Below are 115,343 nucleotides of genomic sequence, written 5' to 3' on the forward strand. Positions count from 1 at the left end.
TGTTCGCCACCGTTGATCAAGAGTGGTAAAACGAAATGAAAGTACGGGCAGAAGATGGATATCTGAAAGAAAGCGAAGGGGCTTGCTGGAAGGTTTGGTGCCCGGAGCCGGGATCGAACCGGCACGACCTTGCGGTCGAGGGATTTTAAGTCCCTTGCGTCTACCTGTTCCGCCATCCGGGCGAGGAGTCGACGGCTAATCTGCTTGAGGCCATCTGAGGCGGCCGGGAGTCAGGCAGAAGGGAGATGGAGGCTGGAGTCGGAATCGAACCGGCGTACACGGAGTTGCAGTCCGCTGCATAACCACTCTGCCATCCAGCCTCTAAACGATGCGGAAAACGAGATGGCGTTACTCGTTGACCTGTCCGTTGATCCCGTAAGGGATGGAGCGGGAAAGGAGATTCGAACTCCCGACCCTCGCCTTGGCAAGGCGATGCTCTACCACTGAGCTATTCCCGCTCAACGGGTGCGAAATATACCGATGTGACAGGAAGGTGTCAAACAAAACCCGGTAAAAATCGCACCGCAGCCACACGTTACGCTCATATCGAGCGAGTCAGTTCCGGCCATGCCGCGCGCAGATACTTGTACATCGACCACAGGGTCAAAATCGCGGCCAGATACAACAGTAGAAAGCCGATCTGCGCCAGAATCGTTCCCGGGGCAAACCCGAGCAGCAGGATGATCGAGATCATCTGAAAGGCCGTCTTGTACTTGCCGATGCTCGAGACCGAGACGCTGGCACGCTTGCCCAGTTCGGCCATCCATTCACGCAGCGCCGAAATCACGATCTCGCGGCCGATGATCACCAGTGCCGGCAGCGTGAGAATCAAGTCACTGTAGAACTCGATCAGAACGCCCAGGGCGACGGCGACCATCAGCTTGTCGGCCACCGGGTCCAGAAAGGCACCAAAGGGCGTGCTCTGGTTCCAGCGGCGCGCCAGGTAGCCATCAAACCAGTCGGTAATGGAGGCGATGGTGAAGAGCAGGGCGGCCAGCAGATTGCTCGGGCCGGTCGTCAGGTAGAACACGATGACCAGAAGCGGTATGAGTACGATTCTTGTCAGCGTCAAGATATTGGGGATGCTCATGGCACTATCGGGTCCTGACCGGGGGTGAAACATACCTGCAAGAGTGATGGATTCTAACGCCTGATCGCGCCGTCAGCCATGCAGTGCCTGGTGAATCTGTGTAGCAAGTTGTGCATTGATGCCGGGAACGCGGGCGAGATCATCACGGGAGGCGTTGCGAATGCCCTGCAGGCCACCGAAATGGCGCAGCAGCTCCCGGCGTCTTTTGGGACCAATTCCGGGAATCTCCTGAAGGGTAGACGAACGTCGCGCCTTGTCACGTTGCTGACGGTGGCCGGTAATCGCAAAGCGGTGGGCTTCATCGCGAATGTGCTGGATGAGATGCAGCGCCCCGGAGGCACTTTCCAGCGTCAGGCTGCGCTCGACAGTGTCAATGAATAGCGTTTCAAGTCCGGGTTTGCGCGTGGTGCCCTTGGCCACCCCGAGCAGCACGATGTCAAACACGCCCAGTTCCTCGAACACGTCACGGGCCATGTTGAGCTGGCCCTTGCCGCCGTCGACGATCAGGATATCGGGCCTTGGTACCTCACCGCTTTGAATCCGCTTGTAGCGCCGGGTCAGCGCCTGACGCATGGCGGCGTAGTCATCGCCGGCGGCCACGCCCTCGATGTTGAAACGGCGGTAGTCCGACTTGATCGGGCCGCTGTGATCAAACACCACGCAGGAGGCCACCGTGGCTTCCCCACTGCTGTGGCTGATGTCAAAGCACTCCATGCGCTGGGGTGTCTCTTCCAGATCCAGTGCCTTCGCCAGTGCCTTGAAACGGGCGTCAAGCTGCTGACGGCTGGCAAGCTTTGTCGCCAGGTGCTGATCAGCATTGGTTTGCGCCAGCTCCAGCCACTGGGCACGGTGTCCGCGGACCTGGTGGGCAATGCGCACCCGGCGCTGCGCATGTTCAGACAGGGCCTCCTGCAGGATCTCCTGATCCTCCACGGGATGGGAGGTCAGCACTTCAGCCGGCATCTCATTGCTCTGGCCCAGATAGTACTGGCTGACAAAGCTGCTCAGCAGTGCCTCGGGGCTCAGGTCCAGCCCGTTGTCGGGCGTGTGGTGGCGCGAGCCGAGTACACGGCCCTGACGAATGATCAACACGCTGACGCACAATCCGCCCGGGCGCTCGGCGAGGGCAAAGACATCGGCATCACCGCCGGCGGTATCCACCGACTGCTGGGACTGCAGGCGGCGCAGCTGCTGTACCTGGTCACGCAGGAAGGCGGCCTGTTCGAACTGCAGGGCCTTCGCGGCTGCTTCCATGTCGGCGTAGAGCTTCTGGGTAACCTGGTCGCTCTTGCCTTCCATGCACATTAGGGCGAGGTCGAGATTGCGCTGATAGTCTTCCTGGCTGATATAACCCACGCACGGCGCCGTACAGCGATCGATCTGATACTGCAGACACGGGCGGCTTCGATGGGCAAAGACCGAATCCTCGCAGTTGCGGATGCGAAAGATCTTCTGCATCAGCGACAGGCTTTCACGCACGGCGCCGGAGCTGGTGAACGGGCCAAAGTAGCGGCCATCGTTACGTTTTTGGCGCACGCGACGCAGCTCCAGCGCCGGGTAGGGATGGCGGTCACTGGCAAAGATATAGGGGTAGGACTTGTCGTCACGCAGCAGGATGTTATAGGGCGGACGCTGCTGCTTGATCAGGATCTGTTCCAGCAGCAGCGCTTCGGTTTCGCTGCGGGTCACGGTGACCTGAATGTCCCGAATGCGGCTGACCAGTGCCTGGGTCTTGGCATTGAGTCCCGTATTGCGGAAATAGCTCGACAGCCGTGCCTTGAGCCGCTTGGCCTTGCCGACGTAGAGGACATTCTGGTGTTCATCGAGCATGCGATACACACCCGGTGACTCGGTGACCGTTTTCAGGAATTGGCGTGGATCAAACGCCGTGATCACCTCATCATTCATGATGACCTCCGCAAGTAATAGTGGCTTCATTTTAACAGATATCGCTGAAAACACCGCGGCTATCACCCTGCCGGCCGTGCACTCGAGAGGTCGGCAGGATATCAGGCTGCGGAAAAGGGTTGACGGTGAGAAGGCTTCGTCGTATAGTGCGTCCCGGTTTGGGGCCTTAGCTCAGCTGGGAGAGCGCAACACTGGCAGTGTTGAGGTCAGCGGTTCGATCCCGCTAGGCTCCACCAATTATTTGAGGGCCGCTGTCATCAGACAGCGGCCCTTTTCGTGTGTCTGTTTTTTGCCTGCTCGCCCTGAGCCTTTATTGACAAGCAGGTACTAAAAAAGGGCCACCGGCGCTTGCCGGGTGGCCCTTGTGTCCTGCTGCCATCGCAATGGATATTACGCGGTGGTATTGATCCTGGTGCCGACCAGGCCTTCGGTGGCAAGCTTCGGCATCGTGTCAACCGATGACATCAGTGTCGTCATCTGCTCGGCCTGACCATCCAGCGACTTTTTCAAAACGCTGGTCTGTACGTCACTGCTGAGCTGGTGCTGCTGCAGCGCCAGCGAGGCATTGACCATGCCATTAACGCTCATGTCCATGGGCGTTCTCCTGCGTCGAGTGGATCACCGCTGCGCCTGCAGCGGGTGGCGCCTTAGCCGACGATGGCTTCGGCGGCCTCGGGCGACAGCGTCTCGATAATCACGCATTCTGCCGCCTCGGGCACAAGACCGGTGATTCTGACCCGGTAGTAATGATGAACGTCGTTGCCGCTGCCCGTTTTCTGCATCACGACACTCGACATCATGTGGCATTCATCGCCGGGGTGAAGATCCGGCGGCATCAATTCGATGGGAATCCATGCTTTTGTTCCGGTGGCAAGCATAGGGTGCTCCTGAAGGTATCCGGTCGGGCAGCACAGGCTGTCCGTATGGCCTTCTTATCGGCATCAGGCGCACCGGCTTTAACATCCATCAACCGGCAGTAGCGTCATGTCAGATTCGGTGTCAGGTCCCCGGGCGGTCTGCATCAGGTGACTGTACGGCGAGCACTTCACACAGGGCTTCCATCGGCCCTATCTCCCTGACCAGCAGCGCACATGTCAGGACACCCCCTGCCTTGCGTGCAAAACGCAGGTGAAACAGTGTCCCGATGTCGGCGTTGTCCGGCAGATCTTCCCGCGTTACCACCAGTTCATCCCCTGTGGTCATCTCATTGTCCTGTTAGCGATATGCGATGGCGGCATGGCCGGCCGCAGAATAACTGTAAAAATAGTCAGTTTTTGCTTGCCGTCGGCCTGCCCGGTCTGGATAATTATCCATATAGGATAACTATTATCCTCTGGAGTTGTATCACACCAACATGCTCAAGGAGGTGTTCATGTGGCCCATGATTTTGGGATTCTGCGGCAAAATTCCGGTCCGGATTCTGGTGGCACTGGTAGCACTTTGTCTATTGGCGGGCGGCCTGTGGGGCTTTACCCAGCGGCTGGAGCACTGGCGTGAGGCGCTTGCCAGCGCACAGGAAGAGGCGCGCAGTGCGCAGGAGCTTGCCCAGCGTCAGCAGCTGGTGGCCCGTGCCTGGCAGGCGCATGCCGAACACCTGGCAGAAGTGGGGGCCAGTCGCGAGCGAGAGCTTGAAGCCAATCAGCAGGCATTGGCCGGAAAACGACAACAGCTGGAGAGGATCATCAATGATGACCAGACATCAAAGACATGGGCTGATCATACTGTGCCTGACGGGGTGCATCAGTGGCTGCGCCAGCTCACCGCCGCAGACCACGCCGGTGATGGTACCGCCACCGCCCATACCGCGCTATCTGACGCAGCCTCTGCCGGCGCCGGAAGGGATTGAGCATGTACGCACCAATCAGGATCTGGTCATCCTGCTGACGGACTACGAGCAGCTTCGCCGGCGGATGAACACCGATCGGGACGCCGTGCAAAGGCTCTGGGAAGGCATGAAGGTCACCATGACCAGTGAGATTGAGACGGGAAACAGCAGTGAATAATGGTAGATCGACGTCATCGCCCCGGCGATGACGTCGTACGACCGGGTCAGCTCACGCGACCAACCATCAGAAATTCCATCAGTGCCTTCTGGGCGTGGAGCCGGTTGCCGGCCTCCTGCCAGACAAAGGCGCGCGGATCATCCAGCAGGGTTTCGCTGATCTCTTCGCCGCGATGGGCCGGCAGGCAGTGCAGGAACATGACCTCATCATCGGCCGCGTCGAGCATCGCTTCATTGACCTGAAAGCCACTGAACGCCTTCATGCGCGCGGCCTGTTCCTCTTCCTGACCCATGGAGGCCCACACATCGGTCGTCACCAGATGTGCGCCCTCAACCGCGGCACGCGGATCACGAATGATCTCAACGCGTGAGCCGGCTGCTTCGAGAATGTCCTGATCGGGTTCGAACCCTTCGGGGCAGGCGATGCGCAGATTGAAATCAAACTGGCGTGCGGCGTTGATCCACGAATGGCACATGTTGTTGCCATCGCCGACCCAGACGGCGGTCTTGCCCTTGACCGGGCCGCGGCACTCGGTCCAGGTCTGCACGTCGGCCAGCAGCTGACACGGGTGATAGTCATCGGAGAGGGCGTTGATGACCGGGATGGAGCTGGCATCGGCAAAGGATTCGATGCTGTCGTGCGAGAAGGTGCGGATCATGACCGCATCGACCATCTCGGAAAGCACGCGGGCGGTATCACCGACCGGCTCGCCGCGCCCCAGCTGGCTGTCACGCGGTGACAGGAACAGCGCATGGCCACCAAACTGGGTCATGCCCGTCTCAAAGGAAACACGGGTACGGGTCGAGGATTTTTCGAAAATCATGGCCAGCGTTCGATTCTTCAGCGGCGTGTAGACCGGGCCATTCTCGGCCAGCTCACGCTTGATGGTGATCGAACGATCGATGAGATAGGCCAGTTCCTGAGGTGAAAGATCCATCAGGGTAAGAAAGTGGCGAAGGGCCATGTCTCGATGCTCCTGTGTGTGCTTAACGTTACGGTGATTGAAACGTTGCAGAGCGCCACATCGGGCGTGACGCTCAAAAAGGGCGGTGGCCGCTCCCGTATGGCGGGTGACGGGCCTGGCGCCGTTGATCCTGCGTACCTGCCGGAAAAACCAACGAAAAAGCGCCGCACGAGAGCTGGCGGCGCTTTGAAATATTGCCATGGTCGATGGCGGAAGACGGGCCCTGCTGCCCGGCATCAACCCGGGTCATCCTAACCAGAGCCTTGGGGGCGCGCAACTTCATGTGGTGGCCACACCTTGATCCGGGCTGATTTAGTCCCCATGTCGGCGTACACTGAGGCCAGACATTCATGGGTTCTTGAAGCCCTCTCCTGGAGACCGAACATGAGCGAGACACTCGATACCATCAAGCAGCAGATCAGCGAAAACACCATCCTGCTGTACATGAAGGGTTCACCGCAGATGCCGCAGTGCGGATTTTCCGCCCAGGCCGTACAGGCACTGATGGGCTGTGGCGAGCGCTTTGCCTTCGTCAACATTCTGGACAACCCGGATATTCGCGCCGAGCTGCCCAAATACGCCAACTGGCCCACGTTCCCGCAGCTGTGGATCAACGGCGAGCTGGTCGGCGGCTGTGACATCATCGTCGAGATGTATCAAAACGGCGAGCTGGCACCGATGATCAAGGAAGCGGCTGCCAATGCCGCCCCGCAGGAAGGCGATAACGCCTGATCCTGCCGGTTGACGCTTGATGACAGCGTCCTGAACGTAAAAAACCCGCCTCCACGGAGGCGGGTTTTTTAATGTTGGCAGTACAGGCAACAGGATCAGTCACCGTCCATGCTCTGTTCACGCAGCGCCAGATCCCAGCCGCCCAGGTCCTTGAAGCGATTGACGATGGCACAGAACAGCTCGGCCGTGCGCTCGGTGTCATAGCGTGCCGAGTGGGCTTCCTGGCTGTCAAAGGGAATCCCCGCGGCGCGACAGGCGCGCGCCAGCACGGTCTGCCCGTACACCAGCCCTGATAGCGTTGCGGTATCGAAGCTCGAGAAGGGATGGAAGGGGTTGCGCTTGATGCCGGCGCGCTCGATACCGGCATTGAGAAAGCCGTGGTCGAAGGCAGCATTATGGCCGACCAGGATGGCACGGTTGCACTGATGGGACTTGATCGCCTTGCGAATCGGACGAAAGATCTCCTCCAGTGCCTCCTTCTCCTTGAGCGCCGCGTTCTGGCGCAGCGGGCTATCCAGGCGTATGCCGGTAAAGTCGAGCGCGGACTGCTCGACATTGGCACCCTCGAACGGCTCGATATGAAACGAGAAGGTCTCATCGGGCAACAGCTGCCCCTGTTCGTCCATGGTCAGCGTCACCGCTGCAATCTCGAGCAACGCATCGGTGCGTGCATTGAAACCGCCGGTTTCCAGATCAACCACCACGGGCAGAAAGCCGCGAAAGCGACCGGACATGAGTTTTGGGACAATATCGTTCATCGCCGTGTTCTCCTGTCACAGTCAGCAGTGGAAGCCATGGGAATCGAGAGCGCGTATAACCGGGCGGAGCCCGCAGATATGGTGACCGGCACAGGAAGCCTTCTGGTCGAAAGATGAATTCAGTGTGTAGGATCGCAGTGTAGCATTGTGCTCACTGCCAATCCCATCCATCGCACGCAACGCGGTGTTCGCCACGATCCGGTGACGATATACTCAAGCTACATTCAATGCATGACTACACCTCAAGGAGCCGGTATGTCCGATGTAAAAAAGGTTGTCCTGGCCTATTCGGGAGGGCTTGATACCTCCGTAATCGTCAAGTGGCTCAAGGAAACCTACGACTGTGAGGTCGTGACCTTCACAGCTGACCTGGGTCAGGGAGAAGAGGTTGAGCCTGCACGTGCCAAGGCACAGGCGCTGGGTGTGAAGGAAATTTACATCGAAGACCTGCGTGAAACCTTCGTGCGTGATTACGTGTTCCCGATGTTTCGTGCCAATACCATCTATGAAGGCGAGTACCTGCTGGGCACTTCGATCGCGCGTCCGCTGATCGCGCGCCGCCTGATCGAGATCGCCAATGAAACCGGCGCCGATGCCATCTCGCATGGTGCAACCGGCAAGGGCAACGACCAGGTGCGCTTCGAACTGGGTGCCTACGCGCTCAAGCCGGGTGTCAAGGTCATCGCCCCGTGGCGCGAGTGGGATCTGAACTCGCGCGAGAAGCTGATGAACTACTGCGAAGAGCACGATATTCCGGTCGACTTCGCCAAAAACAAGAAAAAATCTCCCTATTCGATGGACGCCAATCTGCTGCACATCTCCTATGAAGGCGGCGTGCTGGAAGATCCCTGGACCGAAGCCGAAGAAGACATGTGGCGCTGGAGCGTCAGCCCCGAAGCCGCTCCCGATCAGGCCACCTACATTGACCTGACGTTCGAGCGTGGCGATATCGTGGCCATCGACGGCCAGACCATGAAGCCGCATGACGTTCTTTCTTATCTGAACAAGGTGGGCGGTGACAACGGTATCGGCCGTCTGGATATCGTTGAGAACCGCTATGTGGGCATGAAGTCCCGCGGCTGTTACGAAACCCCCGGCGGTACCATCATGCTGCGTGCCCGTCGCGCGATCGAATCGATCACGCTGGACCGTGAATCCGCGCACCTGAAAGACGAGCTGATGCCCAAGTACGCCGAGCTGATCTACAACGGCTACTGGTGGAGCCCGGAGCGCAAGATGCTGCAGGCCGCCATCGATCAGACCCAGGGCAGCGTCAACGGCGTGGTCCGCCTCAAGCTCTACAAGGGCAACGTCATCGTGGTGGGCCGTGAGTCGGAAGACTCACTGTTTGATGCCTCGATTGCCACCTTTGAAGACGACGCCGGCGCCTACGATCAAAAGGACGCCGAGGGCTTTATCAAGCTCAACGCGCTGCGTCTGCGCATCGCCGCAAAAAAGGGTCGTCTCGACGACTGAGCGCCACACGTTGTGTCATGGAAGGGGCCGCTTTTCAGCGGCCCCTTTTGTGTCAGACTAAACGCCACTGCGCGCACGCCCCGGGCATTATCACCAACAGAGTCAGGAGCTTTCTCATGCTGAAGAAACTGTTCGATGCACTGCGGGGTTCCGGCAGTGCCACGCCTTCCGGCGAGCCGCCCCGCCAAGTGGCCGATACCGTGGAATACAAGGGCTGTGAAATTGTCATTACCCCGGCACCCGCGGGCGGGCAGTACCGCGTCAGCGGTCTCATTCGCAGAATGCGTGAAGATGGCGAGATGGAGGAGCTGAGCTTTGAACGCTCCGATGTGCTGCCCGATCGTGACAGCTGTATCGACATGACCCGCACCAAGGCCGAGCGCTACATCGATGAGCAGGGCGAGCGGCTTTTCGAGAATACGCACCGCCCGAACTGAGGCGGACCAGACCCCGTATTGCCTGCTGCCAGGGAGTCACCGACCCCATGCCCGATACCGGTAGACCCGCACTGTTGCCGGCCCTCTCACGCTGGCGGCAGCTCCCCGCAGGGGATCGCTTCAGTGATCTGATTGCCGGTCTGATCACGGCCGCGCTGCTGGTGCCGCAGGGCATGGCCTATGCAACGCTTGCCGGGCTGCCGGCGCAGGCCGGGCTTTATACGGCGCTGGCGCCGCTGGTGCTGTATGCGCTGTTTGGGACCAGCCGGGTGATCGCCATGGGCCCCATGGCGTTGACCTCCCTGCTGGTTGGGGAAACGCTGCGGGATGCCAATATACCGTTATCTTTATATGCCGGACATGCCGCATTGCTGGCAGCGCTGGTGGGCGGCTGGCTGCTGCTGATTCATGTCTGTCGACTCGGGCGTCTGATCGATTTTGTCAGCCCCAGCGTGATGCAGGGCTTTACCACGGCCTCGGCGCTGATGATCGTGCTCTCCCAGGCCAGTGATCTGCTGGGTATCAATAGTGCCAACGGCAACGCCATCGAGCGGCTGCTGACGCTGGCTCGATCACTGGGGGACATCGCCCCGGGCGCGGCGCTTTTTGGCGGCAGTGCCATGGTGCTGTTGCTGCTGATGCGTCGTGGGCTTTCACCGCTGCTGCGTGGGATGGGTCTGCCCGAGGCGGCTGCGACGGTGCTGGGCAAGACCGGCCCGCTGATCGTACTGATTCTGGCGCTGGTGCTGGTGCCGCTATGGCCCGGCGCACTGGATCAGGTCGGCCGGATTCCCGCCGGGCTGCCGCTGCCGGCGCTGCCGACGTTGTCCCTGACAGCAATGCAGGCCCTGTGGCTGCCGGCGCTCGGGATTGCGCTGATCAACTACGTCAGCGCCATTTCGGTGGCGCAGACGCTGGCGGCGAAGCATCGCGAGCGGCTCTATCCGCAGCGCGAGCTCTGGGTACTGGGGGCGGCCAATCTGCTGGCGGCCCTGACGCGCGGGTTTCCGGTGACCAGCGGGCTGGGGCGTGCGGTGGTCAACGAACAGGCGGGGTCGAAAACACCGCTGTCATCGCTTTATGCCGCACTGGCATTGATAGCGGTGCTGCTGTTTGCCACCTCGCTTTTCGCACCGCTGCCGCAGGCGGTGCTGGCCGCGATCGTCATCCAGGCGGCCATCCCGCTGGTGGACCCCGGCCCGCTGTGGCGTGCCTGGCGCTATTCGCGTGCCGATGGCCTGGCCTGGCTTGCCGCCTTTACCGGCGTGTTGCTGCTGGGCGTCATGCAGGGCCTGCTGGCAGGCGTTGGCATTGCGCTGGCGCTGCTGCTGGCCCGCGCCAGTCGGCCGCACATTGCCGAAATCGGTCAGCTGCCCGACGGCGGCTTTCGCAACTGCGAGCGCTTTGACGTCGAGCGCCTGCCGCATCTGATGATGGTGCGACCGGATGCCAATCTGCACTTTGCCAACATGGGCGCGCTGGAGCGCTGGATCAACGAGCATCTCTCCGAGCGCGATCAGGTGACTGACATGGTGCTGGTACTCAGCAGCGTCACCCACATCGACGCCGCCGCCCTGCATGCGTTGGAAACGCTCGACGAGCGCCTGGCCGAGCAGGGCATCGCCCTGCATCTGGCCGAGCTGCGTGGGCCGGTGCGTGATCAGCTGCGCCATACGGCCTTCATGAGCGATCATCGCCCGCGGGTCTTTTTTACCTGCGCTGCCGCCTGGCAGGCGCTCTCCGATGACGGCATCGAGTTCAATATCTAGGCTCTGATCATGGCGTGACATCGTCGTGCTCGATCAGTACTTTCTTGAATAATCCGGATCAACTTATAGCCTGAAAGGGCGTCTGCTGTCGCAATCGTGACATCAGACGTCCTTTTTATCCGGCTGCCATGGAGGGCAGGTTGATGCACGATGAGCTTTCAAACGATCCCATTGCCGGCTTCTCCCGACGCCGGTTTCTGCAGGGCACCAGCGGGGCACTGCTGGCGGCCGGCGCCATGTCACCGGTGCTGGCCGGCAGTCGTAATGCGTCAACAACCGGAAGCCGGCAGGGCGGTGCTGCCTCCGGCGCTGCCATGAATGAAGCCTCGGGGGGTGGCCACTTTGGCACCGAGGGGCAGCGCCTGCCAAAGGAGGCGACCTCGGTGCCCGACAGCCTCGGAGGACGACCGATGCCGGAGGTCGAGTATCGCTATCCCGCGCCGCCCGAGAAGCGTCTGGGCTGGGCGATCGTGGGGCTGGGAGATTTTGCCCTCAACGAGATCCTGCCGGCCTTTGGAGCGTGCGAGCACTCGAAGATCACGGCGCTGGTCAGCGGTGACCGCGACAAGGCGCGCGAGGTCGGCAGCCGTTTCGGCATCGGCGAGGAAGGGCTTTATGACTATGAAAGCTTCGATGAGATCGCCGACAACGACGACGTGGATATCGTCTATATCATCGTGCCCAACGCCTTCCATGCCGATCTCACCGTTCGCGCGGCCAGGGCCGGCAAACACGTGTTATGTGAAAAGCCAATGGCGCCGACCGTGGCCGAATGCGAGCGCATGATCAGCGCGTGCCGAGACAACGACCGCAAGCTGATGATCGCCTACCGGGAGCAGTTCGAGCCGCATAACCTGGCCGCCATCCGCATGATTCAGGAGGGTCGCATTGGCGATCTGCGCCAGATCAATGCCCATCACGGCCGCGAGCTTGACCCTTCAAGCCCCGAGGATCAGTGGCGCATGCGTCGCGATCTGGCCGGCGGCGGCTCGCTTTATGACATCGGCATCTACAGCCTCAATGCGGCGCGCTATTTAAGTGGCGAAGAGCCGGTAGAGGTGTGGGGAAACGTCAGCAACAAACCCGATGATCCACGCTTTGCCGAGGTCGAGGACACCATGTGCTTCTGGCTGCGCTTTCCAAGCGGTGTGTTTGCCGAATGCTCCTCAAGCTACAGCGTGTCGAGTTCCAAGCGCGGCACGGTCAATGGCAGCAAGGGCACGCTGTCGCTGGACCCGTTGTCCGAATACCGTCGTCACAAGCTGACCGTGAGCGATGGCAAGGAGATGTGTGAGCAGATCATCGAGGAGGACAATCAGTTTGCCGCCGAGATGGATCACATGTCGCTGTGTGTGCGCGATGACGGCACGCCCAAGACGCCGGGCGAGGAGGGACTGCAGGACATTCGTATCATCACGGCCATCTATGAGGCAGCCTGGACCGGGAAGAGCGTGACAATCGATTCCGACTACAGCCGCTCCCCGGAGGATTTCCTGCGCGGTCGGGAAGACATCACGCCGAAATAGTGGCGCCGGTCTGACCTCTCTACAATGGGCCCCTTTGCATGGAAAGGGGCCCTGTCATGTCTGTTTTTTCACTACCGGTATGCCTGTCATGAAGGCGCTGTTGCTATCGGCCTATGCTGCCGACAGCCATCGCTACTGGGCACGCGGCCTGACAGCGCATCTTGAGATGATCGACTGGACGCTGATCGAGCTGGCGCCACGGCACTTTCAATGGCGCGTGCGTGGCAATCCCCTGAGCTTCATGAGCGAGCATGACGCCACACTGTCACAGGCCTTTGATCTGATCGTGGCCACCTCGCTGGTGGATCTGGCCACGCTGGTCGGGCTTTATCCGCACCTGGGGCGAGCGTATCGCGTCGTCTATTTTCACGAAAACCAGTTCGCCTACCCGCTGGGTCAGGATCAAAAGCCGCGTATCGAACCCTTGATGGTGAACCTCTACAGCGCGCTGGCCGCTGATCGGGTGCTGTTTAACAGCCAGTGGAACCGGGACAGCTTTTTTGATGGCGTGGCCGGATTTTTGAAGAAAATGCCCGAGCGGGTGGCCCCGGTGCGGCTGGAAACGCTCAAGGCGCGCACGGACATCCTGCCGGTGCCGCTGTGGCCACTGGCAGAGGCGCCTTCGGTTGAACGGGAGGCGCCAGCCCGCATTATCTGGAACCATCGCTGGGAGTACGACAAGAACCCGGAGGATTTCTTCGCTGCGCTGGAGGTGCTCTCCGACAAGGGCCTCGAGTTTGAACTGGTCGTAATGGGACAGATGTTTCGCCAGCGCCCCGAGGTGTTCGATCAGGCCGCAGAGCGCCTGAGTCGCCACATTACCTGCTGGGGCCATCAGACGCGCGAACGCTATCTGGAAGAATTGGGGAAGGGCGGCATCGTGGTCTCGAGTGCCTGGCACGAGTTCCAGGGGCTGGCCGTAATGGAAGCCGTGCAGCACGGCTGTGTGCCGCTGGTGCCTGAGCGGCTGTGTTTTCCCGAGTACTACGCCGATCGGTATCGCTACGACGGCAGTCGCGAAGCACTGATTGAACGTCTCGCGCAGTGGCTGACTTCCCCTGCCACGCGCCCGCAGGCCCCCCATATCAGCACCTGGACGTGGCCGCAGATGACGCCACGCTATCAATCACAATTACAGCCATCGGCCTGAGTCAGGCTCAGGCCAGCTCGGTTTTCTCCTTGTACTCGCACAGGTCCTCGATCACGCAGCTGCCACAGCGAGGCTTGCGCGCGATACAGGTGTAGCGCCCATGCAGAATCAGCCAGTGGTGGGCGTCACGCTTGTAGTCGCGTGGCACCACCTTCAAGAGCTTCTGCTCGACCTGATCGACGTTTTTGCCCGGCGCCAGATTCGTGCGGTTGGACACCCGAAAGATGTGGGTGTCCACCGCAATGGTCGGCTCACCAAAGGCGGTGTTGAGAATGACATTGGCGGTCTTGCGGCCGACGCCCGGCAGCGCCTCGAGCCCTTCCCGCGTGCGAGGGATTTCGCCGGCGTGATCGCGCAGCAAAAGCTCACACATCGCCACCAGGTTTTTGGCCTTGTTGTTATAAAGCCCGAGTGTCTTGATGTAATCCTTCACGCCCTCAAGCCCCAGATCCACGATGGCCTGAGGCGTATTGGCCACCGGAAAAAGCCGCGCGGTAGCCTTGTTGACCCCCACATCGGTGGACTGGGCCGACAGCGCCACCGCGACCAGCAGCTCAAAGGGCGAGGACCAGGCAAGCTCGGTGGTGGGCTCGGGATTGGCTTGTTGCAGGCGGCGAAAGATCTCGCGACGTTTTTCGTTGTTCATCAGGGCTGCTTATCAAAACGGTCGACAGGTGAAGTAAAAGGACGGTGACGTCTTCAGGGACGCTCGGCGTTGTCCAGCGCCTGACAGGCGTCCTGCCAGGTTTTTTCGGCGCGATCGATCAAGGCCTGTGCGGCTTCAATATCCTCCGGGCCGCCCTGGCGCCTGGCGTGTGCCAGCTGTCGATTGGCAAGCGCCAGCCGCTGTTTGGCCGCCGAGCGGGCGATGCGCAGGGAGTTGAGACTGCTTGAGGGTGCGCTGACCTGTGACACGGTCGATTCAGCGGGCGCATCATTTTGTGCCTGAATATCGGCCAGCTGCTGACGGGCATGCGTGAGGGCTGCCTGGGTGTCGTTGTCATCCGGAGCGGCGGCCAGGCGTTTTTCGAGGCGGCGTACGGTGGCACTCAGGGCCGCCTTGCGGGCACGCGTATTACCGCTGGGCGCCGGTGTCGAAGGCGCGCTGGTGCTCGCCACGTGTGCTGTCTGCTCTGCGGGCTCGGCGGGGGGCTGCTGACGGGCACGCATGCGCGCGCGGCGGCGGGCCTCCTTTTCTTCGCGCTGGCGCTCGAGCCGGGCATTGCGGTTTTCAAAGCGCCGCCGGCCCAGTTCGGCGCGACGCGCCAGCCAGTCATTTTGTTCGTGCTCGGTATTGGCCGCCAGCCAGCCTGGATGCGGCACGATATCGATGCAGTCTACCGGGCAGGGGGCGACACAAAGTTCACAGCCGGTACATTCGGCTTCAATCACTGTATGCATCTGTTTGGCCGCGCCCAGAATGGCATCCACCGGGCAGGCCTTGATGCATTTGGTGCAGCCGATGCACTCGGCTTCGCGAATCACGGCGGCCTTTGGCTGCTCGGCATCCACTTCCAGTGGCAGGACAGGGCGGTCGAGCAGCGTGGCAAGCGCAACGACCGTGTCATTGCCGCCCGGCGGACAGCGATTGATGGCTTCACCGGCCACAATGGCCTCGGCATAGGGACGACAGCCGGGGTGACCACACTTGCCACACTGGGTTTGCGGCAGCAGGTGATCGATCTCGGTGACGGTAATACTGGCAGATGCGCTCATGCAGGTGGTCGACGGGCCCGGAAGTGATGATCGTTGAAAGTACGGCGATTATACGCGCAATGATCCACCGCTTCGAATCCGAGCCCAGGCATGGGGCGGCATGAATGTTTGCGGGTCAGGAAATGCTGGGCTGGTAGTAGGGGTCCCGGACGCGGGCACCCACCTGGTTACGCCCGGCCTGCTTGGCGCGGTAGAGGCTTTCATCGGCCAGGCGCATCAACTCGGCCGGCTGACAGGGTGCATCCGGCAGACTGATGGCCATGCCTGCGCTGATCGTCACATGTGCAGCCACTGCCGAGTGTTCATGCTGCAGCGACAGCGCTGCGACGGCCAGACGCAGCTGCTCGGCAATGCGCCAGGTACGTTTTCGCGTCACGTTCGCCAGCACAACAATGAACTCTTCACCGCCGGCGCGCGCCACGATCCCCTGATCATCCACGACGCGATCAAGAATGCGGGCGACCCGTGCCAGGCAATGATCACCTTCCGGGTGGCCGTAGTGATCGTTGTAGGCCTTGAAATAGTCGATGTCGATAATGATCAGCCCGACAGCATGATGGTTCTCGTGGGCCTGGGTCAGTGCCTGTACCAGGTAGTCATCCAGATAGCGCCGGTTGAAAAGCCCGGTCAGGTGATCGCGCTGGCTCAACTGCTCCAGCGAGTCGGTACGTGCCTTTTGATGCATCAAAAGATGCTGGAATTCGCGCGCCAGACTGCCGATCTCGTCACGCCGGGCGATAAGGCTGACCGGTAGAACCTCCGAGAAATGGTCTTCCCGGCGCTGTTCACGCGTAAAACGGGCAAGCCTGCGGGTCGGCGCCAGAATGATGATTTCCAGAAGCCCCAGAATGACCACGATCACGGTCAGCAGCACGCCGATGGTCCAGAGCATGGCGAAATTGAACGAGGCTGTATTGGCGACATAATCCCGCCGTGGCAGCGTGGCCTGCAGCGAGAGCTTGTTATCACCGGGCGCCGCATCGAGCCATCGAATCGCCAGCAGCTGGTCATCGCTGATGCGAATAATGGGCGGCGGCTTGATGATCAGATCCGGATGCAAGATGGGTTCGATGGAGATATCGACCCCGGTTTGATCGCGAATGGCGTCAAACCAGTCACGATCCATGGCGCGTACCACGGCCAGCCAGCCCAGCGGGGAAGCATCACCACGTTCGGTCGGCACAATGGGGCTGGTGGCGATCATGGCAGGGGCTGGCACGCTTAGAAGCCATTTATCCAGCTCAGGCCGCTGGTGGCGAACGTGCTCCTGCACCACGCCGAAAATCGGTGCCATCCAGCGACAGCTGTCGGCCGCCGAGCGGCAGGTACTGTATTGATCCGTGCCACGGTCGTAACCGGCGATCCAGACCGGTGTGCCGTCCATGCGCATGAAGATCATCATCAGATGATTCATGTCTTCAAACATTTCCTGGCTGAAGTTCTTCTCGGCAAACGCCGGTGCCTTGCCCTGCATGAAGTCGTAGGCATCATCCCAGCTGGCCCAGTCACGAGCCTCGGCCCCCAGACTGTCCAGATCGTTTTGCCAGGCGCTCTCTACCCGCCCCATTTCCTTGGCCACGTAGTCATCTTCACTTTCCAGCAGATTGGGATAGACCAGAAAGTGCGCAATGCTCCACAGCGCCAGCAGGGCGAGAACCGCCACCAGCACCAGAGAAAGCAAAAAGCGAAACCGTAGTGAATGCATGCCGTTGGGTATCCGTGACGATTTGACATCACCCGGGAAGTTGGTGGGCGCACTGTCAGCGTATGGGTATATCGGCGCGTCTCATGGTTTATGAAGATGTGGTGGCAGCAGGGCGTAAAAAAGACGCCAGCGTCATTAACGCTGGCGTCTGATACGAGGGGCGCGTTTGTGATCAGCTCACGCGTTGACCCGGCTTCGCGCCACTGTCAGGCGAGAGCAGATAGATGCCGTCGTCATCCCCGGCGGCGAGCACCATGCCTTCCGACAGGCCAAAGCGCATCTTGCGCGGCGCCAGGTTGGCAATCATCACGGTCAGCCGGCCCTCGAGCGCCTCGGGGGCGTACTGCGAGCGAATGCCGGAAAAGACGGTGCGCGTCTCGCTGCCGATATCGAGCGTCAGTTTCAAAAGCTTTTTGGCGCCCTCAACGTACTCGGCCTGTGTGATGCGGGCGATGCGCAGATCGACCTTCGCGAAATCATCGATGTTGATTTCCGGTGCGATGGGCTCGATAGCAGCAGCCGGGGCTTCAGCTGTGCCGGCACCCGGTGCGGCGGTGGCGTCACCCTGAGCGGCCTTTGCGTCGTCCTTGAGCTTTTTCTCCACCGCGAGATCCTCCTTTGAGGCCTCGATCATCTGATCGATTTTGTCGCTCTCCACGCGGGTCATCAGCGGTTTGAACTTCTCGATGGGATGATCAAGCAGCACGGTGGTGCGGCTGGCCCAGTTCAGCGTCTCAAGGTTGAGGAAGGTGCGGGCGCCTTCGGCCAGGGTCGGCACGATCGGTGCGAGATAGACCAACAGCTGGCGGAAGAGGTTGATGCCCACCGAGCAGATATCCAGCACCTCCTGCTCGCGGCCTTCTTCCTTCGCCAGCGCCCAGGGCGCCTTCTCGGCGATGTAGGCGTTGGCGTCATCGGCCAGCGCCATGATGCGACGCACCGCGCGGGCGAATTCACGCGCTTCGAAATCGGCCGCGATCGCTTCGCCTTCATCGATAAAGCGCTGCACCAGTTCGGGCTCGGCGCAGGTCGCGGACAGGCGCCCGCCGGATTTTTTCACAAAGCCGGCGCAGCGGCTGGCGATGTTGACCACCTTGCCGACCAGGTCCGAATTGACGCGAGCGGCGAAGTCCTCGAGGTTGAGATCCAGATCATCGACGCCGGCGGTCAGCTTGGCGGCGAAGTAGTAGCGCAGGTACTCGGGATTTAAAAACTGCTCATAGGTTTCGGCCTTGATGAAGGTGCCGCGGGACTTTGACATCTTGGCGCCGTTGACGGTCACGAAGCCGTGACAGTTGACCCCGGTGGGCGTGCGAAGGCCTGCGCCTTCGAGCATCGCCGGCCAGAACAGTGCGTGGAAATAGACGATATCCTTGCCGATGAAGTGATAGAGCTCGGCGGTGCTGTCCTTTTTCCAGTACTGGTCAAAGTCGATGCCTTCGCGCTCGCAGAGCTGCTGAAAGCTCGCCATGTAGCCGATCGGCGCATCGACCCAGACATAGAAATACTTGCCCGGCGCATCGGGAATCTCAAAGCCGAAGTAGGGAGCGTCGCGGGAGATGTCCCAGTCGTTGAGCCCGGCCTCGAACCACTCCTGCAGCTTGTTGGAGATCTGCGGCTGCAGGCGTTCCGAGCGCGTCCACTCTTTCAAAAACGGCTCGAACTTGGGCAGCTCGAAGAAGTAATGGGTCGAGCTTTTGACCACCGGCGTGGCGCCGGAGACCGCCGAGACCGGATTGAGCAGCTCGGCCGGCGTATAGGTCGCGCCGCACGCCTCACAGTTGTCACCGTACTGATCATCGGTGTGGCACTTGGGGCAGGTGCCCTTGACGAAGCGGTCGGCCAGGAACATGCCGCGCTCGGGATCATACATCTGCTCGACGTCACGGGTGGCGATAAAGCCGCCGTCGCGCAGGGCGCGATAGATATTCTCGCTGTGGACGCGGTTCTCTTCCGAGTGGGTCGAATAGTAGTTGTCAAAGGCCACGCCAAAGCGGGCGAAATCGGCCTGATGCTCGGCGTTGACCCGGTCGATCAGCTGCTGGGAGGTAATCCCTTCCTGCTCGGCGCGTAGCATGATGGCGGTGCCGTGGGCGTCATCGGCACAGACGTAGTGACACTCATGGCCGCGGCTTTTCTGAAAGCGCACCCAGATATCGGTCTGGATGTATTCCAGCAGGTGTCCCAGATGGATCGAGCCGTTGGCATAGGGCAGGGCACTGGTGACCAGAATCTGGCGCGAGGCGTTGTCTGACGTGGTAGGGGTCGACATGAAAAAGCACTTCCCGTGACAAGACCCGAGGCCGGACCACGCAGGGCCGGGCGGGGCGAAGAGGGTGAAATCGGTGGCCGATTGTAGCATTGATCATGTCGAATTCGCGCCAGGTGGTGACGCCCGCCGTTGGTACTGTCACGATGCGTGGACATCACAAACAGGTACTGGCACATGTCCAAGACCCGCTGGCAGCGTATTGGCCTGGCCATTGTCTTTGGCTGGTTTTTTCTCGGTGGCATCGCGCATTTTGCCTGGCCGGAGATCTTTGCCTCGATCATCCCGCCGGCGCTGCCGTTGAAAACGCCGGCGGTGCTCATTACCGGCGCGTTTGAACTGCTGGGCGCCATCGGCATCCTGTTGCCACGCTATCGCCGCGCTGCCGGCATCGGGCTGGTGGTGCTGGCGATCTGTGTGACGCCGGCCAATGTCTATATGTGGTGGCACGCCGAGCATTTCGCTCCGATTCCATCGTGGCTTTTACTGCTGCGCCTGCCGCTGCAGGTACTGCTGATCGCGTGCATCATCTGGACCACACAGCCGGTGGGGTCGCGACGTGGCAGGTCATCATGAATGCGTCCGTTTCCCGAGCCCGGGGTGTGTACAATGGCCGACCCACAATGATCGATGGCCCTGTCTCATGTCCGGTGATATCCACCTTGAAAAGATCGAGACGCCACAGGGCGTCAGCTGCTTCAACTGCGAGGCGTGCTGCTGTCGCCTGCTGGTGATGCTTGACGATGACGATCTGGCCCGCGGTGTGCCTCATGGTCTGCTCGATGAAGACGAGTGGGGCGGTGTGGTGATGCGTCAGGATGAAGAGGGCTGGTGTGCGGCGGTGGATCGCAACACCATGCTGTGCAGCATTCATCCCCGCCGCCCGCAGGTCTGCCGCGACTTCGATGAAGGCAGCTTTGAATGTCGTGAAGAGCGCGCGCTTTACGGTCTTGTCGACCAGGCCCCTTGAACTGATGTCAGCGCCCGGTGATGGGCACTGACAGGCAGCGTTTTCCCATTTCTTCCTGACAGGTATTTCATGGCCAAGCTGTGTGAGATTGATACCGCCGATATTCCCGGCGGGGGCGGTCAGCTGCGGCTTTTGCAGCGCAACGACGAATTCTCGATTCGTATCGCCGGCAAGCCCGGCGAGCTGATGAACACGCGACTGCACGGCTCCGAGGACGCGTTGGCCGAGCTGGCCTGTGCGCGGGTGTGCGAGCGTCCCGAAGTGCGCGTGCTGGTGGGCGGGCTGGGGATGGGCTTCACCCTGGCCGCGGCGCTGGCAAGCCTGGGGGCCGAGTCCGAGGTGGTGGTTGCCGAACTGGTGCCAGGCGTTGTGGAATGGAATCGTGGTCCGCTTGGGGCGGCGGCCGGCTATCCGATTCGTGACCCGCGCTGTGAAATCATCGTCGATGATGTGGTGGCCGTGCTGGCACGCAGTGAGGGCGCCTTTGACGCCATCATGCTGGATGTGGACAACGGCCCCGAGGGTCTGACCAAGCGCGATAATGACCGTCTCTACAGTGCTCGCGGGCTGGAAAGCATTCAGCGCGCGCTGCGACCGGATGGCGTGCTGGCAGTCTGGTCGGCGGGCATGGATCCGGGCTTCAGCGAGCGGCTCAAGCGCGCCGGGCTTTGTGTCGAGGAGCACATGGTACGTGCCCATCGCCCGGGCAAGGGGGCGCGTCATACCATCTGGCTGGCGTGGTAACCCATGACCGGGGAATGAAGGCTGTCATCCGGCGGGGATGAGATCGTTGACGCATCGTGGCCTGGCTCACTGCCACGCTCTGAACTAATCTGATGCCAACGCAGGAACGCGTTAACGGTCGGCCTCCATACGGGGCGGCCTGCATTCATAACGAAGCAAGGGGCAAGACATGCGCAATATCATTTATATCATCGGTCTGGTGGTCGTGGTGCTTTTCGTTCTTTCCTTCCTGGGACTGCGTTAAACGTCTATCGACGGACCCTTGCAGGCCGGCGATGCTGCAAAAAAATGCCCCGGGGACAGTCACCCCCGGGGCATTCGTTTTTGTCACATGCACAAGGCTGTATTCCCTTTCATGTCGGGTGACAGGCTGCCACCCGACAGGGCCCTTATGACTGCGCGATCATCAGTGACTTGGTGTTGACGAATTCAAGCATGCCATAGCCGCCGTGCTCGCGGCCGTAGCCACTTTCCTTCACGCCGCCAAAGGGCAGGTTGGGCTGGGCGATATAGTAGCCGTTGACGCAGACCATGCCGGTATCGAAGTGCTCGCGCGCCAGACGTACGGCGCGCTCTTCGTCCTCGGAGAAGATGCCGCCACCCAGGCCATAGACCGAATCGTTGGCAATGCGAAGGGCGTCTTCCTCGTCGCGGGCGCGGATCAGCGAGGCGACCGGGCCGAACAGCTCACCGTCATAGGCCTGCATGCCGGGCGTGACGTTTTCCAGCACCGTGGACGGGTAGAAAAAGCCATCGACGTCCGGGATCTCGCCGCCGGTCAGGCACACAGCGCCCTTCTCAACGGACTCCTTCACCTGCTCATGGAGCTGATCACGCAGGTCCTTACGGGCCAGCGGGCCCAACTGGGTGTTCTCATCGGTGGGGTCACCGAATTCAACCTGCTTCATTTTCTCGACGAAAGCGTCACGGAACTGCTCATAGACGGCATCCACCACCACGAAACGCTTGGCGGCGACACAGGTCTGGCCGTTGTTGGTGATGCGCCCGGTGACGCAGGTCTCGACCGCCTTGTCGATGTCGGCATCCTCGAGTACCAGGTAGGCGTCGTTGCTGCCCAGCTCCAGCACGGTCTTCTTGAGCTGTTCGCTGGCGGCTGCGGCCACCTTGCGACCGGTCGCGGCGCTGCCGGTAAAGGTCACACCGCGCACCAAACGGTGCTCGGTCACCTGTGAGGCCTGCTCATCGCGAATGTAGAGCACGTTGAAGACGTTCTCGGGCATGCCGGCTTCACGGAAGATCTCTTCCAGCGCCTCGGCGCAGCCCCAGACGTTGGGCGCATGCTTGAGCAGCACGGTGTTGCCCGCCATCAGGTTGGCGATGGTGTAGCGCACGACCTGATAGAAGGGAAAGTTCCACGGCTGAATGCCAAAGATGATGCCGATCGGCTGATGCGTGACCAGGGCACGACCGCCCGGCAGATCGCGCTCTTCTTCAGCCAGCACGCTGGCAGCGTTGTCGGCACTGTAGTCACAGATGCTCTTGCAAAGCTCAAGCTCGGGCGGTGCCTGGCTGATCGGCTTGCCCATTTCCTGAGTCATGAGGCTCGACAGGCGATCCTTGTGCTCGACCAGCAGTTCACCGACCCGGCGAACCAATGTGCCGCGCTCTTCAAGGGAGCGCTGCTTCCACTCGAGAAAGGCCTCATGCGTCTGCTCGATCTTTTGCTGCAGCTGTTCATCGGAGATGGTTTCGAACTCACGGATCGTCTGGCCGGTGGCCGGATTCACGGTTTTAATGGTGTTCGACACAATAACCTCCTCTGGTATGACAAAACGTCCCTCAGTGTAGAGCGCCTGCCGCGGTATTGCCGTAGTGAATACTGGCTGTCCCTTGCCTGATCCTCCAGCATCACCTTGAGCCCGGCGAGACAGACGTGCCTATACCTTGCCTATTGGCTGTGGCATAACGATGGGCATCAACCTATTGCAGGAGACAAGCACATGCTGGATACCATCAATACGTTCTTTGAGCGCATGACCGGCCGCGAGCCGAATGATCAGGACCAGGAATTGACGCTGGAGCTGGCCGTGGCCGCGCTGATGTGTGAGGTGATGCGTGCCGATGGCGAGATGAAGGCTATTGAGCATCAGACGCTGCGCGAGATGCTGCAACGTCGGTTCAGGCTTGATGACACTGCCGTGGAAACGCTGGTCGACATGGCGCAACAGGAGGTCGAGGATGCGGTGGATCACTACCAGTTCGTGCGTCTGATCCGGGATGAATATGATTATCCGCAACGGGTGGCATTGATCGGGCGGCTCTGGCGTGTGGCCTATGCCGATAGCGCGCTTGATCCGCTGGAAGAGGCGCGTGTGCGCAAGATTTCCGAACTGTTGTACGTTGAGCATGCCGATTTCATCATGCAAAAGCTTGAGGTACAGCAGGCACTGGGCCTGGCGTAGTATCCTCACACCCCTGCCTTGCTTGTTCCCTGCCACTGATGATCAGGATGTTCCGTGTTTTCAACCTTATCCTTGCGCCTCGGGATGCTTCCCTGCGTGCTCATGATGGCGGCCGGCCTTGCAACACTGGTGTCTGCACAACCGGTGTCTGCACAGGACGATGTGCCCGATACTCGACAACTGCCGCCGCAGGCCTATAACGGTTATCTGGAGCAGCACACGGTGCCGCTGTGGGAGGGGGATGTGCCGAATGCGCAGGGAGAGGGCTTTCGTGATGTGCCCACCCTGACCATCTACCCACCCGGGCAGCAGCCCAATGGCACGGCCGTGATCATTGCGCCCGGCGGCGCCTATCAGGTGCTGTCCGACAATATCGAAGGGCGCCAGATTGCCAACTGGTTCAATACCCGGGGCGTGGTGGCGTTTGTGCTCAAGTATCGGCTGGGGCCGGATTATCCGATGCCGGTGCCGCTGGAAGATGCCCAGCGCGCGATGCGCTGGGTGCGTGCCCATGCCGAGGAGTTCAGCATTGATCCGGACCGGGTCGGCATGGCCGGCTTCTCGGCCGGTGGACACCTGGCAGCGCTGGCCGGGACACGCTTTGATCAGGGGGAAGCAGACGCCGACGATCCGGTCGAGCGCCAGCGCAGTCAGCCCGATTTTCTGGTGCTGGGCTATCCGGCGCTGGTGATGTTCAGCGACCCGAAAAGCCGCATCGATTATTGTCAGCTGATGGGGATCGATGAGTGCGATCAGGCGTGGCGGGATCGCTATCGCCCCGAGCGGCAGGTCAATCAGGACACGCCGCCGACCTTCATCTATCAGACCACCAATGACGAACTGGTACCGCCGCAGGGCAGCGTCGATTTTTATACCGCGCTGGTCAACGCCCACGTGCCGGCCGAGATGCATCTTTTTGGCAACGGCCCGCACGGCTCGGGACTGGGCATGGGCGATGTGGCGCTGGACAGCTGGACCACGCTGCTGGATCAGTGGCTGCGCGGTCGCGGGCTTTATCAGCCCATGACGCCAAAGGATTCCTGAGCCCGATCAGGCATTGGTGTTCTCTGCCTGCGCAGGGGCAAGCAGGGTTTCCGTGATGGCCTCGCCGAGTTGCTCAAAAAGGGCTTCGGCGGGGTTGCCCTCATCCATGTCTTCAATACAAACCGCAAGCACGATCGCGTTGTCCGGCGCGTCAGGGCGGATGACGCCCATGTGACAGGCACGCTGATGCTGGGTGCCGGTTTTCTGGATAAAACTCACGTCCTGTGGCAGGCCGCCTTCCAGCCGATAGCCGTCGTAACGGTCGATCTTGAGATTGTCGAACAGCAGTTCGCGGTGCTCCTCGTTGATCAGCTCGCCGCGCACCAGTGCGGTGAGCAGGTCGGCGTAGCCCTTGAGGGTGGCACTATTGACGCGCGTGTCGTAATAGCGATCAAAGGCGGTGGTCATGTCATCGGTATCGAGCGTGTCGCGATCAACCTCAAGCGCGCGCGCCAGCGCTGCCGCCCGTTCATCGCCGATTGGCGCCGAGGCAATCTCGACGAGCTGCTCGCGGTCAAGCGTGCGGGCATCAGAATGCATTTCGCCATAGACGCTGTAGCGCACCTCGGCCAGCGTGGTCAGGGGTTCGAAGTCGCTGCTGCCGAAAAAGCCCTGGCTTGTCATCTGCTGAAGACGACGATTAAGCGTTTCTACACCGATCGTCTCGATCAGCATGTCGGTGGCGACGTTGTCGCTGTCGATCAGCATGCGCTTTAACAGGTTGTCGAGGCTGTAGGCCTGACCGGGCTCGACCCAGAGCAGGTCGCCGGCGCCATCAATGCGATGGGAGGGTTCAAGCGTCAGCTCGTCGTCCAGAGAGAGTTCACCGTCTTCTACCTGTTGAAGCAGCACGATGGCCACGGGCACCTTGACTGCCGAGGAGAGATACCAGAGGCGATCGCCCTTGTGATCAAGTCTTTTGTCCTCACCCAGATGGTGGACATGAACGCCCAGGGTGCCTTCGGCGTCGTCATCCAGCGTTTTGATTCGCTTGCCCAGGGTTTGTACCCAGCCGCCATCGGTATCCGTGTCATTGGCAGGAATGTCATCGGCGCAAGCGGCGGTGCTAGAAAGCAGCAGCAGGGCCGCTGTCACCAGTACTCCGGTTCGGACAGGCAAAAAATGTGTCATGTTTTTTCTCGTTGTTGATGCGTCATGATTGACCGCCGTACCCGGCGGCGCCATCAGCGAAAGACGCCGGATTGCCGGATGGCCTGGCCCACCTCCTTTAGTGCCTGTTCCGAGCGAGCCAGTGACAGTGACCCCTGCGTGCAGGCAACGATGGCGACACGCTGCGCCCCGGTTTCGCCTTCATGGATGGCAACGCCGCCGTCGCAGAAGCGCCCGCGCTGGGTGCCGGTCTTGTGGGCAAAGCTCACCGTATCGGGCCAGTCTGCACGCAGACGTTTGGCACCCGTGCGGGTGCGCGCCATGACGGCCATCAGCTCATCGGTGCTTTCCTGCGAAAGGAGTTCGCCACGTACCAGCCGTGTGAGCAGCTGGCCATAGGCATCAAGGCGACCGCTGTTGAGACCGGCGGCATAGTAGTTTTCAAACGCCTCGCTCAGATCGCGGGCGCGAAAGTCGCTGACCGGCACGCCGATGAACCGACTGATGGCGGCGAGGCGTGCCTTCTCCTCGCGCGCCTTGCGGATATCGACGAATTCGAGTCCGTCGAGCTGCATGGCGTTGGGGTGAAATTCGCTGTAGGCGTAGCGGCGCACGTCGGCAAGCGTGGTGATGCGCTCGAAGCCTTCCGGTACCAGCGTTTTGAGATGTTCATTGACCCGGTCTGCACCGCCGACCCGGCGTATCAGCATGTCGGTGGCGGTGTTGTCACTGCGGGTGATCATCTGCTCGAGCAGCCAGCGCAGGCTGAGCTGTTCACCCGGGGAGTGCCAGTTGGTTTCACCGGCACCATCCACGTAGTCACTGCGCTCAAGGGTCATGGTGTCATCAAGGCTGAGCCGGCCGGCATCGACGTCGTCCATCAGTGCCAGCGCGACCGGTACCTTCACCATCGACGCCAGATACCAGCGCTGCTCACCGTGAAAGGAAAAGCGGCTGTCGTCTTCAAGATCGCGCACGAAAACGCCGATCTCACCCGGGTAGGCGGCATTGATGCGCTCGATATCGCCGGTCAAGCGCTCGGGCCAGTCGGTATGAGGCGTGGCATCAATCTGTTCCTGCAGCGACTGCGCGCTCACCGGTCCGGATGAAACAAACAGCAGCAGGGTGGCCATGAGTGTCATCAGCCACGGGCAGCCCAGCCTTCGGGGAGTGGGTAGATCGTTACGGCAGGGTGCATCCATACGGTTTTCATCTTCCATGGCAGCGGGTGTGCTGTTATTGGCGCAAGGTGTCATGGGAGTATAGAAAGCAGATTCACGCCTGATGCCGAGCCTCAGACGCACTTAAGACATCCTGCAAATAGTGCCGGTCATCCGGTTGTATACATCAAGGACCACCAGGGTCCGGGAAACACAACGTCATGCAGATATCACGTCACATTGTCATCGACGACAGCGAGTATGAGCTGCGCGCCATTCGCGCTCAGGGCTCGGGGGGACAAAACGTCAACAAGGTGGCCTCGGCCATTCATCTGCGCATGGATATAAAGGCCAGCAGTCTGGCGCAGGAGTACAAGGACCGGCTGCTGGCCCTGAAGGATCACCGCATTACCGCCAGCGGCATGATCATTATCAAGGCGCAGTCCCACCGCACCCAGGAGCTCAACCGCCAGGAGGCGCTCATGCGCCTTCGTCAGCTCATCAAGTCGGTGATCTATACCGCCAGGCCACGCAAGGCGACAAGACCCACGCTGGGTTCCAAAAAGCGTCGGCTTGAAGGCAAGAAACAGCGCGGACAGAAAAAGGCCCTGCGTGGCCGGGTGGATCACTGAGACGAAAGGTGAGCCCCTGAACGGCCGTGGCACGGTCATATCCGAGTGTTTCACCTGGGATTGTCGGCGGGTGAGGGTTTATACTGTCGCTCGATCATGACATCGCAGCGTGACAGGCGGTGTCGGCAGGGAATGGACAGGAGAGAAACAGTGCTCGAAACAGTCAAACATGTGGTGGCCGTGGCCTCCGGCAAGGGCGGTGTGGGCAAGTCCACCGTCACCGTCAATCTGGCGCTGGCGATGGCCGCTCAGGGCCATCGCGTGGGCGTTCTGGACGCCGATATCTACGGTCCCAGTCAGGCGCAGATGCTGGGCATCAAGCCGGGTACCCGACCGACCATGGTCGATGACAAGACCATGAAGCCGATCGAGGCGCACGGCGTAAAAATGATGTCAATGGGTGTGCTGGTCGATACCGAAACCGCCATGGTCTGGCGTGGACCGATGGTCGCCGGTGCCTTTCAGCAGCTGCTGACCCAGACCGGCTGGGGGGAGCTTGATTATCTCTTCATCGACATGCCGCCAGGCACCGGTGACATTCAGCTCACGCTGTCGCAGCAGGTACCGGTATCGGGCTCGGTAATTGTCACCACGCCTCAGGATATTGCCCTGCTGGATGCGCGCAAGGGCATCGAGATGTTTCGCAAGGTCAACGTGCCGGTGCTGGGCGTGGTCGAGAACATGAGCACGCACGTGTGCTCGAACTGCGGACATGAAGAGGCGGTCTTCGGCGAAGGCGGCGGTGCGCGTATCGCTGCGCAGTACGACACCGAAGTGCTGGGTCGTCTGCCTCTGACCATGAGCATTCGCGAGCAGGTCGATGGCGGTCGTCCCACCGTGGTCGCCGACCCCGAGAGCGATGCCGCGCGTGCCTTCATGGCGATCAGTGCCCGTATCGATGAGCAGCTTGGCGCGAAAACGCGCGAAAGCGGCCCGTCGATCAGCTTCGGCGACTGATACGCCTGCCTCGTGGCGCATCGCCCGGACGGATCACGGCCTGCAACAGGCTTTAGTCCGTCCGGGCGTGTCGGTATCATGCACGGCTTTAAGATACGGCCATCGGACACTTTGATTCCACAGCGACGTATCGACTTTCTCTTTTCTATTTCAGGCATTGCGACAGGACACCCCTCGTGAGCATCAAGGCAGATAAATGGATTCGCCGCATGGCGCAGGAACACGGCATGATCGAGCCGTTCGAGTACGATCAGGTCCGCCATGCCGGTGATCAGCGCGTCATCTCCTACGGTACGTCAAGCTATGGCTATGACGTGCGCTGCTCCGATGAATTCAAGGTGTTTACCAACATTCACTCCGCTACCGTCGATCCCAAGCATTTCGACGAGAAAAGCTTTGTGGATGTGAAGGGGGATGCCTGCGTGATTCCGCCCAACTCCTTTGCGCTGGCACGTACGGTGGAGTACTTCCGCATTCCGCGTAATGTGTTGACCATTTGTCTGGGCAAGTCGACCTACGCGCGCTGCGGCATCATCGTCAACGTCACGCCGCTGGAGCCCGAGTGGGAAGGGCACGTGACGCTTGAGTTCTCCAATACCACCAATCTGCCGGCGCGCATCTACGCCAATGAAGGCGTGGCGCAGATGCTCTTTTTCGAGTCCGATGAGGTATGCGATACCTCCTACAAGGACCGCGGCGGCAAGTACATGGGCCAGCGTGGCGTAACGCTCCCCCGCACCTGAACCGCTGACCCCCAGCCCGGCTAGCCCAGATGGGTGCTGCTGCCGGGCTCTTCCTCCCGTGACATCTCCTCCAGGCCATGCACGATGCCGCAGTCCCCGATGGGGCTGGCATGGCCGCACTTCTCCCGCAGGCTCTTCAGCTGTCCATGCAGCTGCGTAAGCTCTCTGAGGCGCACCTCAACGTGCTGAATGTGCTCATCCAGCAGCGCATCGATGGCCTGACAGTCACCGCCTGGGTTATCCATCAACGCCAGCAGCGCGTGAATCTCGGCGTGGCTCATGGCCAGCGCCCGGCAGTTGCGGATAAAGACAAGCCGCCTGAGATGCGATTGGCCGTAATGGCGGTAGTTGCTCTCACTGCGATGCGGCGCCGGTAACAGCCCCTCACGCTCATAAAAGCGGATGGTCTGGCTGCTGCAGCCGGTCTCTTTCGCCAGCTCTCCAATCTTCATGGTTTGCTCCCATGGGTGGCGTGCACTGATTGTCCATGTCTGACGTGGTTACCATAGGGTTTCTGAGGCCTGGCATCCAGGCGCGGCTGTCGTTTCCAGGCCTGAAAAGAGGGCAAATAAAAAGCTGTTAATGACATGGCCATGTTGGCCCCGACCAAGGTCTCGATAGGGTGTTTGGTTTAAGTATGACACTTTGATGACAGCGCGATGACACTCGTCAGCTCCCGGAGAGGAGGCAGGCTATCCCTGTTGCGCGGTTTCAGTCACCTGTCGAGGCATTCATGTTCTCCATCTTCAAGGCCGGGCGCCCCGGCAAGCCGCTTCCCGAAGCGGATATTGATGGTACCTACAAGCGGCTGCGCTGGCAGATCTTTGCCGGTATCTTCATCGGCTATGCCGGTTACTACCTGGTGCGCAAGAACTTTACCCTGGCCATTCCGAGCCTTGTGGAGCAGGGGTACTCGCGTGGGGATCTGGGGCTGGCGCTGGCCGGGGTCTCGATTGCCTACGGCATTTCCAAGTTTTTGATGGGGGCGGTGTCGGATCGCTCCAATCCGCGCTATTTCCTGCCGGCGGGGCTTTTATGCTCGGCGCTGATCATGTTTTTGTTCGGCTTCTCGGAGTGGGCGACTTCCAGTATCGCCATCATGTTCGTGCTGCTGTTTCTCAACGGCTGGGTGCAGGGCATGGGCTGGCCGCCGTGCGGACGCACCATGGTGCACTGGTGGTCAAAAGGCGAGCGCGGCAGCATCGTGTCGGTGTGGAACGTGGCGCATAACGTGGGCGGCGGGCTGATCGGACCGCTGTTTATTCTGGGTATGGCCTGGTTCAACGACTGGCGCTCGGCCTTTTATGTGCCGGCGGCCGTAGCGGTGGGGGTGGCGGTCTTTGCACTTTTGACCATGCGCGATACGCCACAGACCTGTGGCCTGCCGCCGATCGAGAAGTACAAGAATGACTACCCGGAAGGCTATGACGAAAGCCACGAGCGCGAGTTTTCCGCCCGCGAAATCTTTGTCGAGCACGTACTGAAAAACCGCCTGTTGTGGTTTATTGCGCTCGCCAATGTCTTTGTCTATCTGCTGCGCTACGGCGTGCTTGACTGGGCGCCGACCTACCTGCAGGAGGTCAAGCATTTCACGGTGGACAAGTCTTCCTGGGCCTACTTTCTCTATGAATGGGCAGGCATTCCCGGCACGCTGCTATGCGGCTGGCTGTCCGACAAGCTTTTCCGCGGCAATCGTGGCGCCACCGGTATCTGCTTCATGGGCCTTGTCACGGTCTTTACCGCGCTTTACTGGCTCAATCCGCCGGGCAACCCGACCATCGATCTTTTGTGCCTGATCGCCATCGGGTTCCTGATCTACGGCCCCGTCATGCTCATCGGTCTGCACGCGCTGGAACTGGTGCCCAAAAAGGCCGCCGGGACTGCGGCCGGATTCACCGGACTGTTTGGCTATCTGGGCGGCTCGGTCGCTGCCAGCGCGATGGTGGGCTATACGGTGGACCACTACGGCTGGGATGGTGGATTCGTGCTGTTGCTGGGTGCCTGTGTCCTGTCGATAGCCCTGCTCGCCCTGACCCTGCGCAAACCTGCCGGCAGGCACGCTCACTGATCCTGAAGGCCGGCCCCTCGGGGCCGGTTACAGCCTGGCACCGCTGACATTTGAGAGCGTCAGCTTGAGCGAATGCGCCAGTGCAGCACCGTGTCCCATGCCTTCGAGTACTTCAAAGCGGGCGTCAAAGCCGGCCACGCGATCCATTCGTTGTGCCAGCGCGCGCAGCTGGTCGTTGATTTCCCGGTCGCTGCCACCGCTGGAGTAGGGGCCGCGATGGTTGAGCTCGGCGTCGCCGCGCATCAGAAGGGCGCTACCGGGGTGATCCGACGGCCATTGAAATCGATTCGCTTCCTCGATGACCTGATAACCGTTCCAGTGAAGCGTGGGACTGGCGGCGTACCAGTGATCAAACAGCGCTGGCCGGGTGAAAAGCGCATGCAGGACAAACAATCCGCCAAAGGAGTGGCCCCAGAGTGCGCGTGCGGACGTATTGATGGGCAGGTCGCGCTCGGCCTCTGCCATGATGGTGTCATTCAGGAGCTTGATGAAATCATCGGCCCCGCCGCCGCGGCGCTCGGGGTGCCGGTCGTTGACGATGGGTGCCTGATCGGGGCGTTTCGGGGTGTAGTCCCACTGGCGCGCCTCGACATCAAAGCGGGCATCCGTGTCGTAGCCCAGCGCCACCAGCACCGGCGGTGTGGCGTTATCCATCGCCTTCAGGTGCTGCTCGTCCAGCGTCGCCAGCGCAGCATTGCCATCGAGCAGATAGATCGGCGTATAGCCGGCCTCGGGGGGCTCTTTTTTGGGAATGGCAACGGTGATGCGGTAGTGGCGCTGCCCGTCGGCACTGGTCAGGCGATGCTCCCGAAAGTCGTAAACGCTGGAGCCCTTCTCGACGATGCCTGGCGGCAGCGGCTCATTGAAGTCGGGACCCGGACGTGCGCCTGCCGAAAGTGACCAGAAGGCGCCGGGCAGCAGGGCCATAAGGGCCGTTGTGGTGGCGCCCTTGAGCAGTCGGCGTCTGGTGCCATCGCAGGGGTGGTGCTGTGTCATGTGGTCTCGCAGCGAGGTGTGTTATCCCTATGACCGCGCCGCCGGGCATTTGCTCCGACGGCGCGGTCATCCTTTCGCTATTGAAGGGATCAGAACGAGGCGGTCAGCGAGGAATAGATGGCGCGACCCGGTTCGTTATAAGTCGCCGCACCTGAATCGCTGCTGTTGCCCTCGCGATAGAGGCGCTTGTCGAACAGGTTTCTGACGCCAAAGCTGCCGCGCAGATGGTCGGTGAAGGTGTAGCCCACGTTGAAGCCGACAATGCTGTAGGGCGAGAGGCTGTCATCGTTGATGCCGTTGCTCTCCTGAAAGCGTGATGTGGCGCGCGAAGGCGCTTCCTGCTTGCCGTAGGCCGTCCAGTAGAGCTGGGTATTGAGCCGCTCACTGATGGTCCAGTCCAGCGTGGAGTTGAGCGTGAACTCCGGAATGATGGAGAGCGGGTCACCGGTCTCCTTGTCCTCGGATTCGATCATGTACGTCACGTTGTTGCTCCACAGCAGACGGTCCGTCAGCGGAATCTGCAGGTTGCCCTCAAGGCCCTGAACCACGGCGCGGTCGGCATTGCGCCACTGCAGCACATCCGTGCCGCCACCGGTCACGGCAACCGGATTGAGCCCGGAGACGATCTTGTCCTTGTAGTCGTTGCGAAAATACGTCAGCCCCGCGACCAGATCCCTGTCGCGATACTCGATGCCGATCTCCTTGTTGATGCTGGTTTCGGCGTCAAGATCCTCGTTGCCGACCAGATAGCAGGAGTTCTGCGAGCCGATCGGGCAGCCATTGCCCCGCGAGTAGAGCAGGTAGTTCGGGTTGGTCTGATAGAGGTTGGGCGCCTTGAAGGCACGGGCCACGCCGGCCTTGAGGGTGACGTGATCGCTGAGCTCCTGGGAGGCGTTCAGGCTCGGGCTCCAGTTGCTGCCGGCCTCGCTGTGATGATCAAGGCGCAGTCCGGGCGTCACGATGGTGCCCGGGCGCAGTTCGATGTTGTCCTCGACATAGACGCCGCTGAGCTCGGCGCTGGTCCTGTCGCTGCCGCTGGGCGCAAAGCCTGCCAGACTGCCGGTCTCCCCGAAACTCTGGTTGGTGCCGCTGGGGTCCTCCAGTGTATCGCGATTCCACTCGCCGCCGAAGGTGATGACCTGTTCGAATACGCGGCTGGTGTAGTAGTCCGCCTCGGCGCTCAAACGCCAGGAGTTGAGTTCATTGGTGGCGTAATCATTACCGTCCTGGATCAGGCCTTCGGTGCGCCCGGCGGTCCCTTCATTGAGACGGGTATTGCGTGTGCGCTCGTACTGCGCCGTCAATCGGGTGTCCATGTCATCCCACTCGCCGGTATGGGTCAGGGCGACATTCTGGCGATAGAGCCTATTGGTTTCGGCACCATCACGGGCCAGGTCCTGGGTGAATTCTCCGCCGTTATTCAAAAGCGAATCGCCGGCATAGATATTGCCCTGGCGTGAATAGCCCATCTCGAGATCGAGCAGCTGCTGATCGGTGGCCTGCCAGGAGAGCACGGCGTTGATATCGCGGTTGCGAACCCCTTCGTTGCCGGCGGGTATGCTGTCGGCATTGTCGGCGATGGCACCTTCGTTGACGTCGAAATCGTCGGCGCCGGTCTTGTTGGCGCTACCGTAGAGGCGAAGGCTCACGTCTTCTGACAGGGGCCCGGCGAGGTTGAAGTTGCCGCGTTTGGTGGCGCCTTCCTCGCTGTTGGTGGGCGTGCTGGTAAAGGTGGTGACCGAGCCCATCCACTGCTCGGTGGCCCGTTTGGTAATAATGTTGATGACACCGCCGGCGGCACCCGAGCCGTAGCGCGCTGCTGCCGGGCCACGCAGTACCTCGATACGCTCGACCATCTCCGGCGGTACCCAGTTGGTATCGCCTCTCGAGTCACGCTCACCGCGCCAGCCGTAGCGCACCGAGTTGCGCGAGCTGACCGGCTTGCCATCGATCAGAATCAGGGTGTTTTCCGGTCCCATGCCGCGAATGTCGATCTGGCGATTGTTGCCACGCTGGCCCGAGGCGCTGTTGCCGGTGAGATTGACTCCCGGCATGCGACGGATAATGTCGGAAAGATCATTGGTCGGCGGGCGCTTTTCAATGTCTTCACTGGTGATGGTCGACACCCCCGGGGCCTGCTTGAGTGTCTGCTCGGCGGTACCCAGCACCACCATTTCATCCATGTCGTTACCGGTCTCGCCAGCGACGACCGGGGCGGGTGCATCCGCCGTGACTGCCTCGCTTTCAAGCTGTTGACGTGTCTCAACGGTGGTGGATTGAGCCGCGGCAAAGACACTGCCTGCATAAGGCATGGAAGCAGAAAACGCCAGGACGACGGCGAAGGTAGCGGTATGACCGGAAGTTGAGCGTGGCATTCCCTGGATGATTCCCTTGTGTATTGATCGGTGAGTCAGTCGACTGCACCGATTTATTGTGTCAGGCATGACGATTATTGAAGTCTTTTGTCGATGCCATATTTTTGCAGGGGGTAATGTTAATCGTTCTCATTTTTAAGTAAAGTGCCGTCGCGCGAGGTTAAAAAAGACTTAATGCCTGCAGCAGCAGTCAGTACCCCGGGTGCGGGCTGTTTCAACATGTGGCATGAACAGGGGGAAACATGGCGAGAAGTAACCCAGGGGCATCACACTGGAGCAGCAGGCTAACAGCAGCCGTGGCTGCAGTCATTGCCATGAGTGTGATTGTCTCGACCGGCGTCGTGGCAAAGCCGACACCACCCGAGATCAGCAAAAGCGTCAAACTCGATCACGGCCTTTATGAGGCTGTTTATAGTCCGGATCAGCAGCAGTTGCTGGTGGCCGGGGGTGGCTCGCGGGGCGATGAGGATGGCGGACGAATCTTTCGTCTGAATCCGAAAACGCTGGAAACGCTCGACACGATTCATACGCCGCGTCAGGTATTCGGCCTCGCCGTTGATCCACAGCAGCATCGTCTTTATGCCACCGGCAGCCGGGATGGCTCGCTGACCATCCTTGATGATCGCAGTGGTGAGGTGCTGGCAACGCTGGTACTGGCGGATGTGAGCCAGCCGGTGCCGGAAGGGGAGCAAAAGCATGCCGAGCCTCGCCATGTCGTGATCGATCAGAATAATGAGCGTGCCTATATCACGGGCGTGGCCAACGACGGCAGGGTCTGGGTGGTCAACACGACAACGCTTGAGCAGGAACCCACCATCGAGCATATCGGCAAGCGTCCCACCGGTCTGGTGCTTGATGAAGCGCGTCACCGGCTTTATGTGACACTGATGGGCGAGAACGCCATTGCGGTGATCGATCTCGACAAGGGAGCGCTGATGGACAAATGGCCCACGACCCTTGACGCGCCGATCGATATCGACATGGATCACAAGCGCCAGCGGCTGCTGGTGACCAGCCCGAAGGCAGGGGCACTTGAGGTGATGGATGCCGAAAACGGCAGTGTTCTGGATAGTTACCCGGCCGGTGATGGTGCGCTGAGCGTGAAACTTGATCCGGGCAACGATCATGTCTATATCGCCAACCGCAATGCCGGTACGGTCACGATACTTGATGGCGAGGGCTATCGGGAGATCGTGACGCTTTCCACCGGCACGCATCCCAATACGGTCACCATTGATCCGGCAACGCATCACGCCTTCGTGACCAACAAGGCAGCACGTCAGGGCAAGCAGGATGACCCCGACGATGATCAGGGCAATACGGTCACGCTGATCACACCCTGAACGGTGGTGATGGCAATGCAGGGTTTTAACTGATAATCATTTACATTCATGTGGCGGGCTGTCACGCCTTGTGACATCCTGACCCACTGAACATTTATTGCAGGGGATTATTCATGCCGGGTATGCCAAAGACCGCTTCACGTTCGGTTCGCCTGCTACAGGGCGCGCTTGTTGCACTGGGACTTGTGACCCTGTCAGCCCCCTGGGCGGTGGCCGGTGAGCAGCCGACCCAACAGGCAGCAGGAGCTGCGCAGCAGGACGCTTCCGAGCATATTGTGGCGCAAAAGGACGTTGCCAAGGGCCTTTACGAACTGGTGTTCAGCCCGTCGCAGCAGGCGATTTATGTGGCAGCCACCGACGGCTTTGGCAAGGGTGAAAGTGATAATCAGGGCGGTAGCATCTATCGACTGAATTCACAGACGCTGGAAGTCGAAGATGCCATTGCACTGGATCAAAAGCCCTTCGGACTGGCGCTGAACGAGAAAACACAGACCCTGTTTGTGGGCCATACGCTGGATCAGAGCGTAACCGCCATTAACCTGGACGACAACAGCACTCGACATCTGGCGCTGGCCACCGAGGAAGAAAAGGCCCAGGCGAAAAAGGACGATGTCTTCGGTCCCAATCCGCGTCAGCTCAGCGTTGATGAACAGAGCAATACGCTTTACATGACCGGTGTAGGTGACAAGAGCGTGCTGTGGGTCATTGATGGTGACAACCTCACTTTGACCGATACCATCGAAGGCTTTGGCACCTGGGCGACCGGCCTTGCCGTGGACCACGATGGCAAGCGGATCTATGTCTCCACCATGAAGGACAACGCCGTGCGCGTGGTCGACATGGACAGCCACAGGATTGTCGAACAATGGCCTACCGGCGGTGAAGGCCCGCTGAATCTGGCGCTGGACGCTGAAAGGCATCAGCTGTATGTCACCAATGCCGGCAGCGGCAATGTGACGGTGCTGGATACGCAAAGCGGCAAGCTCAAGGATACGCTTGAAAGTGGTGAAGGGGCGCTGGCCCTGATGCTGGAAGGTGATCGCCTGTACGTCACCAACCGCAAGGCACAGACGGTGACCATTTATGACCGCGACAGCCACAAGCTGCTGGATACGGTTCAGACACCGCTGATGCCCAATAGCCTGATGGCCATCTCCGATGCCTCGGGTGTCTATGTGTCGCTCAAGCAGGCACTGGATGACAAGCATCAGACCGACAAGCTCGACCGCGTCATCCATATCAAGCCCTGATGCCATCAACATCAACTGATATGGCACATGTTGAAACGGCCTCCTGAACAGGAGGCCGTTTTTTTTTCAGACCATCTTCAAAACGCTCACGATTTGATCCGGCACAACATGCGCCGTGCCGCCCTGAGACGGCTCAGGAGTCGGTTTCCTTGCCGGTATCGTTGCTCGCACTGCTGTCAACGCTCGAACCGCGCTCGGCGCTCGCACCGCTATCGGCATTATTGTTGCTAACGGCATTGGTGTCGTTATCGCCGTTCGTGTCGTTATCAGCGTTGTCGGCGTTTGTGCCCGTGTCGGTGTCCCTGTCATCACCGATGTCGGTCGCGCCTTCGGCATTGGCGGTTCGGGATGGGCCGAAGTCGTCGGTGTGCTGCTGATTCTCGCCCCCATCGTTGTAGCCGTCCGGCTGTTTGCCCTGACCGGGATTGATGGCGTTGGGCGAGACGTTGCCCTGCGTTTGACTCTGCTGCTGCTGGACATTGCTGCTGGTATCCACCGCCAGGGCTGGCGTGGCTGCCAGTGCCAGAACGAAAGGTGCCATCCATGTTGCTTTCATGCGGTTTCTCCTGTGTCAGGATTGCCTTCCAGCACGTTCATGACGCACTGAACAAGGCCCTGAGATATAGCGACATCGAGTACAGTTTGGCCTGCACCTGAAAGACACAATATAGATTACGGGCAGGGGAATGCCTGAGTAGACAGAGAAATCTTCTGGATAAAACAGGTTGCGGATAAGGAAGGGAGCAGGCAGGGCAGGTGACAAAAACACCAGGGGCGCAACATCTGGTGTTGCGCCCCTGGTCAGTCAGACATCGGCCGATCAGGAATCCGTATCGGTGTCCGTGTCGGTATCCAGATCCATGTCACCGTTATCGGTGTCAGTATCGGTGTCCAGATTGCTGCCTGTGCCACCGGTCTGGCGTGTCATCTGACCGCCATTGTCGGCATCGGCATTGCCCATGCCGGAATCCATGCTGCCAGAGGTAGTGCCCTGCTGCATTTGACCCTGCTGAGCGCCGTCCTGTACCTGACCGTTGTCGGTATCCGTGTCATCAGCCAGCGCGGGTGTTGCGGCCAGTGCCAGTACGAAGGGTGCAATCCATGTCGCTTTCATGATGTTTCTCCTGTCCTTGGGATAAAACTCAACAGGCCCTGTCGCCTGCTGATCAAAAGCCTGGCTGCCGTGATCCGGCAGCGCAAACGATGACCTCCCCGAAATTATTTATCCATATCAATCCTTGAGGACAAATTACTGAAAACAGGGGAAAATTTTTTCTTAATATTTGCTGAAAAAGAGGGCGCTGTCGTGCCGACGTTGATGCCGGCATAAACTGCGACGGCAATGGGTGCGTGTTATAACGGAGACTTTGCGACATAGACGAGGTTTTCCGCCATGGCTGAGGCGACATCCTGCCCGACAACAAAACTGCGACTGGTGTTTGATGGCGGTCTGGTACTGGGGCCGGGCAAGATTGATCTGCTGGAAGCCATCAGGGAAACAGGCTCCATTTCGGCCGCGGCCAGACGTACCAACATCAGCTATCGCAAGACGCGTCATCTGATTGATGCGCTCAATACAGCCTTTGGCCAGCCACTGGTCCTCTCCAGCAAGGGCGGCGCTGCTCATGGCGGTGCCCGGCTGACGCCGCTGGGGCTTGATATCGTCGCGCGCTATCGACGCGTCGAACGACAGACCCGGGACGCGGTGGCGACGCATTTCGGCGATTTGATGAACACGCTGCCGCCATCCGACGACGCCACCTGACGCAGTATTGCCAGGCCAACACGCTCTGATAACAGCCGGTTGAAGCTGTGTTGTTACGAGGGTATTTGAGCCGGGATCTTCGATGTGCAAATATAAGCACATCGATTGGCGCTGTTCGTGGCGCCTCTACATTGATTGCATCCATTCCCTCTTCAAGGAAGACGATTTTCCATGCTCAGGCCTTTCGTTACCCTCACGGCTGCCGGTCTTTTGTTCTGCAATACAGCCAGTGCAACAGAGCGCATTGATGTTCAGGCTGCCGCTTCTCTCACCGATGTCATGAATACCCTGATCGAGCAATACGAACAGCACCACGATGTGGACATCGTGCCGGTATATGCTTCCTCCTCGACACTGGCGCGGCAAATTGCCCAGGGAGCGCCGGCGGATATCTATCTTTCTGCCAACGAGAAGTGGATGAACTGGCTGGAGGACCATGGCGAGCCGGTCCACGATCGACGCGATCTGCTCAATAATCGTCTGGCGCTGATCACGGCAGACGGCAGCGATATCGAAGATTTTACGCCGGACAGCGACCATCCGCTGTCGCAGTATCTCAAGGATGGCGAGCGTATTGCCGTGGGGGATCCGGCGCACGTACCGGCCGGTATCTATACCCGGCAGGCGCTTGAACACCAGGGGCAGTGGCAGGCGCTGGAGCCACGTCTGGCCCGTGCCAGCGACGTTCGTGGCGCGCTGGCGCTGGTCGAGCGCGGCGAGACGCCGCTGGGTGTGGTCTATGCCACCGATGCCATGGCGGGCAATCATGTGCATCAACTGGGGCTTTTCCCATCGGACAGCCATGACCCCATCACCTATCCGGCAGCGCTGCTGGGCAAGGACCCGAGCCCGCAGGCGCAGGCGTTTTTGCAATGGCTGGAAAGCGATGACGCGGCCAGTGCCTTTAAGCAGTACGGTTTCGAGGTTAACGGATCGGATGATGCGAACTGATCAATCCCCGGACCGCGCCAGCGTGAGGATGTCGCTGTGCTGACACCGCTTGAAATCGAGGCGCTGCGGATCAGTCTGCAGGTCTCCGGCACGGCACTTTTGATTATTCTGGTGCCGGGCATTGCCATGGCGTGGCTGCTGGCCCGCCATGAATTTTTCGGCAAGTCGTTGCTTGATGGTCTTGTGCATCTGCCGCTGGTATTGCCCCCGGTGGTAGTGGGCTATCTATTGCTGGTGGTGATGGGGCGTCGCGGCATCGTGGGCGGCTGGCTGTATGAGCACCTGGGCCTGTCGCTGCCCTTTACCTGGCAGGGGGCAGCGCTGGCGGGTGGCGTCATGGCCTTTCCGCTGCTGGTGCGCGCCGTCAGGCTGTCGCTTGAAGCGGTGGACCCGCGGCTCGAGGCCGCCGCGCGGACGCTGGGCGCTTCACGGCTGCGGGTCTTTTTTACCATTACCCTGCCGCTGGCCGTGCCGGGACTGGTGACGGGTGCCGTGCTGGCCTTTGCCCGAGCGCTTTCCGAGTTTGGCGCCACCATTACCTTTGCCTCCAACATTCCCGGCGAGACGCGCACGCTGCCGCTGGCGCTGTATTCATTGATTCAGACACCGGGCATGGAAGATGCCGCGGCGCGACTTTGTGTGGTCTCGATCGTGGTCGCCATGGCCTCGCTGGTCGCTTCCGAATGGCTGGCACGACGGACCCGACGGCGCATGGCCGGTCGGGACCGGGGGGAATCATGATGACCCTGATACCGTCACCGATACTGCGGAGAGGCCAACATGCTTGAACTGTGTATTGGGCACCGCCAGGGCAGTTTTGATGTCGATGTCGATATCATGGCGCCCGGGCAGGGCGTTACGGCACTCTTTGGCCATTCCGGCAGCGGCAAGACCACGCTGCTGCGCATGCTGGCCGGTCTTGATCGCCCCGATCGGGGCCATATTGCGCTCAACAACCGCACGTTCGTGGATACCGAACGACGGATTTTTGTACCGCCTCACCAACGGCGTCTGGGCGTGGTCTTTCAGGAGGCGCGGCTTTTCCCCCATTACCGGGTGCGCAGCAATCTGACCTATGCACGTCGGATCACGGGGGGCGCGGCATTTGATCGGGTGGTGGATCTGCTGGGCATCGAGTCACTGCTGGCGCGCATGCCGGGCGCACTTTCGGGCGGTGAGACGCGCCGGGTGGCGATTGGTCGAGCGTTGCTCGCCGAGCCGGAAATGCTGCTGATGGATGAGCCCCTGACCGGCCTGGATGGCGCGCGCAAGCAGGAACTTCTGGACTATATCGTGCGCCTGACCCGCGAGATCGATCTGCCGATTCTCTTTGTCAGCCATGACCCGGAAGAGCTGATGGCGATCGCTGAGCAGCTTGTAGTGCTGGACCGGGGCCAGGTCATCGCCAGCGACCGGCTGGAGACGCTGCTGTCGCGCAGCGATCTCAATCCCTGGCTGGGAGGATTCGAGGCCAGCACCCTGTTAACGGCCCGGGTGCTGCGCCATGACCCAGCCTGGCACGCCACGCGTCTGACACTTGGCGATGGGCAGCGCCTGACCCTGCCGCTGCTGGACAGCGGTGAGGCGCAGGATGTTCGTGTCCGCGTGCGGCGCCGTGACGTGGCCATCGCGCTGTCGCATCAGGGTGACAGCAGCTTTCGCAATCAGCTGGATGCCGTGATCGAAGCGCTGTCGCCGGGGGCGCCCGGCACACTTGACGTCACGCTCGTGGTTGGTGAACAGCGGCTTTTTTCACGTATTACCCTCGAGGCGGCCGAAGCGCTCGGACTCAGGCCAGGCCTTGCGGTGGTGGCGCTGATTCGAAGCGTGAGTCTGGCTGGTTAGCATCGGGATTTTTTGTCGTTTCTGACTACCCTGAAAAAAACCGATGGCGCGTCCTGCGAAGTCGTTGACCCGGTGAGGGAGCGGCCTCACGATGCGCCTTTTCGCCATCACCTTTTGTGCGTTGTACGCCGAAACAGGGGAATGTCATGTTTGGTCTGCCGTATCAGGGTATTGCCACCTTCTTGAAAGCGCCGCAGGACAGCTCGCGGCCCTTTGGTTTTCTGGGGTTGCCCTATGACTGCTCGGTCACCTTCCGTCCGGGGGCGCGCATGGCACCCAATGCCCTGCGCCGGGCCAGCATGATGCTGACCGATGGCCGCCACCCCGAGTTCGAGACCGACCCCTGCGCGCTGGTCAGTGATCTGGGCGATCTCGATATCATGCAGGTTGGCCAGCATGACGCACTGCGCCGCATCGAAGCCGGCGTCATGGCCGCCTGTGAGCAGGCGCCGAATCAGACGCTTTTGTGTGCCGGCGGCGATCACATGACGACCCTTGGCGTGCTGCGCGCCCAGCGCCGCCTTCAGGGCCAGCCACTGTCACTGATTCACTTTGATGCCCACTGTGATACCTGGGCCAGCCACTTCGGCGATGACATTGGCCACGGCACCTTTTTGCGCAATGCCATCGATGAGGGACTGGTGGCGCCGGAGCGGACCCTGAGTCTGGGGCTTCGTTCGCCGGTCGAGCCCTCCACGCGGGACTGGCTGACCGAGCAGGGTGGGGAGTGGCTGAGCTCGCGCGAGTTGATGAGACTTGAAGGAGAGGCGCTGGCGCAGAAGGTGCGTGAGCGCATGGGGGCGTCACCCATTTACATCACCTTCGACATTGATGTGCTGGACCCGGCCCATGCGCCGGGCACCGGCACACCCGAAATCGGCGGGATCACGACCATGAAGGCGCTCGAGCTTCTGGAAGCCCTGCGCGGATTCAATCTGATCGGTATGGATGTCGTGGAGGTTTCTCCGCCCTACGACCCGCAGGAGATCACCTCACTGGCGGCAGCCACCCTGCTATGGACGTTTATTGCCATGCGTGGCGAGCGGGACTGAGGCGCCACACCCTACGGCGTTGCGGCTGCTTTTCTTGATCTGATAGAGCGCCTCGTCGGCCTGCTTGATCAACGCTTCGCCCGACAGCGGATGTTCGGGCGAGGAGACGGCCACGCCGGCACTGATAGTGACGTATTTGTGGGTCGGCGAGGGTTCATGGGGCAGGCACTGGGCTTCCATGGCGGTGCAGACGCCGCGGGCAATATCCATCGCGCGATCAAGGTCGAAGTCGGGCAGTACGATCACGAATTCCTCACCACCTACCCGTGCCACAAGATCCGACTCGCGCTGAAAGATATCCCTGAGTGTATCGGCAATGGTCTTGAGACACTGATCGCCTTCAGGGTGTCCATAAAAGTCGTTATAGAGCTTGAAGTGATCGACATCGATCATGATCAGCGCTACGGGGCGTTCAAGACGATGTGTCAGTGACAGGATACGTGGCAGCTGACGATCCAGCAGTCGACGATTGCCCAGTCCCGTCAGGGCGTCACGGTTGGTCAGGGCCTTCAGGTGTGCATTGCGCTCGTTGAGATCATGAATGAGCGTCTGAAATTCGCGTGCCATGACGCCCAGTTCATCACCGCGTGCCTGCAGCCAGGGCGGCGGCGAATCCAGATGTTCGCCCGGGGACTGGCGCAGGGCGCTGGCATAGCGTGACAGTTCACCGATGGGGCGCAATACGATGGCGCGAAACACCCACAGCATGATCATCATGAGCAGCAGCAACAGTCCCAGCGCCCCCAGCATGGTCAGGTTAAAGCGCTCGATGCCGGCACGCAGGCTGTGGCGCTCAAGGCGTGTGGTCATCATGACCTGATAGCCCGGCGTGGCGCTGTCGCGCAAAAGCGTCAGGCGCAGGCTGTCATCGCTGTCAGCATCAATGACCACTGCGGATTTATCGGTGCTGGCCGTCACGCTCTGGCGAATGGCGGAAAGCGTCAGGGTCGAGGCCATATGCATCGGGTTGGGCCGCCACTGCCCGGGGAGAAAGCGTACCAGGGTCAGCTTGCCTGAAGGCAGCGTACTGCCATGTCGGGCGATGGGCCAGGTGCTCAGCAGGGCAAATTCCGGGCGGACGCCAATGCGCGTAACGGTGTCGGTCAGGGGCAGCTGGCGTTGAATCTGGCGCACCTGCTCAAGGGTCCACTGACACGAACCCGTGGGCCTGGCACAGGAGGTAAAGTCGCCGGTGACGGGGTTGCGTCCGGCAATCCAGGCGACGCCATCATTGGCGTTGGTGATCAACATCATGTCGGCGCTGCGATCGGCAAATACAGCCGAGGTGATATGCGTCTGTGGAAAGCCCGGCAGACTGCCTTCCATGAAATCCCGGGTGCTCGCCCAGCTTGCCCATTGAAAGGCCATGTCGCTGAGGGCTCGAGCGTTATTGTCGATGCTCTCCTGCAGGACGTTGGCGTAGACGTGAGCGCTCTGTCGCTCCTCACTGATCAGATTGGGAATCATCAACTGATGAAGAATGAATACCAGGATCCCCATGACCAGCATCAGCATGATCGAGAGCGTAATGATGAATCTGTTGCGCAAGGAGTTCAGGTAGGGCATCGACAGTCCCGGCTGAGGCGATCAGATAATGCTGTTAAAGAATAAATTGTGACCAGAAAGCTCCTTTTTTAACGGCACTGCAAACACAAACTTTATGGTAGCTCGGAGCGCCGACATGGGAGAGTAACGATCTGATGGCCCGGGCAGCATGACGCGCCAAACAGGTAGAAGAAAGGAAGGACGCTGTCCATTAATTTTAATTAAATTAGTGCCGATTGTCACTGCGGGGCGGTTGATCCGGCCTTATGGCGTATCTGCCCGGACAGCATATTGCCCGGCGAGTGAATATGAGATGATCAGCGTCATCTCGATGAAACAGCAGGTTACGTCATGATTTATCCTCGTTTGCTGGCTGCCACCCTGTTGACCCTGCCGCTGTCACTCCCGGCGCTGGCCGATGTACAAGACGCCGATCAGGACCGGGCAGCCACCACCGCGACACGGGAGACCGGGTCACAGGCCTCCGACAATGAGCCATCCAGTGACAGCGCGTCCGATGACACTGTCTCACAGGAAGTCTCTCAAAAAGATGGCGACAGTGCAGACACCACTGCTGCCGGTGAGACGCCAGAGGCTGACAAGGGACCGCGCCACGTCAAGGCGATGGTGATTACCACGTTCGGTCCGGAGCGCAGGGTCTGGAGCAAACGACTGTCACCGACGCAGGATATTCAGGTGCCAGGTCTGCACGGCGCCTTCGGCAGCGTCAGTTGCAACGATGACGATGTCTGTCTGATGACGACCGGCAAGGGGTATGCCAACGCCGCGACCTCCATTTCCACGCTGGCCTTCTCGCCGGAATTCGATCTCTCCGAAAGCTGGTTTCTGATCTCGGGTGTAGCCAGCATCGACCCGCAGCAGGGCACGCTGGGTTCCCCCACCTGGCCACGCTATCTGGTGGATGTCGGCATCCAGTGGGAGCTTGATGCCCGCGATATCCCCGAGAACTGGACCACGGGCTATCTAAGCATCAATACCCATACGCCCACACAGGGTTCCCATCAGGAGTACGGCACCGAGTTCTATCATCTGGATGACGCCCTCGTTGATCGCGCCGTGGCACTTTCAAAAAGCGTCGAGCTTGCCGACAGCGACAGCGCGGCGGCCTATCGCAAGCACTATGACAAGGCGCCAGCCAGTGAAGCGCCCAGCGTCGTACAGTGTGACAGCGTCTCGAGTGATACCTGGTGGTATGGCCACCGACTGGCCGATCGCGCTCGCCAGCTGGGCGAGCAGGTCGCCGGCGAGAAGGCCAATATCTGCACCGGCCAGCAGGAAGACAACGCCATTCTGACCGCGCTCAAGCGCGCCGATGAAGCCGGGCGCCTGCAGCGCGAGCGCACCGCCGTGGTCCGGGCCGGCGCCAGTTTCAATCGTCCCTACGAGGGGCTCTCCGATGCCGACGGCCTGACCGGCTATGCCAAGCAGGGTGGTTATACCCCGGCCCTGACCAACATGGTGCGTGCAGGCTATCCACTGATCGAGTCGATCGTGACGGACTGGTCGCACTGGCAGGAGGGCGTGCCGGAGAAGATCGCGGACGACGCTCAAAAGGGGGATGGTGAGGCGCCGTCCTCTGACAGGTCGACCTCTGATGAACAGACAGCCTCATCAGATGAGGGTGACGATGAGACGGCAACCGCTGATGAGAAAGAGAGCTCGTCAGATTAAGGGGCCGTTCGGCATTCAATGCCTTTAAAAGCGCCCGGCCCTTGCCGGGCGCTGTGCTGTCGATACGCTCATGTCAGATGCTCGTGTCAGGCATCCATGCCGGAGCGCTCGGCAGGGCGGGATTTTGCGCGAGTCTGAACGATAGTGGTGGCCCCCGGGGTCTGACGACTAGAATTGATCTCAATCAACTATTGCTGGGAGCAGCGGAGGCATGAAGATCATCCTGATGCGGCATGGAGCGCCGCAGGTACGTTTTGATGAAAGGATGGCCGCTGCGGATTTCAGGGACTGGGTGGCGCGCTATCAGCTGGCGGGCCTTGATGAGGGCACGCGCTGCGATCGTGCTCTGTCAGTGGCTCAGGAGTGCGCCGCCGTGGTTTGCAGTGATTTACCGCGTTCGCTTGAGTCGGCGTTGCGTCTGGAAGCGGGCAATATTGTCTACAGTGATCCTCTGATGCGTGAAATTGACCTGCCTCACGGGAGCGGGCGCTGGCCGACGCCGTCACTACCGACCACCTTCTGGCTGATCGCCTTTCGCGCCCTGTGGCTGCTGGGTTATCACGGTAATGCTGAAGGGCGCCGGGCAGTGTTCAGTCGCGCCGATGCCGCGGCCAGCAAGCTGATCGAGCTTGCCGGGGAGCACTGCTCGGTGCTCTTTGTCGGCCACGGCATGATCAACCATCTGCTGGCGCGAGAGCTGCTCTCGCGCGGCTGGCAGGGCCCCAAAAGGCCCGGCCGTGCGCACTGGCAGTATGGTGTCTATGAATATCAGGGGCAGGCCATCGCCTGACCTGACGCTCTGCCATGGTCTCGGGCAGGGCGTTACAACGACATTAGTCCCGGCGAATCAGGGTGCGCTCGACTTCGATGCGGCCGGGCTTGAGCCTGCCTTCGATGGCGCTCAACACGCTGGAGAGCGCCAGCGTGGCGATGCGCTCATGATCCTGCTGCATGGAATTGACCTTTAGTGGCAGAAAGTCCAGCAGCCGGTCGTTGCCAAAGGTTGCCATCTGTAGATGGCGTGCCTGGAGTGCCGCCATCGAATATCGTGTCAGCAGCACATCCAGTGCCCCCTCCAGCAGCGTATAGGACGCCGTGACCAGCGCCTGGGGCATGTCATGATGCTCAAGATGCTCACGCATGAGCGCCATGCCGGTTTCCCTGTCATAGCGCGCACCCGAGTGGAGGTGCGCGCGTGCCGCCTGCCCGCCGTGTGCTGCCATCGCCGCCCTGAATCCTTCCCGACGCTCCAGGGTGTTGGCAAGTCCGGGCAGGGCATCAAGCCATACAATTTCCTGCACCTGCGGTGACAGCACCGAGGTGGTCAGGGTCATGGCAGTCTGGCGGTTTTCACTGATGATGCAGGGCATCAGCGTGTCATCGAGTGCCCGATCAACGGCCACTACCGGCATCCCGGCGCTGATCAGGCGCTGATAGCGTGCCTCTCCCGGCGGCAGGCTCGAGGCCACGATCAGCCCATCGCAGCGCCTTGCCTGCAATGCGCTGAGCAGCTCGCGCTCGGTGTCCGGATCATCGTTGGAGCTGACCATCAACAGCTGATAGCCCGCTCGGCGTGCGCCGTGTTCGAGCAGCTTGGCCAGCCGCGCGTAGCTGGTGTTTTCAAGGTCCGGCAGCACAAAGCCCAGTGTGCGGCTGACGCCGCGACGCAGGGCGGCAGCATGAGCATCCACCCGATAGCCGTGTTCCTCGATCACCGCCATGACACGCTTGACCGTGGCCTCGCTGATGCGGTGCTGGCGTGACTTGCCATTGATGACATAGCTTGCCGTGGTCCGTGATACGCCTGCCAGGCGCGCAATCTCTGCAAGCGTCATGATGTTGTTTCCCGATATGAAAGGCAGGAGCCTGTCAATACGACGTGGGTCCATGCCATTGGTGCTTGATTCACCGGCTAATCTCTTTCAGCATTACGGCAAGGAAAAGGTGACACGATTCAGCCATGCTGTCATGAACTGTTTCATGCTGTTCTGCGCGCCGGCCAGCGTCATCTGATAGCGCCGCTTGCGCAGATTTGCCACACACAAGGATCAATACGCCATGCTCACGCTGAAAAGTGATGCCGTTTTGCTCGATCAGCACGCCAGCGACTGGCGTGATGCGCTCAATCAGGCTGGTCAGGCGCTCATGGAAGGCGGGCTCGCCCGCGAAGGCTATCGTGATGCGCTGTTTGAGCGCGAACAGCAGGCCTCGACCTGGCTGGGTAACGGCATCGTCATTCCTCATGGTACCCAGAAAAGCCGTGAGCATGTGCTGGCCACCGGCGTGCGCCTTCTACAGTTTCCCAAGGGCATCGAATGGCACGATGGCAACCGGGTCCACCTGGTCATCACCATTGCCGCGCAAAGCGATGAGCATCTCGACATCCTGCGCCAGCTTACTCATGTGCTTGATCGTGAAGGCGTATCGGAAAAACTGGCCCACGCCGCGGATGCCGACGAGGTGGTGCGCCTGCTGTCGAAAGCGCCGGTGACCGCGCGCCTGGATGGCGAGACCATCATTCAGGGTGTACCAGCGCGCTCCACGCTGGAACTTACCGCGGCGGCTGCCGCGCGTCTTGAGCAGCTGGGCTGTGTGGATCGACGTTTTGTGGGCGATATTCTGGCCCAGCAGGCCATCTCGCTGGGCCAGCAGCTGTGGCTGGTACGCAGCGCCACGGGCGTCACCCAGCCGGCGCTGGGTCTGGCCCTGCCGCAGGCCCACATTGATGGTGTCGCCGGTGTCTTCTGTCTGGCTGAAAGCGGCAACGCCCACGATGTGCTGCTCGACCGACTGGTGAGCGTGCTGGAAGAGGGCAAGGGCGAAGAGCTGGCACGGCTGGGCCGTGATGCGCTGCTCTCGCGTCTGTCCGGTGAATCGGCCAGTGCCGAAACCGTCCGGGTCAGGGTGCGCAATGCCCATGGTCTGCATGCCCGCCCGGCCAAGCAGCTGGTCCAGGTCGCCCGGGCCCAGAGCGTGCCGGTGCGCGTGCGGCTGGCCGAAGGCGGCAGCGAAGCGGTATCGGCGGCCAGTCTGACCAAGGTGATCGGGCTGGGCGCGCGCCGCGGGCAGATGCTGATCTTCTCGGCCGAGGGTGAAGGCGCCCGCGAGGCCGTTGATGCCATGGCCGAGGCGCTGCGTGGCGGGCTGGGTGAAGAAGTCACGCCGCTGGGTGACACCAGCGATGCACGCCCATCACGCAACCGCCAGACCCCGCGCGAGCCGGTGGTGGCACCTGCCGCGGATACACCGCTGACGGCCGTGCCGGCCTCACCCGGCATGGCGATTGCGCCGGTGTTCGTGATGCGCCCGCCGGAGTTTCATTACGAGGAGACGGCGTCCGACCGTGAGGCGCAAAAGGCGCGTCTGGGCGAAGCCATCACCGAGGCCGAACAGCAGCTTGAAGAGATGATTCGCGCTGCCGGCGGTGAGGTGGCCGAGATTCTTTCCATGCATGAAGAGATGCTGGGTGACCCGGAACTTCGCGAAGCCGCCTATGAAGCGATCAATGAAGGCAAGAGCGCCGAGGGCGGCTGGTGGCGCGCCATTGATGTGGCGGCCCGCGCGCAGGAAGCGCTGGCTGATCGTCTGCTGGCCGAGCGCGCCGCGGATCTGCGCGACGTGGGCCGGCGCGTGCTGGGCAATCTCTGTGGCGTGAAGATGCCTGACCCGCCGACGCATCCCTACATTCTGGTGACCGATGATGTCGGGCCTTCGGACGTGGCGCGTCTGGATACCTCACGAGTGCGCGGCATTCTGACTGCCCGTGGTGGGGCCACCTCCCACAGCGCCATCCTGGCGCGCGCGCTGGGCATCCCGGCGGTCGTGGGTGCCGGTGAGACCATCATGGCGCTGGAAAACGGCATCGACATGATTCTTGATGGCGAGCGTGGCCGCGTCATTCCCGCGCCCGACCCCGAGCGTCGCGCCCGTACCGAACTCTCCATTCGCGACCGTGAAATCCGTGAGCGTGAAGCCTTTGGCGTTCGCTTTGACCCGGCCATCACGCTGGATGGCCATCGCATGGAGGTCGCCGCGAATCTCGGCAACACCGCTCACGCCGCGGACGCCGTTGAGCGTGGTGCCGAGGCGGTCGGCCTGCTGCGTACCGAGTTTGTGTTTATGGCCCATCCGCAGGCACCGGATCTGGACACCCAGATCACCGAGTACCGCCAGGCCTTTGACGCCCTGGGTCATGATCGGGCCCTGGTCGCCCGTACGCTGGATGTCGGCGGCGACAAGCCGCTGGACTACTGGCCGGTGCCTGCCGAGGACAACCCCTTTTTGGGGCTTCGCGGCATTCGCCTGGCGCTGACCCGCCCGGAGGTGCTCGAGACCCAGATTCGTGCACTGCTGATCGCGGCCGAGGATCGTCCGCTGCGCATCATGTTCCCGATGGTCAAGGACGTGGAAGAGTTCCACGCCGGCAAGGCCATCTTTGATCGCGTGCAGGCCGAGGTAAATGCGCCTGACGTGCAGCTGGGCGTGATGATCGAGATCCCGTCCTGTGCGCTGCTGGCGCCGAGTCTGGCCGAGCATGTCGACTTCTTCTCGATCGGCACCAACGACCTGACCCAGTACACCCTGGCCATCGATCGCGGCCATTCCCGCCTGTCAGCCCAGGCCGATGGCCTGCACCCGGCGGTGCTGCGCCTGATTCAGATGACAGTGGATGCCGCCCATGCGAAAGGGCGCTGGGTCGGCGTGTGCGGTGAGCTGGGCAGCGACCCGCAGGCGATCGGCGTACTGATGGGGCTGGGTGTGGACGAGCTGTCCGTCTCCAGCCGTCAGATTCCGCTGGTCAAGCAGCGCATTCGCAGCCTGACGCTGGAAGAGAGCCGGGCACTGGCCCTGCGCGCGCTGGCCTGCCCGACGGCGGTCGAGGTGCGTGCCATGCTGGAGTCATTGTCATGAGCCGCGTACTGACGCTGACACTCAATCCGGCGCTGGATCTCTCCATTCGTCTGACCCGGCTTTCACCGGGCAGCGTCAACCGTTCACAGGAGAGCTCGCTGACGGTGGCCGGCAAGGGCAACAACGTGGCCTGTGTGCTGGCCCGTCATGAGCATCAGGTCGATGTCAGTGGTTTTCTGGGGCGTGACAATCAGGCGCCGTTTGAGCGGACCTTTCAGCAGTGGGGCGTGGAAGACCGCTTCATTCGAGTGGCCGGGGAAACCCGGGTCAACGCCAAGATTTCCGAGGCCGACGGCAGGGTAACCGATATCAACGGCCCTGGCGCACTGGTGGACGAGGCGGCCATGGCGCAGCTGCTCGGTGATATCGACGCCCGCTGTGATGAACTCGAGGCGGTCGTCATCTCCGGCAGTCTGCCGCCGGGCATTACACCCGAGTGGCTGTCGGCACTGATCGCACGACTCGGGGCGCGGGGCCTGCCGGTGTGGCTGGACAGCAGCGGCGAGGCGCTGGTGCAGGGTGCCCGGGCGTATCCCTCGCTGATCAAGCCCAACGAGCATGAGCTTGCCGAGTGTGTCGGGCGGGCGCTGGCGGATGAGGCGGCGCTGCTGACGGCGGCTCGTGAGCTGCAGCAGGGCGGGATCGATAACGTACTGTTGTCGATGGGTGCCGAGGGCGTCGTATGGCTGTTTGAGGGCGGCGCGCTGCGTGCTCGCCCGCCGCGGGTCGAGATCGTCAGCACCGTGTGTGCCGGCGATACGCTGCTGGCCGGGGCGTTACATGGCGTGCTGAAGGGCTGGTCGCGCGAGCAGACGCTGCGCTTTGCCACGGCCCTGTCGGCTGACGCCGTGCGCCGGATCGGCGTGGGACGCTCGGACATTGAAGACTTTGCCGTGTTGTGTGATGCGGTCCACGTGGAGGCGCTGACGACATGATAATGCCCCCGATTTCTTTTGAGCTGCCTGCTGATGACAGGCGCACTCAGCATGGCGACCAGTGGTTGGCACTGGCACAGGAGTGGTTTGCATGAATATTGTTATCGTCACGGCCTGCCCCAGCGGCACGGCGACGACCTATCTGGCGGCGCGCCGGCTTGAGCAGGCCGCGCACCGGCTGGGCTGGCAGACAGCGGTCGAAATGCAGGGCCAGTTTGACCAGACCACGCTCAGCGATGCGCAGATTGCCGCAGCCGACCTGGTGGTCGTGGCTGCCAGCCGGTCCGTCACGCTGTCACGCTTTACCGGCAAGCCGCTCTATCGTGAACGCCTGGAAGCCGCGCTGCCGGACCCGGATGGCTTTCTGGCGCGGGCCCGCGAACAGGCCAGCCCCTGGCAGGGCAGCGATGACGTCGAGACGCAGGCCAGTGCTGCACCGGCTGCCGAAAGCAACAAGGTCAAGCGCATCGTGGCCGTGACCGCCTGTCCGACCGGGGTGGCCCACACCTTCATGGCCGCCGAGGCACTGGCCGAGGCGGGGCGTACGCTGGGTCATCAGATCAAGGTCGAAACGCAGGGGTCGGTCGGGGCGCAGAATCAGCTGACCGATGACGAGATCAGGGATGCCGATATCGTGCTGCTGGCCTGTGATATCGAGGTCGATGATGAGCGCTTTGCCGGCAAGCCGATCTATCGTACCTCTACCGGCACGGCGCTCAAGAAGTCGCAGCAGACCATCAACGATGCGCTGGCGGGCGCCGCGGTGGAAAGCGAGGGCAGCGCACCGGCCGGTGGCGGCGAGCGCAAGAAGAGCATGAAGGAGCGGGGTGTCTACAAGCACCTGCTGACCGGGGTGTCCTTCATGCTGCCGATGGTGGTCGCCGGTGGCCTGTGTATCGCCCTGTCGTTCGTGTTCGGTATCGAGGCGTTCAAGGAAGAGGGTACGCTGGCCGCAGCGCTGATGCAGATCGGTGGTGGCACGGCCTTTGCCCTGATGGTGCCGGTGCTGGCAGGCTACATCGCCTATTCGATTGCGGATCGTCCGGGCATTGCGCCGGGGATGATCGGCGGCATGCTGGCCAGTACCCTGGGCGCCGGCTTTATTGGCGGCATCATCGCCGGTTTCCTGGCCGGCTATACCGCCAAACTGATTGCCCAGAAGTTGAAACTGCCGGCCAGCGTTGAATCGCTCAAGCCGATTCTGGTGATCCCGCTGCTGGCGAGTCTGGTGACGGGGCTTGTGATGATCTATCTGGTCGGCACGCCAGTGGCCGGCATGCTGTCGGCGCTGACCGATTTCCTCAACAACATGGGCTCGACCAATGCCGTGCTGCTTGGGCTTTTGCTGGGCGCGATGATGTGTGTGGACCTGGGGGGACCGATCAACAAGGCGGCCTATACCTTTGGCGTTGGGCTTTTGTCGACCCAGACCTACGCACCCATGGCGGCGATCATGGCGGCCGGGATGGTGCCGGCAATCGGCATGGGGATTGCGAGCTTTCTGGCGCGCTCGAAGTTTGCCGAGACCGAACGTGATGGCGGCAAGGCGGCCTTTGTACTGGGACTTTGCTTTATCAGTGAAGGGGCGATTCCCTTTGCCGCCAAGGATCCGCTGCGCGTCATCCCGATCTCGATCGTGGGCGGGGCCATTACCGGCGCGCTGTCGATGTATTTCCAGATCAAGCTGATGGCACCGCACGGCGGTCTGTTCGTGCTGCTGATTCCGGGTGCTGTCAATCAGGCGCTGCTCTATCTGCTCTCGATCGCGGTGGGCGCGCTCTTTATCGGCGGTGTCTATGCGCTGCTCAAACCGGCGCAGCAAAAGCTCGAGGTGCCCGAGGGTACCGCTGCTTGAGCCGGTGATGGCATGAAGACACCCTGTGAGTAGTATCAAAGGGCCCCGATGGGGCCCTTTTTTATGCGCATCGATGGAAATTCCTGGTGGTTTCGGGCCAAAAGGGGGGCGAGACCATTACAATGCGCTCCTGATCGACAAGAGGGCCGCGCAAGGCCGATAACCGATAGGGACACGCATGACCACAAACAATGGCACCGGCGGTGTGCTCTGGGCCGGACGCTGGGGGTTCGTACTGGCGGCGACCGGCTCCGCCGTAGGGCTTGGCAATATCTGGAAATTCCCCTACATGACCGGTGAATACGGCGGCGGCGCCTTTGTGCTGGTCTATCTGCTGTGTATTGCCGCCATCGGGGTACCGCTGATGATGGCCGAGATCGCCTTCGGTCGGCGCGGACGTGGCAGCCCGGTCGAGGCCGTCAAGCGCGTGGTGGCTGAATCCGGCGGTGCCTCGGGATGGGCGACGCTGGGCTGGATGTCGATGATCTGCGGCTTCATGATCCTGAGCTTTTATGTGGTGGTGGCCGGCTGGTCACTGTCCTGGCTCTGGAAGGCCATCTCGGGCGGGCTCAATGCCGATAGCGTCGAGGGCATGGCGGCCATCTTTGAAGACAACAATGCAAATCCGCTCAATCTCGGCTTCTGGAGCACGCTGGTCACATTGATCACCATGCTGATCGTGGGCAAGGGGGTGCAGGAAGGCATCGAGCGCAGCGTGCGCTGGATGATGCCGGGCATGGTGGTCATGCTGGCCATTCTGATCGGCTTTGGCATGTTCTCCGGCGGCTTCGGGCAGGCGGTGGATTTCCTGTTTGCCTTCGAGTTCGGCCAGCTCTCCGGGGAAGGGCTGCTGGCAGCCATGGGGCATGCCTTTTTTACCCTGTCACTGGCCGCCGGGGCCATCATGGCGTACGGCGCCTATCTGCCGGCGGGTGCCTCCATTGTCCGCACCACCTTTACGGTGGCGATCTGTGACACCCTGGTGGCGCTGATGGCGGGTCTTGCCATCTTCCCGGTGATTTTCGCCAATGGCATGGACCCGGCCAGTGGTCCCGGGCTGATCTTCATGAGCCTGCCGCTGGCCTTTGCACAGATGCCCATGGGGACGCTGCTGGAAGTCATCTTTTTCGTGATGCTGACCATGGCGGCGCTGACCTCGTCCATCTCGATGATCGAGGCCACGATTGCCTGGCTGGTGGAAAGCCATGGCTTCAAACGCAACCGGGCGGCCTGGGGGACGGGCATCGTGCTGTGGCTGGTCAGCACACTGGCGATGCTGTCGTTCAATCTGGGCGCTGACTGGACGCTGGGTGGGCGCACCTTCTTTGACTGGCTGGACTATCTCACCTCGCGCTTTTTAATGCCGCTGGGCGGACTGGGGCTGGCGCTGCTGGCCGGCTTCGTGCTCAAGGACCGGCTGCTGCGCGATGAGCTGGGCCTGTCAGGAATGGGGCATGCGCTGTGGCTGTTCATGATTCGCTACGTGTGCCCGCTGGCGATTGTGGTGATCTTCATCGATGCGCTGGGCATCATGACGCTGGACGTCTCCACGCAATGGTTCTGGGGGGTAGCAGCACTGGCGCTGTTTGTCGTGATCGGTGAGTGGCTGAGTCCGCGCCTGCGCCGACAGGGCGCACGCTGACGCCGGAATGAACCAGCCGGCAGAAAAAGGGGGCGCCCGTTGAGGGCGCCCCCTTTTGTTGATGTGACCCGGTTCAGGCAACCTGGCCCTCAGCGTACTGGCTCAGGCGGATAATATCTTCCAGATGGACGGCGTCCTCCTGCATGCGCTCATGAATCTGCGCGGTACTGGCCAGCATGCGCGCCAGATCGTTGCTTGAGTGCGAGGCCTGCGATCTGGAAGCCTCAATGGTGTTTTGCAGATTGATGCCCTGTTGCGAGAAGGCCGCCACCATCTGCGTCATCGCTTCAAGGCGGGTATTGACCGCATCCACCGAGCCCTGCACACGGTTGATGACCGCGCTGATCTGATTGAGGCTCTCCTGGGTGCGCCCGGCCAGCGAGCGTACTTCGGTGGCCACCACGGCAAACCCGCGGCCCTGTTCTCCGGCGCGAGCGGCCTCCACGGCGGCATTGAGTGCCAGCAGGTTGGTCTGCTGGGCAATGGCGCCGATGGTGGTCAAAAGGCTTTTGGCCTGAATGGCGCTGTCATTGAGCGCGCCAATCCTGTCACCAATATCACTGGTGGTCTGGCTGCTTTCGCCCATATCGCTTGAGAACTGATTCACCAGTCCGGTGACGTCCTCGATCATGGTCGAGAACGTGCTCATCGACGACTGAAGACGAGGGAAGTCGTTCATGACGTTTTCGGTAAACCGGCGGTAGTCCTCAAGGCTGTGAATCAGCTGCGACTTCATGTTGTTCATCATCTGCAGCCGCTTGATTTCAGCTTCCTTGAAATAGCCCTGGAAGCTGGCATAGCGAATCGGGAAGCGATCGACGTAGTCGTCGCTGAAACCGGCTGCCGGCTGATAGATCAACAGCATCGACAGCGTCTGGTTGACGTTGACGCCCAAAAGCTCGCCAAAGGTGGAAAAGCCGCCGACCGGCAGGCCATCAAAGGCCTTGACCCGGTCCAGTTCGGCGCCGTTGTTAAGCCTTCGCAGGATGCAGTCGTTGAGCAGCCCGGCCACCAGCCGGCCCTTGCCCTGATGGTGGCGGGCAAAGTCCTCGGCCGTGCGGGCGCTGAAGTGCTGGGATTCCACCAGCTCCAGTACATCACCACAGGAGATATCGCAGGCGAAGTGGGCCTGACGCTTGTCGAAATCAAATTTCAGAATCGAGCGTACAAACAGCTCATCATTGATGCGAATGGCAAAGGTATAGCGCTTGAGATGCTCCTCGAGACGGCTTTCGTCACAGTCAAAGTGGCGACACAGCGCACCGATGAAGTCCATCAGCCGGCCGCTTTTGCCATCGATCACGCTATGCAGGGTGCGCAACTCCGGGCGGCACTCGCCAGCCACGAAGTGGGTCCCGGTCGCCTTGAAGTTTTGTGTCTTGAAAATGGAGTAGCGATAGGGCTTGCGAATCCTGACGAAAACAATCAGCGCGTGGCTGTCAAAGGTGCCGTTTTTATCGCCGAGCCGGGTGTGGGAGAAATCCAGCGGACCACCCGAGGAGCCACCGATAAAGACCAGCGGGAAGCGGGCACTTTCATAAATGGCACGCATCAGGAAGTTTTCGCTGTTGGATAGCCCATCGACCAGCGTAATGGCCACTGTATCCCGGTGGTCCAGCGCAAAGGGCACCTGTAGTCGATCCAGTGACTGGCGAATGCGGCGGACACGTTCCTCCATGTCCATCATCGGCTGGCCGGTGCGCAGATCCTCACAATGCAGCGGCACGCGCGCGACGTGTACCGACTCTATCAGCGCCTTGCCCCAGCCCTGCAGCACGATGGTGTCTCCACCGGCCGGCAGATAAAGCGGCTCGCCGGTCAGGCTGCAGAGTTCACCGGCGGTCAGGCTCAGCGCAAGCTCTGCATGTGGCGCCAGTGCCGAGAGCGTACGCTGCACCCGGTCCATATCGACGCTTGCAGAGACAAACCCCATGATGAGAGCGGCGTCCCGAAGGGGGGCAGCGTCCTGTACCAGCCTTTCACTGCTCGTGCGTACCAGCTGTGCTTCCTTGCCACGAGTGAGTCTTTTGAACATGTCCATATACCATAAGAGGCTTATTTAATAAGGGCGCTAACAAGATGCTCCTTTTACGGCCAAAGCAGCCTTTCCTTGATGGTATGGCAGTTATAGAAGCGGCCTATTCCTGGAGGCGATCTCATAAAAACGTCGCTCGGGTGAGCGACGTATCCGGACCTGACAGGAAGTGACTTCAGGGAGCGGGCGGCATGGTCGGATCATCCGGGATGTTGGCCCCGTTACCCGGTGCCTCACGCGTCATGTGCAGAAACTGCAGGTGGCGTTCGTACTGATCCAGGATGTCATTGATGAGCTGATCACGGCTGAAACCGATCAGGTTGTAGCCCTGGCTGCCCTCCAGCAGATAGACCTCAAGGCGATAGTAGCGTGAGCGGGTCTCGTTGGCCCGACGCGCAAAGGAGGGCATCGAGAAGGCGCGCGGCCAGATCTGATAGGTGAAGTTCTGCTCGTTGCCCAGAGTCACGTTCAGCTCCAGATGCAGCTCTTCGCCTTCAGCCTTGATGACATCGGCCTTGAGCCCCTGTTCGGAGAGCTCGTGGGCCACGGCTTCCATGGCCGGGCGGGCGGTGTTGTTGATGAAGGCTCGGGCCTGGCGATGGCTGGGGAAATGCATGGCACGATTCAGGCGCTGGCGCCAGTTGCGCGGTCCACGCTCACTGCTGACCACCGTGCGGCTCGACAGGCGTCCGGCCAGGCTGGCCCGGTGGCTGTCCTCCTTGAAGGCCTCACTCTTGAAGGAGCGATAAAGCCCCGCCATGACAAAAAAGATCACAAACGAAAAGGGCAGCCCCATGATGACCACCATGCCCTGCAGCGCCGATACCCCACCGGCCATCAATAGTGCCAGGGTCAGAAGCCCGATCGTGACCGACCAGAAGACACGCAGCCAGATGGGCGCATCGTGGTGCACACTGGAAAGACGCGAGGTGAAATTGCCCAGTACCAGCGCCCCGGAGTCGGCCGAGGTCACGTAAAACAGCATGCCCAGCAGGGTGGCCAGCGAGGCGGTCCAGAGTACGCCCGGATACTGCTCGAGCAGTCCGTAGATGGATTGCTCTGGATGTGCCATGGCGATCTGGCCGAACTCGGTGGCGCCGCCCAGAATGCTGTCGATCGCGCTGTTGCCGAAAATCGAGATCCACATCAGGGTAAAGACAAAGGGAATGGTCAGGGTGCCCACCACGAATTCACGGATGGTGCGTCCGCGGGAGATGCGTGCCAGAAAAAGTCCGACAAAGGGGGCCCAGGCCACCCACCAGGCCCAGAAAAAAAGCGTCCAGGTATTGAGCCAGTCGGTGGGGCGATCAAAGGCGAAGGTATTGAGGGTCATGCCCATGAAGCGATTGACGTAGTCGCCCACGTTAAGGATCAGCGCATTGAGCAAAAATCCCGTGTTACCGGCGATGAGCACATACGCCAGCAGCACCACTGCCAGCAGTACGTTGAACTCGGAGATGCGACGGATGCCCTTGTCGACCCCGGAGACCACCGAGATGGTGGCCAGAATCACTGACAGCGCAATCAGCCCGCCCTGAATGACAAGGTTTTCGGGAATATCAAACAGATAGCTCAGCCCATAATTGAGCTGTACCACGCCGATCCCCAGACTGGTGGCAATGCCGAACACCGTTCCGATGACCGCGGCGATATCCACCGTATGGCCGATGGCTCCCTCCACGCGTCGGCCGAACAGCGGATAGAGCGCACTGCGAATGGTCAGCGGCAGATTGTAGCGGTAACTGAAATACGCCAGCGCCATGCCCATCAGCGCATACATGCCCCAGCCGGTGACCCCGTAGTGGAACATGCCCCAGACCGTGGCCTGACGGGCAGCTTCCAGCGTGCCGCCTTCCCCGACAGGCGGTGCCAGAAACTGGGTGACAGGCTCTGCCACGCAGAAAAACAGCAGATCGATGCCGATACCGGCAGCAAACAGCATCGCGGCCCACGACCCCAGACTGAACTCCGGGCGCGAGTGCTCCGGCCCCAGACGGATACTGCCAAAACGGGAGGCGGCAACAAAAATCACGAAGCCCAGATAGAGGGTCGCGGCCAGAAAGTAGTACCAGCCAAAGGTATTACTGATCCATTCCAGCGCGGAAAAGATGACGGTGTTGGCAGTATCGGTGAAAAACATTCCCCAGAGGGAAAACATCACGATGCCAAGGGCTGATCCGTAAAAGACGATCGGGTTCAGGCCATCGCGTGGCTGTTCGGCCATATCAATGTGTTTGACGCTCATCGAAGGATTCTCCTTTCGGCGACAGATAATTCATGAACGTCGCCCTCGTGACCCCGGGCATTAACGGGATCACGAGGGCGCTGATCCATGTTTTTATTGATTGATTGTTCAATCAACCTACATGCTTTATAGAAGAGCTTCAACCGACACGCTGGAAGTCTTCACCTCCCTGGACCATGGCAGGGGGTAGAGCGTTGTCCGGATTCGGCGGCCATCGACCATACTGAGAATCTGTTTTCACTGAAGGCTTCAGGAGAGGCGCCATGACCACGGCCATGACCTACATGAGCGGCAGACTGCGGGTAATTCAGGGGGATATCACTGCCCTTGAGGTAGATGCCATCGTCAATGCGGCGAATCATTCATTGATGGGTGGCGGCGGGGTAGATGGGGCCATTCATCGCGCCGCTGGCCCCGAACTCAAAACGGCCTGCCAGACCCTTCGACAGGAGCAGTGGCCGGATGGATTGCCGGACGGAGAGGTAGCCCTGACGCCGGGATTCGGATTGCCGGCACGCTATGTGATTCACACCGTGGGGCCGGTATATGCCAAAACGATCGACAAGTCGGCGTTACTGGCAGGCTGCTATCGCAATTCTCTGACGCTGGCACGTGAGCAGGGGCTGCACACCATTGCCTTTCCGGCAATTTCTACCGGTGTTTATGGTTATCCGTTCGATCAGGCCTGCGAGGTCGTGCTGGGCGTCATGGCCGAGCATCTACCTCACAGCGAGCTGACCGTCACGCTGTGCTTTTTTGGCCGCCAGGACCTGGAAGCCTTTCGCAACGTGGCCAGCCGGCTGGGGTATCAGCGCGACCGTGATCAGGGCATATAAAAACACCCCGCCGGGGCAGGGTGTCGAAAGGCTCAGTGTGGCTCGTCAGCCCTGATCGGCCGCGGAGGCATCGGACGATGACGGTGTATGAGGGGGCTGACCGTGGTGGCCTGGTCCCATCGAGTGCCTGCCAGAGTGGGTGATGCTTTTCAGTGCAGCCATTTGTGCCGGGTTCAGAACGTCTGCAAGGGCCTGATCCAGCGTCTGTGCTGCTTCCTGCCGCTGCTGGCGAGAATCACCGGTACTGTCTGACGCCCCGTGCCGCTTGTCCGATGGCGACATCTGCTGGTGAAAGGTCTGCCGGGCCTTTTTGATGGCATCAAGCTGGCTTTGGTCGAGTTGCCAGCTCTCGATCAGGGCCTGGTGCAGATCAATGGGGGGGCGGCCCATCGGACCGCGCAGTTCGACATGTCGCATCATGGCCAGTACGTGAATCTGCTCCGGGCTCAATACCCTTGAAAGGCGCGCCCGCTGACGCTCGACAATCTCATCCATGGCCTGTCGACGGCCTTCGCGGCTGTCTTTGGCGGTGCTGTCCTGGCGCAGGGCACGAAGGTCCTGACGCATGGCCTGACGCGCGTCATCAATGGCCTGGATCTGCGTCTGATCAAGCTTCCAGCTGGCAAAAAGCGATGTCATCAGCGCCTTTTTGGCATGTCCGGGCGCGGCGCGTTGATCAAGGGCCTTGAGTACTCGAACCTGGCGCTCGTCGAGCGTGGCGTTCAGGGCCTGACGATGCTGCTTTACGGCGTCACGCATGGCCTTGCGTCGTCCCTGGTCGGTATCAAACGTCTGCTGTGACAGAGTGTCCATGCGTTCACGAAAGGCCCTGTCTGCGCTGTCAATCTGCGCCTGCTGCTGCGCATTCAGTGACCAGCTCTGATAGATCGCCTCGCGTGGCGTGCCATGCCCATCAGTGGTCTGTGGTGTGGCGGCGGTGGCCCCGAGCGCTGTCATCAATGCAGCACCGGCGGTCATGCCGAGCATCCATTTTTTCATGGTGATATCTCCCTGGTGGAATGGGAGCAGTATCACCGTACTTTATGCAGCAAACGTGCAGACAATAAGGAAAAACGGCCGTACATCACCCACCCGCTGATCAGACCGGCGGTTCGTACTTGTAGCCCACGCCATACACGGCGTGAATGACATCGCCTTCGGGCCAGACATCGGCCAGCTTTTTTCTGAGCTTTTTGATGTGGGAATCCACGGTCCGCTCGGACACGATACGGTGATCCCGGTACATGTGATCCATCAACTGCTCGCGCGAAAAGATGCGTCCGGGGGCGTTAAACATGACGTCCAGCAGCTGAAATTCGACGGCCGTCAACGCCAAGTCCTGCCCGGCGGCCAGCGCTCGCCAGCCGTCACGATCAAGTATCAGCGGTGCCGGCTCGGCTGCGGACGGTGCTGTCGATGTTGCCTGCGTGCGTCTGAGTACGGCGCGCATGCGGGCAATCACCTCACGCGGCGAGAAGGGCTTGCAGATGTAGTCATCGGCACCCAGCTCCAGCCCCAGCAATCGGTCCACTTCCTCGACGCGGGCGGTCAGCATGATGATGGCCATGTTCGGCCAGCGCTCGCGCAAGCGGCGACATAGCGTCAGACCATCAAGGCCCGGCAGCATGAGATCCAGCAGGACCATGACGGGCAGCTCATGTGGCGCACGCGCCTCGAGCCAGCCAATGACCTCATCGCCACGTTCAAGACAGTGCGGCGTAAATCCGCTGCTGCTCAGGTAGTCGCGCAACAGATCGGCAATCTTGGTTTCATCTTCAACGACCAGCACGTTGTCATTCATGGCGATCCCTTTGCGTGATGATTGCGGGTGGGGGCAGAACAGTGGTCATCATCAGGTGCCTTCATCAAGGGCAAAGCTCATGTGCCAGCGCAGCCCGCCCAGCGGTGAGGGAGCCGGTGTCATTTGGGCGCCGTGAAGGCGTACCAGGGCGCTGGCAATCGCAAGCCCCAGTCCACTGCCGCCGTGGCGCCGGCTTCTTGAATCATCGACTCTGAAAAGCCGCTCGGTCAGGCGGTGCTGCTGTGCCGGGGCGACCCCGGGGGCACTGTCTTCCCAGATCACCACAGCCTTGTGACCCTGACGCTTGAGGGTGACATGCAAAAGCCCCGGGGCGTTGGTGTAGGCCTGCGTATTGCTCAGAAGGTTGTGCCAGAGCTGGCGCAGTCGATGGGGCGCGCCCTGAATGAAGAGATGGGGGGTGATATCAAGCGTCAGTATGATGCCCCGTTCGGCCAGCCATTCCCGGCTCTCCTCAAGCTGCTGGTGCAGCTGCGCGCTCAGATCAATGTGTTCAAGCGGTGCTTCCAGCGTATGGGCGTCGGACTGGGCCAGCAGCCGCAGGTCCTCGATGAGGCGATTGAGGTGCGAGACTTCCTGGGCCAGCGATTGCAGGCTGCGCTGGTCCAGAGCACGCACGCCATCCTGCATGGCCTCGATTTCACCGCGCAGGATGGCCAGCGGCGTGCGCAGCTCATGGGCGATATCGGCCACCCACTGCTGGCGCGACTGCCGATTGTGCTCAAGGCCCCGAGCGAGAGCGTTGATATCGCTGGAAAGACGCGAGAGCTCATCCTTGCCGCGGGCGCGCAGACGCAGGGTGTAATCGCCGTGGGCGATGGCCTGTGTGGCCTGTGCCATGTCGCGAATGCGACGCCCCAGCCACCATGCCAGTCCAGAGGCCAGCAGCAGCGAGGTCAGAAGCATGGCACCGGTAATGATGCCCAGATTACGCAGCTGGCGGTGCAGAAATATTTTGTCGATCGAAGTGATAATGCCATCCGGGGCGCGATAGCCCAGCTGCCCGATGGGCTCGCCATCAAGCTTGAGTTCGCGGTAGCGCATATCATTACGGGCGGCATGAAAGCCACCGATGACGGTCTGTCCGCGTGTGTCCCGCAGCACAAACTGGCGCGGGTCAATCATCGGGGGCGGCAGTCCCCCCGGCGCGGCGCGCGCAGACGATGGGTCCTGCAGGCGGGGCATCAGGGTCAGACGCAGCACATCACGCCAGGCCGTGCGATCCTCGGCCAGCCAGTTCCAGCTGCCGTGACGGGCATAGCCCTCTATCAACGTCTCGCTCAGGGTATCGATACGCGCCTCCTGGGTGCGACGCAGATAACCGAGAAAATCATCATCGATGCCGCGCGCGGCCACAAAAAAGATCAGCGCCCCGAGCACCACATTGACCAGCACGATCGCGCCAAGAAGCTTGAGTCCCAGACGACTGAACATGAATGCCTCACACGAGCAAAAACATCATGTTAACGCGCCAGCGCTCGTCATTAATGGAAAAATGATGGAAGTAAAATGATGTCCTTCCTGGACCAAGGTCTTGTGTGCGAAAGGCGCCACGGGACAACGGTTCGGTTGTAACCCTATGATGCCTTTGCAAGAATGTTGCGATAACGTGCGCAGTGACGCCCTTACCCCGTAATGAGAGAGACCCGGCATGGTAAAACAGTTCGATCAGCGTCATCGGCAATCACGACGCATTCTGATCATGGGGGTCTCCGGATCCGGCAAGTCGACCATCGGTGAGGCGGTGGCGGAAAGAACAGGCTGTGAGTATATCGACGGTGACAAGTACCATCCGCCGGAAAACATCGACAAGATGACCAGGGGCATCTCGCTGACCGATGAAGACCGTCAGGGCTGGCTGGAGGCGCTGGCGGATCTGTATGCGCAGCACCGCAGGGAAGACAAAAGCGTCATGATCGGCTGTTCCGGACTCAAGAAGTCCTATCGTGATGTCCTGCGCCAGGGTGATCCGGATCTGATCATTCTCTTTCTGAATGGCGACTACGACACCATTTTGCAGCGCATGGAAGAGCGCCAGCATTTCTTCTCGCCGCAGATGCTGCGAACCCAGTTTGATACGCTGCAGCCGCCGGGAAGTGATGAGGCGATCAGCATCGATATCTCGAAGTCGTTTGATAACGTCATCGATCAGTGCGTCAATGAGCTTGAGGCGCTCGACTAGTCGCTTTTGCCAGGCGTCGCCTTCCTTGATCGCGACATGAAAAAGGGCCCCGGATGAGTATCCTCATCCGGGGCCCTTGTCATTGCCGGAACCCTTGTCATTGAAAGGCGTTATCGGGTCATCGAAACGCCTTACTCGACAAAGGCTTCGACACTCTGGCGCCGTCCCAGCAGGAAGGCATCTGCCACGTGACGGAAGGGCGCTACGTCCACGTCACTGCGGCCTTCGCGGATCAGCTCGGCAAAGCGTCGGTAGAGCCCCGCATATTCGATGTCCTCACCATCCACCACGCGTTCGCCGTTGATGCTCAACTGGCTGCCGCCGCTGTCCAGCACCAGCGTACCGTCATCGGTATCGACCGTGATCTGCCAGGTCTGCGGGCCGGTCTGGCGCCAGTCAAAATCGGCGTGGATGGGCGTGTCATGGACATCGGTGAATTCAAGTGTGGCGCCGATCGGCGACTGGCAGTTCTCCGGCACTTCAAGCGTGGCTTCACGCAGGAAAAAGGCCTCGGGCAGAATGTGCGTGGCAATCGACAGGGCATTGATGCCGGGATCAAAAACGCCCAGTCCGCCGGGCTCCCACACCCACTGCTGGCCCGGATGCCACTGGCGTACATCCTCGCGCCACTGGATATCGACCCGGGTGACGCGGCGCGTCGACAGCCATTCACGAGCCTTCTCGACCCCGGCGGCCTCACGGGCATGCCAGGTAGCGTAGAGCGTTACGCCCTTTTGCTCGGCGCGCCGCACCAAGTCCTCGACTTCACTGAGACTCACGCCCGGCGGCTTTTCCAGCAGCACATGCTTGCCGGCCTCGATGGCCGCCACGGCCTGGCTGTAACGCACCTGCGGCGGCGTACAAAGCGCCACGGCGTCAAGTTCGGGCAGGGCGGACAAGAGTGAGGCGAGATCCTCGTGGTTTTCAACGCCGTCAAGCGTGGCATTGCGACTGGCAATGGCGATCAGCTCAAGATCCTGGTTATCGCTCAGGGCCGGCAAATGCTGGTCTTTTGCAATCTTGCCGAAGCCGGCGATGGCAATGGTGGTCATGACAGTCTCTCTGTCCAAAGGGTGAAAGCGGGCCGGACCTGCCGACGCCGCACAATGATCAAAATGTCAGCCGGTAGCGGGTGTGCTGGCGATAATGCTCGCCGGGTGCCAGTCGGGTCGAGGGAAAGTGCGCATGGTTGGGCGCATCGGGAAACTGCTGGGCTTCCAGCGCCAGTCCTGTAAAGGCCTCGATCCGGCGGCCCCGGGCATCGTTCAGACTGCCATCCAGACCGATGCCGGTATAGAGCTGAAGTGATGGCTGGTCGGTGAAGACCTCAAGGCGGCGCCCGCTTTGAGGGTCAATCACCGTCGCCTGAGGCCTGTCGGTACCGGGCCGGTCAAGCACCAGCGCCACGTCATGACCGCCGGCGCGCATGAGCTGCTCGCTTTCGATGCGCGCGCGCTCACGGATCAGCGCAGGCGCCTGGAAGTCATAGGGCGTATTGCTCACCGGAGCCACTTCTCCGGTGGGAATGGATTGCTCATCAAGCACCAGGTAGTGGCTGGCGTGGCACTGAAAGCGGTAGTCGCGCACGTCACCGTCACCACGCAGATTGAAGTAGCTGTGATTGGTCAGACTCACTACGGTCGGTTTCGAGCTCTGCGCGTCGTAGTCGATGCTGAGCTGATTGTCCTCATCCAGGCTGTAGTGCACTGCGACCTCCAGTGCGCCCGGAAATCCCATGTCACCTTCCGGTGATTGGTAGTGAAGTGTCACGCCCACCCGGTCGGGTGTTTCAAAAAGCGTCCCTTCAAAGCGTCGAAAGCTCAAGCCGTCAGGACCACCATGCAGGGCATTGGGGCCCTCATTGGGTGGGATGTGAAATGTCTGGCCATCAAGCTCAAGGCGTGCCTGCCCAATGCGGTTGGCATAGCGGCCTACCAGCGCGCCGAAATAGGGATGCGGCTTGAGGTACTGCGCCGGATCATCAAATCCCAGCACCACATCGACCGCCTCGCCGGTGGCGGCATCCGGCACGCGTATCGAGGTAATGGTGGCGCCGTAATCAATGATGTCTACCTGCATGCCGGCGCTGTTGCGCAGCCTGAAGCGCTCAAAGGGGGCGCCGTCATCGTGTTGACCGATTCGGTCGCGTTCACAGTGCAAGGACATGGGCCACTCCATGGTCGATTGAAGTCAGGGGCGATCTACCCGGTATCGTGGCAGCCAGTATAGAACCCGTGCTCGCGTCAGGGCAGATCGAAGGCATGGACTACCCCTGTGTCGGCCGGCCGATATGGCGAAGCCTGCGACCGGCCATCAGCGACCGCTCGATCTTCTCGAGTGAGACACCGCGTGTTTCGGGGACCAGCAACAGCGTCACCGCAATGAAGGCAAGGTTCAACGCCGCGTAGAGCCAGAAGGTCATCGCGTTGCCCAGCACGTTGATCAGTGTCAGGAAGGTGGCACCGATGATCATGTTGGCCACCCAGTTGGTCACCGTGGAGCAGGCCACACCAAAGTCGCGCCCCTTGAGCGGCTGAATCTCGGAGCACAGGATCCAGACCATGGGCGCGGCCGACATGGCGTAGCTGACGACAAACGTTCCCAAAAGCCCCAGCGCCAGATACTGGGTCAGCGCACCCTCAAGGCCGTATTCAAACAGGGTGCCCAGTGCCAGCATGCAAAGGCCCATGATGGTAAAGCCGATATAAAGCAGCGGCTTGCGCCCGGCACGGTCGACCAGACCGACGGCAATCAGGGTGGCCAGTGTCATGACAAGACCAATCACGACCGTGCCCCAGAGCTGTTCGCTGGCACTGTCAAAGCCGGCCATTTCCAGAATGCGCGGGGCGTAATACAGGATGACATTGGCACCGGTGAACTGCTGCATGAATTGCAATGTGATCCCAAGACCGGTCGAGCGCCGGAAATTGGCATTGCGCTTGAAAAGCTTCCAGCCCGACTCTCCTACCTTCAGGCTGTCGCGAATGCGTGACATTTCCTCATCGACGCTCTTGTCGTCATGGCCGCGCAGGCGCATCAGGACCCTGCGGGCTTCATCAAAGCGTCCGCAGCTTGCCAGCCAGCGCGGGCTGCGGGGCAGAAAGAACATTCCAAGCAGTAAAAGCACGCCGGGAATGGCGATGATGCCCAGCATCGCGCGCCAGTTGCCCGAATAGCTGAACAGGGTGTTGGTCAGATAGGCCAGCAAAATGCCGCCCATGATCATCAGCTGGTAAAAGGAGATCAGACGGCCGCGAATGTGCTCGGGTGCAATCTCGGAGAGGTAGAGTGGGGCGACATAGGAGGAAATGCCTACGGCTACGCCCAGCACCAGTCGTGCCACGATCAGCATCTCCGGCGAGACGGCCAGCGCCGAAAGCAGCGCCCCTGCAATAAACACGATGCCGCTGGCCGTAAGGGCCACCTTGCGCCCCAGCCGGCGTGACACGCTGCCACTGGCGCAGGCGCCCAGCGCGGCGCCCAGCATCATGATGCTGACGATGATCTCCTGCTGGCGGTCACTGACGCCAAAGTCCTTCTCGATAAAGGGCAGGGCGCCGGAAATGACCCCGATGTCCATGCCAAAGAGCAGGCCGGCCAGCGCTGCAACGCCGCCAATCATGTAGATGGTCGACGCCGACGGGCGCGCCGGTGTGGCATGGCGCTCATATGACGCTGCTGTCATGGATGTCTTCATTGCCTTCCCCGAAGGAGGTTCTGCGTGCAGGGCACATGGATGCATGAATGTCGGGGATATATGTTGAACATTTAACCTCAATGCTCAACATAGACTTTGGCCGTTTCGACCTTGGTCCAGGGCGCAGGGCATGACCTGATGGCAGATCCCGGTCGGCCTCCAAGCCCTGTTTCAGGCAGCAGGGTCAGACAGGAAATGGCCTGAACGGCACAGGCAGATGGCAGATGTGCCCGGCCGGGTCAGGATCAGTCGACGCTTTGGGCGTTCAGAGGCAGGTGAGGCGGTACCGGCGCCGGCGTGATGTCCATGTTCAGCGCGCGGGCGGTGTCTTCCAGCACGGCGGTGGCCGAGTGACAGGCCTCATCGGGCTGGCGCATGCGAATGGCGTCCATGAGCCGGTGATGGCTTTGAAGGCTGTGGGTCGGGTCCAGCGTGCGCGTATTGCTCTGGGATACCAGCAGGTGAATGGACGGACGCAGCACGTGGGACAGCTGGGACCAGACGATATTATGGGTGGCGTAGTAGATGGCCACGTGAAAGGAGACATCGCAGTGATCATGCTGGGTAGTGTCTTTATCCAGATGGTGGCGACGCATGCCCTCAAACGCTTCTTCGATGGCCACCAGATCCCGGGCCGTGGCGCTGGTGGCCGCCATCATCGCCACCCAGGGCTCGACTGTCAGGCGAAAGCTTAAAATCTCGCGCTGAATCTCCAGATGCGGGCCGGCAAAGCGGGTGATCCAGTCCGTCACGGCAGGATCCAGAATGTGCCACTGGGAAAATTCGCGCACGCGGGAGCCGTAGCCGGAAATGCGCTCGATGATGCCACCGTTGACCAGCGTTGCCAGATGGCGGCGCACCACGTTGCGGCTCAGACCGGACTGTCGACAGATATCGAGTTCCTTGGGAATGAAATCGCCCGGCTGATAGTGCCCGTCAAGGATCTCCTTGATCAGCTGGTCGGCCACATGGTGCGTGTCATGGGCAGTGGTCTCTTTCATGCGATTCTCGGTGGCGGCAGCGTCGATAATAAAAAATACCATATCCGGCGCTGGCGCCCCCGATACGCCACTATCGTATCGAGGGCGGAGCGTGGCGCGGGTCGTATTACGGTTCAGGTTGCCGCGTGGCGCATGTCTCGATAGCGGTGGCCGGGCAGGCCCGGTGTCTCCACGCGCATGGAAAAGAGCGAGCCGGCATCGGGATACTGATCCAGGGTGGATTGCTCCAGTCCCTGACGGGCACAGGTGACATAAAGGGTGCGAAGGTCGCTGTCGCCAAAGGTCACCTTGGTCGGATTGGGGGCCAGCAGCGGCACGGTCTCCACCACGTTGCCACGATCATCAAGGTGCACCACGACACCGCCGCCGTACATCGCCACCCAGTAGTGGCCGGCCTCATCAATGGCAGCGCCATCCGGGGAGCCGGGCAGGGCAAGCGCCCGGGTGTCGGCAAAAAGCTCGGGCGTGCCCAGCGTGCCCTGCTCGATATCCAGCGGATAGCGGTAGATATGGTGGGTGGGTGTGTCGCTGAAATAAAGCCAGCGGTTATCCGGGCTGATCGCGAGGCCGTTGGAGATGGTCACGCCGTCAACATGCTGGCGCGTTTGTCCATCATGGCTGAAAAGGGCTGCCGTGGGATGCTGTTCTTCGGCGTTCTTGGTCCCTATCCACAGCCGGCCGTGGGCATCGCAGTGGCCATCGTTACACCAGCTGACGGCCGGGTCCTGAGGGCCTTCCACAAGATGGTGCTGCTTGTTGCCCTGGTCGTCCAGGTGCCAGAGCCCGGAGCGAAAGGCGGCCAGATAGCCGCCATTTTCATCGGGAACGGCGTAGGCCAGCGGCTCATCAAAGCGCCAGACCTGGTGCTGGTTGTTGTCGGGATCAAGCTGATGCAGCTCACCGCCCAGAATGTCGACCCAGTGAAGACGCTGCTGATGGCCGTCCCAGTGGGGCCCTTCGCCCAGCGCCATGGTCAGTGTCAAATGGGGTTCCAGCATGTTCCCTCCTTGGTTTCAGTGTTGGATGTGATGATCCGATAAGCGCTAAATGCCTATCGGCGACGCCTATGGTGCCTCCAGCCCGGTCAGCTGTAGCCGTGCACTCAGTGTGCCATCGCGGAAATAGTCCGTCTGTACGAGAAGGCCCGGGTAGCGTGACGTGAAATAAAAATGCAGGCGTCGGTCGGGCTTGTCCTCATCCCAGGCTTCCACATGGCGCGTCTGCCAGCGACCCTGCGGGACCGGCATTTCCGGGTCATCAATGACCCGCCAGGCCATGTCATGTTCACGCTCTTTATGATCAATGTAGGTAAACGTGCAGGGAGTGGCATTACGGCCGCGGCATGCAGGGGCGTCAAATGCCTCACGGCTGAGGGCAAACAGCGCCGCCTGTCGGTCAGGCAGGCTTGAAAGCTGTTTTTCATCCAACCGGTAGGTATCGCCAAAGCCGAACAGGCGGTAGCGGCTGTAAAAGCTCCAGGGCGCGACAGCGGTGTCACCGCGAAGGTGAAAGCGGCTGTATTCGTAGCCGGTCGCAATCTTGATCGAGGCGTGCATGGTGGCGCGCCAGCCATCCTCATCACGCTCAAGCTGATGGGTCATGTCGGCGTTTGGCCAGCCATCAATGGTGAGATGGTAACGGGCCTCGAAGGGATGAACCTCCTGCGCCTGAAGCGAGGTGGACAGCATCAGGGCCGTCAGAACAATACCTGCACGAAGCATGACGTCTCCTGTCAGTAGGGGGTGGGTCCTGTCAGCAAGGGACAGCGCGTATTTGACCGGGCTCGGGCATCAGTAACCCGTGGCGGGGTCAACGGTGTCGATATGGTCACCGCGCGTCAGCGCCAGAATATCGGCGGCGAACTGTCGGGCGCCCTCACTGACATCAGTAGGCGCTGCAATGTGCGGCGTTACGATGACGCGCGGGTCCTGCCAGAGGGGGTGGTGCGCCGGCAGTGGCTCGTCGGGAAAAACATCCAGCATGGCGCCGCGCAGATGCCCGCGCTCAAGGAGGGTGAGCAGGGCATTCGGGTCCAGCGTGGTGCCGCGCCCGACATTGATGACCACAGCACCCTCGGGCAGTTGCCCGAGACGCTGCTCGTTGAGCAGTCCACGCGTTCCGGGGGTATCCGGCAGCAGATTGATGATGACCCGGGAAGTGTTCAAAAGGGTGGTCAGCCCGGCATCGCCATGATGGGTGTCGATCCCTTCACAGTGTTTTGCCGAGCGGCTCCAGCCCTGTACGTCAAACCCCTGGGCGCGTATGCGCTGTGCGCAGGCCTGCCCGAGCGTTCCCAGACCCACGATTCCGATGCGCCAGTCACTGCGATCATCCAGCGGCTGCGCCTGCCAGTGGGTATCAAGCTGCTGGTGGCGATAGCGATCCATGTCCCGATAGAAATGCAGAATGCCGTAGAGCGCGTAGTCGGCCATCAGTTGGCCCATGCCGGCATCGCGCAGTCGAGCGATGGGCACATCGGGCAGCTCGGGATGGTTCAGCAGGGCATCCACCCCGGCACCGGCGTTGAGGATCGCCTTGAGCGATGAATCCTGGCACGCCAGCAGCGAGGCCGGCGGCTTCCAGACCACGAGAATGTCGGCCGGGCCTTCGCCGGCCTCCTGCGTGGTCACAATCTCCGCCCCGGGCAGCACCGGGCGCAGTTCACGCCTCAGCGCTCTTTGCCAGCGCTGTGCCTCGGGGGCATGAATCAGAATGCGCATATCGTCTCCCCTTGTGCGTGCCGACCAGCCAGCATCGATGAATCAGAGCCAGCCGCGATGCTTGAAGTAAAGATAGGGCGAGATGCCCGACAGGATCATGATGCCGATGGCAAAAGGGTAGCCCAGTGGCCAGTGCAGCTCCGGCATGACATCAAAGTTCATGCCGTAGATGCTGGCGATCATGGTGGGGGGCAGAAAGACCACTGCAGCGATCGAGAAGATCTTGATGATCTGGTTTTGCTGGATGTTGATAAAGCCCTGGGTCGTGTCCATCAGGAAGTTGACCTTGTCGGACAAAAAGGTGTTGTGCGACATCAGCGCGTCCACGTCCTGGAGCACTTCGCGGGCCTGTTCCTGAAGCTCCGGGTGGCGACGCAGGTGACGCAGCAGAAAATGCAGCGAGCGCTGGGTATCCATCAGGCACAGGCGGATCTTGCCGACGCTGTCCTCGACCTTGGCCAGCCGGTCGATGGCATCCTCGAGATCCGAGTCCTCGACCTCCAGCACCTGATGGCTGACCTGCTCGAGATCGCGGTGCATGTCCTCGACGCTGTCGGCCAGATTCTCCACCTTTTGTTCAAAGATGGTCACCATCAGCTCCTGGGGCGAACCGGCCTCGATCTGGCCGCGACGCGCCCGCAGGCGCAGCAGCCTGAAATCGGCCAGATCCTCCTCACGCAGGCTCAAAAGCCGCTGGGGCTGGAGAATGAAGGCCACCGTGGTGTTCTGGTGCTTGCCTTCGTTGCGAGTCAGAAACAGGGAGTGGACGTGGAGGCCATCGGCGTCGGCAAAATAGCGCGCCGAGGATTCAATCTCCTCGACGTCAGTGCTGCCGGGCAGTTCTTCGGCAAGAAAGGGGGCCAGAGCCTGGCGTTCGCTTTCACTGGGTTCCTGAGCATCGATCCAGGTGGCCTGCCACAAACGCTCGTCAAGCGCGTCGTCGGCCAGTTCGTGAATGGTCTGCTGCGCAAGGCTGTAGGTCCTGATCATGGTGGCATTCCAACGCGGTATAAATGGTCCTCATGATCCCAGAGCGGAGTGCCATTGCCAAAGACTTTAACAAGGCCCGGGCCATGATTCCCCGGGCGAAGGTCCTCTGTCCTCAGGCGGGCAGCGCAGATGCGGCCGAATCGATCATGCTGCAGTGATGGGGCACGTTGATATCAACCAGCAGCGCGGCCAGTGTCTCAAGACACAGCACTGACAGGACTTTCTTGGTGGCTCCGGTGCCTACCACCACCAGGCGCTTGCACTGCTCGATGGGTGGCGTGCCGGTTTCCTGCTCGCCGCGCCAGCGAATGATCAGGCTGTCCGCCGGGGCATCGAGATACTCGATATGGCGCGCGTTATCGATCATGAATCCGACCCGATACTCGCCGCGGTCCACGATCAGAACATCCGTGGCCGGCGTGTCATGGGGTGTATTCAAGAGCTGACGCAGATCGATCAGCGAGACCGCCTGGTCGCGATGCGCCATCGTGCCTGTCCAGCCCTCATCGGCACGAGAACTGGGCGTGAAATCCTCCGGCATGGCGATGACTTCACTGAGCTGTTCCAGCGGGGTGACAAACTGTCCAAAGGCATCAAAATGCACAAACGCAAAGCGACGATAGGGCACTTCCCCCCGGGCGGTGTGGCCTTCCCGGGCGATATACATCGCTGCCAGCGTCAGCGTATCGGCATCGCGTGCAAAGCGGGTGGCGTCCACCAGCAGCGACTCGCCCAGCTGCGGGTGGTTGATCATGCCCGAGATGGTGGCTTCGGGATTGTCATGGGATTCGATCAGTGGCATGACGTCATCAGGGTTGTAGGCCATCATGCGGATCACCTGATCCACGCACAGCGCCAGAGGCTGTTCGCGTACGGCGACCACGACCATCAATCGGCCTTTCGGCGGGGGGCGATCATCAAGCCCTGCCAGTGCCAGAGGATCAAAGACCGCCAGCGTCTGACGGCGCAGCGTTGTGGTGCCCATGAAGCCCGGCACGTCCATGACCGGCGCTGACACTGTCTGCAGGGGCTGGATCTCACGAACCATGGCCGCCGGCAGACTCAGTTGAACGCCACCACAGTCGATCAGCAGGGCGCGTTCGGTATTGATCTTTCGATCCGCAGCCTGCCGGGTGCCCGGCTGATCACCGTTATCGTGATGCGAGGCGCGTGCCAGCATCATGCCTGGCAGCGCAAACAGGGCGGCGATATCCAGCACGTATACCAGTCTGTCGCCATCGGTAAAGGCTGCCGGCGTCAGGGGCGGCGCTTCTGATGTAGCGCTGTCCAGTGGTTGCATGTGTTCTGCCGATACGTGTGCGATACCGTGAACGGCATCTACACGCAGGCCAAAATGGCCCTCCTGCCAGCGCACGATCGCCACCTGGTCGGCACGTTCACGCGCTCCCTGGCTGTCATCCAGTTGCAGCAGGCGTGCCAGATCTATCACCGGGATCAGTTCATCGCGCAGCCTGAATGCTCCCAGGGCGAAGGGCGGTGCCATGGGGGCCGGCGTCAACGCATGGGGCAGTGACACCACTTCGCGCATGACGTCGGTGGGCAGGGCCACGTTGCTCTGGCCAATGCCCAGTACGCCAAAGGCATCCGATGACATGGTTTGCGCCCGGGACATGATCAGCGGCCCTGAGAATCGGTGGAAGAAGGTGTCTTGTCGTGCGCCGTGGCAGCATTGAGCTTTTGAATGGCCTGCGCCACATGATCAGCGTTGTCGAGCTGGGCCCGGGTGGTCCGGGTGATCTCGTCCACGGCGCTGCCGGTCTTTTCGATGCCATCGACAATCTTGTCAAAGGAGGTCTGGGCATCGCGGGACACGATATTGCCCTCTTCGATGCGGCGAGTGGATTCGCCCAGCAGCCGATTGATCTGACGCGTGGCATCAGAGGACTTTTCGGCCAGCTTTCTGACCTCATCGGCGACTACCGAGAAGCCCAGGCCATGTTCGCCGGCACGGGCCGCTTCAATGGCGGCGTTGAAGGCCAGCAGATTGGTCTGGCTGGCGATCTCGCCGATCACCTTGACGATCGCATCAACATCCTCGGAGGACTTGCGAATGGCGTCCATGACCTCAACCGAGCGGGCCAGAGTGTTGCTGCCGTGACGGGCTTCCTCCTGAGTGGTATGCGCCAGCTGCTGTGTCAGCTGCGCATTTTCGGCAATGGCATTAATGGAGGTGTTCAGGTCGCTAATACTACTGCCCATTGAGGCCGCCTGATCCCTGATGCTCTCTTCAAGAGCGACCTGCTCGGTAATGTCGGTGGCAAACTTGATGATCTTGTAGACCTGACCGCTGGCATCAAAGATCGGGTTATAGGTGCCCTGTATCCAGACGCGCCGGCCAAATTTCCCCTGGCGACAGAAACGGCCACTGAAATATTCACCGTTGCCAAGCTTTTGCCAGAAGTCCCGGTACTCGGTACTGGTGACGTAATCATCGTTGCAGAAAATGCGGTGATGCTGGCCCAGCACTTCATCCTGGGTGTAACCCATGGTGTGCAGAAAATTGCGATTGGCCGCCAGGATGTTGCCCTTGAGGTCAAACTCGATCACCGCCTGGGCGCGATCGATGGCCTTGAGGCGGCCTTCGAGTTCGGCGGCCTCACGTTTTTTGGCGGTGATATCGGTGGCAAACTTGACCACCTTGAACGGACGGCCATCCATATCAAGAATCGGGTTATAGGTGGCCTGCAGCCACACTTCCCGGCCACCGCGCCCCAGACGCCGGAATTCGCCGCTCATGGGCTTGCCGCGATTGAGTTCATCCCAGAAGTGGCGGTAGTCATCGCTGCTGACATGGGCCGGATCACAGAACATGCGGTGATGCTGGCCGCGAATGTCGTCAAGACGATAGCCGATGGTGCTCAGGAAATTCGCATTGGCATCAAGCACATGGCCTTCGAGATCGAACTCGATGACGGCCTGGGCGCGGCTGATGGCATTGACCTTGCCCTCAAACTCGGCATTGGTCAGCTTGCGTTTGGTAATGTCGGTGGCGAACTTGATGACCTTGTAGGGCCGGCCCACGGCATCAAGAATCGGATTGTAGGTCGCATAGAGCCAGATTTCGCTGCCATCCTTGCGAAAACGCTTGTATTCACCGTGGGCAAACTCGCCACGCGCCAGACTCTGCCAGAAGTCGCGGTATTCGCTGGTACGGGCATGGGCTTCGTCACAGAACATGCGGTGATGCTCACCGATGATTTCGCTTGCCCGGTAACCGACAGCCTGCAAGAAGTTGTCGTTGGCCGCCAGGATGTTGCCCTGTAAATCGAATTCAATCACGGCCTGCGCCCGGCTGATCGCATCCACCTTGCCTTCAAACTCGGCATCACGCTGCTTTTGCGCGGTAATGTCGGAGGCGAACTTGATCACTCGAACGGGGATACCGCTGTCATCAAGGATGGGGTTATAGGTCGCCTGCAACCAGATCTCGCGCCCATCGTTGCCAATACGGCGGTATTCACCGGCATCAAACTCGCCGCGTCCGAGCTTTTGCCAGAAGGCGCGATATTCGGAGGAGGCGCTCTCTTCGGGGTCACAGAAGATGCGGTGATGCTTGCCCTGGATGTCCTTGAGGCTATAGCCCACCGTGGTCAGAAAGTTTTCGTTGGCATCGAGAATGATGCCTTCCGGCGTGAACTCGATGACGGCCTGGGCGCGATCGATGGCGGCGCGAAGGTAGTCTTCCCGACTGGTCCTGCTGATGGGTGTGTCGCTCATGTACGGCAATCTCTCAAGAAGACGTCCTGATTACCTGTCAATCAGGGCGGCATGGAAACAGGGTAACGATGGGTGCGCTTGTTGAGCGCCATATCGACATATCCATGAGCGCGCTTTAATTTAAATTGATTATTACGATGTCTGTTTGTGTTATGTCGGGGCCGGGCGTACAGCCTTTGACCCAGGCGATCGGGGAGGGGCAGACTGACCTGAAGACCGCCTTGATCGCATGGCGACAGTGGCTCTCCTGCACCATGCTTGTCTCTGGAATGCCGTTAAATACAACAAATACCTGGTCATTGAACCGGGAAAAGCGAGCGCCAATGACTGACATTGCACTTCCCTTTACACGCAAGGAGTACGCGCAGCGTCTGGCCCGGGTGAGAGCGGCAATGGCGCGTGCCGAGCTGGATCTTCTGATCGTCTCCGACCCCTCCAACATGGCGTGGCTGACCGGCTATGACGGCTGGTCGTTTTATGTCCACCAGTGCGTATTGATCAGCTTTGATGAGGACCCGGTCTGGTACGGCCGGCGTCAGGATGGCAATGGCGCGATACGCACCTGTTACATGGATCCCGACACCCATGTGACCTGGTATCCGGACTACTACGTCCAGAATCCCGACATGCATCCGATGGATTACCTGTCCCAGTCAATTCTGCCGCAGTGGCAGTGGCATCGTGGGCGTATCGGGGTCGAGATGGACAACTACTACTTCTCGGCCAGAGCCTATATCAGTCTGACGACGCATCTGCCTCAGGCGTCCATCGTGGATGCCAACGGGCTGGTCAACTGGTGCCGGGCGATCAAGTCGCCCACCGAGATTGAATACATGCGCGTGGCCGGGCGCATCGTGGATGAAATGCATGCGCGCATTCTCGACATGGTCGAGCCAGGCCTGCCCAAGAGCCGCCTGGTGGCCGAGATCTATCGCGCCGGTGTGGAAGGCGTCGAGGGTCATGGCGGTGACTACCCGGCCATCGTGCCGCTGCTGCCAACCGGCAAGGACGCCGCGGCGCCGCATCTGACCTGGGATGACGCGCCGTTTCAAAAGGGCGAGGGAACCTTTTTCGAGATTGCCGGCGTCTACAAGCGCTATCACGCGCCACTGTCGCGCACCGTCTTTCTGGGACGCCCGCCGCGGGAGTTCCTGCGCGGGGAGTCAGCGCTGTTGGAAGGCATCGAGAACGGGCTTGAGGTTGCCAGACCCGGTAACCGCTGCTGCGATCTGGCCATGGCACTGGGTACGGCGATGGACAAGTGGGGCTTTGATCGGGGCGGTGCCCGCTGCGGTTATCCGATCGGGCTGAGCTATCCGCCCGACTGGGGCGAGCGCACCATGAGCCTGCGCCCGAGTGATAACACCGTGCTGGAGCCTGGCATGACCTTTCACTTCATGCCGGGCATGTGGATGGATGACTGGGGCCTTGAGATCACCGAGTCGATCCTGATTACCGAGACCGGGGTGGAAACCTTCAGTCACTTTCCCCGTCAGCTCTTCGTTAAATAGCGCGCCTGCGACCGTTGCCCTGAGTCGCTGTCAGGCGCACCGGGCGCGCTCACTACAGGGAGTAGCACTGCTTATGCGTCCAAGTCCCATTTCCGCCACCGTCGATTTTGACGCCGATGGCGTCCAGCATGGTTTTCTCAAGCTGCCGGTCTCCCATGATGAGTCTGCCTGGGGGGCGGTCATGATCCCGATCACCGTGATCAGGAACGGTGAAGGCCCCACGGCGCTGCTGACCGGCGGCAATCACGGTGATGAGTACGAAGGCATCACTGCCCTTTTGAAACTGGCCAATCGGCTGACGGCCGAGGAGGTTCGCGGGCGCGTCATCATCGTGCCGATGATGAATCAGCCGGCCGCGCAGGCGGGGCGTCGAACGTCACCGATGGACCGCGGCAATCTCAATCGCAGCTTTCCCGGAGACCCCGATGGCGGGCCGACGAAGCAGATTGCCGACTATTTCACCCGCTATCTGGTGCCGATGTGTGACTACGCGCTGGATCTGCACTCGGGCGGCCGCACGCTGGATATTCTGCCGTTTGCCGCCGCCCACCGCCTTGATGATCTCGAGCTTGAACGCAAAAGCCTCGAGGGGGCGATCGCTTTCGGTGCCTCGACCGCCATCATGATGTATGAGCTGGACGCCGCGGCGCTCTACGACACGGTGGTAGAAAACCAGGGCAAGGTGCTGGTGACCACCGAGCTGGGCGGTGGGGGGACCTCCACGCCTGCGAGTATCGAAATCAGCGAGCGGGGCGTGCGCAATTTCCTGATGTTTGCCGGCATCACCGAAGGCGAGATTCAGCGCCCGCCCCGCCAGCAGTATGTCGAGATGCCGGACGCCTCCTGCTATGTCCAGAGCGAGCACGAAGGCATTCTGGAGATGACCTGCGCGCTGGGCGGGCTGGTGCGTCAGGGTGAGGTGGTCGCCCGCATTTATGACATCACCCGAACCGGCGTTGATCCGGTGGAATATCGCGCCAGCCGTGATGGGCTGGTGCTGGCACGGCGCTTCCCGGCGCGTGTGGCCATGGGCGATACCATCGTGGTCATCGGAGAGATGGTCGACACCCTTGAGCGCTGATCATGCTGATGGCCGCTACTGGTATATCGGGGTAGCGGCCGTTGGTCGGCGGCAAACGTATCGTGTCCTGTACTTGTCCGATGTGGGTGGCCGATGAAACTCGATCAGTACGATGTTCGCATTCTTGAAATTCTTGCCAGAGACGGGCGCATCACGAAGTCGCGGCTGGCCGAGGCGATCAATCTCTCGGTCAGCCCCTGCTGGGAGCGGGTCAGACGCCTGGAGCGCGCCGGTATCATTGAGGGGTACAGTGCCCGCATCAGTGATCAGGTGCGAGTATCGCTGACGTCGGTATGGGTGCAGATCGAGCTTGAGCATCACAGCGTGCCGGTGTTTGAACGCTTTGAGCGCACCATGCGTGACACGCCACAGGTCAGCGAATGTGTGGCCGTGGGCGGCGGGGTGGATTATCTGGTGCTGATCGAGGCTGACAGCATCGATCAGTATCAGCGACTCATGGATCGCTGGCTGATGGCGGATCTGGCCATTCGGCGCTATTTCACCTATATCGTGACCAAGTCCATTAAAAAGGCGTCATCCCCGCTGATCCGGCTCAAGGGTGACAATGCAAATTGAGCGCGCCGACGCTTTCGCGTAAACTGATCTCCCATCCTGGTCTGCCTTTCTGGTCGACCTTCGCTCAGCATTAACAGGTTCCCCATGACGACGCGATATATTTTCGTGACCGGTGGCGTTGTGTCTTCTCTTGGAAAAGGCATCGCTGCAGCCTCTCTGGCCGCTATTCTGGAGGCCCGTGGCCTGAAGGTCACGATTCTCAAGCTCGACCCCTATATCAACGTCGATCCGGGCACCATGAGCCCCTTCCAGCATGGTGAGGTATTTGTCACCGAAGATGGTGCCGAGACCGACCTTGACCTGGGCCACTATGAGCGCTTTATCCGCTCGCGCATGACCCAGTCCAACAACTTCACCACCGGGCGTGTCTATGAACACGTGCTCAAAAAGGAGCGCCGGGGTGATTATCTGGGTGGTACCGTTCAGGTCATTCCCCATATTACCGACGAGATCAAGCGTCGCGTAAAGGCGGGTGCCGAAGGGTATGACGTGGCACTGGTGGAAATCGGCGGTACCGTGGGCGATATCGAGTCCCTGCCGTTTCTGGAAGCCATTCGTCAGCTGCGCAGTGAAGTGGGCTCCAGCCATGCGCTGTTCATGCATCTGACGCTGGTGCCCTATATCAAGACGGCCGGCGAGACCAAGACCAAGCCGACCCAGCACAGCGTCAAGGAGCTGCGCTCCATCGGCATTCAGCCCGACATTCTGCTGTGTCGCAGCGAGGTCGAACTCGAGGCCAGCGAGCGACGCAAGATCGCACTGTTCACCAACGTGGACGAGCGCGCCGTCATCCCGATGCAGGATGCCGATACCATCTATCGCATCCCGCTGATGCTGCATGATCACGAGCTTGACGACATTGTCTGCGACAAGCTGCGCCTTGATCCGCCGGCTGCGGATCTGAGCGAATGGGTCAAGGTACTCGATGCCAAGCTCAACCCGCTCAAGACCATCAATATCGCGATGGTCGGCAAGTACATGGAACTGCTGGACGCCTACAAGTCGCTCAATGAGTCGCTGATGCACGCCGGTATCCAGACCCGCGTGAAGGTCAACATCGACTACATCGACTCCGAGGTCATCGAGCGTGAAGGGGTCGAGCGCCTTGAAGGCAAGGACGCGATCCTGGTCCCCGGCGGGTTCGGCTCGCGCGGTGTGGAAGGCAAGATCGCCACGGCCCGCTACGCACGTGAACACGGCATTCCCTATCTGGGCATCTGTCTGGGCATGCAGGTGGCGGTTATCGAGTTTGCCCGCCACGTGGCCGGCTGGCGCGATGCCAACTCTACCGAGTTCACCCATGACACCCGACATCCGGTGGTAGGGCTGATTACCGAGTGGATCACGCCGGAAGGACGCATCGAAACCCGCGATGAGTCGTCGGATCTGGGCGGTACCATGCGTCTGGGCGGTCAGAGCTGTGTGCTGACCGAAGGTTCGAAGGCGCGCGAAATCTACGGCAGTGACACCATTGTCGAGCGCCATCGCCATCGCTATGAGATCAACGATCAGTTCGTGGCCGATCTGGAAGCCGCCGGTATGGTCTTCTCCGGGCGCAGCGTGGATCAGTCGCTGGTGGAAATGGTCGAGCTGCCGGACCATCCCTGGTATGTGGCCTGCCAGTTCCACCCGGAGTTCACCTCGACCCCGCGTGACGGACATCCGCTTTTCACCGGCTTTGTCAACGCCGCGCTGACGCATCGCGCCGCGCGCACGCACAAGGCCGGCACCCGTGAACAGGAGCGTGACGATGACAGGCACTGACACCACCGCGCAGAAAACGATTGCCCTTGGCGACATCATCACCGGTAATCAGCAGCCGCTGACGCTCTTTGGCGGCATGAACGTGCTGGAATCGCGGGACATGGCCATTGAAGTGGCCAATGCCTGGGTCGAGGCCACGAAGGCGCTGGGCATCCCCTATGTGTTCAAGGCCAGTTTTGACAAGGCCAACCGCAGCTCGATCCACTCCTATCGTGGACCGGGCCTTGATGAAGGGCTCAAGATCCTTGATGAGATCAAAAGCCGCTTCAATGTGCCGGTCCTGACCGATGTGCACGAGCCGGACCAGGCGCGCGCCGTGGCCGATGTCTGTGATGTCATCCAGCTGCCGGCCTTTCTGGCCCGCCAGACCGATCTGGTGGTGGCGATGGCGAAAACCGGTGCGGTGGTCAACATCAAGAAGCCGCAGTTCATTGCTCCCCACGAGATGCGCCACATCATCACCAAGTTCGAGGAGGCCGGTAACGACCGGCTGATCCTGTGTGAGCGTGGCGCAAGCTTTGGCTACAACAATCTGGTGGTGGACATGCTCGGCTTTGGCGAGATGAAAAAAACCGGTTACCCGGTCTTTTTTGATGTCACGCACTCGCTGCAGCAGCCCGGTGGTCGCGCGGACAGTGCCGGCGGGCGACGTCAGCAGGTGGTCGAGCTTGCTCGCGCAGGCGTGGCGACCGGCATCGCCGGCCTTTTTGTCGAGGCCCATCCTGATCCGGACAATGCCCGTTGTGACGGTCCCTGTGCACTGCCGCTGGATCGGCTGACGCTCTTTCTGGAGCAGATCAAAATGCTCGATGGGGTGGTCAAGCATTTCGATCCCATCGACATTCGCTAGTCTCAAAACGCCGGTCATGATGACCGGCGTTTTTATTGGTCAACAGCATCAGGGCAGTAGAGGGTTTTGACTTTAGTCTAACAGGAGTGGCGAACACGCCTGCATGGCAGGCAAATGAGTCGCTTTCTATGCTTTCATGATGCGTTCATTCGAGTCCGGCTCGTTGGGATACGGGTCGGAAGTTTAACCAGTGAGGATGCTTTAGATGGCCGAGATTGTTGATATACATGGACTCGAAGTGCTCGATTCGCGCGGCAACCCCACCGTCATGGCCACTGTCACGCTGGCCGGTGGCATCAGCGAGCAGGCCTATGCGCCGTCCGGTGCGTCGACCGGCTCGCGCGAAGCGCTGGAGCTGCGCGATGGTGACAAGTCGCGCTATCTGGGCAAGGGCGTCACAAAGGCCGTGGAAGCCGTCAATACGGTGATTCGTGAGCGTCTCAAGGGTATGGATGCCAACGATCAGCGCGCGCTGGATCAGGCCATGCTGGAGCTCGATGGCACTGACAACAAGGGCAAGCTGGGCGCCAATGCCATTCTGGCCGTATCGCTGGCCGCTGCCCGGGCCGCGGCACGTGAAAAGGGCATGCCGCTTTACGCCCATATTGCCGAGCTTTACGGCACGCCGGGTCAGTACAGCATGCCGCTGCCGATGATGAACATCATGAATGGCGGTGAGCACGCCGATAACAACATTGATATTCAGGAATTCATGGTTCAGCCGGTCGGCGCCAAAAGCTTTGCCGAAGGCCTGCGCATGGGTGCTGAAATCTTCCACGCGCTGAAAAGGGTACTCTCCGGTCGCGGACAGTCCACGGCCGTGGGTGATGAAGGCGGCTTTGCGCCGAACCTGGAATCCAACGCCGACGCGCTGGGTGCCATCAAACAGGCGGTCAGCGACGCCGGCTATCAGCTGGGCACCGATGTCACACTGGCGCTGGACTGTGCCGCCTCCGAGTTTTACAAGGACGGCCAGTACACGCTTGCCGGTGAGAACAAGAGCTTCACCAGCGAGAGCTTTGCCGATTACCTGGCCGAACTGGCCGATCAGTATCCGATCGTTTCCATTGAGGACGGTCTGGACGAGTCCGACTGGGATGGCTGGAAAGCGCTGACCGACAAGCTGGGCGATCGCGTGCAGCTGGTGGGTGATGATCTGTTCGTGACCAACACGCGTATCTTCCGCGAAGGGATCGACAAGGGCATCGCCAACTCGATTCTGATCAAGTTCAACCAGATCGGCTCGCTGACCGAGACGCTGGATGCGATCAAGATGGCCCGGGACGCTGGCTACACCGCCGTTATTTCACATCGCAGCGGTGAGACCGAGGATACCACCATCGCGGATCTGGCCGTGGGCACCTGCGCCGGCCAGATCAAGACCGGTTCGCTGTCGCGCAGTGACCGTGTGGCCAAGTATAACCGCCTGCTGGTGATCGAGGATCAGCTGGGTGGCAAGGCGCCCTACAAGGGGCTGGCCGAGGTAAAGGGTCAGGCCTGATATCCGGGTTTTAGATCACTAAATTTAATCCGACTGCTTTATGCAGTCGGATTTTTTATGCCTGTACTCTATATTCGACGAATCTTGGACGATTGGCTTGACCATGGAGGGGCACAGAACCCACCATAAGTGCATTCGAAGCGATCCGTAAGCGGGTCCGAAATTGTCTTCCCATCTTAAATTTTTGATCTTAATAACTTTTTAAGCAAAAGAGTCATTTTGATCGCCATTTTTTCCAATTAAATTTTTTCCAAAAATCTTCTTGTAGATCAGCAAGGCTGATCATGTTCTTGCCTGACGGCTGCAAATGGATGGCAGCATCGTTCAGGACATTCAACGACGACATGAGTTTATGGCGCGCTGAGTATCGGATGGATTCGATTTCTCCGCATGGATGACGCCAATGGATAGAGAGCCAAAGGACAGGCTCAAGGATGCAGGATGCAAGGGCGGCCCAATGGGGCCGCCTTTTTTATGCGCAAAAACGGCGCAGGCAGGCAGAGAGTCGGTGTTATAGAGAAAAGGTGCGTCAGGGCAGGGCTGTATCAGACGAGGCGATCAGCGCACCAGCTTGTCGATCTTGCCGGGGACGCCATTCCACTCATCGGCATCGGCCGGTGGATCAATACGCTCATTGATATTGGGCCACTGCTCGGATAGATCGGCATTGATCTCGATGAATTTTTCCTGACCTTCCGGCAGCTCGTCTTCCGAGAAGATGGCCTCGGCCGGACATTCCGGTTCACACAGGGCGCAGTCGATGCACTCGTCAGGATGAATGACCAGAAAGTTGGGGCCTTCATAAAAGCAATCGACCGGACAGACTTCTACACAGTCCGTGTATTTACATTGAATGCAGTTCTCGGTGACGACAAAGGTCATGTCACGAACTCCAGGGTAGCAGGCGATCACTGCCGGTTAAGGGGGCAGGCAGTGCTGAAAAGGGGTGTGGGGCGGCCCACAAGAGGGGCCTTATTCTAGAAGGCGCTACCGCCCGGGGACAAGCGGCTTGTGATGAAAGCCTTGTGTCAGCCCGGGCGGCGCCAAAATCAGCGTATTTTATCGCGCCACTGATACAGCCACTCCTGCGCCTGACGCGGCGAGAGGGCATCCAGGTCAAGCTGTGCCAATGCCTCAATCAGTGGGTGCGGAGGGCTTGCAAAAAGATCATTTTGCTGCGGTGCCGTGCCTGTCTGGCCTGGATTTTCCTGCAAGCCAGCAGGGCGCGCGACGTCCTGGGCTTCCAGCATCATGAGCTTTTCACGGGCACGCGCAATGACGGCGCGGGGCACGCCCGCAAGCTGCGCCACCTGAAGCCCATAGCTCTGGCTGGCAGGGCCCGGTTCGACCCGGTGCATGAAGACAATGCCGTCGTTGTGCTCGGTGGCATTGAGATGCACGTTGGCCACGCCCTCGGCCTGCTCGGGCAGGCTGGTCATTTCAAAATAGTGCGTGGCAAACAGCGTAAAGGCCCGTGTGCCGGTCAGGTGTTCGGCTGCGGCCCAGGCCAGCGACAGCCCATCAAACGTGCTGGTGCCGCGCCCGATTTCATCCATCAGCACCAGGCTGTGATCGGTAGCGTTGTGCAGGATGCTGGCCGTCTCGGTCATCTCGACCATGAAGGTCGAGCGTCCACCTGCCAGATCATCGGAAGAGCCGATACGGGTAAAAATGCGATCGATCGGGCCGATTTCCGCGCTGCTGGCCGGCACGAAGCAGCCGGTATGCGCCAACAGGGCAATCAGCGCATTCTGGCGCATGAAGGTTGATTTGCCCCCCATGTTGGGCCCGGTAATCACCAGCATGCGGGTCGCATCATCAAAGCGCAGATCGTTGGGTACAAAGGGGTGGTTCGAGACATGCTCGACCACTGGATGGCGACCGTCACGGATGGTCATCCCGGGCGCCTCGCGCAGTACCGGGCAGACCAGTGACAGGGTCTGCGCGCGTTCGGCAAAGGCGTGCAGCACGTCCAGTGTGGCCAGCGCCCGCGCGGTCTGGGTCAGAGGGCCCAGTTCGGCATTGAGCGCTTCAAGCAGGCCTTCGTATAGAAGCTTTTCACGTGCCAGTGCTCGGGTGCGTGCCGAGAGCGCCTTGTCCTCGAAGGTCTTGAGCTCGGGGATAATAAAGCGCTCGGCATTCTTGAGCGTCTGGCGGCGAATGTAGTCCGCGGGGACTTCCCTTGCCTGGGCACGTGGAATTTCAATGTAATAGCCATGCACCCGGTTGTAGCCCACCTTGAGCCCGGCCAGACCGGTGCGTTCACGCTCGCGGGTTTCCAGCTGCACCAGATAGTCGCCGGCATTTTCCTGCAGGGCCCTGAGCTCATCGAGCTCTTCATCAAAGCCTTCGCGAATCACACCGCCGTCACGAATCACGACCGGTGGACTGTCGATCAGCGCCCGGGTCAGGGTGTCGGCAAGTATCGGATAGGGCACGATATGGCGGGCAAGATCATCCAGCACGCTGCCCTGTGCGATGCCTTCCAGCCGTTCGGCCAGTGCCGGCAGCGCATTGAGGGCGTCACGAAGCCGGGCGAGATCGCGCGGGCGGGCGCTTAGCAGCGCCACGCGTGCCAGAATGCGCTCGATATCGCCGATGCCGCGCAGGATGTCGTTGAAGACTTCAACGTGATCCTCTTCGCCCAGCAGCATTACGCCATGCTGGCGCGCGGTAATCTGGTCACGATCCCGCAGGGGGCGATTGAGCCAGCGCCGCAGCAGTCGTGCGCCCATGGCGGTGGCGGTGGTATCCAGTACCGAGGCCAGCGTGTTGTCCTGACCGCCGGCCATGTTCTGGTCGATCTCAAGGTTGCGCCGGCTGGCTGCATCGATGACCACCGATTCATCCCGGTTTTCGACGCCAATGGCGGTAATGTGCGGCAGTGCCGTGCGCTGGGTGTCGCGCACGTAATCGATCAGCACGCCCGCCGCCGTGAGCGCCCGGGTCATGTGGTCACAGCCAAAGCCTGACAGGTTCTGGACCCGCAGCTGGTCACACAGCAGACGCCGCGCTGTTTCAAGATCAAAGTGCCAGTCACTCTGGCGTCGCAGGCCGGCACGTCCGTCCAGCTTCTCCGGCAGCCGCAGGCTTTCCATGACCAGCAGTTCAGCGGGATCCAGCCGATGCAGTTCGGCCAGCATGTCGCCTTCGCCCTCGACTTCCAGCACGCTGAAGCGTCCGCTGGAAAGCTCAAGCCAGGCAAGTCCCCAGTGATCATTGTCACCGTGCAGTGCGGCAACCAGGTTATCGCGACGCTCATCGAGCAGCGCTTCATCGTGCAGGGTGCCGGGGGTGACGATACGCACCACCCGGCGCTCGACCGGCCCCTTGGCGGTGGCCGGATCACCGATCTGTTCGCAGATGGCGACTGACTCACCCATGCGAACCAGGCGGGCCAGATAGCCCTCGGCGCTATGGTAGGGCACACCCGCCATGGGAATGGGCACCCCGTTGGAGGTACCGCGTGCGGTCAGTGTGATATCCAGCAGTGACGCGGCACGTTTGGCGTCGTCATGAAAGAGCTCATAGAAATCTCCCATGCGGTAAAAAAGAAGCACGTCGGGGTGTTCGCGCTTGATGCGAAAATACTGCGCCATCATGGGCGTTGGTTGGGACTCGGTCTTGCCTGCCACGTGAAAATGACCCTGTCCAATGACATGTGAGGTGAAAGAGCGTGAGATTATCATGATCCACTCCCTCGCCTGTATTGCTATAGTGCAGGCAGTGGATGGTCTCCCTGCTGCAGGGAGCGCTGAGCAGGGGTAGGTCGTGTCCATTTCGGGCCACGATCGCGTACCATGTGCCTATCTGAATTCGATGTCACCGGCGGGAGTTGTCATGGCAACAGCATCAGGCATACAGGAGCTGGCCAGCCGGCTGTGCATGCTCTGTCAGCAGCAGGGCGTGGTACTGACCACTGCCGAGTCCTGTACCGGTGGCGGTGTGGCGCGGGCCATTACCGATGTCGCCGGCAGCTCCAGCTGCTTTGAAACCGGCTATGTGACCTACGCCAACAACGCCAAGCAGCGTTTGCTGGGGGTGTCGTCGGTCTCGCTGGAGCTTTTCGGCGCGGTCAGCGAGACCGTGGTGCATGAAATGGTGCGTGGCGCCTGTCGTGACAGCGGTGCCGATCTGGGTGTGGCCATCAGCGGTGTAGCAGGGCCCGGTGGCGGCACGCCGGAAAAGCCGGTCGGGACCGTATGGCTGGCATGGGGCAATGCCACCCAGAGCCAGGCACAGTGTTATCGGCTCAACGGTGAGCGTCTTGATGTGCGTCGTGAAGCGGTGGCCCTGGCGCTCAAGGGCCTGATCGAACGGCTGGAAGAGCGTCCCTTTGACTGACGCATCCCTGCATTGCACTGACGTCATGATCGTGTGATGAAATAAGTCATCAAAAGGATGTAATCGACCATCTTTTTGGTTTAAAATACTGGATAAGCATACAGCTTAATGACGTGTCAGCGTCAGGCTGACCCGACAGGAGGGCCAACATGGCACAAGATGACAACCGCTCCAAGGCGCTTAATGCAGCGCTGTCCCAGATTGAGCGTCAGTTCGGCAAGGGTGCCGTCATGCGCATGGGCGATACGCCCCGTGTGGCTATTCCGGCCGTTTCCACCGGCTCGCTTGGACTGGACATTGCCCTTGGTGTAGGCGGTCTGCCCTATGGGCGTATCGTCGAGATTTTCGGACCCGAAGCCTCGGGTAAAACCACCATTACCCTTTCGGTCATCGCTCAGGCGCAGAAGCAGGGCAAGACCTGTGCCTTCATCGATGCCGAGCACGCCCTTGACCCGAGCTACGCCGAGAAACTGGGCGTCAATCTTGATGACATGCTGGTCTCTCAGCCTGATACCGGCGAGCAGGCACTCGAAATCTGCGACATGCTGGTCCGCTCCGGCGGTGTGGATGTCATTGTGGTGGATTCTGTCGCCGCATTGACGCCGCGTGCCGAGATCGAAGGCGAAATGGGGGACTCCCACGTCGGCCTTCAGGCACGTCTCATGTCACAGGCGCTGCGCAAGGTGACCGGACACATCAAGAATGCCAATTGCATGGTGATGTTCGTCAACCAGATCCGCATGAAGATCGGTGTCATGTTCGGCAACCCCGAAACGACCACTGGCGGCAATGCGCTGAAGTTCTATTCAAGCGTGCGTCTGGATATTCGTCGTATCGGCTCGGTCAAGCAGGGCGATGAGGCCGTGGGCAACGAAACCCGCGTCAAGGTCGTCAAGAACAAGGTGGCGCCGCCATTCCGTCAGGCCGAATTCCAGATCCTGTATGGCAAGGGCATCTACCATGCCGGTGAAGTGGTCGATCTCGGCGTCCAGTGCAACCTGGTCAACAAGGCCGGTGCCTGGTACAGCTACAAGGGCAACAAGATCGGGCAGGGCAAGGCCAATGCCGCCCAGTATCTTGAAGACAATCCGGAAGTCATGCAGGAGATCGAGGACGCCATTCGCGGCCAGCTTCTGACGACGCCGAAGACGAAGGAAGAAGAAAAGGCAGCTGCAGAAGCTGAAGCCGAAGCGCCGGCAGATGCCGATGCAGACGGCGACGAGCTGCTGTAAGCGTTATTGTCTTGTTGTGTGATCAAAAGGGGCACGCTCAATGGAGCGTGCCCCTTTTGCTGTCATGCACGACAGAAACAGGAAGGGCACCCATGTCACAAAGGACGCCTTATGAAGAGGCCATCGCACTGCTGGCCCGGCGTGAATACACCCGTAGTGAGCTCGAGGAGCGCCTGCTGCGCCACGAACATGTGCCCGAAGAGGTCAGTGCGCTGCTGGACCGGCTGGCCGAAGATAACCTGCAGTCCGATGCCCGTTTCGTTGAACACTTTGTCCGCTCACGAGTGGCGCGCCTGCAGGGGCCGCGCAAGATTAGCGCGGAATTGAACAATCGTGGTATCGAGCGCGAGATGATAGCTCAGGCGCTGGAAGAAAGTGACGCCGACTGGACAGCGCTTGCCGCCGAGGCGCTGGCGCGACGCTTTGACGGGCCCGGTGATGACATGAAGGCGCGTGCCAAACGTCAGCGTTTTCTGGCCTCCAGAGGCTTTGACGGGCAGCAGTGCAGTAGTGCCATGCGCCTTGCCTGGCCATCATGACACCCGGGCTTGGCATGTCACGCCCGGCATGAGGCAAAATGGAGCGTATGAGGACTGTCGCACTGGGATGCGACATGCTGATACATTAAGCCGCCAAAATTCGTCTCATTGTGGGCATGACGTCTCTGACATGTCACAAGCGAGACCGGAATATCATGAGGGTCACACCTCGAGGCGCATGTTGACGACAGGCGGCGGTTGCCGTGCACCGTCGCTTGATGCATCGCTCGTTGCCTCATTTAAAAGAACTGACCCACTGTTTACGGGAAGCCCATGAAAAGCGCCGACATACGACAAGCATTTCTGAATTTTTTTGAACAGCATGGCCATACCCAGGTGCCCTCCAGCTCGCTGGTGCCTGACAACGATCCCACGCTGCTTTTCACCAATGCCGGTATGGTGCCTTTCAAGGACGTCTTTCTGGGCCGTGACCCCAGACCCTACGTGCGGGCCACCTCTGCCCAGCGCTGTGTCAGGGCTGGCGGCAAGCACAATGACCTGGATAACGTCGGCTACACCGCGCGTCATCACACCCTGTTCGAGATGCTGGGCAACTTCAGTTTTGGCGACTATTTCAAGCGCGACGCCATTCACTATGCCTGGCAGTTTCTGACCGAAAATCTTGGGCTCCCCGCAGAGAAGCTCTGGGTGACGGTGCATGTCAGCGATGATGAAGCCGCTGATATCTGGCTCAATGATGTAGGCGTCAGCGCCGAGCGTTTTTCACGGCTGGATGAAGACAACTTCTGGCAGATGGGTGATACCGGCCCCTGTGGTCCGTCTTCGGAAATCTTTTTCGATCATGGCCCGGACGTGTTTGGTGGCCCGCCGGGAAGCCCCGATGAAGATGGCGATCGCTACATCGAGATCTGGAACCTGGTCTTCATGCAGTACGACCGCGATGCCCAGGGCAACATGACCCCGCTGCCCAGACCTTCCATCGATACCGGCATGGGGCTTGAGCGTATCGCTGCCGTCATGCAGGGCGTTCACTCCAACTACGAAATCGATCTCTTCAAGCGACTGCTGGCATCGGCTGCCGAAATTGCCGGGCAGCAGGATATTCACCAGCCGTCACTGCGCGTCATTGCCGACCATATTCGCTCCTGTGCGTTTTTGATCGTGGATGGCGTCATCCCCTCCAATGAAGGTCGCGGTTATGTGCTGCGCCGCATCATTCGCCGTGCCGTACGCCATGGCCACAAGCTCGGTGTGCGCGAACCCTTCTTCCATCGTCTGGTGGCCGCTCTTGATGAAGAGATGGGCGAGGCCTATCCCGAGCTGCACGCACGTCGCGAGCAGATCGAGAAGGTGCTGCTGCGTGAAGAGGAGCAGTTTGCCCGCACGCTGGACAACGGCATGCGTCTGCTGGATGAGGCGTTGGCCGGTCTTGAAGGCAACGAGCTGGATGGCGAGACCATCTTCAAGCTGTATGACACCTACGGCTTCCCCTACGACCTGACCGCCGATATTGCCCGCGAGCGCAATATCGCCCTCGATGAGGCCGGTTTTCAGCGCGAGCTCGAAGCCCAGCGCGAGCGCGCCCGTGCTGCCAGTCAGTTCGGCGCGCGACTCGAGGCAGACATTGATCTGGAAGGCGCCACCGAGTTTGTCGGCCGTGAGCGTCTGACCTCCTCGGCACAGGTACTGACGCTTCTCAACGATCAGGGAGAGCAGGTCGACCAGCTCGAAACCGGGCAGAGTGGCGCCATCGTGCTGGACGAGACTCCTTTCTATGCCGAATCCGGCGGTCAGATCGGCGATCGTGGCACCCTGACGCTACCGGGCGTTGTGTTCAACGTGCGCGATACCCAAAAGCGTGGCCAGCACTTTGTGCATCTGGGAGAAGTGAGCGAAGGCGTCATGCCGGCGCAGGCCACGGTAGAGGCCAGCGTCGAGGTGCCGACCCGTCATGCCATCATGCGCAACCACTCGGCCACCCACCTGCTGCACGAGGCGCTGCGGCGCGTACTGGGCACGCATGTGCAGCAGAAGGGCTCACAGGTCGGTGATGAGCGGCTACGCTTTGACTTCAGCCACACTGAAGCCGTAACGCCTGAGGAGCTTGAACGGGTCGAGGCAATGATCAATGACGAGGTCATGGCCAATACCCCGGTGACCACGCAGCTGATGACGCTGGATGAAGCGCGCAAGCTGGGTGCCCAGGCGCTGTTTGAAGCCAAGTACGGCGAAAGCGTGCGTGTACTGACCATGGGCAGCGATGATTTCTCCATCGAGCTCTGTGGCGGTACACATGTCATGCGCACCGGTGATATCGGCCCGGTACGGCTACTCAGCGAAACGGGCGTTGCCGCCGGCGTGCGCCGTATCGAGGCGATTTCAGGGCACAGGGCGCTGAACTGGTTCCGCGATCAGCAGTCACTGATCACGCGCCTGGCCGATCAGGTGCGTGCGCGTCCCGAGCAGCTTGAGGCGCGCGTGGGCACGCTTTTGGAGCGTAACCGCGAACTCGAGCGGGAGCTTGAACGCAATCGCGCCAAACTGGCCAGTCAGGCCGGCAACGATCTGCTCGACGCCGCCGAGGAGATTGGCGGCGTGCGCGTGCTGACCCGTCAGCTCGAGGGGGTTGGCGCGAAGGAGCTTCGTGGGGTCATGGATCAGATGAAAAACCGGCTTGGTTCCGGCGTTGTCGTGCTGGCGGTTGCCAGCGATGACAAGGTCAATCTGATTGCCGGCGTCACGAAGGATCTGGTGGATCGCATCAGTGCCGGTAGTCTGGTCAGTGCCATTGCGCCCATGGTGGGCGGTCGCGGTGGCGGCCGCGCCGATATGGCCCAGGCCGGCGGCAGCGATGTCAGTGGCGTGGATAACGCCCTGCAGGCAGCGCGTCAGTGGGTCGCCGAAACACTTGAAGGATGATGATCCAATACATCAAATAAAGGGAGCATCCATGGCGCTTTATGTACAAAAGTTTGGCGGTACCTCGGTGGGTAGCGTCGAGCGCATCAAGGCAGTGGCCGAGAAGGTCAAGGGATTTCGTGATCAGGGTCACCAGATTGTGGTGGTCGTGTCGGCCATGAGTGGTGAAACCAACCGCCTGATCGAACTGGCTTCACAGATCAACGAAGAGCCCACACCGCGTGAAATGGACATGCTGGTCTCCACCGGGGAGCAGGTAACGATCTCACTGCTGGCCATGGCGCTGCATCAGCTGGGCGTCAAGGCGACATCCTATACCGGCGCCCAGATAGGGATTCGCACCGACAGTGCCCATACCCGTGCCCGCATTCAGCGCATCGAGACCGATGAGCTGCGCGCCGATCTCGACGAGGGTCAGGTCGTGGTCGTGGCAGGCTTTCAGGGTGTTGACGCTGAAGGCAACATTACCACGCTGGGCCGAGGTGGCTCCGATACGACCGGCGTGGCGCTGGCGGCAGCGCTCAAGGCCGACGAGTGCCAGATCTATACCGATGTCGATGGTGTCTATACCACCGACCCGCGTGTATGCGACAAGGCGCGCCGACTGGAAAGCATTACAGTCGAGGAGATGCTGGAGATGGCCAGTCTGGGCTCCAAGGTGCTTCAGATTAGAGCCGTGGAGTTTGCCGGCAAATACAATGTGCCGCTGCGCGTCCTGTCTTCCTTCAAGGAAGGTCCGGGCACCCTGATTACTGCAGATGAAGAGATTGCCAATATGGAAGAGCCGCTGATCTCGGGTATTGCCTTTAACAACAACGAAGCCAAGCTGACGGTTGTGAGCACGCCCGATGTGCCAGGCGTTGCCTCGCGCATCCTGGGGCCGATTTCGGATGCCAATATCGAAGTCGACATGATTGTTCAGAACGTGGCGCCCACGGGCGGCTACACTGATTTCACCTTTACGGTCGCGAAAAACGATTTTCGCCAGACCCAGCGCATCCTGCAGGAGCAGGTCATTCCGTCGCTGGGCGGGGGTGAGGTCCGGGGTGACGACAAGATCGCCAAGGTCTCGCTGGTCGGCGTGGGCATGCGTTCCCATGCGGGTGTGGCAACCCGAATGTTTCGGGTACTGGCCGAGGAAGGGATCAATATCCGGATGGTATCGACTTCAGAGATCAAGATCTCTGTCGTTATAGACGAAAAGTTTCTCGAGCTTGCCGTGCGATCCCTGCATACCGCTTTCGGCCTCGACAGGGCCGATGTGACCGAAGAGCGCTAAAAATTGCTGTAATACAGGGTGGCGGGGTGGTGCTTACAGGGCTTTCTGCCACACTGACAGCAGTGATCGTGTGCCGGAAAAGATGAAAGGGCGTTATAACACAGGTTGGATCATGGTTCGGCTTGTCGCATAATGCCCCGCTTAATTCAATCCGGTGCACGATCTATATGAATATATGTATAGGGAAGCAGCAATGAAAAGGAGGTCGCAATGCTCATCCTGACTCGCCGCGTGGGTGAGACACTCATGGTTGGCGATGAAATTACCGTGACCGTGCTCGGCGTCAAGGGCAACCAGGTCCGTCTGGGTGTCAATGCACCCAAGAATGTCTCCGTGCATCGTGAAGAGATTTATCAGCGTATCCAGCAGGAAAAGAGTGATAGCGACAACGATAACGGCCCTGCCTGAAGGCTGTCTGTCTGCGCAGTTACCCACCCGAATATATTGAATCATAAGATTTTTTGACTTGGGGCTGGACAGGGAATAGTAAACCAGGTAATATGCGCGCCGTACCGATCGAGGAGAGATGGCCGAGTGGCTGAAGGCGCTCCCCTGCTAAGGGAGTATAGGGTTTATAGCCCTATCGAGGGTTCGAATCCCTCTCTCTCCGCCATCGCCGGTACAGAATGTCGAAAGCCGCGCCTTTGAAGTAAAGGCGAAAATGACATTCAACTGCAGGACTTTTGTTGCGCCCGTAGCTCAGCTGGATAGAGTACCTGACTACGAATCAGGGGGTCGGAGGTTCGAATCCTCCCGGGCGCGCCATCAGTATCAAGATGTGAAAGGCCTGTTTTATTTGCGCCCGTAGCTCAGCTGGATAGAGTACCTGACTACGAATCAGGGGGTCGGAGGTTCGAATCCTCCCGGGCGCGCCAGATTCCAAAGCCCCGTCCGAAAGGACGGGGCTTTCTGCGTTTTAGCCTGCGGCATTCTGCTTCGGAGGGCGGCCAGTGCAGCCGCCCCAGTGCGTTTCCTTTCCGATACGATTAGCCCGATAGGGACATCGCGGTTTCCGACCGCTGCGACTCGTCCTGCAATGCCGTCATGAAATCGTCCAGCGCCGTAATACGGCGAAGGCGCTGAAAATGCTCGCCTGCCTCACTGTCGTGCTGGCGCATGATGTTGAGCCACTGCTTCAAAAGCGATACTACGACCTTTGAGGGCAGGGCAGGATCGATGCGCTGAACGTAGGCGGTCAGCAGGGCACTGCGATCCTGCCAGCGGGTGGCCGGCAGTCGCTCACCCGTGAGCTGCCAGTGGCGGATGCGCTTTGCCAGCCACGGATCGGCCAGCGCTGCCCGCCCCAGCATGACATCCTGACAGCCGCTCACCTCCCGCGCCTTCCAGTACTCATCAAGCGTCCAGATATCCCCATTGACCACGACCGGTACACCGGCCTGCTCGCGGATACGACTGACCCATTCCCAGTGCGCCGGCGGGCGATAGCCCTCACGACGGGTACGGGCGTGGACCACCAGACGCTGTGCGCCCCCATCTTCAGCGGCGCGCGCGCATTCCAGCGCCAGCGTCTTGTCCTCGAACCCCAGCCGCAGTTTGGCGGTTACCGGCACGCCGGTGCCTTCAAGAGCACTGTGGACTCCCCGAACGGCCTGGTACACCCGCTCGGGGCTGCGCAGAAGCGCCGCACCCCCATCATGGCGATTGACTGTCTTCGCCGGACAGCCAAAGTTCATGTCGATTACTGGTGCCCCCAGGGCTGCCGCCACCTGCGCGTTTTCGCCCAGCCTGTCGGGCTGTGAGCCCAGCAGCTGTAGATATACCGGTGTGCCGCTGGGGGTCTGGCTGCCGGTATCAAGCTCCGGACAGATACGCTGAAAGACCCGGGGCGGCAGACGGGCATCCGTCACGCGCACGAATTCGGTCACGCTCCAGTCAAAACCGCCCAGCTCGGTCAAAAGCTCACGCGTCAGCGCATCGATGACGCCCTCCATGGGCGCAAGACCGATCAGGCCGGCTCGAGAAGTGTCGGCCGGAGCGGCAGAAAAGGAAGTGGCTGGCATGGCAGGAGATCCGCGATAGTCGTGACTGGCGCCGCCATCATAGGCATGTTGATCGCAATGACAAGCGGCGCAGGTATTTCAGAAAGGCCCGACCCCTGCAGGCCGCGAAAAAATGGCGACCGACAGCCCGTCGGGAAAGGCCCTAGAGTACGGCAATGGCCGAGTCGGTACGTGGCTCGGTGCCACCACACAAAACGCCTGTGGCGGGGTCGCGCAGGATGATCTGTCCACGCCCGAAGCCTGTCAGGTCAAAGGCGTAATCGATCTCGTGACCGCGCCGGGTCATCTCGCGCAGCAGATGTGTCGGGTAGCCATGCTCCACGCTGATGTGTCGCCCACCGGTCCACTGCCAGCGCGGTGCATCCAGCGCTGCCTGCGGGTTGAGACCGAAATCGATTAGGTTCATCACCATCTGCATGTGCCCCTGGGGCTGCATGAAACCGCCCATCACGCCAAAGGGCCCAAGCGCCTGGCCGTCCCGGGTCAGAAAGCCGGGAATGATGGTGTGAAATGTCTTCTTGTTGGGTGCGACCACGTTGACGTGATCGGCCTGGAGGCTGAAGCCGTGGCCGCGGTTGTGCAATGCGATACCGGTTTCCGGCACTACCACACCGGAGCCAAAGTTGTGATAGTTGCTCTGAATGAACGACACCATGTTGCCGTCACCGTCGGCCGTGGCCAGATAGACCGTGCCGCCGGCAGTCGGCTTTCCCGGTGCCGGGTCCATGGCAGACTCGGTGATGTCCTGGCGGCGACGGGCGGCATAGCGCTCGCTTAACAGGTCCTCGATACGGGTGGTCATGTGTTCGAGGTGGGTTACAAAGGCGTGGCCGTCGGCATAGGCCAGCTTCATGGCCTCACACTGGCGGTGTAGTACCGTAATATCATCACGGCTGTGCAGATCGTCATAGCCGCTCATGATGTTCAAGCCCATCAGCGCCACGATGCCCTGACCGTTGGGCGGAATTTCCCACACCTCCACGCCGCGATAGTTCACGCTGATGGGATCGACCCATTCGATCCGATGCGCGGCCAGATCCTTCAGGCGCAGATAGCCGCCGGTAGCGCGCGAGAAGGCATCGATCTTCTCGGCCAGCTCGCCGTGATAGAAGCTCTCACAGCGGGTGCGCGCCAGCGATTCAAGCGTTGTGGCATGGCGCTCGCTTTTGAACAGCTCACCGGGCTGCGGCGCGTGGCCCTCGGGTGTGAACAGCGTGAACCATTCTCTGGTGGCGGCGTCCGTAAAGCGCGGTCGAAAGCGCTTTTCGGCGCGCTGCCACTGCTCGCTGATGGCCGGCGACACCGGGAAGCCATCGCGGGCAAGCGCGATGGCCGGTGCCAGCAGTGTCTCGAAAGGCAGTTTGCCAAAGCGTTCGGACAGCGCCGCCCAGGCCGACGGCGTACCGGGTACGTTGACCGGCGTCCAGCCATACAGTGGCATGTGCTCATGACCGGCTGCCAGCAACGCCTCGCGAGTCAGCGCGGCTGGAGAGACGCCGCTGGCGTTGAGACCGTGCAGTTTCCCGCCCCCTTCATCATTGCGCATCCAGACCAGCGCGAAGGCGTCTCCGCCAATGCCATTGCCGGTCGGCTCGACCACGGTCAGTGCCGCGGCCGTGGCAATGGCGGCGTCCACGGCGTTGCCGCCCTGGGCGAGAATGTCGCGCCCGACCTGCGCAGCCTGCGGCTGAGAAGCGGCGACCATGCCATGGCGGGCATAGGTGGCGCTGCGACAGGAAGGGTAGGGGTTATGGTGTGAAAAGGTGTAGTGCATGAAGGCCATCTCTTTTGGGATTGTTGTCATGGTGAAACGGCATCGGATTGAAGCACTCAGGCAAATGCGCCGGGTGGCTCGTCATGAAGCACAAGACGTCCCCTGAGCCGTGAATTCAGTGCCTCGAGGTCAGGTGTCCGGTCACCCGGGAAGGCTATTTCCAGCGTCACGCCATCGGCGTCGTGACGCGCCTGATCGACAGGTGCATCGTTGAGTTCGGCCCAGCGGCGCAGCTCGTGCTCCAGGGCAAAGTCGGTGGTCAGCCACAGCGGGCGACGCGTGACGTACTCCCGGGTGGGCAGGGACTCGATGGCCTGAAGCAGCGCTTTGGAATAGGCGCGCACCAGCCCGCCGGTGCCCAGTTTGGTGCCGCCAAAGTAGCGGATGATCACGGCGCTGATCTGCCCGAGGCCGCTGCCTTCAAGGACCTGATACATGGGCCGACCGGCCGTGCCGCCGGGCTCGCCATCATCGGAAAAGCCGATGGCAGTCTGCTCACCCGGCGCCCCGGCGATAAATGCAGAACAGTGATGCGAGGCATCGGGGTGATCAAGGCGGGCCTGATCGACCAGCTGCTGGGCCTGCTCGGGGGTAGTGGCCTGCGCCACACGGGTAATGAAGCGACTCTTTTGTACCTCAAGGCTTTCTTCGTGGTACGGCGCCGGTGCGATATGCGGAATGGGATAGCGCATGTCAGGCGGCATTGACGGGCGTGTCGGCCGGGCGACGCGCCACGCCCATCACCAGACCCAGCACCTGAATGTCATCGTTTTTCAGATAGATCGGCGCCATGGTGTCATTGGCCGGTTGCAGTCTCACGCCCGACCTGTCGATGTAGACCTTCTTGAGCGTGACTTCACGATTATTGATCAGTACCACGGCCGTCTCGCCATTTTCAGCGGATTCGAGCTTCTCGATAATAATGATATCGCCATCGTGAATGTTGCAGTCGATCATCGAATCGCCGCGCACCCGCAGGGCATAGGTGTTGCGACGTATCATGCGTGAGGGGATGCGTACCGTTTCACTGTCGGCACAGGCCTCCATCGGCATGCCGGCCGAGACGGTACCCAATAGCGGTACCTCGACCAGCTCGCTGGCATCAATCTCCTCCCAGGCATCCTCGGCAAGCGGAATATTGGGCATGCGGTGCAAAAAGCGCGGCTCGGTATGGGCTGACATAAGGCAACTCCCTGAAGGGGTATCCGATGGGCTGACACATGACCGGCGACACATGATGCGTCGTCGCAAGGCTGGCGTGACACGAACTTCACCGTAGAGGGGAAGCGTGCAAAAAGCGTCACGGGTAACCCCTCCAAGGTAACCGAAACCATACGGTGGCGGTAGTCGTTGACATGGAGAAAGGGCGCCAATCGTAGTAAAGTGGCGCGCCTTGTCGCGGCCCTCCCGGGGTGCGACGCGCCAGCCTCACCGCTGGCCTCTGCTGATCGAATTGTGCCCGGAGCTGTCCACTGGAATGCGCCTGACATCCATAAAACTGGTCGGATTCAAATCCTTTGTCGACCCGGTGACAGTCCCCTTTGATACCGACATGACCGCCATCGTCGGACCCAATGGCTGTGGCAAGTCCAACGTCATCGATGCCGTGCGCTGGGTGATGGGCGAGTCCTCGGCCAAATACCTGCGCGGCGAATCGATGGCCGATGTCATCTTCAACGGCTCGACCGGGCGCAAGCCGGTCGGCCAGGCCTCGATCGAGCTCACTTTCGACAACCAGGAAGGCAAGCTGGGCGGTGCCTGGGCGCAGTATGGCGAGATTGCCGTACGCCGACTGGTCACGCGTGACGGTCAGTCCCAGTACTTCTTCAACGGCCAGAAATGTCGCCGCCGCGATATCGCTGATCTCTTTCTGGGTACCGGGCTGGGCCCGCGCTCCTACGCCATCATCGGCCAGGGCATGATCTCCCGGCTGGTCGAGGCACGCCCCGAGGAGCTGCGTGCCACGCTGGAAGAGGCCGCCGGTATCTCACGCTACAAGGAGCGTCGCCGCGAAACCGAAAATCGCATGCGTCGCACCACCGAAAATCTCGAGCGACTCGATGACCTTCGCGAGGAGCTCGACAAGCAGCTTGAGCGTCTCAAGCGTCAGGCCGAGGCCGCAAGACGCTATCGCGAACTGAAAGGACGTGAGCATCGTCTCAAGGGCGAGCTGGCGCTCATTCGCGCCCGGACCCTTCGTGAGCAGCAGCGCACCCGTGACACCCGGGTCCGTGAGCTTGAAAACAGCGTCGAGCGCAACGTACTGGGCATGCGTGAAAGCGAAAACCGTCTCGAGCAGTCCCGCAGCCAGCATGACGCCCTGGCCGAGACCCTCGATGCCCGCCAGCGCGCCTTCTACGACACCGGCGCCGCCATCGCTCGAATGGAGCAGCAGCTGGAAAGCGCCCGGGCGCGCGAACAGCAAAGCGAGGCCGACATTGCCGCCATTGATCGGGACCTGACCGATCTGGCGCGCCTGGCCGGTGAAGATGACGTGCGTTATCAGGAGATCACCGCCCGCCTTGAGGCGCTTGCCCCGGAGCTTGATGCCGCACGTGAGGCCCTTGAAATGATCGAGGCCGGCCTTGAAGAGGCCGGCGAGCGAGAGCAGGCAGCACTGGAAGCCTGGGAGGCCTTCAGTGAGCAGCATCAGCATGCCACCCGCAGCGCCGAACGTGCCCAGAGCGAGGTGCAGCGCCTTGAGGGTGTCATCAACGATCTCAACGTTCGTATTGCCAAACGTCAGCAGCAGCGTGACGAACTGCCCGAGCAGGCAGCGCTGGTGGAAGAGCGCGAGATGGCAGCCGAGCGGCTGGCGGAAATGGATCTCGAGATCGAGGCTGACGAGTCGCGCAGGCTCGAGCTGCGCCAGGGCATGGATGACAGCGAGACACGACTTCAGACACTAAGCGCCGCGCGCGATGACCACCAGGCCCGGCGCAGTGCGCTACAGGGCGAGCGTGCTTCGCTTGAAGCACTGATTCGTGCCGCCCTGGACAGTGGCAGCGAAGCCCTTGATGCCCACCTTCAGGCGCATGACCTTGCCGGTGCGCCACAGCTGGCTGAAAGCCTCCAGGTCGAGGCTGGCTGGGAAGCTGCAGTCGATGTCGTCCTGAGCCCGTGGCTGGCCGCGCGTTTGACCGATGTCGAGGGCGCACGCGCTGCCGTGGATGCTCTGCCGGGTGGGGCACTGACACTGTTGGACGAAGGGCCGGCGACCTCAGCGCCGCCCGCCGGATCCCTGGCGGCCAGGGTCACCGGGGCCCAGGCACTGGGAGATCTTCTGGGCCTTGTCAAAACGGCAGAGAACGACGATCGCGCCTGGCAGCTGCGTGAGCAGTTGGCGCCTGGAGAAAGCGTGATCGCGCCTTCCGGGCTGTGGCTGGGCCGTCACTGGGTGCATCGGCGCACCCATGATGATCAGACCGGCAGTGTCGTGGCCAATCGCCAGCGGCGTGATCGAATTGATCAGGAGCTTGCCGAGCTGGACGCGCAGATGGCCCGTGATGAGGCGCAGATCGAGGCGCTTCGCGAACAGCGCACGCGCGACGGTGATGCGCTGGAAGCCCTTTACGCGCATCAGCGTGAGCAGCAGCGCAGGCGTCAGCAGCTGGTGCTGGAAGAATCGCAGCTGGGCACCCGGCTTGAGCATCTGCGGGCCCGCGACAGCGAGCTGGAAGAAGAGCTCTCACTCATGCGCGAGCAGCTTGAAGAACAGCGGCTCAACCATGAGCAGGCACGCGAGCAGTGGGACCAGGCGCTCGGCGCCCTCGAGGACAACGACGCCCAGCGTCAACAGCTGGAGCGACAGCGGCGCGAAACCCGGGAAGCACGTGAAGCGGTCAACGCGCGTCTGGCCCCGGCACGCGAGACCATCAATACGCTGGAGCTTGAGCGCCAGCGGTTGAGCACCGAGCTTCAGGGCATCGAAGGCCAGCGTACCCGCGCCGGTGACCAGCGTGCGCGCCTTGAAGAAAAGCGTGAGATGCTCAAAGAGCAGCGTGAAGAGGCGCTCGAGCCGCTTGAAATGCTGCGCGAGTCTCTTGATGATGCCCTGCATCAGCGCACGCGCGAGGAGCAGCTGCTCAACGAGTGTCGCGACGAGGCCAGCGCCATCGGCAATGCCATGCGCGAGCTCGAGCAAAAGCGCCAGGGGCATGAGCGGGAGCTGGAGACCCTGCGCGAACAGCTTGAGGCCGAGCGCATGGATGTTCAGGCGCTGCGCCTCAAGGCAGAGGCGCAGGAGCAGCAGATTGTCGAGCTGGGCCATGACAGCGCGGCGCTGGCGGAAAATCTGGCGGCCGGTGCCTCCGAGCAGGCGTGGCAGGAAGAGCTTGAATCGGTCAGCGACAAGATTCGCCGGCTGGGGGCGATCAACCTGGCCGCCATTGAAGAATACGAGCAGCAGCTTGAGCGTCGTGACTATCTTCAGGGACAGCACGCGGAACTGACCGAAGCACTTGATACCCTGAGTCAGGCCATCAGGAAAATAGATCAGGAGACGCGTACGCGCTTCAAGCAGGTCTTTGAAGAGGTCAATGAGCGGCTGGGAGAGCTCTTTCCGCGCGTCTTTGGCGGTGGGGCGGCCTGGCTGACCCTGACCGGTGATGATCTGCTGGAGACCGGCGTGGCAATCATGGCAACACCGCCGGGCAAGAAAAACAGCACCATTCATCTGCTCTCCGGCGGAGAAAAGACGCTCACGGCACTGTCGCTGGTATTTGCGATCTTCCAGCTCAATCCGGCACCCTTTTGCATGCTTGATGAGGTGGATGCCCCGCTGGATGACGCCAATGTGGGGCGCTATGCGAAACTGGTTCGCGAGATGTCACAAAATGTGCAGTTTATCTACATTACACATAACAAGATTGCCATGGAGGCAGCAGACCGCCTGATGGGCGTCACCATGCAGGAGCCGGGCGTATCGCGTCTGGTTTCGGTGGGCGTGGAGGAAGCCGCCGAACTTGCACAGGCGTGATATCAGGGGGTAAGCGCGGGGCAGGTCCTGAATGCCGGGACCTGGCCGCAGGGACTTTCGCAGGGATATAATCGAAGGGCGATTGCGCAATATGTGTCGTTGACGTCATATTGCTGTCATCGGACGACAACTTTCACTTGATGAGAGACATTCGTCCACTTCATTCGAAAGGCGATCGCGCCATGTCCGCCATTGGCATGGTGCCAACAACAGGCATGATTACATGGAATTGAGAGAGTGGCTCATTATCCTGGGGCTGGTTCTCGTCGCCATTATTCTGGTCGACGGTGTCCGGCGCCTGCAGCGGCAGCGGCGTGGCCTGCGCATGGACCTTTCACGCGATATCGATGCCAGTGCACCGGCACGTGATCAGGAAGATATCGAACGGGAAGAGCGCATGAGCTGGGAGTTGCCCAACGGCGGGGCCCGCGTGGTTTCCCGGGGTGAGCGCGATATCGATGATCGCTTCGATGAGCCTGTCATGCAGACGTCGCGGGATCAGGATATCGAGCGCGACCTTGAAGACGATGACATCGATGAGCGCGAGGCACCGATCCATCGCTCGCGTGAGCGTCATGTCCCGGCGCGTGAATTTGATCAACCCTCGGATCATGAATATGACGACGAGGACGACGCGATGGAAGAGGCGCCCCCGCGTCGTCGCGATGAGTTCGCCCGTCGTCTGAAATCGGTTTTCCCGTTCGGGGACGGCAAGCGTGCACCGCGCGAGGACGTGCGACTGGACACGCCGCCTCGCGGCCAGACGCCGGTAGCGCCCGAGCCCGAGCGGTCTGCGTCTCGAGATGATCCCTGGCCCGATGATGCATATGACGATGATCCCCTGTTTGCCCGCGATGATCGACGTGAGCCGTCGGCAGACATGGCCTTTGAAGAAAACGATGACGTTGTCCCGCTGGACGAGCCCGTACCCGAAGCGCCGCCCCGGTCGTCACGGTTTGACAGTGCGCGCTGGGCGTCGCGTCATCCGGTACTCGAGCGTGCCGCACGCAGCATGATCGAGGGCGAGTCGGCGCGCACTGCGCTCGCCGATGCCGAAGAAGTCGTGGTGATCAGCGTCATGTCCCGTGATGAGGACGGCTTTCACGGGCCCGATCTTCTTCAACTGGTACTGGCCTGCGGGCTGCGTCTTGATGATCGCGGCGTTTTTCACCGCTTTGAAACCGAGTCCCATCAGAGCCCGCTGCAGTTTTCGATGGTCAATGTCGTCAAGCCCGGTACCTTTGACCTGGAGACACTGGAGGAAGAAGGTACGCCCGGCGTGACCTTCCTGATGCCCATGCCCAGCGCCGAATCCTCGCGCGAGGCGTTCGAGGCCATGTTTGAAACCGCCATGGTGCTGGTACGCAATCTGGGCGGCGAGCTCAAGGACGAAAACCACAGCGTCATGACGGGTCAGACCGTCGAGTTTGCCCGTCAACGGGTGCACGAGTTCGAGCGTCGCTGGCGGCTGCACCGCCATCAGGTGCAGTGAAGGGCAGGGATATTCGTACGTGTCATGGGGGCCTTCGGGCCCCCTGGTTGTTTTAGCCCCCCGCCAGTCAGGTGTTGGTCGATACTGATACATGCTGACCCCTGTTGTTGTCGCTGGACGTAACGCCCGGCGGCCATGTCAAACGGAATGAATCACTGCCATGTGTGCAAAAAACAAAGCAGTTCCTGTGGCCGATGAGATTGCCACGCTTCGGGCGCAGCTCGAGGACGCCAGCTATCGCTACTACGTCGAGGATGACCCGACCATTCCCGATGTCGAGTACGACCGCATGCTGCGAAGACTTCAGGAGATCGAGGCCGAGCATCCAGAGCTGGTGACGGCGGATTCGCCTACGCAACGTGTTGGCGCACCCCCTGCTGCGGGCTTCCCCGAGGTGCGCCATGCCGTCGCCATGCTGTCACTGGATAACGCCTTTGATGAGCAGGAAGTGCGCGCCTTCGCGCGCCGGGTCGCTGAACGGCTGGAAGCCGATGAGCAGGAGATCGTTTTTTGCTGTGAGCCCAAGCTGGATGGGCTGGCGGTGTCACTGGTGTATGAAAATGGGCTGCTGGTACAGGGCGCAACCCGCGGCGATGGGCGTACCGGTGAGGGCATTACTGCCAATCTACGCACGCTCAGATCCATACCGCTCAAACTGCGGGGCGACAACCTGCCGGCGTTGCTTGAAGTGCGCGGCGAGGTCTACATGAGTCATTCAGGCTTTGAGAAGCTCAATGACGATGCCCGCGCCCAGGGCAGCAAGGTCTTTGCCAACCCGCGCAACGCTGCCGCCGGTAGCCTGCGCCAGCTGGACCCCGGCATTGCCGCCGCCCGGCCGCTGGAGTTTTGCGCCTATCAGGTGGCGCGTATTGATGACGAGTGGCTCAGGCCCAGTCATTCCGCGCTGATGCAGCAGCTGCGCGCACTGGGCTTTCGCTCGAGTCCCGAGCTTGACGTCGTCACGGGCGCCGACGGTCTGGTCGATTTCTGCGAAAAAATGGGCAGACGCCGCGAAACGCTTGATTACGATATTGACGGTGCCGTGCTCAAGGTCGACGACCTGCGCGCCCAGCGCGAGCTCGGCTTTGTCTCGCGCGCCCCGCGCTGGGCGATGGCCTTCAAGTTCCCCGCCCAGGAGCAGACCACGATCATCCGGGATGTCACCTTTCAGGTTGGACGTACCGGACGGCTGACGCCGGTGGCTCGTCTTGAGCCCGTCCAGGTAGCCGGTGTGACGGTGTCCAATGCCACCCTGCACAACATGGATGAAATCGAGCGTCTCGATGCCCGCATCGGTGACACCGTGATCATCCGACGGGCCGGCGATGTCATTCCCCAGATTGTCAGCGTGATTCAGGATGCCCGTCCCGAGGATGCTCGCGTCATCGAGATGCCTGCGCAGTGTCCGGTCTGTGAGTCCCGTGTGGAGCGTGTCGGTGACGAGGTCGACGCCCGATGTTCCGGGGGTCTTTTCTGCCCGGCCCAGCGCAAGGAGGCGTTGAAGCACTTTGCCAGCCGCCGCGCGCTGGATATCGACGGACTGGGCACCAAGCTGATCGAGGCGCTGGTCGAGCGCGAATGGGTGAAAACGCCGGCCGATCTGTTTCGTCTTGAAGCATCCTCGCTTGCCGAGCTGCCGCGCATGGCGCAAAAATCCGCCGACAATCTGGTGGCGTCGCTTGCGCGCTCCAGACACACCACGCTGCCGCGCTTTATCTACGCCCTGGGCATCACGGAAGTCGGCGAGGCGACCGCCAATGCGCTGGCCCTGCACTTTGGCGAACTGCGTCGAGTCATGGATGCCTCGCAGGAGGCGCTGGAGGCCGTAGCTGACATCGGCCCGATCGTGGCCGGCCACATCCACAATTTCTTTGCCGAGACCCACAATCGCGAGACGATCGAGGATCTGATCCGGGTCGGTGTTGACTGGGAAGAGGTGAGCGTGGGCGAGCGTGAGCAGCCGCTGGCCGGACAGACCTGGGTGCTGACCGGCACACTGGAAACGCTGACCCGTGATGAGGCGAAAGCGCGGCTGGTGGCGCTGGGCGCGAAGGTCAGCGGTAGCGTGTCGAAGAAAACGCATGCCGTGGTCGCCGGTGACGCCGCCGGCAGCAAGCTGGAAAAGGCGCAACAGCTCGGGGTGGACGTCATGAGCGAGCAGGGCCTGCTGACCCTGTTGAAGCAGCATGAAAGTGCCCCCTCATCGGAGACAACGTCATGAGCAGTGGAAGATTTGTAGAAGTACCCTCGCGCATGCTGCCCCCGGATACCCTTGACCGGCTGCTGGCAGAGTTTGTCACCCGTCAGGGCTATGACACGACGGATACCGGGGAAGGCGAGCGCGGCTGGATCGGCGAGGTCAGTGCCCAGCTTGCGCGCGGCGAGCTTCTGATCGTGCATGACCTGCAGACCGAGCTGACCGAGGTCATGACGCTGGAGCAGTGGCGCGCCTTTGGCCGCCAGATCGCCGATGATGAGGAGGAGGGCGATTAACGCGCCTGAGCGCTTGTCGGACATGAAAAACGCCGCCCCGAGGGGCGGCGTCTTCTTTCTGCTCAGGTGACTCGTCAGGCAAAGAGCAGCGGCACCAGAATGCTCGATACCAGCAGGATCAGCGCTCCGCCCAGGCGTGAGGAGATCTGGGCAAAGGGCATCAGCTGCATGCGGTTGGCTGCCGACAGCACGGCCACATCGCCGGTACCGCCCATGTTGGCCATGCAAAGCCCGGCGGTGATGGCGGATTCGATCGGGTAGAAGCCCACCAGACGGCCCACCAGACCGGCGCCAAAGGCGGCACCGGCCACGACGGCGAAAACGATCAGGACATAGGTGATCGACAGGGCATCAAGTACCTGGCCCAGGTCGGTATAGGCAATGCCGATGCCGAACAGCAGGGCAAAGGTCCAGTTTTTGGCCACAAAGCGGAACCACTGTGCTGCGGCATCGTTGACACTTTCCGGCAGCAGGCCGCTGATCTTGACCAGGGCCACCAGGATGATCATCAGCGCGTAGGGGTGCAGCGGAATGAAGGTGCCCAGAATCTCGCCGGTGACATAGAAACTCAGCGCCGCCACGATACCGATGCCCAGCTTGCTCAGCTCCGGTGCGGTCTCGCTTTCATTGATTTCGACCCCCGGCATCATCTGACCGTTGCCGGTCAGCGATGGCATGCGCTTGCCCAGACCGTTGAGCAGCCCGGCAATGACAATGGCAAAGACGTTACCCAGCGCCAGCGCCGGTACCAGAATCGAGATGTAATAGCTGGCCGGCTGGCCCAGCAGCTGCTCGTAGATCTGGCTCAGCGGTACGGCACCTGCGCCCATGCCACCGCCCATGATGGGCAGGGTGATCACGACCACGGCGTCCTGGGGGGAAAAGCCCAGCAGCAGACCGGCGCCCATGGCAAAGAGCGCTGCAAAGAGCACCGAGCACAACAGCGGCAGGGCAAAGCGGGTGCCGACCTTGACCAGCACCCTTGAATCCATGCCCAGAATGCTGCCGGTAATCAGGGCAGCAATGTAGAAGTTGAGAAAGCCACCGCCCTGCATGAACGAGGCGACATTGTCGCTGACGCTCTGGGGCAGCCACTGCAGATAGACCAGGGTGGCCGCGCCAAAGATGGCCAGAATGGCGCCACCGCCCAGATAGCTTTTGACGATGGGCAAGCGGTCACCGATAAAGCCCAGCAGCTCGCCCAGCACCATCATGGCGGCCAGTGCGCCAATCATGCCGGTAGGCAGCGCGTCCAGCACCATGGCAACAATCAGCACGGCCAGAACAATGGCATAAAGCGGCAGTGATAGGCCGAAAATGCGCCAGGACGCATAGTGCGCAGTAGAGGGGGTCTTGGTCGCCCTCGCAGTGTCAGGCTGTGACATGGCAATGACCTGTTGTCGTTAAATCAGGAAACGGATGGGATAACGGATACCCTGTGTCAGGGCAGCATAGCGATGATATATACGGACCCCTGACAGGCTGACGCGAGGATTACGGACGTGTCGCCCATGACCAAGTTTTATGAATTAAAGAAACCTTTTTGAAAATAATGAAAACAAAACCCATCCGTTGCTCATAACGCGCTGTCTTATGGAATAACACCAAGGTTTAAGCCTGTTGGGTCGCGTTCCCGTCGCCGGTAAAACGACGAGACACGTGCGCGTTCTGGCACAATAGGACAGATGCCCTCAATGCCACCCATGAAGCGCCCCATGACAGGATCTGCCCCGGACGTGAACGAACATCCCTGGCCGCGCAAATCGCCGGTCCGTCTGAATACGCTGGCCGCGCTGCTGGCCTTCATGACCATCATGGCTTCGCTGATCGTGGCCTATGGCGTCTTCAGTGACCAGCTCTGGCGCAGTATCACGGGCGTGCAGCAGGAGCGCGTGGTCAATGTCGCCACCACCCTGTCGCGCAGCAGTGAAGTGATCGAGGCGCTGACCAGCGGCGCACCGCCCTCGCCGGATTCCGACATCGAGCAGCGCATGGAGGCGCTGCGCGAGCTGCTCAACGTCAATTTCATTGTCATCGTGGACCCTGACAGCATCCGGTTGACCCATCCCAACCGGGAGTGGATCGGCCATCGGTTTCGCGGCGGCGATGAAGGTCCGGCGCTGGAAGGTGCGCGCTACGCCTCGCTGGCGATAGGCACGCTGGGCACCAGTATTCGCGGTTTCGCCCCCGTACATGACGCCAGTGGCCATATCATCGGGGCCGTTTCCGTGGGTGTCACCCTGTCACATCTGGCGCCGCTGCGCGCGGCCTCGCACAAGCGACTGCTGTTTCTCTTTCTGGCAATACTCGCGATCGGCGGGCTGGGGTCGGCGTGGCTGGCGCGTACCATTCGGCGTCGCCTGATGGGCATGGAGCCTGATGACATTGCCCGTCTGGTGGCCGAACGGCGGGTCACGCTGGACGCCATTCATGAAGGCGTCATTGCCGTGGATGCCCAGGCCAATGTCACGCTGATCAACCCGGCGGCACGGTCGCTGCTGGGCGATCTCAAGGCGCATCAGATCGTGCTGGGCGAAAGGCTCAGAGTGCTGTTGCCCGGTAGTGAACGCGGGCATCATGCGCTCAGCGATCGAGCGGTGATCAATCGTCGCATGCAGCTGGGCGGGCGCGCCTTTCTGGGCAACTACCAGCCGATGCTGGCTGACGGGCAGCTGGTGGGAGCGGTCATGACCTTTCGGGACAGTCATGAAATGCAGGCCCTGGCAGAGGAGCTGACCGGTGTCAGACGCTACGCCGAAGCGCTGCGCGCTACCACCCACGAGTTCAAGAACAAGCTGCATGTCATTCTGGGGCTGACCCAGCTCGAGGACCTGCCGGCACTGAGGCAATATCTGCGTGAGCTGGTTGATTATCGCCACGCCGTGTCGGAGTCGATTGTCGAGCGCGTGCGCGAACCGGTGCTGGCAGGCTTTCTGATCGGCAAGCAGAGCGAGGCCCGGGAGAAGGGCATCACACTGAGTGTCGAGGCGGATACGCCCATTCCTCAGGCCAGCGATGGTGCCACCGTGCATGCGCTGGTCAGTATCATCGGCAATCTGCTGGAGAATGCCTTCGAGGCGCTCGACGCGCGTGACGACCCCCGGGTAGCCATTCACATGGCACTGGAATCACGCATGCTGTCGCTGCAGATCCAGGATAACGGCGCCGGTATCGACCCCGAGCGCCAGACGCACATCTTTGAGCGCGGCATCTCCAGCAAGGGGGAGCGCCGCGGTCTGGGACTTTTTCTGGTCCGTGAGCAGGTGGACGCCGTTGAAGGTACCCTGTCGCTTTATTCACTGCCCGGACAGGGCACGCTGATCGAGGTCAGCTACCCCTATCGTCCCGCCAATGGGGCCTCGCATGATGAGGCGGCGAGCGGGCGAACACGTCAATGACACCCTGCGCAGGTCCTGCCTGCGTGTTCATCAGGTTCAAGAGCAGCCACGCATGAGAGTACTGATCGTAGAAGATGACCCGATGGTCATGAAGCTCAATGTCGACTACCTCACCCGGGTTGGCGAGATGCAGCTGGTGGGGCGCTGCAGTGATGTCACCACGGCACTGGTGGTGCTGGAGCGCGAGACCGTGGATGTGGTGCTGCTGGATGTCTATCTGGGCAAGCGCAGCGGTCTGGAGGTGGCCGGCTGGCTGCGCGAGCGCGATATCGACACCGATATCATCCTGATCACTGCCGCCTCGGAAACCGAGACCGTGCGTGAGGCGCGCCGGCTGGGCGTCAACGACTTTCTGGTCAAGCCGTTCGAGTTCAAGCGCTTTCGCGAGGCGCTCGAGACCTGCCGGCAGCGGCGCGAGGCCCTGGATGTCCTGAGCGATCAGGTCGATCAGCAGACGCTGGATACGCTCTTTCGCGCCGACAGCAATGCGCCCAGGCGCCTCAACGGTCTGCCCAAGGGGCTGACCGCCCACAGCCTGGCGCAGGTCTGTGATGCCATTCTGGCCCTGCCTCAGGATGAGTTTTCCACCGAGGGGCTGGCCGAGGTCGCCGGCATGTCACGGGTGTCGATTCGAAAGTATCTCAAGTATCTGGCCAATCTTGGCTTTCTCACCGAATCCTTTGCCTATGGCCAGGTCGGGCGGCCCTCGTTCTCCTATCGCTGCCTGGATCGGGAAGCCCTTGAGCGCATTGTCAGCAGCTAGGTCGCCTGATCCTCGCGGCGAATGATGGCGCGAATCAAACGCCGCCCCGGATTGAGATGATCCACCAGCAACTCGGGCAGCGGCAGGGGCTCTTCGCAGATGCGCGAGGCCAGAAGCTCCGCGACCAGCGGCGCGCTGACCAGCCCACGCGAGCCGTGGGCAAGCGTCACCCACAGGCCCGGCTGATAGCGCCCCAATACGTTTGGCACGCGTGTGGCATCAAACCCCAGACTCGCATAAGCCTCCCGCCAGTGCGCGACCTGCGGCAGGCCACCGGCGTAGGGAGACTTGTCAGGACTGGCGCACCGTATGCCGCTGCGGGAGGGCAGTGCCGGCGCCGCCTGCAGGGCCTGAACCAGCCCCGGCAGGGTGCGACCAAGCTCTTCGAGATTGAAAACGTCATCCTCGGCGCGCAGCGCCAGATCACGGTCATTGGGAGCAAAGGAGGCACCAATGGTCTGGATACCTTCCCACGCTGGCGGCGTGTAGCCACCGGCACACACGACACAGTGTGGCGACAGCGCCTGCATCGTTTCATCAAGTTGATAATGACTGACCTGACCGCGCACGGCCTGCAACGGCAAAAATTGTGAGGCCGAAAGCCTTTTCGCGCCGTCCGCGCAGGCCAGCACCACGTGATCGGCTTCCAGGCAGGTGCCGTCGCTGAGCGTCAGCACATGACGCGCGCCTTCCTGATCGATCGTCTCAAGAGCGGCCTGATGTTGCGTGATGCCGGCCGTGCCGGCCAGGTACGCACAGAGTCGGTCCGGGCGTACCCAGCCGGCACCAGGGTAATACAGCCCGTAACGCACGCTCTCGGCAAGCCCTTGTCCGGCAATGTGCTCGGCTTCATCACGGTCAACACCCCGCACCACGCTGTCGGGCAGCTGCCAGTGATCCAGACAGCGCCGCTGGCGCTCGGCCTCCCGGTCGCTGGTGGCCAGCTGCAGCACCCCGGTGGGGTGCCATAGCGCGTGCGCCGGGTCGATTCGGCCGAGAAAGCGCTGCGTGTACTGCAGCGCGGCAAGATAGAACCGGCTTTGATCGTTGACCTCGGCGGCCGGGCGGATATAGAGCGCGCCCTGACGATTGCCCGAAGCGCCGCTGCCGGGCGGATTCGGATCGATCAGCGTGACGCGCCGCCCGCGCCGCGCCAGTGCATGCGCCACGCTGGCTCCGGCAATGCCGGCACCGATGACGGCGATGTGGTCATTGGGCCCGGCCGGGCGCGGTGTAGCGTCGATTACCCACGGGGTCAGGCGGCGCCGCGCCTGCTTGCGCGGATGCTCGGAAGGCGTTGTGAGCATGTGGCCGCTGAGCATCTCGCGCTTGCGACCAAAGCCTGGAATCTTTTTGACTTCAAAACCGGCCTGGCGCAGGCCACGCTTGACCAACCCGGCACAGGTGAAGGTAGCAAGCGTTGTTCCCTCACGGCTGGCACCGGCCAGGGCAGTAAAAAGCCTTTCTGACCACATGGCCGGGTTTTTGGACGGCGCAAAGCCATCCAGAAACCAGGCATCCACCTGACCCTCCAGCTGCTCAAGGCTTTCAGCGGCGTCGCCGAAATGAAGATCCAGCGTGATGCGCTCGTGCAGCATAATGCGATGAATGCCACGCAGGGCCGGCGGCCACTGCTGCATCAGCGCGCTGACCAGCACGGCGAAGTCTTCATGATGGGCCTGGGCGCGCGCCAGATCCTCACGTGTGAACGGGTGTTGCTCGGTGGAGACGATATGCAGCCGCGCCCTGGCGGGTGCATGCGCCAGAAAGGCGTGCGCGGCGCACAGCACGTTGAGCCCGCTGCCAAAGCCGGTCTCGCCAATGACAAAGGGCCGGGCCTGATGCCAGTCATGCCAGCGCATGGGCAGATGGTTGCTGGCCAGAAAGACATGCTCGGTTTCGCGCCGACCATCTTCACGCGAGAAATAGACATCGCCGTAGTCGACGGCTTCCGGCGCGTTATCGTCGCGCCAGTGAAGCTGCGCCGGCTGCAGGGCAAAAGGCAGTGGGGAGTGATCAGTGGACAAGGGGCAATACCGAAGAAACGTCAGAGATGATCAATTTTTGAACAATTGCTGGCGGGCCTGTCACCATCACGCTTTGCGCAATGTGTTCGCGGGGATCGCACAATGTTGTCACAGGCTTATCCACGCAGAGTGTGCATAACCAAAATCCTGTGGATAAGCGTGTGCGAGCCCCGTTTTAACGGACCCCTGCTGGATCAGGGCAGCACTTTTTTAAACGGTCGGACGCTGACCTGTGCATAAACGCCTGCACCGACGTAGGGGTCATCATCGGCCCAGGCACGCGCCTGCTCCAGGGATTCGAACTCGGCGACGATCAGGCTGCCGCTGAAGCCGGCATCGCCCGGGTCATTGCCGTCCACGGCGGGAAACGGGCCGGCCAGTACCAGGCGTCCCTCGTCACGCAGGGTTTCAATCCGGGCCAGATGCTCCGGACGCACACTCTGTCGCGCCTTGAGACTTTCATCCACATCTTCTCCGATGATGGCGTAAAGCATGCTCACTGCTCCTTTTTATGGGGGTTGGTGCCACTGCCTGTATTGTCATCGCCGGGCAGATGACGCGCCAGATAAACGCCCTGGATGAGAATGAACACAATCGTCAGGCCCATCATGCCAAAGAGCTTGAAATTGACCCAGACTTCCTCGCTGAAATGGGTGAACACGACGATGTTGACCGCCCCCATGGCGAGAAAGAAGGCCACCCAGGCCAGGTTCAGGCGCATCCATACCGGCGCCGGCAGAGTCAGGTTCTTTTCCATCATCCGCTCGATCAATGACTTGCCACCAAACAGCGGCGAGAGCAGAAAGGCCACGGCAAATAGCCAGTTGACCACGGTCGGCTTCCACTTGATGAAATCGCCATCGCCCAGAATCACGGTGGCCCCGCCCAGCAGCACGACCAGTGCCAGCGTGACCAGATGCATCTTCTCGAGCCTGCGCCAGCGCCACCAGGTAAAGAGCACCTGGGCAATGGTGGCCGGAATCAAGACAGCGGTGGCCAGCACGATATCCTTGGTCATCTGATAGACCACAACGAAGATGGCGATCGGCAGAAAGTCGATCAGCATTTTCATACACAACACTCCTGAAAAAATGCCAGAAGGCAACGCTTCCGGCCGAAATACGGCATCAATTGATTCTTTGGAGCACCCGGCGCAACATGCCAGCATTCAAGGCCGTCCTCTCCGGAAGGATGGCAACGCCGTTATACCACGCAGACTCCGCTGCCACCGATTTTGCTGCTACCGAGAGGCCAATGAACGCGCAGGATACTACACCGTCATCCCTTGCCCCCGGATCGTCATCCTTTGACCCGGGCATGACGCTTGAGCAGGCCTGTCATATCGATCTTCACCTGCACTCCACGGCCTCCGATGGCCGACTGTCGCCGCAGGAGCTGATGAGGCTGTGTCATCATCGCGGGCTGTCGTGCGCGGCGCTGACCGATCACGATACCATCGATGGTGTCGAGGCGGCAGCACACGAGGCCCGGGCGCTGGGCATGACGCTGGTGCCCGGCGCCGAGCTGTCCACACGCTGGCAGGGCGTGGGTATTCACGTGGTCGCGATGTGGCATGGCCAGGCTCAGGCACCCATGACCGCGCTGCTTGAGCGGCTGGCCCAGGCCCGTCATGACCGGGCGCTGGAAATTGCCACCCGGCTTGAAAAGGCCGGGCTTGATAACGCCCTCGAGCGGGCGCGCGAACAAAGCCCGGGCGCCCGGCTGCTGGGGCGTCCCGATTTTGCCCGGGCATTGGTGGCAGCAGGGCTGGTGCCCGACATGACGCGCGCGTTCAAGCGCTATCTGGGCGCGGGAAAGACTGGCGACGTCAAGGTGCACTGGCCCACACTGGAAGAAACGCTCGAGAGCGTTCGCCGGGCAGGCGGCGTGGCGGTCGTGGCGCATCCGCTGCGCTATGGACTGACCCGACGCCGGCTGGGGCTGTTGCTCGATGAATTTGCTGCACTGGGCGGTGAGGGGGCCGAGCTGATCAGCGGTTATCAAAATGATAATCGCAGCCGTGACCTGGTCTCGCTGCTCGACAAGCGCGGCCTTTATGCCTCACT

At 60.9% G+C, this 115,343-nt stretch carries 96 protein-coding genes and 7 tRNA genes (1 of these 103 only partly in view); 54 read left to right on the forward strand and 49 right to left on the reverse strand.

The window, feature by feature from the left end:
* Positions 1 to 95 precede the first annotated feature (95 nt).
* The 5 genes from IE123_RS00720 to uvrC form a co-directional block, all read right to left on the reverse strand.
* Positions 96 to 182: transfer RNA gene (locus IE123_RS00720), tRNA-Leu, on the reverse strand.
* A 64-nt stretch (positions 183 to 246) separates the two neighbouring features.
* Positions 247 to 320 (reverse strand) — tRNA-Cys (locus tag IE123_RS00725).
* A 63-nt stretch (positions 321 to 383) separates the two neighbouring features.
* A tRNA-Gly gene (locus IE123_RS00730) sits at positions 384 to 458 on the reverse strand.
* Between the two features lie 83 nt (positions 459 to 541).
* Positions 542 to 1,090, reverse strand: a complete 549-nt coding sequence (gene pgsA / locus IE123_RS00735) for a CDP-diacylglycerol--glycerol-3-phosphate 3-phosphatidyltransferase (RefSeq protein WP_189514118.1) — start codon at positions 1,088 to 1,090, stop codon at positions 542 to 544.
* Between the two features lie 72 nt (positions 1,091 to 1,162).
* The gene (uvrC, locus tag IE123_RS00740; protein ID WP_189514121.1) at positions 1,163 to 2,998 is read right to left on the reverse strand and encodes an excinuclease ABC subunit UvrC; all 1,836 of its coding nucleotides are present in this window, start codon (positions 2,996 to 2,998) and stop codon (positions 1,163 to 1,165) included.
* Positions 2,999 to 3,158: 160 nt separating this feature from the next.
* Between uvrC and IE123_RS00745 the strand changes: the two genes are divergently transcribed.
* Positions 3,159 to 3,234: transfer RNA gene (locus IE123_RS00745), tRNA-Ala, on the forward strand.
* Between the two features lie 154 nt (positions 3,235 to 3,388).
* Here the strand turns inward: IE123_RS00745 and IE123_RS00750 are convergent.
* The 3 genes from IE123_RS00750 to IE123_RS00760 form a co-directional block, all read right to left on the reverse strand.
* Complete coding sequence (locus IE123_RS00750; protein WP_189514124.1) at positions 3,389 to 3,592, reverse strand: putative motility protein; 204 nt, start codon at positions 3,590 to 3,592, stop codon at positions 3,389 to 3,391.
* A gap of 53 nt (positions 3,593 to 3,645) precedes the next feature.
* On the reverse strand, positions 3,646 to 3,876 hold the full coding sequence (locus IE123_RS00755) for a hypothetical protein (RefSeq protein ID WP_189514126.1): 231 nt from the start codon (positions 3,874 to 3,876) through the stop codon (positions 3,646 to 3,648).
* 121 nt (positions 3,877 to 3,997) lie between these two features.
* Positions 3,998 to 4,201 (reverse strand): hypothetical protein, encoded by a 204-nt coding sequence (locus IE123_RS00760; protein ID WP_189514128.1) that lies wholly within the window; start codon positions 4,199 to 4,201, stop codon positions 3,998 to 4,000.
* Positions 4,202 to 4,370: 169 nt separating this feature from the next.
* Between IE123_RS00760 and IE123_RS00765 the strand changes: the two genes are divergently transcribed.
* Positions 4,371 to 4,844 (forward strand): hypothetical protein, encoded by a 474-nt coding sequence (locus tag IE123_RS00765; RefSeq protein WP_189514129.1) that lies wholly within the window; start codon positions 4,371 to 4,373, stop codon positions 4,842 to 4,844.
* A 203-nt stretch (positions 4,845 to 5,047) separates the two neighbouring features.
* On the opposite strand, the gene argF is transcribed toward IE123_RS00765, so the two are convergent.
* Complete coding sequence (gene argF / locus IE123_RS00770) at positions 5,048 to 5,965, reverse strand: ornithine carbamoyltransferase (protein ID WP_189514131.1); 918 nt, start codon at positions 5,963 to 5,965, stop codon at positions 5,048 to 5,050.
* A gap of 384 nt (positions 5,966 to 6,349) precedes the next feature.
* On the opposite strand from argF, the gene grxD reads away from it, so the two are divergent.
* On the forward strand, positions 6,350 to 6,697 hold the full coding sequence (gene grxD, locus IE123_RS00775; RefSeq protein WP_189514133.1) for a Grx4 family monothiol glutaredoxin: 348 nt from the start codon (positions 6,350 to 6,352) through the stop codon (positions 6,695 to 6,697).
* A 95-nt stretch (positions 6,698 to 6,792) separates the two neighbouring features.
* Here grxD and rnt read toward each other — a convergent pair whose 3' ends face one another.
* Complete coding sequence (gene rnt / locus IE123_RS00780) at positions 6,793 to 7,455, reverse strand: ribonuclease T (protein WP_189514136.1); 663 nt, start codon at positions 7,453 to 7,455, stop codon at positions 6,793 to 6,795.
* Positions 7,456 to 7,710: 255 nt separating this feature from the next.
* Here rnt and IE123_RS00785 point away from each other — a divergent pair, with 255 nt between their 5' ends.
* The 5 genes from IE123_RS00785 (at position 7,711) to IE123_RS00805 (ending at position 13,813) form a co-directional block, all read left to right on the forward strand.
* Positions 7,711 to 8,931: an argininosuccinate synthase gene (locus tag IE123_RS00785; RefSeq protein ID WP_189514137.1), complete on the forward strand. Its 1,221-nt coding sequence runs from the start codon at positions 7,711 to 7,713 to the stop codon at positions 8,929 to 8,931.
* A gap of 116 nt (positions 8,932 to 9,047) precedes the next feature.
* Positions 9,048 to 9,368 carry an HlyU family transcriptional regulator gene (locus tag IE123_RS00790; protein ID WP_189514139.1) on the forward strand — a complete coding sequence of 107 codons (321 nt, stop codon included), beginning with the start codon at positions 9,048 to 9,050 and terminating at the stop codon, positions 9,366 to 9,368.
* 47 nt (positions 9,369 to 9,415) lie between these two features.
* Positions 9,416 to 11,137 carry a SulP family inorganic anion transporter gene (locus IE123_RS00795; RefSeq protein ID WP_189514141.1) on the forward strand — a complete coding sequence of 574 codons (1,722 nt, stop codon included), beginning with the start codon at positions 9,416 to 9,418 and terminating at the stop codon, positions 11,135 to 11,137.
* A gap of 143 nt (positions 11,138 to 11,280) precedes the next feature.
* Positions 11,281 to 12,663 carry a Gfo/Idh/MocA family protein gene (locus tag IE123_RS00800; RefSeq protein WP_229819502.1) on the forward strand — a complete coding sequence of 461 codons (1,383 nt, stop codon included), beginning with the start codon at positions 11,281 to 11,283 and terminating at the stop codon, positions 12,661 to 12,663.
* A gap of 88 nt (positions 12,664 to 12,751) precedes the next feature.
* Entirely contained in the window at positions 12,752 to 13,813 is a 1,062-nt protein-coding gene (locus IE123_RS00805) for a tRNA-queuosine alpha-mannosyltransferase domain-containing protein (protein ID WP_189514143.1), read from the forward strand.
* Between the two features lie 7 nt (positions 13,814 to 13,820).
* On the opposite strand, the gene nth is transcribed toward IE123_RS00805, so the two are convergent.
* The 4 genes from nth to metG all read right to left on the reverse strand — a co-directional run bounded on the left by nth (position 13,821) and on the right by metG (position 19,506).
* Positions 13,821 to 14,459 (reverse strand): endonuclease III, encoded by a 639-nt coding sequence (gene nth, locus IE123_RS00810; protein WP_189514146.1) that lies wholly within the window; start codon positions 14,457 to 14,459, stop codon positions 13,821 to 13,823.
* Positions 14,460 to 14,512: 53 nt separating this feature from the next.
* On the reverse strand, positions 14,513 to 15,529 hold the full coding sequence (locus tag IE123_RS00815) for an RnfABCDGE type electron transport complex subunit B (RefSeq protein ID WP_189514148.1): 1,017 nt from the start codon (positions 15,527 to 15,529) through the stop codon (positions 14,513 to 14,515).
* A gap of 115 nt (positions 15,530 to 15,644) precedes the next feature.
* The gene (locus IE123_RS00820; RefSeq protein ID WP_189514150.1) at positions 15,645 to 17,234 is read right to left on the reverse strand and encodes a sensor domain-containing diguanylate cyclase; all 1,590 of its coding nucleotides are present in this window, start codon (positions 17,232 to 17,234) and stop codon (positions 15,645 to 15,647) included.
* 172 nt (positions 17,235 to 17,406) lie between these two features.
* Complete coding sequence (metG, locus tag IE123_RS00825) at positions 17,407 to 19,506, reverse strand: methionine--tRNA ligase (protein ID WP_189514152.1); 2,100 nt, start codon at positions 19,504 to 19,506, stop codon at positions 17,407 to 17,409.
* Positions 19,507 to 19,680: 174 nt separating this feature from the next.
* Between metG and IE123_RS00830 the strand changes: the two genes are divergently transcribed.
* The 3 genes from IE123_RS00830 (at position 19,681) to IE123_RS00840 (ending at position 21,217) form a co-directional block, all read left to right on the forward strand.
* A complete protein-coding gene (locus tag IE123_RS00830) occupies positions 19,681 to 20,079 on the forward strand; it encodes a DoxX family protein (protein WP_189514154.1) in 399 nt (132 codons plus the stop codon).
* A 67-nt stretch (positions 20,080 to 20,146) separates the two neighbouring features.
* The gene (locus IE123_RS00835; protein WP_189514157.1) at positions 20,147 to 20,473 is read left to right on the forward strand and encodes a YkgJ family cysteine cluster protein; all 327 of its coding nucleotides are present in this window, start codon (positions 20,147 to 20,149) and stop codon (positions 20,471 to 20,473) included.
* A 69-nt stretch (positions 20,474 to 20,542) separates the two neighbouring features.
* Positions 20,543 to 21,217: a spermine/spermidine synthase domain-containing protein gene (locus tag IE123_RS00840; protein WP_189514159.1), complete on the forward strand. Its 675-nt coding sequence runs from the start codon at positions 20,543 to 20,545 to the stop codon at positions 21,215 to 21,217.
* A 389-nt stretch (positions 21,218 to 21,606) separates the two neighbouring features.
* On the opposite strand, the gene IE123_RS00845 is transcribed toward IE123_RS00840, so the two are convergent.
* A complete protein-coding gene (locus IE123_RS00845; RefSeq protein ID WP_189514161.1) occupies positions 21,607 to 22,986 on the reverse strand; it encodes an NAD-dependent succinate-semialdehyde dehydrogenase in 1,380 nt (459 codons plus the stop codon).
* Between the two features lie 192 nt (positions 22,987 to 23,178).
* On the opposite strand from IE123_RS00845, the gene IE123_RS00850 reads away from it, so the two are divergent.
* Entirely contained in the window at positions 23,179 to 23,640 is a 462-nt protein-coding gene (locus tag IE123_RS00850) for a tellurite resistance TerB family protein (protein WP_189514163.1), read from the forward strand.
* Between the two features lie 102 nt (positions 23,641 to 23,742).
* Positions 23,743 to 24,684: an alpha/beta hydrolase gene (locus IE123_RS00855; RefSeq protein ID WP_229819612.1), complete on the forward strand. Its 942-nt coding sequence runs from the start codon at positions 23,743 to 23,745 to the stop codon at positions 24,682 to 24,684.
* A 6-nt stretch (positions 24,685 to 24,690) separates the two neighbouring features.
* On the opposite strand, the gene IE123_RS00860 is transcribed toward IE123_RS00855, so the two are convergent.
* Together IE123_RS00860 and IE123_RS00865 are read right to left on the reverse strand one after the other, a co-directional pair.
* Positions 24,691 to 25,815 carry a serine hydrolase gene (locus IE123_RS00860; protein ID WP_189514167.1) on the reverse strand — a complete coding sequence of 375 codons (1,125 nt, stop codon included), beginning with the start codon at positions 25,813 to 25,815 and terminating at the stop codon, positions 24,691 to 24,693.
* A gap of 53 nt (positions 25,816 to 25,868) precedes the next feature.
* Positions 25,869 to 26,996, reverse strand: coding sequence for a serine hydrolase (locus IE123_RS00865; RefSeq protein ID WP_189514169.1), 1,128 nt, complete (start codon positions 26,994 to 26,996; stop codon positions 25,869 to 25,871).
* A gap of 179 nt (positions 26,997 to 27,175) precedes the next feature.
* Between IE123_RS00865 and arfB the strand changes: the two genes are divergently transcribed.
* From arfB to dcd, 3 genes are all read left to right on the forward strand, one after another.
* Positions 27,176 to 27,586 (forward strand): alternative ribosome rescue aminoacyl-tRNA hydrolase ArfB, encoded by a 411-nt coding sequence (gene arfB / locus IE123_RS00870; RefSeq protein ID WP_189514171.1) that lies wholly within the window; start codon positions 27,176 to 27,178, stop codon positions 27,584 to 27,586.
* A gap of 150 nt (positions 27,587 to 27,736) precedes the next feature.
* Positions 27,737 to 28,543: an iron-sulfur cluster carrier protein ApbC gene (apbC, locus tag IE123_RS00875; protein ID WP_229819504.1), complete on the forward strand. Its 807-nt coding sequence runs from the start codon at positions 27,737 to 27,739 to the stop codon at positions 28,541 to 28,543.
* Between the two features lie 176 nt (positions 28,544 to 28,719).
* Positions 28,720 to 29,286 carry a dCTP deaminase gene (gene dcd, locus IE123_RS00880; RefSeq protein ID WP_086622150.1) on the forward strand — a complete coding sequence of 189 codons (567 nt, stop codon included), beginning with the start codon at positions 28,720 to 28,722 and terminating at the stop codon, positions 29,284 to 29,286.
* 20 nt (positions 29,287 to 29,306) lie between these two features.
* Here the strand turns inward: dcd and cadR are convergent, their stop codons facing one another.
* Entirely contained in the window at positions 29,307 to 29,738 is a 432-nt protein-coding gene (gene cadR / locus IE123_RS00885; RefSeq protein WP_189514175.1) for a Cd(II)/Pb(II)-responsive transcriptional regulator, read from the reverse strand.
* 281 nt (positions 29,739 to 30,019) lie between these two features.
* Here cadR and glpT point away from each other — a divergent pair, with 281 nt between their 5' ends.
* Entirely contained in the window at positions 30,020 to 31,354 is a 1,335-nt protein-coding gene (glpT, locus tag IE123_RS00890) for a glycerol-3-phosphate transporter (protein ID WP_189514177.1), read from the forward strand.
* Between the two features lie 27 nt (positions 31,355 to 31,381).
* Here glpT and IE123_RS00895 read toward each other — a convergent pair whose 3' ends face one another.
* Complete coding sequence (locus tag IE123_RS00895; RefSeq protein WP_189514179.1) at positions 31,382 to 32,350, reverse strand: alpha/beta hydrolase; 969 nt, start codon at positions 32,348 to 32,350, stop codon at positions 31,382 to 31,384.
* An 89-nt stretch (positions 32,351 to 32,439) separates the two neighbouring features.
* A complete protein-coding gene (locus IE123_RS00900; RefSeq protein WP_308430175.1) occupies positions 32,440 to 34,725 on the reverse strand; it encodes a FepA family TonB-dependent siderophore receptor in 2,286 nt (761 codons plus the stop codon).
* A 314-nt stretch (positions 34,726 to 35,039) separates the two neighbouring features.
* Between IE123_RS00900 and IE123_RS00905 the strand changes: the two genes are divergently transcribed.
* A complete protein-coding gene (locus IE123_RS00905; RefSeq protein WP_189514181.1) occupies positions 35,040 to 36,068 on the forward strand; it encodes a YncE family protein in 1,029 nt (342 codons plus the stop codon).
* A gap of 113 nt (positions 36,069 to 36,181) precedes the next feature.
* Positions 36,182 to 37,318 carry a YncE family protein gene (locus IE123_RS00910; protein ID WP_189514183.1) on the forward strand — a complete coding sequence of 379 codons (1,137 nt, stop codon included), beginning with the start codon at positions 36,182 to 36,184 and terminating at the stop codon, positions 37,316 to 37,318.
* Positions 37,319 to 37,451: 133 nt separating this feature from the next.
* On the opposite strand, the gene IE123_RS00915 is transcribed toward IE123_RS00910, so the two are convergent.
* A complete protein-coding gene (locus IE123_RS00915; RefSeq protein ID WP_189514185.1) occupies positions 37,452 to 37,874 on the reverse strand; it encodes a hypothetical protein in 423 nt (140 codons plus the stop codon).
* A 264-nt stretch (positions 37,875 to 38,138) separates the two neighbouring features.
* Complete coding sequence (locus IE123_RS00920; RefSeq protein ID WP_189514187.1) at positions 38,139 to 38,432, reverse strand: hypothetical protein; 294 nt, start codon at positions 38,430 to 38,432, stop codon at positions 38,139 to 38,141.
* Positions 38,433 to 38,711: 279 nt separating this feature from the next.
* On the opposite strand from IE123_RS00920, the gene IE123_RS00925 reads away from it, so the two are divergent.
* From IE123_RS00925 to speB, 5 genes are all read left to right on the forward strand, one after another.
* Positions 38,712 to 39,083, forward strand: coding sequence for a winged helix-turn-helix domain-containing protein (locus IE123_RS00925; protein WP_189514189.1), 372 nt, complete (start codon positions 38,712 to 38,714; stop codon positions 39,081 to 39,083).
* A 171-nt stretch (positions 39,084 to 39,254) separates the two neighbouring features.
* Positions 39,255 to 40,034: a molybdate ABC transporter substrate-binding protein gene (modA, locus tag IE123_RS00930; RefSeq protein ID WP_189514192.1), complete on the forward strand. Its 780-nt coding sequence runs from the start codon at positions 39,255 to 39,257 to the stop codon at positions 40,032 to 40,034.
* A gap of 36 nt (positions 40,035 to 40,070) precedes the next feature.
* Positions 40,071 to 40,775: a molybdate ABC transporter permease subunit gene (gene modB / locus IE123_RS00935; protein ID WP_189514194.1), complete on the forward strand. Its 705-nt coding sequence runs from the start codon at positions 40,071 to 40,073 to the stop codon at positions 40,773 to 40,775.
* A gap of 39 nt (positions 40,776 to 40,814) precedes the next feature.
* Positions 40,815 to 41,879: a molybdenum ABC transporter ATP-binding protein gene (gene modC / locus IE123_RS00940; RefSeq protein ID WP_189514196.1), complete on the forward strand. Its 1,065-nt coding sequence runs from the start codon at positions 40,815 to 40,817 to the stop codon at positions 41,877 to 41,879.
* Between the two features lie 146 nt (positions 41,880 to 42,025).
* Positions 42,026 to 42,931, forward strand: a complete 906-nt coding sequence (gene speB, locus IE123_RS00945) for an agmatinase (RefSeq protein WP_189514198.1) — start codon at positions 42,026 to 42,028, stop codon at positions 42,929 to 42,931.
* Here the strand turns inward: speB and IE123_RS00950 are convergent.
* On the reverse strand, positions 42,893 to 44,497 hold the full coding sequence (locus IE123_RS00950) for a sensor domain-containing diguanylate cyclase (protein WP_189514206.1): 1,605 nt from the start codon (positions 44,495 to 44,497) through the stop codon (positions 42,893 to 42,895). The two genes, speB and IE123_RS00950, sit on opposite strands and share 39 nt — an antisense overlap.
* A gap of 330 nt (positions 44,498 to 44,827) precedes the next feature.
* Between IE123_RS00950 and IE123_RS00955 the strand changes: the two genes are divergently transcribed.
* Positions 44,828 to 46,168: a purine-nucleoside phosphorylase gene (locus IE123_RS00955; protein WP_189514208.1), complete on the forward strand. Its 1,341-nt coding sequence runs from the start codon at positions 44,828 to 44,830 to the stop codon at positions 46,166 to 46,168.
* Positions 46,169 to 46,379: 211 nt separating this feature from the next.
* On the forward strand, positions 46,380 to 46,958 hold the full coding sequence (locus IE123_RS00960) for a histidine phosphatase family protein (RefSeq protein WP_189514210.1): 579 nt from the start codon (positions 46,380 to 46,382) through the stop codon (positions 46,956 to 46,958).
* A 43-nt stretch (positions 46,959 to 47,001) separates the two neighbouring features.
* Here the strand turns inward: IE123_RS00960 and cra are convergent, their stop codons facing one another.
* The gene (gene cra / locus IE123_RS00965) at positions 47,002 to 48,003 is read right to left on the reverse strand and encodes a catabolite repressor/activator (protein WP_189514212.1); all 1,002 of its coding nucleotides are present in this window, start codon (positions 48,001 to 48,003) and stop codon (positions 47,002 to 47,004) included.
* A 223-nt stretch (positions 48,004 to 48,226) separates the two neighbouring features.
* Here cra and ptsP point away from each other — a divergent pair, with 223 nt between their 5' ends.
* The 4 genes from ptsP (at position 48,227) to IE123_RS00985 (ending at position 55,511) form a co-directional block, all read left to right on the forward strand.
* Positions 48,227 to 51,079 (forward strand): phosphoenolpyruvate--protein phosphotransferase, encoded by a 2,853-nt coding sequence (gene ptsP / locus IE123_RS00970; protein ID WP_189514214.1) that lies wholly within the window; start codon positions 48,227 to 48,229, stop codon positions 51,077 to 51,079.
* Positions 51,076 to 52,014, forward strand: coding sequence for a 1-phosphofructokinase (pfkB, locus tag IE123_RS00975; RefSeq protein ID WP_189514216.1), 939 nt, complete (start codon positions 51,076 to 51,078; stop codon positions 52,012 to 52,014). The genes ptsP and pfkB overlap by 4 nt, the downstream gene beginning before the upstream one ends.
* 91 nt (positions 52,015 to 52,105) lie before the next feature.
* Entirely contained in the window at positions 52,106 to 53,869 is a 1,764-nt protein-coding gene (locus IE123_RS00980) for a PTS fructose-like transporter subunit IIB (protein WP_189514218.1), read from the forward strand.
* A 178-nt stretch (positions 53,870 to 54,047) separates the two neighbouring features.
* Entirely contained in the window at positions 54,048 to 55,511 is a 1,464-nt protein-coding gene (locus IE123_RS00985) for a sodium-dependent transporter (RefSeq protein WP_189514221.1), read from the forward strand.
* 73 nt (positions 55,512 to 55,584) lie between these two features.
* Here IE123_RS00985 and IE123_RS00990 read toward each other — a convergent pair whose 3' ends face one another.
* Both IE123_RS00990 and IE123_RS00995 read right to left on the reverse strand, forming a co-directional pair.
* Positions 55,585 to 57,546 carry a methyl-accepting chemotaxis protein gene (locus IE123_RS00990; protein WP_189514224.1) on the reverse strand — a complete coding sequence of 654 codons (1,962 nt, stop codon included), beginning with the start codon at positions 57,544 to 57,546 and terminating at the stop codon, positions 55,585 to 55,587.
* Between the two features lie 175 nt (positions 57,547 to 57,721).
* The gene (locus IE123_RS00995) at positions 57,722 to 59,791 is read right to left on the reverse strand and encodes a choline transporter (protein ID WP_189514226.1); all 2,070 of its coding nucleotides are present in this window, start codon (positions 59,789 to 59,791) and stop codon (positions 57,722 to 57,724) included.
* A gap of 263 nt (positions 59,792 to 60,054) precedes the next feature.
* On the opposite strand from IE123_RS00995, the gene IE123_RS01000 reads away from it, so the two are divergent.
* A complete protein-coding gene (locus tag IE123_RS01000) occupies positions 60,055 to 60,627 on the forward strand; it encodes an O-acetyl-ADP-ribose deacetylase (RefSeq protein WP_229819507.1) in 573 nt (190 codons plus the stop codon).
* Between the two features lie 45 nt (positions 60,628 to 60,672).
* Here the strand turns inward: IE123_RS01000 and IE123_RS01005 are convergent, their stop codons facing one another.
* The 3 genes from IE123_RS01005 to IE123_RS01015 all read right to left on the reverse strand — a co-directional run bounded on the left by IE123_RS01005 (position 60,673) and on the right by IE123_RS01015 (position 63,880).
* Positions 60,673 to 61,626 carry a hypothetical protein gene (locus IE123_RS01005; RefSeq protein WP_189514228.1) on the reverse strand — a complete coding sequence of 318 codons (954 nt, stop codon included), beginning with the start codon at positions 61,624 to 61,626 and terminating at the stop codon, positions 60,673 to 60,675.
* 100 nt (positions 61,627 to 61,726) lie between these two features.
* A complete protein-coding gene (locus tag IE123_RS01010; RefSeq protein ID WP_189514231.1) occupies positions 61,727 to 62,428 on the reverse strand; it encodes a response regulator in 702 nt (233 codons plus the stop codon).
* Positions 62,429 to 62,479: 51 nt separating this feature from the next.
* A complete protein-coding gene (locus tag IE123_RS01015) occupies positions 62,480 to 63,880 on the reverse strand; it encodes an ATP-binding protein (RefSeq protein ID WP_189514233.1) in 1,401 nt (466 codons plus the stop codon).
* A 217-nt stretch (positions 63,881 to 64,097) separates the two neighbouring features.
* On the opposite strand from IE123_RS01015, the gene IE123_RS01020 reads away from it, so the two are divergent.
* Positions 64,098 to 64,628 carry a gluconokinase gene (locus IE123_RS01020; RefSeq protein ID WP_189514235.1) on the forward strand — a complete coding sequence of 177 codons (531 nt, stop codon included), beginning with the start codon at positions 64,098 to 64,100 and terminating at the stop codon, positions 64,626 to 64,628.
* A gap of 131 nt (positions 64,629 to 64,759) precedes the next feature.
* Here the strand turns inward: IE123_RS01020 and IE123_RS01025 are convergent, their stop codons facing one another.
* The 10 genes from IE123_RS01025 to IE123_RS01070 form a co-directional block, all read right to left on the reverse strand.
* Positions 64,760 to 65,680: a Gfo/Idh/MocA family protein gene (locus IE123_RS01025; RefSeq protein WP_189514237.1), complete on the reverse strand. Its 921-nt coding sequence runs from the start codon at positions 65,678 to 65,680 to the stop codon at positions 64,760 to 64,762.
* A 58-nt stretch (positions 65,681 to 65,738) separates the two neighbouring features.
* Positions 65,739 to 66,794, reverse strand: coding sequence for an aldose epimerase family protein (locus IE123_RS01030; RefSeq protein ID WP_189514239.1), 1,056 nt, complete (start codon positions 66,792 to 66,794; stop codon positions 65,739 to 65,741).
* A 100-nt stretch (positions 66,795 to 66,894) separates the two neighbouring features.
* Positions 66,895 to 68,370 (reverse strand): sugar porter family MFS transporter, encoded by a 1,476-nt coding sequence (locus IE123_RS01035; protein ID WP_308430176.1) that lies wholly within the window; start codon positions 68,368 to 68,370, stop codon positions 66,895 to 66,897.
* 200 nt (positions 68,371 to 68,570) lie between these two features.
* On the reverse strand, positions 68,571 to 69,326 hold the full coding sequence (locus IE123_RS01040; RefSeq protein WP_189514243.1) for a FadR/GntR family transcriptional regulator: 756 nt from the start codon (positions 69,324 to 69,326) through the stop codon (positions 68,571 to 68,573).
* 113 nt (positions 69,327 to 69,439) lie between these two features.
* Positions 69,440 to 70,324, reverse strand: coding sequence for an SMP-30/gluconolactonase/LRE family protein (locus tag IE123_RS01045; protein WP_189514245.1), 885 nt, complete (start codon positions 70,322 to 70,324; stop codon positions 69,440 to 69,442).
* A 66-nt stretch (positions 70,325 to 70,390) separates the two neighbouring features.
* Positions 70,391 to 71,047 carry a hypothetical protein gene (locus tag IE123_RS01050; RefSeq protein WP_189514247.1) on the reverse strand — a complete coding sequence of 219 codons (657 nt, stop codon included), beginning with the start codon at positions 71,045 to 71,047 and terminating at the stop codon, positions 70,391 to 70,393.
* A 69-nt stretch (positions 71,048 to 71,116) separates the two neighbouring features.
* Complete coding sequence (locus IE123_RS01055) at positions 71,117 to 72,046, reverse strand: 2-hydroxyacid dehydrogenase (protein WP_189514249.1); 930 nt, start codon at positions 72,044 to 72,046, stop codon at positions 71,117 to 71,119.
* Between the two features lie 42 nt (positions 72,047 to 72,088).
* The gene (gene corA, locus IE123_RS01060) at positions 72,089 to 73,036 is read right to left on the reverse strand and encodes a magnesium/cobalt transporter CorA (protein WP_189514251.1); all 948 of its coding nucleotides are present in this window, start codon (positions 73,034 to 73,036) and stop codon (positions 72,089 to 72,091) included.
* A gap of 112 nt (positions 73,037 to 73,148) precedes the next feature.
* On the reverse strand, positions 73,149 to 74,651 hold the full coding sequence (locus IE123_RS01065) for a chemotaxis protein CheW (RefSeq protein WP_189514253.1): 1,503 nt from the start codon (positions 74,649 to 74,651) through the stop codon (positions 73,149 to 73,151).
* 20 nt (positions 74,652 to 74,671) lie between these two features.
* Positions 74,672 to 76,774 carry a methyl-accepting chemotaxis protein gene (locus tag IE123_RS01070; RefSeq protein ID WP_189514255.1) on the reverse strand — a complete coding sequence of 701 codons (2,103 nt, stop codon included), beginning with the start codon at positions 76,772 to 76,774 and terminating at the stop codon, positions 74,672 to 74,674.
* Positions 76,775 to 77,097: 323 nt separating this feature from the next.
* Here IE123_RS01070 and doeA point away from each other — a divergent pair, with 323 nt between their 5' ends.
* The 6 genes from doeA to eno all read left to right on the forward strand — a co-directional run bounded on the left by doeA (position 77,098) and on the right by eno (position 84,057).
* Complete coding sequence (gene doeA / locus IE123_RS01075; RefSeq protein ID WP_189514257.1) at positions 77,098 to 78,285, forward strand: ectoine hydrolase DoeA; 1,188 nt, start codon at positions 77,098 to 77,100, stop codon at positions 78,283 to 78,285.
* A gap of 73 nt (positions 78,286 to 78,358) precedes the next feature.
* On the forward strand, positions 78,359 to 79,366 hold the full coding sequence (gene doeB, locus IE123_RS01080) for a N(2)-acetyl-L-2,4-diaminobutanoate deacetylase DoeB (RefSeq protein ID WP_189514259.1): 1,008 nt from the start codon (positions 78,359 to 78,361) through the stop codon (positions 79,364 to 79,366).
* Between the two features lie 93 nt (positions 79,367 to 79,459).
* Positions 79,460 to 79,942, forward strand: coding sequence for an Lrp/AsnC family transcriptional regulator (locus tag IE123_RS01085; protein ID WP_189514261.1), 483 nt, complete (start codon positions 79,460 to 79,462; stop codon positions 79,940 to 79,942).
* Between the two features lie 84 nt (positions 79,943 to 80,026).
* Complete coding sequence (gene pyrG, locus IE123_RS01090; RefSeq protein WP_189514263.1) at positions 80,027 to 81,706, forward strand: CTP synthase; 1,680 nt, start codon at positions 80,027 to 80,029, stop codon at positions 81,704 to 81,706.
* Positions 81,693 to 82,556 carry a 3-deoxy-8-phosphooctulonate synthase gene (kdsA, locus tag IE123_RS01095; protein WP_189514265.1) on the forward strand — a complete coding sequence of 288 codons (864 nt, stop codon included), beginning with the start codon at positions 81,693 to 81,695 and terminating at the stop codon, positions 82,554 to 82,556. The genes pyrG and kdsA overlap by 14 nt, the downstream gene beginning before the upstream one ends.
* Before the next feature lie 205 nt (positions 82,557 to 82,761).
* A complete protein-coding gene (eno, locus tag IE123_RS01100) occupies positions 82,762 to 84,057 on the forward strand; it encodes a phosphopyruvate hydratase (RefSeq protein WP_189514267.1) in 1,296 nt (431 codons plus the stop codon).
* A gap of 558 nt (positions 84,058 to 84,615) precedes the next feature.
* Here eno and fdxA read toward each other — a convergent pair.
* Both fdxA and mutS read right to left on the reverse strand, forming a co-directional pair.
* Complete coding sequence (gene fdxA / locus IE123_RS01105) at positions 84,616 to 84,939, reverse strand: ferredoxin FdxA (protein ID WP_189514269.1); 324 nt, start codon at positions 84,937 to 84,939, stop codon at positions 84,616 to 84,618.
* A 167-nt stretch (positions 84,940 to 85,106) separates the two neighbouring features.
* Positions 85,107 to 87,659, reverse strand: a complete 2,553-nt coding sequence (mutS, locus tag IE123_RS01110) for a DNA mismatch repair protein MutS (protein ID WP_189515818.1) — start codon at positions 87,657 to 87,659, stop codon at positions 85,107 to 85,109.
* A 238-nt stretch (positions 87,660 to 87,897) separates the two neighbouring features.
* On the opposite strand from mutS, the gene IE123_RS01115 reads away from it, so the two are divergent.
* From IE123_RS01115 to IE123_RS01155, 9 genes are all read left to right on the forward strand, one after another.
* Complete coding sequence (locus tag IE123_RS01115) at positions 87,898 to 88,401, forward strand: CinA family protein (protein WP_189514271.1); 504 nt, start codon at positions 87,898 to 87,900, stop codon at positions 88,399 to 88,401.
* Between the two features lie 149 nt (positions 88,402 to 88,550).
* Positions 88,551 to 89,633, forward strand: a complete 1,083-nt coding sequence (gene recA / locus IE123_RS01120; RefSeq protein WP_189514273.1) for a recombinase RecA — start codon at positions 88,551 to 88,553, stop codon at positions 89,631 to 89,633.
* Positions 89,634 to 89,725: 92 nt separating this feature from the next.
* Positions 89,726 to 90,172, forward strand: a complete 447-nt coding sequence (locus IE123_RS01125; protein WP_189514275.1) for a regulatory protein RecX — start codon at positions 89,726 to 89,728, stop codon at positions 90,170 to 90,172.
* A gap of 273 nt (positions 90,173 to 90,445) precedes the next feature.
* Positions 90,446 to 93,052, forward strand: coding sequence for an alanine--tRNA ligase (gene alaS / locus IE123_RS01130; protein WP_189514277.1), 2,607 nt, complete (start codon positions 90,446 to 90,448; stop codon positions 93,050 to 93,052).
* A gap of 31 nt (positions 93,053 to 93,083) precedes the next feature.
* Entirely contained in the window at positions 93,084 to 94,331 is a 1,248-nt protein-coding gene (locus IE123_RS01135; RefSeq protein WP_189514279.1) for an aspartate kinase, read from the forward strand.
* 210 nt (positions 94,332 to 94,541) lie between these two features.
* Complete coding sequence (csrA, locus tag IE123_RS01140; protein WP_189514282.1) at positions 94,542 to 94,739, forward strand: carbon storage regulator CsrA; 198 nt, start codon at positions 94,542 to 94,544, stop codon at positions 94,737 to 94,739.
* Between the two features lie 112 nt (positions 94,740 to 94,851).
* A tRNA-Ser gene (locus tag IE123_RS01145) sits at positions 94,852 to 94,944 on the forward strand.
* A 75-nt stretch (positions 94,945 to 95,019) separates the two neighbouring features.
* Positions 95,020 to 95,096 (forward strand) — tRNA-Arg (locus tag IE123_RS01150).
* 33 nt (positions 95,097 to 95,129) lie between these two features.
* Positions 95,130 to 95,206, forward strand: a tRNA-Arg gene (locus IE123_RS01155).
* A 111-nt stretch (positions 95,207 to 95,317) separates the two neighbouring features.
* Here the strand turns inward: IE123_RS01155 and IE123_RS01160 are convergent.
* From IE123_RS01160 to IE123_RS01175, 4 genes are all read right to left on the reverse strand, one after another.
* Positions 95,318 to 96,352, reverse strand: a complete 1,035-nt coding sequence (locus IE123_RS01160) for a tRNA dihydrouridine synthase (RefSeq protein WP_229819511.1) — start codon at positions 96,350 to 96,352, stop codon at positions 95,318 to 95,320.
* A 142-nt stretch (positions 96,353 to 96,494) separates the two neighbouring features.
* Complete coding sequence (locus IE123_RS01165) at positions 96,495 to 98,126, reverse strand: gamma-glutamyltransferase family protein (RefSeq protein WP_189514283.1); 1,632 nt, start codon at positions 98,124 to 98,126, stop codon at positions 96,495 to 96,497.
* A 56-nt stretch (positions 98,127 to 98,182) separates the two neighbouring features.
* Positions 98,183 to 98,818 carry an IMPACT family protein gene (locus IE123_RS01170; protein WP_189514285.1) on the reverse strand — a complete coding sequence of 212 codons (636 nt, stop codon included), beginning with the start codon at positions 98,816 to 98,818 and terminating at the stop codon, positions 98,183 to 98,185.
* A 1-nt stretch (position 98,819) separates the two neighbouring features.
* Positions 98,820 to 99,308, reverse strand: coding sequence for a LexA family protein (locus tag IE123_RS01175; protein WP_189514288.1), 489 nt, complete (start codon positions 99,306 to 99,308; stop codon positions 98,820 to 98,822).
* A gap of 295 nt (positions 99,309 to 99,603) precedes the next feature.
* Between IE123_RS01175 and smc the strand changes: the two genes are divergently transcribed.
* The 4 genes from smc to IE123_RS01195 all read left to right on the forward strand — a co-directional run bounded on the left by smc (position 99,604) and on the right by IE123_RS01195 (position 107,089).
* Positions 99,604 to 103,104 carry a chromosome segregation protein SMC gene (gene smc / locus IE123_RS01180; protein WP_189514290.1) on the forward strand — a complete coding sequence of 1,167 codons (3,501 nt, stop codon included), beginning with the start codon at positions 99,604 to 99,606 and terminating at the stop codon, positions 103,102 to 103,104.
* Positions 103,105 to 103,327: 223 nt separating this feature from the next.
* On the forward strand, positions 103,328 to 104,596 hold the full coding sequence (zipA, locus tag IE123_RS01185; RefSeq protein ID WP_189514292.1) for a cell division protein ZipA: 1,269 nt from the start codon (positions 103,328 to 103,330) through the stop codon (positions 104,594 to 104,596).
* Between the two features lie 187 nt (positions 104,597 to 104,783).
* Positions 104,784 to 106,817 (forward strand): NAD-dependent DNA ligase LigA, encoded by a 2,034-nt coding sequence (gene ligA, locus IE123_RS01190; protein WP_373295790.1) that lies wholly within the window; start codon positions 104,784 to 104,786, stop codon positions 106,815 to 106,817.
* Entirely contained in the window at positions 106,814 to 107,089 is a 276-nt protein-coding gene (locus tag IE123_RS01195) for a YheU family protein (protein WP_189514296.1), read from the forward strand. Before ligA ends, IE123_RS01195 begins: the two co-directional genes overlap by 4 nt.
* Before the next feature lie 74 nt (positions 107,090 to 107,163).
* Here the strand turns inward: IE123_RS01195 and IE123_RS01200 are convergent, their stop codons facing one another.
* Positions 107,164 to 108,474 (reverse strand): 2-hydroxycarboxylate transporter family protein, encoded by a 1,311-nt coding sequence (locus IE123_RS01200; RefSeq protein WP_189514298.1) that lies wholly within the window; start codon positions 108,472 to 108,474, stop codon positions 107,164 to 107,166.
* 330 nt (positions 108,475 to 108,804) lie between these two features.
* Here IE123_RS01200 and IE123_RS01205 point away from each other — a divergent pair, with 330 nt between their 5' ends.
* Both IE123_RS01205 and IE123_RS01210 read left to right on the forward strand, forming a co-directional pair.
* Positions 108,805 to 110,487, forward strand: a complete 1,683-nt coding sequence (locus tag IE123_RS01205) for an ATP-binding protein (RefSeq protein WP_189514300.1) — start codon at positions 108,805 to 108,807, stop codon at positions 110,485 to 110,487.
* 52 nt (positions 110,488 to 110,539) lie between these two features.
* A complete protein-coding gene (locus IE123_RS01210) occupies positions 110,540 to 111,250 on the forward strand; it encodes a response regulator (protein WP_189514302.1) in 711 nt (236 codons plus the stop codon).
* Here IE123_RS01210 and mnmC read toward each other — a convergent pair.
* From mnmC to IE123_RS01225, 3 genes are all read right to left on the reverse strand, one after another.
* Positions 111,247 to 113,277 (reverse strand): bifunctional tRNA (5-methylaminomethyl-2-thiouridine)(34)-methyltransferase MnmC2/FAD-dependent 5-carboxymethylaminomethyl-2-thiouridine(34) oxidoreductase MnmC1, encoded by a 2,031-nt coding sequence (gene mnmC / locus IE123_RS01215; protein ID WP_189514304.1) that lies wholly within the window; start codon positions 113,275 to 113,277, stop codon positions 111,247 to 111,249. The two genes, IE123_RS01210 and mnmC, sit on opposite strands and share 4 nt — an antisense overlap.
* A gap of 194 nt (positions 113,278 to 113,471) precedes the next feature.
* On the reverse strand, positions 113,472 to 113,771 hold the full coding sequence (locus IE123_RS01220; protein WP_189514306.1) for a YciI family protein: 300 nt from the start codon (positions 113,769 to 113,771) through the stop codon (positions 113,472 to 113,474).
* Positions 113,772 to 113,773: 2 nt separating this feature from the next.
* Positions 113,774 to 114,349 carry a septation protein A gene (locus tag IE123_RS01225; protein WP_189514308.1) on the reverse strand — a complete coding sequence of 192 codons (576 nt, stop codon included), beginning with the start codon at positions 114,347 to 114,349 and terminating at the stop codon, positions 113,774 to 113,776.
* Positions 114,350 to 114,531: 182 nt separating this feature from the next.
* On the opposite strand from IE123_RS01225, the gene IE123_RS01230 reads away from it, so the two are divergent.
* Positions 114,532 to 115,343: the 5' portion of a PHP domain-containing protein gene (locus IE123_RS01230; RefSeq protein WP_308430177.1), read on the forward strand. The gene runs 124 nt beyond the window's last position; 812 of the gene's 936 nt are visible here — the first part of the coding sequence; its start codon is at positions 114,532 to 114,534; its stop codon lies off the right edge, out of view.

This window comes from Kushneria pakistanensis, from assembly GCF_014652795.1.
Classification (GTDB): Bacteria; Pseudomonadota; Gammaproteobacteria; order Pseudomonadales; family Halomonadaceae; genus Kushneria; species Kushneria pakistanensis.

Bases quoted from the DNA above. Each gene is read 5' to 3' on its own strand.
- pgsA (WP_189514118.1), bottom strand. From the start codon at position 1,090: ATGAGCATCCCCAATATCTTGACGCTGACAAGAATCGTACTCATACCG.
- uvrC (WP_189514121.1), bottom strand. From the start codon at position 2,998: ATGAATGATGAGGTGATCACGGCGTTTGATCCACGCCAATTCCTGAAA.
- IE123_RS00750 (WP_189514124.1), bottom strand. From the start codon at position 3,592: ATGGACATGAGCGTTAATGGCATGGTCAATGCCTCGCTGGCGCTGCAG.
- IE123_RS00755 (WP_189514126.1), bottom strand. From the start codon at position 3,876: ATGCTTGCCACCGGAACAAAAGCATGGATTCCCATCGAATTGATGCCG.
- IE123_RS00760 (WP_189514128.1), bottom strand. From the start codon at position 4,201: ATGACCACAGGGGATGAACTGGTGGTAACGCGGGAAGATCTGCCGGAC.
- IE123_RS00765 (WP_189514129.1), top strand. From the start codon at position 4,371: ATGTGGCCCATGATTTTGGGATTCTGCGGCAAAATTCCGGTCCGGATT.
- argF (WP_189514131.1), bottom strand. From the start codon at position 5,965: ATGGCCCTTCGCCACTTTCTTACCCTGATGGATCTTTCACCTCAGGAA.
- grxD (WP_189514133.1), top strand. From the start codon at position 6,350: ATGAGCGAGACACTCGATACCATCAAGCAGCAGATCAGCGAAAACACC.
- rnt (WP_189514136.1), bottom strand. From the start codon at position 7,455: ATGAACGATATTGTCCCAAAACTCATGTCCGGTCGCTTTCGCGGCTTT.
- IE123_RS00785 (WP_189514137.1), top strand. From the start codon at position 7,711: ATGTCCGATGTAAAAAAGGTTGTCCTGGCCTATTCGGGAGGGCTTGAT.
- IE123_RS00790 (WP_189514139.1), top strand. From the start codon at position 9,048: ATGCTGAAGAAACTGTTCGATGCACTGCGGGGTTCCGGCAGTGCCACG.
- IE123_RS00795 (WP_189514141.1), top strand. From the start codon at position 9,416: ATGCCCGATACCGGTAGACCCGCACTGTTGCCGGCCCTCTCACGCTGG.
- IE123_RS00800 (WP_229819502.1), top strand. From the start codon at position 11,281: ATGCACGATGAGCTTTCAAACGATCCCATTGCCGGCTTCTCCCGACGC.
- IE123_RS00805 (WP_189514143.1), top strand. From the start codon at position 12,752: ATGAAGGCGCTGTTGCTATCGGCCTATGCTGCCGACAGCCATCGCTAC.
- nth (WP_189514146.1), bottom strand. From the start codon at position 14,459: ATGAACAACGAAAAACGTCGCGAGATCTTTCGCCGCCTGCAACAAGCC.
- IE123_RS00815 (WP_189514148.1), bottom strand. From the start codon at position 15,529: ATGAGCGCATCTGCCAGTATTACCGTCACCGAGATCGATCACCTGCTG.
- IE123_RS00820 (WP_189514150.1), bottom strand. From the start codon at position 17,234: ATGCATTCACTACGGTTTCGCTTTTTGCTTTCTCTGGTGCTGGTGGCG.
- metG (WP_189514152.1), bottom strand. From the start codon at position 19,506: ATGTCGACCCCTACCACGTCAGACAACGCCTCGCGCCAGATTCTGGTC.
- IE123_RS00830 (WP_189514154.1), top strand. From the start codon at position 19,681: ATGTCCAAGACCCGCTGGCAGCGTATTGGCCTGGCCATTGTCTTTGGC.
- IE123_RS00835 (WP_189514157.1), top strand. From the start codon at position 20,147: ATGTCCGGTGATATCCACCTTGAAAAGATCGAGACGCCACAGGGCGTC.
- IE123_RS00840 (WP_189514159.1), top strand. From the start codon at position 20,543: ATGGCCAAGCTGTGTGAGATTGATACCGCCGATATTCCCGGCGGGGGC.
- IE123_RS00850 (WP_189514163.1), top strand. From the start codon at position 23,179: ATGCTGGATACCATCAATACGTTCTTTGAGCGCATGACCGGCCGCGAG.
- IE123_RS00855 (WP_229819612.1), top strand. From the start codon at position 23,743: ATGATGGCGGCCGGCCTTGCAACACTGGTGTCTGCACAACCGGTGTCT.
- IE123_RS00860 (WP_189514167.1), bottom strand. From the start codon at position 25,815: ATGACACATTTTTTGCCTGTCCGAACCGGAGTACTGGTGACAGCGGCC.
- IE123_RS00865 (WP_189514169.1), bottom strand. From the start codon at position 26,996: ATGGATGCACCCTGCCGTAACGATCTACCCACTCCCCGAAGGCTGGGC.
- arfB (WP_189514171.1), top strand. From the start codon at position 27,176: ATGCAGATATCACGTCACATTGTCATCGACGACAGCGAGTATGAGCTG.
- cadR (WP_189514175.1), bottom strand. From the start codon at position 29,738: ATGAAGATTGGAGAGCTGGCGAAAGAGACCGGCTGCAGCAGCCAGACC.
- glpT (WP_189514177.1), top strand. From the start codon at position 30,020: ATGTTCTCCATCTTCAAGGCCGGGCGCCCCGGCAAGCCGCTTCCCGAA.
- IE123_RS00895 (WP_189514179.1), bottom strand. From the start codon at position 32,350: ATGACACAGCACCACCCCTGCGATGGCACCAGACGCCGACTGCTCAAG.
- IE123_RS00900 (WP_308430175.1), bottom strand. From the start codon at position 34,725: ATGCCACGCTCAACTTCCGGTCATACCGCTACCTTCGCCGTCGTCCTG.
- IE123_RS00905 (WP_189514181.1), top strand. From the start codon at position 35,040: ATGAGTGTGATTGTCTCGACCGGCGTCGTGGCAAAGCCGACACCACCC.
- IE123_RS00910 (WP_189514183.1), top strand. From the start codon at position 36,182: ATGCCGGGTATGCCAAAGACCGCTTCACGTTCGGTTCGCCTGCTACAG.
- IE123_RS00915 (WP_189514185.1), bottom strand. From the start codon at position 37,874: ATGAAAGCAACATGGATGGCACCTTTCGTTCTGGCACTGGCAGCCACG.
- IE123_RS00920 (WP_189514187.1), bottom strand. From the start codon at position 38,432: ATGAAAGCGACATGGATTGCACCCTTCGTACTGGCACTGGCCGCAACA.
- IE123_RS00925 (WP_189514189.1), top strand. From the start codon at position 38,712: ATGGCTGAGGCGACATCCTGCCCGACAACAAAACTGCGACTGGTGTTT.
- modA (WP_189514192.1), top strand. From the start codon at position 39,255: ATGCTCAGGCCTTTCGTTACCCTCACGGCTGCCGGTCTTTTGTTCTGC.
- modC (WP_189514196.1), top strand. From the start codon at position 40,815: ATGCTTGAACTGTGTATTGGGCACCGCCAGGGCAGTTTTGATGTCGAT.
- speB (WP_189514198.1), top strand. From the start codon at position 42,026: ATGTTTGGTCTGCCGTATCAGGGTATTGCCACCTTCTTGAAAGCGCCG.
- IE123_RS00950 (WP_189514206.1), bottom strand. From the start codon at position 44,497: ATGCCCTACCTGAACTCCTTGCGCAACAGATTCATCATTACGCTCTCG.
- IE123_RS00955 (WP_189514208.1), top strand. From the start codon at position 44,828: ATGATTTATCCTCGTTTGCTGGCTGCCACCCTGTTGACCCTGCCGCTG.
- IE123_RS00960 (WP_189514210.1), top strand. From the start codon at position 46,380: ATGAAGATCATCCTGATGCGGCATGGAGCGCCGCAGGTACGTTTTGAT.
- cra (WP_189514212.1), bottom strand. From the start codon at position 48,003: ATGACGCTTGCAGAGATTGCGCGCCTGGCAGGCGTATCACGGACCACG.
- ptsP (WP_189514214.1), top strand. From the start codon at position 48,227: ATGCTCACGCTGAAAAGTGATGCCGTTTTGCTCGATCAGCACGCCAGC.
- pfkB (WP_189514216.1), top strand. From the start codon at position 51,076: ATGAGCCGCGTACTGACGCTGACACTCAATCCGGCGCTGGATCTCTCC.
- IE123_RS00980 (WP_189514218.1), top strand. From the start codon at position 52,106: ATGAATATTGTTATCGTCACGGCCTGCCCCAGCGGCACGGCGACGACC.
- IE123_RS00985 (WP_189514221.1), top strand. From the start codon at position 54,048: ATGACCACAAACAATGGCACCGGCGGTGTGCTCTGGGCCGGACGCTGG.
- IE123_RS00990 (WP_189514224.1), bottom strand. From the start codon at position 57,546: ATGTTCAAAAGACTCACTCGTGGCAAGGAAGCACAGCTGGTACGCACG.
- IE123_RS00995 (WP_189514226.1), bottom strand. From the start codon at position 59,791: ATGAGCGTCAAACACATTGATATGGCCGAACAGCCACGCGATGGCCTG.
- IE123_RS01000 (WP_229819507.1), top strand. From the start codon at position 60,055: ATGACCACGGCCATGACCTACATGAGCGGCAGACTGCGGGTAATTCAG.
- IE123_RS01005 (WP_189514228.1), bottom strand. From the start codon at position 61,626: ATGAAAAAATGGATGCTCGGCATGACCGCCGGTGCTGCATTGATGACA.
- IE123_RS01010 (WP_189514231.1), bottom strand. From the start codon at position 62,428: ATGAATGACAACGTGCTGGTCGTTGAAGATGAAACCAAGATTGCCGAT.
- IE123_RS01015 (WP_189514233.1), bottom strand. From the start codon at position 63,880: ATGTTCAGTCGTCTGGGACTCAAGCTTCTTGGCGCGATCGTGCTGGTC.
- IE123_RS01020 (WP_189514235.1), top strand. From the start codon at position 64,098: ATGGTAAAACAGTTCGATCAGCGTCATCGGCAATCACGACGCATTCTG.
- IE123_RS01025 (WP_189514237.1), bottom strand. From the start codon at position 65,680: ATGACCACCATTGCCATCGCCGGCTTCGGCAAGATTGCAAAAGACCAG.
- IE123_RS01030 (WP_189514239.1), bottom strand. From the start codon at position 66,794: ATGTCCTTGCACTGTGAACGCGACCGAATCGGTCAACACGATGACGGC.
- IE123_RS01035 (WP_308430176.1), bottom strand. From the start codon at position 68,370: ATGCATCCATGTGCCCTGCACGCAGAACCTCCTTCGGGGAAGGCAATG.
- IE123_RS01040 (WP_189514243.1), bottom strand. From the start codon at position 69,326: ATGAAAGAGACCACTGCCCATGACACGCACCATGTGGCCGACCAGCTG.
- IE123_RS01045 (WP_189514245.1), bottom strand. From the start codon at position 70,324: ATGCTGGAACCCCATTTGACACTGACCATGGCGCTGGGCGAAGGGCCC.
- IE123_RS01050 (WP_189514247.1), bottom strand. From the start codon at position 71,047: ATGCTTCGTGCAGGTATTGTTCTGACGGCCCTGATGCTGTCCACCTCG.
- IE123_RS01055 (WP_189514249.1), bottom strand. From the start codon at position 72,046: ATGCGCATTCTGATTCATGCCCCCGAGGCACAGCGCTGGCAAAGAGCG.
- corA (WP_189514251.1), bottom strand. From the start codon at position 73,036: ATGATCAGGACCTACAGCCTTGCGCAGCAGACCATTCACGAACTGGCC.
- IE123_RS01065 (WP_189514253.1), bottom strand. From the start codon at position 74,651: ATGTCATCGGATGCCTTTGGCGTACTGGGCATTGGCCAGAGCAACGTG.
- IE123_RS01070 (WP_189514255.1), bottom strand. From the start codon at position 76,774: ATGAGCGACACACCCATCAGCAGGACCAGTCGGGAAGACTACCTTCGC.
- doeA (WP_189514257.1), top strand. From the start codon at position 77,098: ATGACTGACATTGCACTTCCCTTTACACGCAAGGAGTACGCGCAGCGT.
- doeB (WP_189514259.1), top strand. From the start codon at position 78,359: ATGCGTCCAAGTCCCATTTCCGCCACCGTCGATTTTGACGCCGATGGC.
- IE123_RS01085 (WP_189514261.1), top strand. From the start codon at position 79,460: ATGAAACTCGATCAGTACGATGTTCGCATTCTTGAAATTCTTGCCAGA.
- pyrG (WP_189514263.1), top strand. From the start codon at position 80,027: ATGACGACGCGATATATTTTCGTGACCGGTGGCGTTGTGTCTTCTCTT.
- kdsA (WP_189514265.1), top strand. From the start codon at position 81,693: ATGACAGGCACTGACACCACCGCGCAGAAAACGATTGCCCTTGGCGAC.
- eno (WP_189514267.1), top strand. From the start codon at position 82,762: ATGGCCGAGATTGTTGATATACATGGACTCGAAGTGCTCGATTCGCGC.
- fdxA (WP_189514269.1), bottom strand. From the start codon at position 84,939: ATGACCTTTGTCGTCACCGAGAACTGCATTCAATGTAAATACACGGAC.
- mutS (WP_189515818.1), bottom strand. From the start codon at position 87,659: ATGATGGCGCAGTATTTTCGCATCAAGCGCGAACACCCCGACGTGCTT.
- IE123_RS01115 (WP_189514271.1), top strand. From the start codon at position 87,898: ATGGCAACAGCATCAGGCATACAGGAGCTGGCCAGCCGGCTGTGCATG.
- recA (WP_189514273.1), top strand. From the start codon at position 88,551: ATGGCACAAGATGACAACCGCTCCAAGGCGCTTAATGCAGCGCTGTCC.
- IE123_RS01125 (WP_189514275.1), top strand. From the start codon at position 89,726: ATGTCACAAAGGACGCCTTATGAAGAGGCCATCGCACTGCTGGCCCGG.
- alaS (WP_189514277.1), top strand. From the start codon at position 90,446: ATGAAAAGCGCCGACATACGACAAGCATTTCTGAATTTTTTTGAACAG.
- IE123_RS01135 (WP_189514279.1), top strand. From the start codon at position 93,084: ATGGCGCTTTATGTACAAAAGTTTGGCGGTACCTCGGTGGGTAGCGTC.
- csrA (WP_189514282.1), top strand. From the start codon at position 94,542: ATGCTCATCCTGACTCGCCGCGTGGGTGAGACACTCATGGTTGGCGAT.
- IE123_RS01160 (WP_229819511.1), bottom strand. From the start codon at position 96,352: ATGCCAGCCACTTCCTTTTCTGCCGCTCCGGCCGACACTTCTCGAGCC.
- IE123_RS01165 (WP_189514283.1), bottom strand. From the start codon at position 98,126: ATGCACTACACCTTTTCACACCATAACCCCTACCCTTCCTGTCGCAGC.
- IE123_RS01170 (WP_189514285.1), bottom strand. From the start codon at position 98,818: ATGCGCTATCCCATTCCGCATATCGCACCGGCGCCGTACCACGAAGAA.
- IE123_RS01175 (WP_189514288.1), bottom strand. From the start codon at position 99,308: ATGTCAGCCCATACCGAGCCGCGCTTTTTGCACCGCATGCCCAATATT.
- smc (WP_189514290.1), top strand. From the start codon at position 99,604: ATGCGCCTGACATCCATAAAACTGGTCGGATTCAAATCCTTTGTCGAC.
- zipA (WP_189514292.1), top strand. From the start codon at position 103,328: ATGGAATTGAGAGAGTGGCTCATTATCCTGGGGCTGGTTCTCGTCGCC.
- IE123_RS01195 (WP_189514296.1), top strand. From the start codon at position 106,814: ATGAGCAGTGGAAGATTTGTAGAAGTACCCTCGCGCATGCTGCCCCCG.
- IE123_RS01200 (WP_189514298.1), bottom strand. From the start codon at position 108,474: ATGTCACAGCCTGACACTGCGAGGGCGACCAAGACCCCCTCTACTGCG.
- IE123_RS01205 (WP_189514300.1), top strand. From the start codon at position 108,805: ATGACAGGATCTGCCCCGGACGTGAACGAACATCCCTGGCCGCGCAAA.
- IE123_RS01210 (WP_189514302.1), top strand. From the start codon at position 110,540: ATGAGAGTACTGATCGTAGAAGATGACCCGATGGTCATGAAGCTCAAT.
- IE123_RS01220 (WP_189514306.1), bottom strand. From the start codon at position 113,771: ATGCTTTACGCCATCATCGGAGAAGATGTGGATGAAAGTCTCAAGGCG.
- IE123_RS01225 (WP_189514308.1), bottom strand. From the start codon at position 114,349: ATGAAAATGCTGATCGACTTTCTGCCGATCGCCATCTTCGTTGTGGTC.